The 115,343-nt window shown below is 52.4% G+C and carries 112 protein-coding genes, 2 tRNA genes, 1 other RNA gene and 1 pseudogene (1 of these 116 only partly in view); 57 read left to right on the top strand and 59 right to left on the bottom strand.

Going from position 1 to position 115,343, the window contains the following annotated elements; all coding sequences use genetic code 11:
- Positions 1–257 precede the first annotated feature (257 nt).
- A complete protein-coding gene (locus OGW44_RS21765) occupies positions 258–1,226 on the top strand; it encodes a TerC family protein (RefSeq protein WP_016154611.1) in 969 nt (322 codons plus the stop codon).
- Between the two features lie 242 nt (positions 1,227–1,468).
- Complete coding sequence (sstT, locus tag OGW44_RS21760; RefSeq protein WP_016154612.1) at positions 1,469–2,713, top strand: serine/threonine transporter SstT; 1,245 nt, start codon at positions 1,469–1,471, stop codon at positions 2,711–2,713.
- Positions 2,714–2,727: 14 nt separating this feature from the next.
- On the opposite strand, the gene OGW44_RS21755 is transcribed toward sstT, so the two are convergent.
- From OGW44_RS21755 to uxaC, 3 genes are all read right to left on the bottom strand, one after another.
- Positions 2,728–3,282, bottom strand: a complete 555-nt coding sequence (locus OGW44_RS21755) for a YgjV family protein (protein ID WP_016154613.1) — start codon at positions 3,280–3,282, stop codon at positions 2,728–2,730.
- A gap of 206 nt (positions 3,283–3,488) precedes the next feature.
- Positions 3,489–4,976 (bottom strand): UxaA family hydrolase, encoded by a 1,488-nt coding sequence (locus tag OGW44_RS21750; protein WP_016157534.1) that lies wholly within the window; start codon positions 4,974–4,976, stop codon positions 3,489–3,491.
- A 15-nt stretch (positions 4,977–4,991) separates the two neighbouring features.
- Positions 4,992–6,404 (bottom strand): glucuronate isomerase, encoded by a 1,413-nt coding sequence (uxaC, locus tag OGW44_RS21745; RefSeq protein ID WP_185654421.1) that lies wholly within the window; start codon positions 6,402–6,404, stop codon positions 4,992–4,994.
- A gap of 472 nt (positions 6,405–6,876) precedes the next feature.
- On the opposite strand from uxaC, the gene OGW44_RS21740 reads away from it, so the two are divergent.
- The 11 genes from OGW44_RS21740 (at position 6,877) to OGW44_RS21690 (ending at position 14,154) form a co-directional block, all read left to right on the top strand.
- Complete coding sequence (locus tag OGW44_RS21740) at positions 6,877–8,178, top strand: MFS transporter (RefSeq protein ID WP_016154616.1); 1,302 nt, start codon at positions 6,877–6,879, stop codon at positions 8,176–8,178.
- 134 nt (positions 8,179–8,312) lie between these two features.
- A complete protein-coding gene (gene exuR / locus OGW44_RS21735) occupies positions 8,313–9,089 on the top strand; it encodes a transcriptional regulator ExuR (protein WP_016157536.1) in 777 nt (258 codons plus the stop codon).
- A gap of 348 nt (positions 9,090–9,437) precedes the next feature.
- A complete protein-coding gene (gene yqjA, locus OGW44_RS21730) occupies positions 9,438–10,100 on the top strand; it encodes a DedA family general envelope maintenance protein YqjA (protein WP_003024820.1) in 663 nt (220 codons plus the stop codon).
- Positions 10,101–10,118: 18 nt separating this feature from the next.
- Complete coding sequence (gene mzrA, locus OGW44_RS21725; protein WP_029139667.1) at positions 10,119–10,487, top strand: EnvZ/OmpR regulon moderator MzrA; 369 nt, start codon at positions 10,119–10,121, stop codon at positions 10,485–10,487.
- A gap of 147 nt (positions 10,488–10,634) precedes the next feature.
- Positions 10,635–11,003: a DUF1090 domain-containing protein gene (locus OGW44_RS21720; protein ID WP_016154619.1), complete on the top strand. Its 369-nt coding sequence runs from the start codon at positions 10,635–10,637 to the stop codon at positions 11,001–11,003.
- 33 nt (positions 11,004–11,036) lie between these two features.
- Entirely contained in the window at positions 11,037–11,342 is a 306-nt protein-coding gene (locus OGW44_RS21715; RefSeq protein ID WP_003024832.1) for an ElaB/YgaM/YqjD family protein, read from the top strand.
- Positions 11,343–11,344: 2 nt separating this feature from the next.
- Positions 11,345–11,740, top strand: a complete 396-nt coding sequence (locus OGW44_RS21710; protein WP_016157537.1) for a phage holin family protein — start codon at positions 11,345–11,347, stop codon at positions 11,738–11,740.
- Positions 11,740–12,039 carry a YqjK-like family protein gene (locus OGW44_RS21705; RefSeq protein ID WP_003024845.1) on the top strand — a complete coding sequence of 100 codons (300 nt, stop codon included), beginning with the start codon at positions 11,740–11,742 and terminating at the stop codon, positions 12,037–12,039. Before OGW44_RS21710 ends, OGW44_RS21705 begins: the two co-directional genes overlap by 1 nt.
- A 173-nt stretch (positions 12,040–12,212) precedes the next feature.
- Positions 12,213–12,605: a DoxX family protein gene (locus OGW44_RS21700; RefSeq protein WP_003024847.1), complete on the top strand. Its 393-nt coding sequence runs from the start codon at positions 12,213–12,215 to the stop codon at positions 12,603–12,605.
- 72 nt (positions 12,606–12,677) lie between these two features.
- A complete protein-coding gene (gene yqjG / locus OGW44_RS21695) occupies positions 12,678–13,664 on the top strand; it encodes a glutathionyl-hydroquinone reductase YqjG (RefSeq protein WP_185654420.1) in 987 nt (328 codons plus the stop codon).
- A gap of 124 nt (positions 13,665–13,788) precedes the next feature.
- Positions 13,789–14,154, top strand: coding sequence for a DUF805 domain-containing protein (locus OGW44_RS21690; protein WP_016154623.1), 366 nt, complete (start codon positions 13,789–13,791; stop codon positions 14,152–14,154).
- Between the two features lie 64 nt (positions 14,155–14,218).
- Here the strand turns inward: OGW44_RS21690 and yhaJ are convergent, their stop codons facing one another.
- The gene (gene yhaJ, locus OGW44_RS21685; RefSeq protein ID WP_016154624.1) at positions 14,219–15,115 is read right to left on the bottom strand and encodes a DNA-binding transcriptional regulator YhaJ; all 897 of its coding nucleotides are present in this window, start codon (positions 15,113–15,115) and stop codon (positions 14,219–14,221) included.
- 104 nt (positions 15,116–15,219) lie between these two features.
- On the opposite strand from yhaJ, the gene OGW44_RS21680 reads away from it, so the two are divergent.
- Positions 15,220–15,921 (top strand): pirin family protein, encoded by a 702-nt coding sequence (locus OGW44_RS21680; RefSeq protein WP_103284269.1) that lies wholly within the window; start codon positions 15,220–15,222, stop codon positions 15,919–15,921.
- A gap of 26 nt (positions 15,922–15,947) precedes the next feature.
- Positions 15,948–16,097 carry a protein YhaL gene (locus OGW44_RS21675; protein WP_016157540.1) on the top strand — a complete coding sequence of 50 codons (150 nt, stop codon included), beginning with the start codon at positions 15,948–15,950 and terminating at the stop codon, positions 16,095–16,097.
- Between the two features lie 53 nt (positions 16,098–16,150).
- Here the strand turns inward: OGW44_RS21675 and OGW44_RS21670 are convergent, their stop codons facing one another.
- The 14 genes from OGW44_RS21670 to garP form a co-directional block, all read right to left on the bottom strand.
- Positions 16,151–17,461 (bottom strand): L-cysteine desulfidase family protein, encoded by a 1,311-nt coding sequence (locus OGW44_RS21670; protein ID WP_016154627.1) that lies wholly within the window; start codon positions 17,459–17,461, stop codon positions 16,151–16,153.
- 24 nt (positions 17,462–17,485) lie between these two features.
- Positions 17,486–18,817 carry an SLC5/6 family protein gene (locus tag OGW44_RS21665; protein ID WP_016157542.1) on the bottom strand — a complete coding sequence of 444 codons (1,332 nt, stop codon included), beginning with the start codon at positions 18,815–18,817 and terminating at the stop codon, positions 17,486–17,488.
- A 325-nt stretch (positions 18,818–19,142) separates the two neighbouring features.
- Complete coding sequence (gene tdcG, locus OGW44_RS21660; protein ID WP_019077758.1) at positions 19,143–20,507, bottom strand: L-serine ammonia-lyase; 1,365 nt, start codon at positions 20,505–20,507, stop codon at positions 19,143–19,145.
- Between the two features lie 87 nt (positions 20,508–20,594).
- The gene (locus OGW44_RS21655) at positions 20,595–20,990 is read right to left on the bottom strand and encodes an enamine/imine deaminase (RefSeq protein ID WP_016157544.1); all 396 of its coding nucleotides are present in this window, start codon (positions 20,988–20,990) and stop codon (positions 20,595–20,597) included.
- A gap of 13 nt (positions 20,991–21,003) precedes the next feature.
- Positions 21,004–23,298 (bottom strand): formate C-acetyltransferase, encoded by a 2,295-nt coding sequence (gene pflB / locus OGW44_RS21650; RefSeq protein WP_181635175.1) that lies wholly within the window; start codon positions 23,296–23,298, stop codon positions 21,004–21,006.
- A gap of 28 nt (positions 23,299–23,326) precedes the next feature.
- Positions 23,327–24,535, bottom strand: a complete 1,209-nt coding sequence (gene tdcD / locus OGW44_RS21645; protein ID WP_016154632.1) for a propionate kinase — start codon at positions 24,533–24,535, stop codon at positions 23,327–23,329.
- Positions 24,536–24,566: 31 nt separating this feature from the next.
- A complete protein-coding gene (gene tdcC, locus OGW44_RS21640) occupies positions 24,567–25,898 on the bottom strand; it encodes a threonine/serine transporter TdcC (protein ID WP_016154633.1) in 1,332 nt (443 codons plus the stop codon).
- 22 nt (positions 25,899–25,920) lie between these two features.
- A complete protein-coding gene (tdcB, locus tag OGW44_RS21635; RefSeq protein WP_003828594.1) occupies positions 25,921–26,910 on the bottom strand; it encodes a bifunctional threonine ammonia-lyase/L-serine ammonia-lyase TdcB in 990 nt (329 codons plus the stop codon).
- A gap of 98 nt (positions 26,911–27,008) precedes the next feature.
- Positions 27,009–27,947, bottom strand: coding sequence for a transcriptional regulator TdcA (tdcA, locus tag OGW44_RS21630; RefSeq protein WP_003828596.1), 939 nt, complete (start codon positions 27,945–27,947; stop codon positions 27,009–27,011).
- Positions 27,948–28,937: 990 nt separating this feature from the next.
- An RNA gene (gene rnpB, locus OGW44_RS21625) (RNase P RNA component class A) lies at positions 28,938–29,314 on the bottom strand.
- Between the two features lie 32 nt (positions 29,315–29,346).
- On the bottom strand, positions 29,347–30,492 hold the full coding sequence (gene garK, locus OGW44_RS21620) for a glycerate 2-kinase (RefSeq protein WP_032947182.1): 1,146 nt from the start codon (positions 30,490–30,492) through the stop codon (positions 29,347–29,349).
- A 65-nt stretch (positions 30,493–30,557) separates the two neighbouring features.
- Positions 30,558–31,448 carry a 2-hydroxy-3-oxopropionate reductase gene (gene garR, locus OGW44_RS21615; RefSeq protein WP_016154635.1) on the bottom strand — a complete coding sequence of 297 codons (891 nt, stop codon included), beginning with the start codon at positions 31,446–31,448 and terminating at the stop codon, positions 30,558–30,560.
- Between the two features lie 30 nt (positions 31,449–31,478).
- Entirely contained in the window at positions 31,479–32,249 is a 771-nt protein-coding gene (gene garL, locus OGW44_RS21610) for a 2-dehydro-3-deoxyglucarate aldolase (protein ID WP_005131731.1), read from the bottom strand.
- 15 nt (positions 32,250–32,264) lie between these two features.
- Entirely contained in the window at positions 32,265–33,599 is a 1,335-nt protein-coding gene (garP, locus tag OGW44_RS21605; RefSeq protein WP_003024898.1) for a galactarate/glucarate/glycerate transporter GarP, read from the bottom strand.
- A 403-nt stretch (positions 33,600–34,002) separates the two neighbouring features.
- On the opposite strand from garP, the gene garD reads away from it, so the two are divergent.
- Positions 34,003–35,574: a galactarate dehydratase gene (gene garD, locus OGW44_RS21600; protein ID WP_049042721.1), complete on the top strand. Its 1,572-nt coding sequence runs from the start codon at positions 34,003–34,005 to the stop codon at positions 35,572–35,574.
- A 59-nt stretch (positions 35,575–35,633) separates the two neighbouring features.
- Here the strand turns inward: garD and OGW44_RS21595 are convergent, their stop codons facing one another.
- Positions 35,634–36,443, bottom strand: a complete 810-nt coding sequence (locus OGW44_RS21595) for a DeoR family transcriptional regulator (protein ID WP_016157548.1) — start codon at positions 36,441–36,443, stop codon at positions 35,634–35,636.
- Between the two features lie 219 nt (positions 36,444–36,662).
- On the opposite strand from OGW44_RS21595, the gene kbaZ reads away from it, so the two are divergent.
- From kbaZ to OGW44_RS21535, 12 genes are all read left to right on the top strand, one after another.
- Entirely contained in the window at positions 36,663–37,988 is a 1,326-nt protein-coding gene (gene kbaZ, locus OGW44_RS21590) for a tagatose-bisphosphate aldolase subunit KbaZ (RefSeq protein ID WP_071600343.1), read from the top strand.
- A 19-nt stretch (positions 37,989–38,007) separates the two neighbouring features.
- On the top strand, positions 38,008–38,481 hold the full coding sequence (gene agaV / locus OGW44_RS21585) for a PTS N-acetylgalactosamine transporter subunit IIB (protein ID WP_016157550.1): 474 nt from the start codon (positions 38,008–38,010) through the stop codon (positions 38,479–38,481).
- Positions 38,482–38,491: 10 nt separating this feature from the next.
- Positions 38,492–39,271, top strand: coding sequence for a PTS N-acetylgalactosamine transporter subunit IIC (gene agaW / locus OGW44_RS21580; protein WP_003839998.1), 780 nt, complete (start codon positions 38,492–38,494; stop codon positions 39,269–39,271).
- Positions 39,261–40,139 carry a PTS N-acetylgalactosamine transporter subunit IID gene (gene agaE / locus OGW44_RS21575; RefSeq protein WP_003024929.1) on the top strand — a complete coding sequence of 293 codons (879 nt, stop codon included), beginning with the start codon at positions 39,261–39,263 and terminating at the stop codon, positions 40,137–40,139. The genes agaW and agaE overlap by 11 nt, the downstream gene beginning before the upstream one ends.
- Before the next feature lie 16 nt (positions 40,140–40,155).
- Entirely contained in the window at positions 40,156–40,590 is a 435-nt protein-coding gene (gene agaF, locus OGW44_RS21570; protein ID WP_047413962.1) for a PTS galactosamine/N-acetylgalactosamine transporter subunit IIA, read from the top strand.
- Complete coding sequence (nagA, locus tag OGW44_RS21565) at positions 40,587–41,720, top strand: N-acetylglucosamine-6-phosphate deacetylase (RefSeq protein WP_047413961.1); 1,134 nt, start codon at positions 40,587–40,589, stop codon at positions 41,718–41,720. Before agaF ends, nagA begins: the two co-directional genes overlap by 4 nt.
- A 306-nt stretch (positions 41,721–42,026) precedes the next feature.
- Positions 42,027–43,181 (top strand): AgaS family sugar isomerase, encoded by a 1,155-nt coding sequence (locus OGW44_RS21560; protein ID WP_047413960.1) that lies wholly within the window; start codon positions 42,027–42,029, stop codon positions 43,179–43,181.
- Positions 43,182–43,193: 12 nt separating this feature from the next.
- On the top strand, positions 43,194–44,069 hold the full coding sequence (kbaY, locus tag OGW44_RS21555; RefSeq protein WP_016157555.1) for a tagatose-bisphosphate aldolase subunit KbaY: 876 nt from the start codon (positions 43,194–43,196) through the stop codon (positions 44,067–44,069).
- 185 nt (positions 44,070–44,254) lie between these two features.
- Positions 44,255–44,731, top strand: coding sequence for a PTS galactosamine transporter subunit IIB (agaB, locus tag OGW44_RS21550; RefSeq protein ID WP_016157556.1), 477 nt, complete (start codon positions 44,255–44,257; stop codon positions 44,729–44,731).
- Between the two features lie 54 nt (positions 44,732–44,785).
- Positions 44,786–45,586 (top strand): PTS galactosamine transporter subunit IIC, encoded by an 801-nt coding sequence (gene agaC, locus OGW44_RS21545; protein WP_016157557.1) that lies wholly within the window; start codon positions 44,786–44,788, stop codon positions 45,584–45,586.
- Entirely contained in the window at positions 45,576–46,367 is a 792-nt protein-coding gene (gene agaD / locus OGW44_RS21540) for a PTS galactosamine transporter subunit IID (protein ID WP_047499692.1), read from the top strand. Before agaC ends, agaD begins: the two co-directional genes overlap by 11 nt.
- 53 nt (positions 46,368–46,420) lie before the next feature.
- On the top strand, positions 46,421–47,140 hold the full coding sequence (locus OGW44_RS21535; protein WP_016157559.1) for a galactosamine-6-phosphate isomerase: 720 nt from the start codon (positions 46,421–46,423) through the stop codon (positions 47,138–47,140).
- 137 nt (positions 47,141–47,277) lie between these two features.
- Here the strand turns inward: OGW44_RS21535 and rsmI are convergent, their stop codons facing one another.
- Positions 47,278–48,141 carry a 16S rRNA (cytidine(1402)-2'-O)-methyltransferase gene (rsmI, locus tag OGW44_RS21530; RefSeq protein WP_016154652.1) on the bottom strand — a complete coding sequence of 288 codons (864 nt, stop codon included), beginning with the start codon at positions 48,139–48,141 and terminating at the stop codon, positions 47,278–47,280.
- Positions 48,142–48,204: 63 nt separating this feature from the next.
- Here rsmI and OGW44_RS21525 point away from each other — a divergent pair, with 63 nt between their 5' ends.
- From OGW44_RS21525 to dolP, 4 genes are read left to right on the top strand one after another with little or no spacing between them, the layout of a single operon-like run.
- Positions 48,205–50,256, top strand: a complete 2,052-nt coding sequence (locus tag OGW44_RS21525) for a penicillin-binding protein activator (protein ID WP_185654419.1) — start codon at positions 48,205–48,207, stop codon at positions 50,254–50,256.
- A complete protein-coding gene (locus tag OGW44_RS21520) occupies positions 50,214–50,609 on the top strand; it encodes a YraN family protein (RefSeq protein ID WP_019077774.1) in 396 nt (131 codons plus the stop codon). The genes OGW44_RS21525 and OGW44_RS21520 overlap by 43 nt, the downstream gene beginning before the upstream one ends.
- A 34-nt stretch (positions 50,610–50,643) precedes the next feature.
- Positions 50,644–51,234, top strand: coding sequence for a DnaA initiator-associating protein DiaA (gene diaA, locus OGW44_RS21515; RefSeq protein WP_003024948.1), 591 nt, complete (start codon positions 50,644–50,646; stop codon positions 51,232–51,234).
- A 9-nt stretch (positions 51,235–51,243) separates the two neighbouring features.
- The gene (gene dolP, locus OGW44_RS21510; protein WP_003024954.1) at positions 51,244–51,819 is read left to right on the top strand and encodes a division/outer membrane stress-associated lipid-binding lipoprotein; all 576 of its coding nucleotides are present in this window, start codon (positions 51,244–51,246) and stop codon (positions 51,817–51,819) included.
- Between the two features lie 49 nt (positions 51,820–51,868).
- Here dolP and OGW44_RS21505 read toward each other — a convergent pair whose 3' ends face one another.
- Positions 51,869–52,504 (bottom strand): NAD(P)H-binding protein, encoded by a 636-nt coding sequence (locus OGW44_RS21505; protein WP_016154656.1) that lies wholly within the window; start codon positions 52,502–52,504, stop codon positions 51,869–51,871.
- A gap of 37 nt (positions 52,505–52,541) precedes the next feature.
- Positions 52,542–52,970 carry a YhbP family protein gene (locus tag OGW44_RS21500; RefSeq protein ID WP_185654418.1) on the bottom strand — a complete coding sequence of 143 codons (429 nt, stop codon included), beginning with the start codon at positions 52,968–52,970 and terminating at the stop codon, positions 52,542–52,544.
- Positions 52,971–53,013: 43 nt separating this feature from the next.
- Between OGW44_RS21500 and OGW44_RS21495 the strand changes: the two are divergent.
- Positions 53,014–53,323 (top strand): annotated as a pseudogene (locus OGW44_RS21495) (GIY-YIG nuclease family protein).
- Here the strand turns inward: OGW44_RS21495 and OGW44_RS21490 are convergent.
- Positions 53,310–53,813, bottom strand: coding sequence for a GNAT family N-acetyltransferase (locus OGW44_RS21490; RefSeq protein ID WP_016157563.1), 504 nt, complete (start codon positions 53,811–53,813; stop codon positions 53,310–53,312). The pseudogene OGW44_RS21495 and the gene OGW44_RS21490 sit on opposite strands and share 14 nt — an antisense overlap.
- Entirely contained in the window at positions 53,807–54,331 is a 525-nt protein-coding gene (ubiT, locus tag OGW44_RS21485) for a ubiquinone anaerobic biosynthesis accessory factor UbiT (protein ID WP_016154660.1), read from the bottom strand. The genes OGW44_RS21490 and ubiT overlap by 7 nt, the downstream gene beginning before the upstream one ends.
- Positions 54,332–54,550: 219 nt before the next feature.
- On the opposite strand from ubiT, the gene ubiU reads away from it, so the two are divergent.
- The 3 genes from ubiU (at position 54,551) to OGW44_RS21470 (ending at position 57,521) form a co-directional block, all read left to right on the top strand.
- Positions 54,551–55,546: a ubiquinone anaerobic biosynthesis protein UbiU gene (gene ubiU, locus OGW44_RS21480; protein ID WP_016154661.1), complete on the top strand. Its 996-nt coding sequence runs from the start codon at positions 54,551–54,553 to the stop codon at positions 55,544–55,546.
- Between the two features lie 8 nt (positions 55,547–55,554).
- Entirely contained in the window at positions 55,555–56,433 is an 879-nt protein-coding gene (locus OGW44_RS21475; protein ID WP_019077776.1) for a U32 family peptidase, read from the top strand.
- Positions 56,434–56,513: 80 nt separating this feature from the next.
- Positions 56,514–57,521, top strand: coding sequence for a luciferase-like monooxygenase (locus OGW44_RS21470; RefSeq protein WP_075848832.1), 1,008 nt, complete (start codon positions 56,514–56,516; stop codon positions 57,519–57,521).
- An 89-nt stretch (positions 57,522–57,610) separates the two neighbouring features.
- On the opposite strand, the gene mtr is transcribed toward OGW44_RS21470, so the two are convergent.
- From mtr to OGW44_RS21410, 12 genes are all read right to left on the bottom strand, one after another.
- Entirely contained in the window at positions 57,611–58,855 is a 1,245-nt protein-coding gene (gene mtr / locus OGW44_RS21465) for a tryptophan permease (protein ID WP_016154664.1), read from the bottom strand.
- Positions 58,856–59,008: 153 nt separating this feature from the next.
- A complete protein-coding gene (locus tag OGW44_RS21460) occupies positions 59,009–60,940 on the bottom strand; it encodes a DEAD/DEAH family ATP-dependent RNA helicase (RefSeq protein WP_047413955.1) in 1,932 nt (643 codons plus the stop codon).
- A complete protein-coding gene (gene yrbN, locus OGW44_RS21455) occupies positions 60,933–61,013 on the bottom strand; it encodes a protein YrbN (protein ID WP_010723222.1) in 81 nt (26 codons plus the stop codon). The genes OGW44_RS21460 and yrbN overlap by 8 nt, the downstream gene beginning before the upstream one ends.
- A 106-nt stretch (positions 61,014–61,119) precedes the next feature.
- On the bottom strand, positions 61,120–62,004 hold the full coding sequence (gene nlpI / locus OGW44_RS21450; protein ID WP_003024982.1) for a lipoprotein NlpI: 885 nt from the start codon (positions 62,002–62,004) through the stop codon (positions 61,120–61,122).
- A 109-nt stretch (positions 62,005–62,113) separates the two neighbouring features.
- Complete coding sequence (gene pnp, locus OGW44_RS21445) at positions 62,114–64,246, bottom strand: polyribonucleotide nucleotidyltransferase (RefSeq protein ID WP_185654417.1); 2,133 nt, start codon at positions 64,244–64,246, stop codon at positions 62,114–62,116.
- A gap of 246 nt (positions 64,247–64,492) precedes the next feature.
- Positions 64,493–64,762 (bottom strand): 30S ribosomal protein S15, encoded by a 270-nt coding sequence (gene rpsO, locus OGW44_RS21440; RefSeq protein ID WP_000059465.1) that lies wholly within the window; start codon positions 64,760–64,762, stop codon positions 64,493–64,495.
- A gap of 272 nt (positions 64,763–65,034) precedes the next feature.
- Positions 65,035–65,979: a tRNA pseudouridine(55) synthase TruB gene (truB, locus tag OGW44_RS21435; protein ID WP_016157566.1), complete on the bottom strand. Its 945-nt coding sequence runs from the start codon at positions 65,977–65,979 to the stop codon at positions 65,035–65,037.
- Positions 65,979–66,383, bottom strand: a complete 405-nt coding sequence (gene rbfA / locus OGW44_RS21430) for a 30S ribosome-binding factor RbfA (protein WP_003024988.1) — start codon at positions 66,381–66,383, stop codon at positions 65,979–65,981. Before rbfA ends, truB begins: the two co-directional genes overlap by 1 nt.
- Positions 66,384–66,603: 220 nt before the next feature.
- On the bottom strand, positions 66,604–69,294 hold the full coding sequence (gene infB, locus OGW44_RS21425; protein ID WP_046275527.1) for a translation initiation factor IF-2: 2,691 nt from the start codon (positions 69,292–69,294) through the stop codon (positions 66,604–66,606).
- Positions 69,295–69,318: 24 nt separating this feature from the next.
- On the bottom strand, positions 69,319–70,806 hold the full coding sequence (nusA, locus tag OGW44_RS21420) for a transcription termination factor NusA (RefSeq protein ID WP_003024992.1): 1,488 nt from the start codon (positions 70,804–70,806) through the stop codon (positions 69,319–69,321).
- A 28-nt stretch (positions 70,807–70,834) separates the two neighbouring features.
- Positions 70,835–71,287: a ribosome maturation factor RimP gene (gene rimP, locus OGW44_RS21415; protein WP_003024996.1), complete on the bottom strand. Its 453-nt coding sequence runs from the start codon at positions 71,285–71,287 to the stop codon at positions 70,835–70,837.
- Positions 71,288–71,494: 207 nt separating this feature from the next.
- A tRNA-Met gene (locus tag OGW44_RS21410) sits at positions 71,495–71,571 on the bottom strand.
- A 334-nt stretch (positions 71,572–71,905) separates the two neighbouring features.
- On the opposite strand from OGW44_RS21410, the gene argG reads away from it, so the two are divergent.
- Positions 71,906–73,249, top strand: a complete 1,344-nt coding sequence (gene argG, locus OGW44_RS21405) for an argininosuccinate synthase (RefSeq protein WP_003024998.1) — start codon at positions 71,906–71,908, stop codon at positions 73,247–73,249.
- A gap of 204 nt (positions 73,250–73,453) precedes the next feature.
- Here the strand turns inward: argG and OGW44_RS21400 are convergent.
- The 3 genes from OGW44_RS21400 to OGW44_RS21390 form a co-directional block, all read right to left on the bottom strand.
- A tRNA-Leu gene (locus tag OGW44_RS21400) sits at positions 73,454–73,540 on the bottom strand.
- A gap of 9 nt (positions 73,541–73,549) precedes the next feature.
- On the bottom strand, positions 73,550–73,882 hold the full coding sequence (gene secG, locus OGW44_RS21395; protein WP_003025000.1) for a preprotein translocase subunit SecG: 333 nt from the start codon (positions 73,880–73,882) through the stop codon (positions 73,550–73,552).
- Between the two features lie 167 nt (positions 73,883–74,049).
- Positions 74,050–74,943, bottom strand: coding sequence for a LysR family transcriptional regulator (locus OGW44_RS21390; RefSeq protein WP_016154668.1), 894 nt, complete (start codon positions 74,941–74,943; stop codon positions 74,050–74,052).
- Positions 74,944–75,091: 148 nt separating this feature from the next.
- Here OGW44_RS21390 and iadA point away from each other — a divergent pair, with 148 nt between their 5' ends.
- Both iadA and dcuC read left to right on the top strand, forming a co-directional pair.
- Entirely contained in the window at positions 75,092–76,225 is a 1,134-nt protein-coding gene (gene iadA, locus OGW44_RS21385; protein WP_046275529.1) for a beta-aspartyl-peptidase, read from the top strand.
- Positions 76,226–76,235: 10 nt separating this feature from the next.
- Positions 76,236–77,702: a C4-dicarboxylate transporter DcuC gene (dcuC, locus tag OGW44_RS21380; protein WP_094169255.1), complete on the top strand. Its 1,467-nt coding sequence runs from the start codon at positions 76,236–76,238 to the stop codon at positions 77,700–77,702.
- Positions 77,703–77,747: 45 nt separating this feature from the next.
- Here dcuC and glmM read toward each other — a convergent pair whose 3' ends face one another.
- The 4 genes from glmM to rlmE form a co-directional block, all read right to left on the bottom strand.
- Positions 77,748–79,085, bottom strand: a complete 1,338-nt coding sequence (glmM, locus tag OGW44_RS21375) for a phosphoglucosamine mutase (protein WP_153647274.1) — start codon at positions 79,083–79,085, stop codon at positions 77,748–77,750.
- Positions 79,078–79,926, bottom strand: a complete 849-nt coding sequence (gene folP / locus OGW44_RS21370; protein WP_016154672.1) for a dihydropteroate synthase — start codon at positions 79,924–79,926, stop codon at positions 79,078–79,080. The genes glmM and folP overlap by 8 nt, the downstream gene beginning before the upstream one ends.
- Before the next feature lie 98 nt (positions 79,927–80,024).
- Positions 80,025–81,959 carry an ATP-dependent zinc metalloprotease FtsH gene (gene ftsH / locus OGW44_RS21365; protein WP_019077783.1) on the bottom strand — a complete coding sequence of 645 codons (1,935 nt, stop codon included), beginning with the start codon at positions 81,957–81,959 and terminating at the stop codon, positions 80,025–80,027.
- Positions 81,960–82,058: 99 nt separating this feature from the next.
- The gene (rlmE, locus tag OGW44_RS21360) at positions 82,059–82,688 is read right to left on the bottom strand and encodes a 23S rRNA (uridine(2552)-2'-O)-methyltransferase RlmE (RefSeq protein ID WP_003025015.1); all 630 of its coding nucleotides are present in this window, start codon (positions 82,686–82,688) and stop codon (positions 82,059–82,061) included.
- Positions 82,689–82,813: 125 nt separating this feature from the next.
- Between rlmE and yhbY the strand changes: the two genes are divergently transcribed.
- Positions 82,814–83,107, top strand: coding sequence for a ribosome assembly RNA-binding protein YhbY (yhbY, locus tag OGW44_RS21355; protein WP_003025016.1), 294 nt, complete (start codon positions 82,814–82,816; stop codon positions 83,105–83,107).
- A 153-nt stretch (positions 83,108–83,260) separates the two neighbouring features.
- Here yhbY and greA read toward each other — a convergent pair whose 3' ends face one another.
- Entirely contained in the window at positions 83,261–83,737 is a 477-nt protein-coding gene (gene greA / locus OGW44_RS21350; RefSeq protein ID WP_016154674.1) for a transcription elongation factor GreA, read from the bottom strand.
- Between the two features lie 248 nt (positions 83,738–83,985).
- Here greA and dacB point away from each other — a divergent pair, with 248 nt between their 5' ends.
- Positions 83,986–85,419: a serine-type D-Ala-D-Ala carboxypeptidase gene (dacB, locus tag OGW44_RS21345; protein WP_185654416.1), complete on the top strand. Its 1,434-nt coding sequence runs from the start codon at positions 83,986–83,988 to the stop codon at positions 85,417–85,419.
- Between the two features lie 95 nt (positions 85,420–85,514).
- On the opposite strand, the gene cgtA is transcribed toward dacB, so the two are convergent.
- The 4 genes from cgtA to rplU form a co-directional block, all read right to left on the bottom strand.
- The gene (gene cgtA, locus OGW44_RS21340) at positions 85,515–86,687 is read right to left on the bottom strand and encodes an Obg family GTPase CgtA (protein ID WP_016154676.1); all 1,173 of its coding nucleotides are present in this window, start codon (positions 86,685–86,687) and stop codon (positions 85,515–85,517) included.
- Positions 86,688–86,702: 15 nt separating this feature from the next.
- Positions 86,703–87,668, bottom strand: coding sequence for a DMT family transporter (locus OGW44_RS21335; RefSeq protein WP_016154677.1), 966 nt, complete (start codon positions 87,666–87,668; stop codon positions 86,703–86,705).
- Between the two features lie 127 nt (positions 87,669–87,795).
- On the bottom strand, positions 87,796–88,053 hold the full coding sequence (gene rpmA, locus OGW44_RS21330) for a 50S ribosomal protein L27 (protein ID WP_003025030.1): 258 nt from the start codon (positions 88,051–88,053) through the stop codon (positions 87,796–87,798).
- Between the two features lie 19 nt (positions 88,054–88,072).
- Positions 88,073–88,384, bottom strand: a complete 312-nt coding sequence (gene rplU, locus OGW44_RS21325) for a 50S ribosomal protein L21 (RefSeq protein WP_003025032.1) — start codon at positions 88,382–88,384, stop codon at positions 88,073–88,075.
- Between the two features lie 257 nt (positions 88,385–88,641).
- Here rplU and ispB point away from each other — a divergent pair, with 257 nt between their 5' ends.
- Together ispB and sfsB are read left to right on the top strand one after the other, a co-directional pair.
- Entirely contained in the window at positions 88,642–89,613 is a 972-nt protein-coding gene (ispB, locus tag OGW44_RS21320) for an octaprenyl diphosphate synthase (RefSeq protein WP_019077785.1), read from the top strand.
- A 221-nt stretch (positions 89,614–89,834) separates the two neighbouring features.
- Complete coding sequence (gene sfsB / locus OGW44_RS21315; RefSeq protein WP_016154679.1) at positions 89,835–90,119, top strand: DNA-binding transcriptional regulator SfsB; 285 nt, start codon at positions 89,835–89,837, stop codon at positions 90,117–90,119.
- A gap of 59 nt (positions 90,120–90,178) precedes the next feature.
- Here sfsB and murA read toward each other — a convergent pair whose 3' ends face one another.
- From murA to mlaF, 7 genes are all read right to left on the bottom strand, one after another.
- Positions 90,179–91,438, bottom strand: coding sequence for a UDP-N-acetylglucosamine 1-carboxyvinyltransferase (gene murA, locus OGW44_RS21310; RefSeq protein ID WP_003839949.1), 1,260 nt, complete (start codon positions 91,436–91,438; stop codon positions 90,179–90,181).
- 53 nt (positions 91,439–91,491) lie between these two features.
- The gene (gene ibaG / locus OGW44_RS21305; protein WP_003025040.1) at positions 91,492–91,746 is read right to left on the bottom strand and encodes a BolA family iron metabolism protein IbaG; all 255 of its coding nucleotides are present in this window, start codon (positions 91,744–91,746) and stop codon (positions 91,492–91,494) included.
- Between the two features lie 169 nt (positions 91,747–91,915).
- Positions 91,916–92,209, bottom strand: a complete 294-nt coding sequence (mlaB, locus tag OGW44_RS21300; RefSeq protein WP_016154680.1) for a lipid asymmetry maintenance protein MlaB — start codon at positions 92,207–92,209, stop codon at positions 91,916–91,918.
- Complete coding sequence (gene mlaC / locus OGW44_RS21295; protein ID WP_016154681.1) at positions 92,209–92,844, bottom strand: phospholipid-binding protein MlaC; 636 nt, start codon at positions 92,842–92,844, stop codon at positions 92,209–92,211. Before mlaC ends, mlaB begins: the two co-directional genes overlap by 1 nt.
- Before the next feature lie 18 nt (positions 92,845–92,862).
- Positions 92,863–93,420 (bottom strand): outer membrane lipid asymmetry maintenance protein MlaD, encoded by a 558-nt coding sequence (mlaD, locus tag OGW44_RS21290; RefSeq protein ID WP_016154682.1) that lies wholly within the window; start codon positions 93,418–93,420, stop codon positions 92,863–92,865.
- A 4-nt stretch (positions 93,421–93,424) separates the two neighbouring features.
- On the bottom strand, positions 93,425–94,207 hold the full coding sequence (gene mlaE, locus OGW44_RS21285; RefSeq protein ID WP_003025053.1) for a lipid asymmetry maintenance ABC transporter permease subunit MlaE: 783 nt from the start codon (positions 94,205–94,207) through the stop codon (positions 93,425–93,427).
- Positions 94,208–94,214: 7 nt separating this feature from the next.
- Positions 94,215–95,027, bottom strand: coding sequence for a phospholipid ABC transporter ATP-binding protein MlaF (gene mlaF / locus OGW44_RS21280; protein ID WP_016154683.1), 813 nt, complete (start codon positions 95,025–95,027; stop codon positions 94,215–94,217).
- Positions 95,028–95,241: 214 nt separating this feature from the next.
- Here mlaF and OGW44_RS21275 point away from each other — a divergent pair, with 214 nt between their 5' ends.
- The 11 genes from OGW44_RS21275 (at position 95,242) to npr (ending at position 103,161) form a co-directional block, all read left to right on the top strand.
- Positions 95,242–96,219, top strand: a complete 978-nt coding sequence (locus OGW44_RS21275; protein WP_016154684.1) for a calcium/sodium antiporter — start codon at positions 95,242–95,244, stop codon at positions 96,217–96,219.
- A gap of 13 nt (positions 96,220–96,232) precedes the next feature.
- Positions 96,233–97,219, top strand: a complete 987-nt coding sequence (kdsD, locus tag OGW44_RS21270; RefSeq protein WP_016154685.1) for an arabinose-5-phosphate isomerase KdsD — start codon at positions 96,233–96,235, stop codon at positions 97,217–97,219.
- 20 nt (positions 97,220–97,239) lie between these two features.
- A complete protein-coding gene (gene kdsC / locus OGW44_RS21265; protein ID WP_046276014.1) occupies positions 97,240–97,806 on the top strand; it encodes a 3-deoxy-manno-octulosonate-8-phosphatase KdsC in 567 nt (188 codons plus the stop codon).
- The gene (gene lptC / locus OGW44_RS21260) at positions 97,803–98,378 is read left to right on the top strand and encodes an LPS export ABC transporter periplasmic protein LptC (RefSeq protein WP_016154687.1); all 576 of its coding nucleotides are present in this window, start codon (positions 97,803–97,805) and stop codon (positions 98,376–98,378) included. Before kdsC ends, lptC begins: the two co-directional genes overlap by 4 nt.
- Entirely contained in the window at positions 98,347–98,895 is a 549-nt protein-coding gene (lptA, locus tag OGW44_RS21255) for a lipopolysaccharide ABC transporter substrate-binding protein LptA (RefSeq protein ID WP_047358523.1), read from the top strand. The genes lptC and lptA overlap by 32 nt, the downstream gene beginning before the upstream one ends.
- A 6-nt stretch (positions 98,896–98,901) precedes the next feature.
- Positions 98,902–99,627, top strand: coding sequence for an LPS export ABC transporter ATP-binding protein (gene lptB, locus OGW44_RS21250; protein WP_003025073.1), 726 nt, complete (start codon positions 98,902–98,904; stop codon positions 99,625–99,627).
- 46 nt (positions 99,628–99,673) lie between these two features.
- Entirely contained in the window at positions 99,674–101,107 is a 1,434-nt protein-coding gene (rpoN, locus tag OGW44_RS21245; protein WP_016154689.1) for an RNA polymerase factor sigma-54, read from the top strand.
- 22 nt (positions 101,108–101,129) lie between these two features.
- Positions 101,130–101,417: a ribosome hibernation promoting factor gene (gene hpf / locus OGW44_RS21240; RefSeq protein WP_003025078.1), complete on the top strand. Its 288-nt coding sequence runs from the start codon at positions 101,130–101,132 to the stop codon at positions 101,415–101,417.
- A gap of 83 nt (positions 101,418–101,500) precedes the next feature.
- Positions 101,501–101,992 carry a PTS IIA-like nitrogen regulatory protein PtsN gene (gene ptsN, locus OGW44_RS21235; RefSeq protein ID WP_016154690.1) on the top strand — a complete coding sequence of 164 codons (492 nt, stop codon included), beginning with the start codon at positions 101,501–101,503 and terminating at the stop codon, positions 101,990–101,992.
- 45 nt (positions 101,993–102,037) lie between these two features.
- On the top strand, positions 102,038–102,892 hold the full coding sequence (gene rapZ / locus OGW44_RS21230) for an RNase adapter RapZ (protein WP_003025085.1): 855 nt from the start codon (positions 102,038–102,040) through the stop codon (positions 102,890–102,892).
- Positions 102,889–103,161 carry a PTS phosphocarrier protein NPr gene (gene npr, locus OGW44_RS21225; RefSeq protein WP_003828770.1) on the top strand — a complete coding sequence of 91 codons (273 nt, stop codon included), beginning with the start codon at positions 102,889–102,891 and terminating at the stop codon, positions 103,159–103,161. Before rapZ ends, npr begins: the two co-directional genes overlap by 4 nt.
- 86 nt (positions 103,162–103,247) lie before the next feature.
- Here the strand turns inward: npr and mtgA are convergent, their stop codons facing one another.
- From mtgA to mnmL, 4 genes are all read right to left on the bottom strand, one after another.
- Entirely contained in the window at positions 103,248–103,967 is a 720-nt protein-coding gene (gene mtgA, locus OGW44_RS21220; RefSeq protein WP_016157575.1) for a monofunctional biosynthetic peptidoglycan transglycosylase, read from the bottom strand.
- A complete protein-coding gene (gene elbB, locus OGW44_RS21215) occupies positions 103,964–104,617 on the bottom strand; it encodes an isoprenoid biosynthesis glyoxalase ElbB (RefSeq protein WP_016154692.1) in 654 nt (217 codons plus the stop codon). The genes mtgA and elbB overlap by 4 nt, the downstream gene beginning before the upstream one ends.
- 229 nt (positions 104,618–104,846) lie before the next feature.
- Complete coding sequence (gene arcB, locus OGW44_RS21210; protein ID WP_185654415.1) at positions 104,847–107,183, bottom strand: aerobic respiration two-component sensor histidine kinase ArcB; 2,337 nt, start codon at positions 107,181–107,183, stop codon at positions 104,847–104,849.
- 167 nt (positions 107,184–107,350) lie between these two features.
- Positions 107,351–108,280, bottom strand: coding sequence for a tRNA modification radical SAM protein MnmL/YtqA (mnmL, locus tag OGW44_RS21205; protein WP_137352392.1), 930 nt, complete (start codon positions 108,278–108,280; stop codon positions 107,351–107,353).
- Between the two features lie 684 nt (positions 108,281–108,964).
- On the opposite strand from mnmL, the gene gltB reads away from it, so the two are divergent.
- From gltB to codB, 3 genes are all read left to right on the top strand, one after another.
- Complete coding sequence (gene gltB / locus OGW44_RS21200) at positions 108,965–113,425, top strand: glutamate synthase large subunit (protein WP_049040924.1); 4,461 nt, start codon at positions 108,965–108,967, stop codon at positions 113,423–113,425.
- A gap of 12 nt (positions 113,426–113,437) precedes the next feature.
- On the top strand, positions 113,438–114,856 hold the full coding sequence (locus OGW44_RS21195) for a glutamate synthase small subunit (RefSeq protein ID WP_016154696.1): 1,419 nt from the start codon (positions 113,438–113,440) through the stop codon (positions 114,854–114,856).
- A gap of 185 nt (positions 114,857–115,041) precedes the next feature.
- On the top strand, positions 115,042–115,343 hold the 5' end (the start) of the coding sequence (gene codB / locus OGW44_RS21190; protein ID WP_016154697.1) for a cytosine permease. The gene runs 949 nt beyond the window's last position; only the first 302 of its 1,251 coding nucleotides appear in the window; the start codon lies at positions 115,042–115,044; the stop codon falls past the right edge of the window.

The raw sequence follows: 115,343 nt of genomic DNA, 5'->3' as shown, positions 1-115,343 counted from the left end.
AATGTTGCAGGCCATTGACTGAATGCATGGCCTGTAATATTTTGTAACCCGCAAAGGGGAGTAACTTCGTTGTCGGTTGATCGTCATTACGATGTGTGAAAAACCACATCCGGTCGCCGGGCGATAACAAAGGAATACGCCATCGTATTCCTTTGTTGTTGTAAGTGAGACCTTGCCGAATGGCAAGGTCTATGCATAAAAAGCAGCGGCTAACGTCATTCGGCGTTGGCCGTTTTTTTTATGCATGGGGAAATACAATGAATACTGTCGGCACACCGTTGTTATGGGGTGGCTTCGCTGTCGTGGTGGTAATTATGCTGGCCATCGACCTGCTGTTGCAGGGTCGTCGTGGCGCGCATACGATGTCGATGAAGCAGGCTGCGGCCTGGTCAATCGTTTGGGTAACGCTGTCGTTACTGTTTAACGCCGTCTTCTGGTGGTACCTGGCACAAACTCAGGGCCGCGCCGTTGCCGACCCACAGGCGCTGGCTTTCCTTACCGGCTATTTGATCGAAAAATCGCTGGCAGTAGATAACGTCTTTGTCTGGTTGATGCTGTTCAGCTACTTCTCCGTACCGCCTGCGTTGCAGCGTCGGGTATTGGTGTATGGCGTGCTGGGAGCCATTGTTCTGCGTACGATCATGATCTTCGCCGGCAGTTGGCTTATCACCCAATTTGAGTGGCTGTTGTACGTGTTCGGTGCATTCCTGCTGTTTACCGGCGTGAAGATGGCGCTGGCGAAAGAAGATGCTTCCGGTATTGGCGACAGACCGTTAGTACGCTGGCTGCGCGGTCATTTGCGCATGACCGATACCATCGAAGATGAAAAATTCTTCGTGCGTAAAAACGGCCTGCTGTTTGTTACGCCGCTGATGCTGGTGTTGATTCTGGTTGAGCTGAGCGACGTCATTTTTGCCGTCGACAGTATTCCGGCTATCTTTGCCGTCACTACCGACCCGTTCATCGTGTTGACCTCAAACCTGTTTGCTATTTTGGGTCTGCGCGCAATGTACTTCCTGCTGGCGGGCGTGGCGGAGCGTTTCTCCATGCTGAAGTACGGTTTGTCGGTCATTCTGGTGTTTATCGGTATTAAGATGCTGATCGTCGATTTCTACCATATCCCGATCGCTATCTCGTTAGGCGTGGTATTTGGCATTCTGTTTGTGACGCTGATTGTGAACGCCTGGGTCAACCACCAGCACGATAAAAAGCAGCAAATACAGTAAGTTTCATCTGCTAGCTGAAAAGCCCGACAGCACACTGCGTGCGTCGGGCTTTTTGTTTATCATGTCAAAATAATGTTAACTCAAAGTTATAAAATATGATCTCAACGCGAAATCCAGGATATTTCGCTTCCAGAACCCTGTTCTTTCCTTATACTCAGCCATGCAAACATTTGCCTCATCCTGAAAGATGCGTCTACAGAACGCACAAAGGCAGGGCAACAACACAATGAAAGGATTACTACATGACTACGCAACGTTCATCGGGGCTATTCTCGCGCCTGGCGCAAGGGAGCCTGGTTAAACAAATTTTGATCGGTTTGGTTCTGGGGATTTTACTGGCACTGGTGTCAAAACCTGCGGCAGAAGCCGTTGGTTTACTGGGTACTCTGTTCGTCGGCGCGTTAAAAGCCGTCGCGCCAATTCTGGTTCTGATGCTGGTAATGGCTTCTATCGCCAACCACCAGCACGGGCAAAAAACCAATATCCGCCCAATCCTGTTCCTCTACCTGCTCGGAACATTTTCCGCAGCGTTAGCGGCCGTTGTCTTCAGCTTCGCCTTCCCATCGACACTGCATCTTTCCAGCAGCGCCAGCGATATCGTACCGCCGTCCGGCATTATCGAAGTGATGCGTGGCCTGCTAATGAGCATGGTTTCTAACCCAATTGATGCACTGCTTAACGCCAACTACATCGGCATCCTGGTTTGGGCCGTCGGTCTGGGCTTTGCGCTGCGTCACGGTAATGAAACGACCAAAAATCTGGTCAACGATATGTCCAACGCTGTTACCTTTATGGTGAAGCTGGTGATTCGTTTCGCGCCGATCGGTATCTTCGGCCTGGTCTCCTCCACGCTGGCAACCACCGGTTTCGCCACGCTTTGGGGCTACGCACATCTGCTGACCGTGCTGGTAGGCTGTATGCTGCTGGTAGCGTTGGTGGTCAACCCGCTGCTGGTATTCTGGAAAATTCGCCGCAACCCATATCCGTTAGTGCTGGCCTGTCTGCGTGAAAGCGGCGTGTACGCCTTCTTTACCCGCAGCTCCGCGGCAAACATTCCGGTGAATATGGCGCTGTGTGAGAAGCTGAACCTGGATCGTGATACCTATTCGGTGTCTATCCCGCTGGGAGCCACCATCAATATGGCAGGCGCGGCTATCACCATCACCGTGTTGACGCTGGCGGCGGTGAATACGTTGGGTATTCCGGTCGATTTACCGACAGCGCTGTTACTGAGCGTGGTGGCTTCGCTGTGCGCCTGCGGTGCATCGGGCGTGGCGGGGGGGTCTCTGCTGCTGATCCCACTGGCATGTAATATGTTCGGTATCCCGAATGACATCGCCATGCAGGTCGTTGCCGTTGGCTTTATCATCGGCGTATTGCAGGATTCCTGTGAAACGGCGCTGAACTCTTCTACAGACGTCCTGTTTACCGCTGCGGCCTGCCAGGCTGAAGACGAACGTCTGGCAAATAACGCCCTGCGCGGCTAATCTCTGCCCCTCCGTCACCGGACGGAGGGGTTCTCTTCTTGTACGCTTTTTTCAATTTTGAATGGATCAATTCCGCGTTTTTGCATCCGCCGGAAGCGAATAATGTTCAGGCCGTTCATCACCAGAAAACTACCTTCGATCATCGTCCCACCAATCGATCCCAACCAGAAATTATGGATAACCCAACAGGCGGTTGCGCACCACATTACGCAGCGCACGGTCAGCCCCTGGCAGCGAAACAGCGCCCAGGTGCTGGCCAGCGTGCCAATAATCGGCAACAGCTCCATCGCATGCTGTAATTTCGCCAGCCCGAGAACCAGGGTGAGGATAATAAAAACGGTCATTACCCACAGTTTGCGGGTATGCATCGAGACGAGTGTGCGGATGGTGTTTAGCTCTGCACTCATTCCCGCAGGCCAGGCGCCCATCAGAAAAAAATGCACGCCAATGGTGGCGCTGTAGACGGCAAGTTGCAGCCGGAACCGGCGCTCATCTCGATTGAAAAAGGTGGTAATGCCGATCAAAAAGGCGATGACACCTACGCCCTGGGCCAGCCAATACGCGGTCATGGGAGATCCTTGTGAGGAAACGCAAAAACAAACGGCGCTCCATATTATGAAACGCCGTTTTTAAAATCCACTCCATTTCGATTACCCAATAGATTTCGTGCTACCGCAAGGCGGTAAGTTCAGACATCCCCGGGAGCTTACTGGAGTAAGTGACCGAGGTGAATGGACGCAGCCAACGCGGCTGTCACGCGAAAGATGAAGGGTAATTACAATGTTACGCCGCTTTTAAAGATAGCCAGTTCCCGGAAATCGTTGCGCTCGTTGCAAGTTTGCTTGCCATTGGCGAACTCAACGATCGTATCGACAAACTCGCTCAGCAGCTGAGGCATCGCTTTACCGTGGATCAGCTGTCCGGCGTCAAAATCGATCCAGTGTTTTTTCTTGGCCGCCAGCTCGCTGTTGGTCGCAATTTTCACCGTCGGCACAAAACCGCCGTACGGCGTACCGCGGCCAGTGCTGAACAGCACCATATGACAGCCCGCGCCCGCGAGGGCACTGGTAGCAACCGCATCGTTACCCGGCGCGCTCAGTAAGTTCAGGCCGTGTGTCTTCAGGCGTTCGCCGTAGCGCAGTACATCCACCACCTGGCTGGAGCCCGCTTTTTGCGTGCAACCCAGAGATTTATCTTCCAGCGTGGTGATCCCGCCCGCTTTGTTGCCCGGCGATGGATTCTCGTAAATCGGCTGGTCGTGAGCAATGAAGTACTGCTTAAAGTCATTGACCATGGTCACCAGCTTGCCGAAGGTTTCTTCGTCACGGCAGTGGTCCATCAGCAGCTGCTCGGCACCGAACATTTCCGGTACTTCAGTCAGCACGGTGGTGCCGCCGTTGGCAATCACGTAGTCGGAAAAACGCCCCAGCATCGGGTTGGCGGTAATACCGGACAGGCCGTCAGAGCCGCCGCATTCCAGACCAAACTTCAGCTCGCCCAGCTTACCCGGCTCACGCTTATCGTTACGCATCACGTTGTACAACTGATGGAGATGTTCAATCCCCGCTTCCACTTCGTCTTCCTGATGTTGGCAGACCATAAAGTGAACACGCTCAGGATCGTACTCGCCTAAAGTTTCGCGGAAGGCATCAACCTGGTTGTTTTCACAGCCCAGGCCGACCACCAGCACCGCACCCGCATTCGGGTGGCGCACCATATTTTGCAGCATGGTACGGGTGTTGATGTGGTCGTCACCCAGCTGTGAACAGCCGTAGGTGTGACTGAAAAGATGCACGCCGTCGATACCCTCGGCGTCGTTGGTCTCTTTCAGAAAGCGGTTCTGCATCTGACGCGCCATAGCGTTGACGCAGCCGACCGTCGGCAGGATCCACAGTTCGTTGCGCACGCCGACCTCGCCGTTGGCGCGACGGTAGATCTGTACATCGCGATCGGCGGGTTGAACAAGCTCTGCCTGAAAATCAGGGTGGTAGCTATACGTGTCCAGGTCGCTCAGATTCGTGCGCGTGTTGTGAGCATGAATATGCTCACCCGCCGCCACGTCCACCAACGTATGACCGATTGGCAAACCGTATTTAATGACGTTTTCGCCTTGCGCAATATCGCATAAAGCGAATTTATGGCCACGAGAAACCGCTTGGCGCAGGATTACCGCTTGCCCATCAACGGTGACTTCGGTTCCTTCAGCCAAATCAGCGAGCGCTACCGCGACGTTATCCAGCGTATGGATCTTGATGTATTGCATACCTTCACCCAGGCCTTAGTTCAGTTCAATGGCGAAATAATCACGCGCATTGTTGAAGCAAATATTTCTGACCATTTCACCCAACAGCTGGATATCTGCCGGCGCTTCACCTGCAGCAACCCAACGGCCAATCATCTGGCACAGGATGCGACGGAAGTATTCATGGCGCGTGTATGACAGGAAGCTACGGCTATCGGTCAGCATGCCGACGAAACGGCTCAGCAGACCGAGCTGGGCCAGCTGCGTCATCTGACGTTCCATACCGTCTTTCTGATCGTTGAACCACCAGCCGGAACCGAACTGCATCTTGCCCGGCATACCTTCGCCCTGGAAGTTGCCGATCATGGTGCCCAGCACTTCGTTATCGCGCGGGTTCAGGCAGTAGAGAATGGTTTTCGGCAGCAGGTTCTGTTCGTTCTGCTTGCTCAGCAGTTTGGACAGCTCTTCGGCCATCGGGCGATCGTTGATGGAGTCGAAGCCGACATCCGCACCCAACAGTTTGAACTGACGCAGGTTGTTATTACGCAGCGCGCCGATGTGGTACTGCTGTACCCATTCACGACGCGCATATTCCGCACCGAGGTACACCAGCACCGCGGTTTTAAACTGGGCAACTTCATGCTCGCTAAGCGTTTCACCCGCCAGGCGGCGTGCCAGAATGCTATCCAGTTCAGATTCGTTAGATTCAGCAAACAGCACCACGTCCAGCGCGTGGTCAGAGACTTTACAGCCGTGAGCCGCAAAGTGATCCAGACGTTTGGTCAGCGCAGCTTGCAGGTCGCTGAAGCGGCGGATATCCGTGTCAGACACCTCACCGAGCTTCGCCATATAGTCATTAAAGGTCGCCTGCTCAATGTTAAAGGCTTTATCCGGACGCCAGCTCGGCAGCACTTTCACATCAAAGCTTGCGTCTTTAGCAACGGCCGCGTGATGCTCAAGAGAGTCGATTGGGTCATCGGTAGTACCGACCATTTTCACATTCATCTGCTGCATGATGCCGCGCGCGGAGAATTTGTCCTGCGCCAGCAGTTCATTGCACTGGTTCCAGATTTCGTCAGCCGTTGCCGGAGACAGCAGCTTACCTGTAATACCAAACGGGCGACGTAATTCGAGGTGGGTCCAATGGTACAGCGGGTTACCGATTGTGTGCGGAACCGTGGCGGCCCAGGCGTCAAACTTCTCGCGATCGGACGCATCGCCGGTACACAGGCGCTCAGCGACGCCGTTAGTACGCATCGCACGCCACTTGTAGTGGTCACCCTTCAGCCAGATGTCATACAGGTTATTAAAACGGTAGTTTTCCGCGATTTGTTGCGGTGGCAAATGGCAGTGGTAGTCGAAGATTGGCTGGTCTTTGGCGTAATCATGATACAGACGGCGGGCAAATTCGGTGTCCAACAGGAAATCTTCAGTCATAAACGGGGTCATTATCGTCTTCCTCTCAGCGAGTGCGTCAGATTGCTTATGTTTTGATGTTGACAAAGTTATCACACCAATTTCCATACACTGAAGATATTTTCGTGAGTTAGATCAACAAATGGCGACAAAAAAATTACTCTCAAAGAGGTAAACCTCGCGCCAAGCCGCACCAGCACTGGCTTTGCTGAATCGAAATAATGACCACACGAAGATTCACACTTTTGTGATGGCACTCACCTTTTAAAGCTGTATGACAAGTTATCTTTTTGCCGTCGCGATACATAAGCCGACGGAATGCAAATTACCGATGTATCACCATCGGATTAACCGGTACGGAAACCGAATTAGCACAAATATTGACATGGCAGAGTTCGGGGAGTACCGGCTTTTTTTCGGTTACCCCCTCGTAAAAGAACATCCTCCTCCCTGAACTGGAAGATGACCGCTCGTTCGCGGACATAACAAAACGATGAGGTTTTACATGCGTAAAATTAAAGGGTTACGTTGGTACATGATCGCACTGGTGACGCTTGGCACCGTGCTGGGTTACCTGACACGTAACACTGTGGCGGCAGCTGCGCCAACTCTGATGGAAGAGTTACACATCTCCACCCAACAGTATTCCTATATCATCGCAGCGTATTCTGCTGCTTACACCGTAATGCAACCCGTTGCCGGCTATGTGCTCGATGTGCTCGGCACAAAAATTGGTTACGCGATGTTCGCCGTTCTGTGGGCCGTCTTCTGTGGCGCGACCGCACTGGCTGGTAGCTGGGGTGGACTGGCGCTAGCGCGAGGCGCAGTCGGTGCCGCTGAAGCTGCGATGATCCCTGCGGGTCTGAAAGCCAGTTCTGAATGGTTCCCGGCAAAAGAACGTTCAATCGCCGTGGGTTACTTTAACGTCGGTTCCTCTATCGGCGCGATGATTGCTCCGCCGCTGGTCGTCTGGGCTATCGTCATGCACAGCTGGCAGATGGCATTCATTATTTCCGGTGCCCTGAGCTTTATCTGGGCCATGTGCTGGTTGGTATTTTACAAACACCCACGCGACCAGAAAAAACTGTCTGATGAAGAACGTGATTACATTCTGAATGGTCAGGAATCACAGCATAAAAACAGCACCGCCAAGAAAATGTCTCTCGGTCAGATCCTGCGTAACCGCCAGTTCTGGGGCATCGCGCTGCCGCGTTTCCTGGCAGAGCCGGCCTGGGGCACCTTCAACGCCTGGATCCCGCTGTTCATGTTTAAAGTCTACGGCTTTAACCTGAAAGAGATCGCGATGTTTGCCTGGATGCCGATGCTGTTTGCTGACCTGGGCTGTATCGTAGGGGGTTACTTACCGCCGCTGTTCCAGCGCTGGTTCGGCGTTAACCTGATCGTTTCCCGTAAAATGGTCGTCACCATGGGCGCATTGCTGATGATTGGCCCGGGGATGATCGGTCTGTTCACCAGCCCGTACATTGCTATCGCCCTGCTGTGCGTCGGCGGCTTTGCTCACCAGGCGCTGTCCGGTGCGCTGATCACGCTCTCTTCTGACGTATTTGGTCGTAATGAAGTGGCAACCGCGAACGGTCTGACCGGTATGTCCGCCTGGCTTGCAAGTACGCTGTTTGCGCTGGTCGTTGGCGCGCTGGCTGACACCATCGGCTTCAGCCCGCTGTTCGCCGTACTGGCGGTATTCGACCTGCTCGGCGCGTTAGTCATCTGGACGGTATTGCAGAACAAATCGGCCAGCGAGGTAGAGTCAGCTTCGCAAACTGGCGATCCCGCTGCGCAAAGTTAACCAGACACGATTTAACAAGGTTATGTAATGCTAAGCCGCCAGTCATCTGGCGGCTTTTTTATCGCCGCGAGTGGAGCCGTAATCGCAAAAGTGGTATAACAAATAGAGTCTGCCGTATCATGCCTGGAGCGCATATGGAAATCACCGAACCACGACGTTTGTACCAACAACTTGCCGCTGATCTGAAAGAACGCATTGAGCAGGGTGTCTACCTGGTGGGTGACAAACTCCCCGCCGAGCGCTTTATCGCCGATGAAAAAAATGTCAGCCGCACCGTGGTTCGTGAAGCGATTATCATGCTCGAGGTTGAGGGCTACGTTGAAGTGCGTAAAGGATCGGGGATCCACGTCATTTCAAACCAACCCAAACACTATGTCGCGCCAGATGAAAGTCTGGAGTTCGCCAGCTACGGTCCGTTTGAGCTGCTCCAGGCTCGCCAGCTCATAGAAAGCAATATTGCTGAGTTTGCCGCCACCCAGGTGACCAAACAGGACATCATGAAACTGATGGAAATTCAGGAGAAGTCGCGTAACGAAAAAAGCTTTCGTGACTCCGAGTGGGATCTCCTGTTCCATGTGCAGGTCGCGCTGGCAACACAGAACTCTGCCCTGGCCGCGATTGTTGAAAAAATGTGGACTCAGCGTATTCACAACCCCTACTGGAAGAAGCTGCACGACCACATCGACCTGCGTACGGTAGATAACTGGTGCGACGACCATGACCAGATCCTGCGGGCGCTGATTCGCAAAGATCCACACGCCGCCAAACTGGCGATGTGGCAGCATCTTGAGAACACAAAGCAGATGCTGTTTAACGAAACCAGCGATGATTTTGAATTCAACGCAGACCGTTATCTTTTTACCGATAATCCCGTCATTCATCTCGATACGGCAGCTAACGGCGCAAAATAAACAATCTTAACGATGCAGGCGCGACAAAGCGCCTGTTTCTGACGCTTGGTAAGCATTAGGTATAAAGTGTCAGCCTGTGTAAATCCTCTCGCCTCCCTCCATTGCGATAAGCAAAATCACAGGACAACACCCGTAATTTCTATAACGGACTACGTTGACCTTTGTTACAATTAGTTGTTATTTGAATTTTTGTGTTTGAGAGCTTGCTTACTTCACAACTTTACAGGGAATAGTTCAGGCCGTGAATTTGTGTCAGACCGCGATCCATGTAAAAAACACCAATAAAATTGCGGCGTTACAAACTCCAGAATACCGGCATGACGACAACCGATTCTCCAGGAATATTGAATGGAACTACTGACTCAATTATTGAATGCTTTATGGGCTCAGGATTTTGAAACGCTGGCCAATCCCTCCATGATTGGCATGCTCTATTTCGTACTGTTTACCATTTTGTTTCTGGAAAACGGACTGCTGCCAGCAGCCTTTTTACCTGGCGACAGTCTACTGGTACTGGTCGGCGTACTTATCGCTAAAGGCGCGATGGGTTTTCCGCAAACGGTACTGCTGCTCACCACCGCGGCCAGCCTGGGTTGCTGGCTCAGTTATATCCAGGGGAGATGGCTGGGAAATACCCGCACCGTTCAAAACTGGCTGTCTCATCTACCCGCGCACTACCATCAGCGCGCACATCATCTGTTCCATAAGCATGGCTTGTCTGCCCTGCTGGTCGGTCGCTTTATCGCGTTTGTCAGAACATTACTGCCGACCATCGCAGGATTGTCCGGTCTGAACAATGCGCGCTTTCAGTTCTTTAACTGGATGAGCGGACTGCTTTGGGTTCTGATTCTCACAACGCTTGGCTATCTGCTGGGCAAAACGCCAGTGTTTCTCAAATATGAAGATCAACTGATGTCTTGTCTGATGCTGCTTCCCGTGGTGTTACTGGTGTTTGGTCTGGCAGGTTCACTGGTTGTGCTTTGGAAAAAGAAATACGGGAACCGAGGGTAAATTATGCTGAAATCATGCATAACACTCCGACGACTGGCCTGGACGACTACTTTTATGCTGTTTATCGGCGCGCTGCTCCTGACCTGGTCGGTCATCCGCCAGCAGGAGTCAACGCTTGCCATTCGTGCTGTAAACCAGGGAGCCACCATGCCTGATGGCTTCTCTATCTGGCATCACCTGGACGCCAACGGCATTCGCTTTAAAAGCATTACTCCGCAAAATGACGCGCTGCTGATCACCTTTGATTCCAGCGCGCAAAGCGCAGCCGCAAAGGTCGTGCTGGACCGAACGTTACCGCACGGTTTCGTTATTGCTCAGCAGGATGATGATAATCAGGCGGTACAGTGGTTATCCCGCTTACGTGATACCCCGCACCGTTTTGGTTAATCTCCAGGAATCTGAATTAGATCACTCACTTTGGTGATTTCATCATTTAGCGCCTATGATTAATAAACTGGGTTTATGACCCATTGCTTTATTATTCTGGAGCATCGGCCAAAGCCACAAGGTCGAATCACAATGGAAGGTTCAAGAATGAAATACCGCATCGCTTTAGCAATTAGTCTTTTCGCTCTCAGTGCCGGCAGTTACGCCTCCACCCTCTGTCAGGAAAAAGAACAGGATATTCAGCGGGAGATAAGCTATGCCGAAAAGCACAACAATCAAAACCGCATCAATGGTCTGAACAAAGCGCTGAGCGAAGTTCGGGCAAATTGTACTGACAGCAAACTGCGCGCCGACCATCAGAAAAAAATCGCCGAGCAGAAAAATGAGATAGCCGAGCGTCAACGTGATTTGGCCGAGGCGAAGCAAAAAGGCGATGCGGATAAGATAGCCAAGCGCGAACATAAGCTTGCTGAAGCTCAGCAAGAGCTGAAAGAACTCGAGACACGCGATTACTAAGTACGGTAACTAGCCACTCAACTGGAGAAAACTATGTCGAAAGATAATGCTACGGAAAACCTGCGCGCTGAGCTGAAATCTCTTGCGGATACGCTTGAAGAAGTACTTAGCTCCTCTGGCGATAAGTCGAAGGAAGAGATGAGTAAAATTCGCAGCAAAGCCGAACATGCGTTACGCGAGAGCCGCCATCGTCTGAGCGAAACCAGCGATGTGATTGCCAAACAGACCCGTGAGGCCGCGGCAAAAGCCGATAACTACGTACGCGAAAACCCATGGACAGGCGTCGGCATTGGCGCAGCAGTCGGTGTGGTGCTTGGTGTACTGCTGTCGCGCCGTTAATAATGGCAGACTCTCAACACGCACAAGGTCCAGGCAAAGGCGTACTGGGTATTGGACAGCGGATCCTGACGATTCTCGTTGAGATCGTAGAGACGCGGCTGCGGCTGGCCGTCGTTGAGCTGGAAGAGGAAAAAGCCAATCTCATCCAGATCCTGCTGATGCTTGGGCTGACCATGCTGTTCGCGGCGTTTGGTCTGATGAGTCTGATGGTGCTTATCATCTGGGCCATAGACCCGCAGTATCGCCTGAACGCCATGATTGCCACCACCGTTGTGCTGTTGCTTTTAGCGCTTATCGGCGGGCTATGGACGCTGAGTAAAGCGCGTAAAACAACGCTGCTACGCCATACGCGCAATGAACTCGCTAACGACAGGCAGGCCCTGGAGGATGATGCATAATGAGCAGTAAAGTCGAACGTCAACAACGTAAGGCGCAACTGCTTGGACAGATCCAGCAGCAAAGGCTGGATCTGTCTGCCACTCGCCGCGACTGGCTGGAAGCCACCGAAGTCTACGATCGTGGCTGGAAGACGCTGCTGAACCTGCGTGGCTGGGTGTTGGTCGGAAGCAGTATTATGGCGGTTCGCACCATTCGTAACCCGAATCTGCTGGTACGCTGGGCTAAACGCGGCTTTAGCGTGTGGAGCATCTGGCGTCTGGTTAAATCGACCATCAGACAACAGCAACTGCGCGGCTAATCACCTCTCCCCCCCTAACCTCAAATTTTTTGAAAATTTCTGACAGTTTTCCTTGCTAACAATTGTCATTAGCCGCGTTTATGATTCTCTCCATCGACAGCAACGACGCACTCTGCGACGTCGTTGCACAAAAAAACACAATAAGCCGCCTGAGTGGTTTCCTGGAGAGTATGATGAAGAAATTAGAAGATGTTGGTGTACTGGTAGCGCGCATTCTGATGCCAATCCTGTTTATTACCGCAGGTTGGGGAAAAATCACCGGATATGCGGGTACCCAACAGTACATGGAAGCCATGGGCGTCCCAGGATTTATGTTACCGCTGGTTATCCTGCTTGAGTTTGGCGGCGGTCTGGCCATCCTGTTTGGTTTCCTGACCCGCACTACCGCGCTGTTCACCGCGGGCTTCACGCTGCTGACGGCGTTCCTCTTCCACAGCAACTTTGCGGAAGGTGTGAACTCTCTGATGTTTATGAAAAACCTGACCATCGCAGGCGGCTTCCTGCTGCTGGCTATCACCGGTCCGGGCGCATTCAGCATCGACCGTGTACTGAATAAAAAATGGTAAGCGAGCTATACTAAACGCATCAAAAAGCGAGGAGACATCTCCTCGCTTTTGCTATCTGAGGAGGCGAAAATCATGGGACAACTCATTGACGGCGTATGGCATGACACCTGGTATGACACCAAATCAACCGGGGGAAAATTTCAACGCTCTGCATCAGCTTTCCGTAACTGGCTCACTGCGGATGGCGCACCCGGTCCAACGGGCGAAGGGGGTTTCGCCGCCGAAAAAGACCGCTATCATCTCTACGTTTCTCTGGCCTGTCCGTGGGCGCATCGCACGCTGATCTTGCGTAAACTCAAAGGGCTGGAACCGTTTATTTCCGTTTCCGTTGTGCATCCGCTGATGCTGGAAAACGGCTGGACCTTTGACGATAACTTCCCGGCGGCAACCGGCGATACCCTGTATCAGCACGAATTTCTTTATCAACTCTATTTACACGCCGATCCGCACTACAGCGGTCGGGTGACCGTTCCGGTGCTGTGGGACAAAAAGAACCACACCATTGTCAGCAACGAATCTGCAGATATCATCCGTATGTTTAACACTGCGTTTGATGCGCTGGGCGCGAAAGCCGGGGATTACTATCCACCCGCTCTGCAAACTAAAATCGACGAGCTGAACGACTGGATTTATGACAACGTCAATAACGGCGTGTATAAAGCCGGATTTGCCACCAGTCAGGAAGCCTACGACGACGCCGTAGAAAAAGTCTTTCAATCTCTGGCGCGGCTGGAGCAGATCCTTGGGCAACATCGCTACCTGACCGGGGACCAGTTAACAGAGGCCGATATTCGCCTGTGGACCACGCTGGTGCGCTTTGATCCTGTGTATGTGACGCACTTCAAGTGCGACAAACACCGGATTAGCGACTATCTGAACCTGTACGGTTTCCTGCGCGATATCTACCAGATGCCAGGCATTGCGGAGACCGTTAATTTCGATCACATCCGCAATCACTACTTCCGTAGCCACAAAACCATTAACCCGACCGGCATTATTTCTGTCGGACCGTGGCAGGACCTCAACGAACCCCACGGGCGTGATGACCGTTTTGCCTGATTTACACGGGTCCCCTTTGGGGGCCAAATAATTAATACTGCAAATATTTACCAGTATTCCATTCACGGCTATTCTTAATTTGATTGCTTTAAAAACAAGTAATTGAATACAGAACGAGGCAAAAATGGATTGGTATTTAAACGTATTAAAGAACTACTTTGGTTTTGGGGGCCGCGCGCGTCGTAAAGAATACTGGATGTTTGTGCTGGTCAACATCATCTTTACGTTCGTGCTGGGCATTCTGGACAGAATGCTTGGCTGGGAACGCGCCGGAGGGGAAGGCATATTAACGACGATTTATGGGGTTCTGGTCTTTATCCCGTGGTGGGCGGTGCAGTTCCGGCGTTTACATGACACCGACCGCTCGGCCTGGTGGCTACTGGTGCTGCTGATCCCGATCGTAGGCTGGTTGGTAATCATCATTTTCAACTGTCAAAATGGGACTCAGGGGAGCAACCGCTTCGGCGCTGACCCGAAACAACTGTCCTGATGTAATACACCATCTTGTCGGCCGGATAAGGTGCATTTGCACCGCATCCGGCGTAACAGCCCTGCTATTTACCCGCAAACAGCTTGGGAATTTCCCGCAAACACCAGGATTTCGCTTCGCCCATGCTGTCTCGACGCCAGGCCATAATAATATCAATTTCGCTTGTCGATTCCGGGCTAACCACACGCAACCGACCCGCCGCAATGTCCTCTTCCACCAGCGGGTATGGCATCGTCGCCACGCCAAGGCCGGCCAACAGCGCCTGGCGTTTATCTTCTATCGAACTCACCGTCAGACGCGGCTGTTTATCCAGCAGTTGAACCGTCAGCACCGGGCGTTCGCGGGCCGTGTCCGCCACCGCGATTCCACGGTACTTCACGCGGGTGACTTCCGATAACGGTTCCGGCTCCTGATGAATTGGATGATCCGGGGCCGCCACATATACGTTCATCAGCGAGTACAGCTTGCGCGAGTTGATTTCCGAAGATGAGCGAAAATGCATATCCGGCGCAATCACGATATCCGCCCGCCCCTGCTCCAGACGCTCCCACGCCCCGGCCAGAACTTCGGTAATAACGGAAAGCTGGGTATTGGCCTTCCCGGCAAGTCTGTCGATCAGCGGGAAAAACGCCGCCGTCGGCACCAGCGCTTCGGTGACGATGGTCAGATGCGTTTCCCAACCGCGAGCCAGCGCTTCGGCATCGGTGGTCAGCTTATCCGCAGCTTCCAACAGTACACGCCCACGTTCCAGCAGCATACGCCCGACGTTGGTGAATTTTGTGCGATGACCTGAACGGTCGAACAGCACGACGTCCAGCTCTTCCTCCAGCTTCTGCATGGTATAGCTGAGCGCGGAAGGAACGCGCCCCAGTTCGTCCGCTGCGGCGGCAAAGCTGCCACGCCGGTCTATTGCGTCCATGACGCGTAACGCCTCAAGCGTTAAAGCCCTTTCTTTGGCCATCTCGTTCTCATTCAGGAAATTTGAACATACCGGGCAGAATATCTGGCTAACAATGCAGCGTCTAGCCATTTAACATAAAAGGAAGTAAAGAGAGGTCAAGAACTATGATTACTACCCGTACAGCCAAACAATGCGGGCAAGCAGACTACGGCTGGCTGCAGGCCCGTTATACCTTCTCCTTTGGACACTATTTTGATCCTAAACTGCTGGGTTATGCCTCGCTGCGTGTTCTGAACCAGGAAGTTCTGGCACCGGGAGCCTCTTTCCAGCCACGTACCTATCCGAAGGTGGATATCGTCAATCTGATCCTCGAAGGGGAAGCGGAGTACCGCGACAGTGAAGGCAACCATATCCAGGCCAAGGCAGGAGAAGTTTTACTGCTCGCCACACAGCCGGGAATTAGCTACAGCGAACACAATATCAGCAAAGATAAACCGTTAACCCGAATGCAGCTCTGGCTGGATGCCTGCCCGCAGCGCGAAAACGCCTGCGTACAGAAAGCCACGCTGAATGCCGGTAAGCATCAGTTGCTCGCCTCGCCGGATGGAGAACAAGGCAGCCTGCATCTGCGTCAACAGGTATGGGTGCACCACGTTGAACTGCAACAAGGTGAATCGCTGAGTTTTCAGTTACATGGGCCGCGGGCTTACTTACAGTCGATCCACGGCAGATTCCATGCGGTGACATCTGGCGCCGAAAAGGAAGCGCTCACCTGCGGCGATGGCGCATTTATTCGTGACGAAACTAACATAACGTTAGTCGCCGATACCGCGCTGCGCGCTTTGCTGATAGATTTGCCCGTATAGTCAGGGAAAACAATGGAGTACGACTATTGAGCAAGAAATCATCAAAAAAACGCCAGCCGCAGGTTGAGCCGAAAAAACAGGATACTGTGACCTTCGGCTATGAAGAAATGCTGACAGAGCTGGAAGCGATTGTGGCGGATGCCGAGCTACGGCTGGAAGACGAAGAAGCCGCCTGAAAAGGCGGCTTAGAGTTATGCCGGGGGCGATTCCGCCTTACCCGGCCTGCAGATTAATGTGCCTTACTGGCCATGATCTCAATGATCTGCTTGTCGGTTTCCTGCATCGAGCGACACGCCAGCGCACACAGGTTCGTGATAGATTGCTCCACGTTGTGCGCCACAATCCCTTCATTGCCGGTCACAGCGGTATCATCCAGCGCCATCAGCACCGCTTTCCACGCCGCAGATGCGCTGGTTGAAACTTTCATCGCGCAGCTGTTTGAGGCACCATCGCAAATCATTCCGCTCACGTCGCCAATCATGCTGCTGATTGCCATCGCGATGGTGTTGTAGCGACCATCAACAATCCACGCCATCCCCGCCGCGGCGCCCATCGCCGCCGTGGTTGCCGCACACAGTGCAGACAAACGCGGAAGCTGATGATGGATGTAGATAGCGCTCAGGTGAGACAACATCAGCGCACGCGCCAGTTTTTCTTCATCCGCACCAAAGTGCTCAGCCACCACCATTACCGGAACGGTCGCGGTAATCCCCTGATTTCCAGAGCCCGAGTTGCTCATTGCCGGAAGCGTCGCTCCCCCCATTCGCGCATCCGATGCAGCACTGGTGCGGATCAGAATAGAGGTAGAGAGATCGTTCGCCAGCAGGCCACGCGCGCACTGCTTCTCAAGCGTGGTTCCGATGTGCAAGCCCCAGTTACCGCGCAGCCCTTCCTGGGACAGCGCACCGTTCAGTTTCGCCGCATCGAGAATAAAGCGGATTGACTCAAACGGTACCGCGTTCACGAACGCCAGAATCTCTTCCAGCGACGTGTGGGACAATACCGCCAGCGGTGACTCTTGCTCCTCTTCCTGAGCGTTCTGTTCTGTCGTGAACACCACGCCCTTATTGGTCTCAATGTGCACAATGTTGGTATGACCACCAACAATCGTCACGCACGCCCATCCCTCAGCGCTATAAACCTTCGCACGGGAGAAGAGAATGTCCTCGCATGGCTCCTGCAGCATCACTGCGACCTTCCCGGCGGTAAGCATCGCTTTCGCATCGGCAATCGCTTGAGGCGAGGCGTCTTTCAGTACCTCTAAACCGGCGTGGGCATTTCCCCCCAGCGCACCCAGTGCCGCCGCCACAGGCAGCCCAACCATTCCGGTACCCGGCACGGTAACGCCCATGCCGTTTTTCATCAGGTTCGGTGAGACCCACGCATCAATGCGTTCAACCGCGCCGTCCAGCTCAGAGGAGGCGACCGCTGCCGCCAGAGCCAGAGAGATAGGTTCCGTGCAGCCCAGCGCAGGCTTAACTTCTTCCTGCACCGCGCGGATAAAACTATCCCATAATGGATTCAATGTAGTCTCAAACATAACAACAACCTTTGCTCAGATATCTCAGGAAAATGCCAGGAACGGAGAAACGCACAGCAGCAGGCCCGTGACAATAATCAGATACAGGGAAGCGCCTTTGTATTTGTGCAGTGCAGGAACTTTGTAGACCAACCAGGCCGGGATCAGACATCCCACCATGCCGAAGATAGGGCTACAAATAGAAGTGAAGCTCAGTACCGGCGCATTGAGCACAATGGCTCCCCACGCCAGCAGGATAGCGAAAACCATAATGCCGCGCTGAACCAGGGTCTCATTGATTTTCTCGGCTGGCATTTTGCGGCGCAGAACGTTCATCACGATCCCTTGAGTGGCTTCACGGAACCCTAAGTAAACGCCGAAGAAAGCGGTCATTACGGCAAAGATGTTCAGAATAACGCTGACGATTTTCACCCAGCCAGCACCCGCGCCGCTGATAAACTGCGCGGCAATCGCCAGAGCGGAAATGTTCTGCTCATAAGCTTTAACCGCTTCGTCATGGCCCATCGCCAGCGTGAAGGAAACGGCGTAGAAAAAGACGGTCACAAACAGAATACCGAACGCAATATTCATGGCTCGCAGGGCTTTATGGCGTGCCACTTCAATGGATTTATTGCGAGAACGATAGGAGATAACCATCGGGCTTAAGGTCTGAATAAACAGAATCGAGGTCAGGGTAAACGGCAGCGTGATAATCGCGTTTTTGATCAGCAGCGCCATCGGCGGCAGTGAACCTACGTTATATAAATGCCACATCCCAACCATCGACACGCCAAGCGCCGCCACCACCAGCAGCTTGGTCAGTACCATACCGGTGGAGATTTTAAACAGCAGTTTTTCCCCGCGGGACGAGATAGCCACCAGGATGCAAATCAGCACCAGGCCATAGAACGGGCTGTCGGACAGTAACCCTTCAGTAACACCAAAAGTATGCAGGTAGGAGGCGCTATCGTTGGTGATGGCGGTGGAATAGACGAACATCCAGATAACCAGCATCACAAAATACAACGCACCTAACAGGATGCCCCAGTTCTTACCCAGATAGCCGCTGATCACGCTCGGGTAGTCTTTACACTCAGGGGACTCAGCCAGCGTATTAATAAACAGACGCTGGAACAGATACATGGCTGGATAGCCAATGATAGAGGAGAGCAAAAACACCCACAGCCCCATCAAACCCACCTGGACGGGAAGAAAAACAATCCCCGCACCAATTGCCATACCGATACTCATAATGACCCAGCCGGTGTCCATGCTGTCGAATTTAATGGCTTCGCGCCATTCACTTTCGGTCATTCCCGCCCGACGTGCTGGAGCAGATGCGTCGAGTATTACGCTGTTATTCGTTGCCGTTTCCATAATTTTCCGCTCAATGTGTAGGTAGAGGTTTTTATATTTTTTTCGTACTGCCTCAATGCGATACGCAGTACTACGGTGCAGGTGAGCTATTGGAGTAATGAGGAAATCATACGCGCAGGATCAGAGAAAAACTTCACAAACAAACCCCTGTAATTTCTAAAAGTTAAGAAATATTTTCTCTTTTATTTCAATATAAAGAATTGAATTTCTATATTTGAAGCAGATCACAACAAAAAAGGCGCACTAACGTGCACCTTTTTTATCATGCCATATTGATTAATTTATTGCTGGATAGCGCTGCGCTTACCAGGCACGGTTTTTCACCTCAGGTACAAACCACTTTAATTGCCAGCCCACCGCGTGAGGTTTCACGGTATTTGTCGTTCATATCTTTGCCCGTTTCATACATGGTCTCGATCACTTTATCGAGCGAAACGCGTGGTTCTGACGTTCGACGTAGCGCCATGCGCGCGGCGTTGACGGCTTTTACTGCGTTGATCGCATTACGTTCAATGCACGGTATTTGCACCTGTCCGGCTACCGGATCGCAGGTCAGCCCCAGATTATGCTCCATGGCGATTTCCGCTGCGATACAGACCTGCGAAGGGCTACCGCCCAGCAGTTCTGTCAGACCGGCAGCCGCCATTGAACAGGCTACGCCAATCTCACCCTGGCAGCCCACCTCAGCACCAGAAATAGAGGCGTTCATCTTATACAGCGCGCCTATCGCCCCCGCGGCCAGCAAATAGCGGGCAATGGAGTTCGCATTCACCGGACGGCGGAACTTGTCGTAATAGGCCAATACGGCGGGAATAATCCCACATGCACCGTTGGTCGGCGCCGTCACAACCCGGCAGCCGGCGGCGTTTTCTTCGCTCACGGCCAGCGCGAACATGTTGATCCAGTCAATAACGTTCATCGGGTCGCTGGACAGATTATCGCTGGAAACCAGCAACCGACGTAACGCCACGGCGCGACGCGGAACGTTAAGCGGCCCCGGCAGGACGCCTTCGGTGTTCATGCCGCGCTCAATCCCGGCGTGCATGACGTCCCAAATGGCGGCAAAGCCAGCATCGATTTCCTCTTTGCTGCGCATCGCCAGCTCGTTTTGCATCATCAAGCCGGAAACAGACAGCCCATTGCGCTCGCACAGTTTCAGCAGTTCGCTGGCGGAATGAAAATTGTAGGGCACGTGTGCTTCAACATCATGCACCTGCCCAAATTGCTCCTCTTCAATGATAAAACCACCGCCGACGGAGTAATAGGTTTTGCTTAATAGCCTCTCGGTGCCGTTCCACGCGGTGATACGCATGCCATTTTCATGGCGCGGCAGGGTTTCGGTATGAAAGAGAATATTTTCATCTGGAGAGAAATCGACAACATGCGTGCCCTCAGCAACCGGCAAACGTCCGGTACGGGCTACTTCCTGAGTAAAACCAGCGATTGAGTCTATATTAACGTTTTGCGGACTATTACCGGCCAACCCCATCATGATCGCGACATCTGTCGCATGACCTTTCCCGGTCAGGGAAAGCGACCCGTAAAGATCGACCACAATATGCGTGGTTCTGGGGAGTTCGCCGCTGCTGACCAACAGATCGATAAAGCTTTTACCTGCGTTCATTGGCCCCACGGTATGGGAGCTGGAAGGTCCAATGCCAATCTTGAAAATATCGAATGCGCTAATCATATCCACACCCTCGGATTGCCGTTCAGTGAAGACCAGGTTTCACACTCATTAAGGATTGGGGCGATCCTGAGATCGCCCCGCAAGGGATTACAGCGTGTCGCCACGTACGGCGATGGCTTCAATCTCCAGCTTCACATCCTTTGGTAAGCGGGCGACCTGTACGCAACTGCGCGTGGGGTAGATAGCCTGATGCTCATCAAAGAACTGCTGGTACACCTGGTTAATGGTGGCGAAGTCGTTCAGGTCGGATACGAAAACGGTAGTCTTCACGATATCGCTCACTTTCAAACCTGCGGACTCGACGATCGCTTTCACGTTTTCCAGGCTTTGACGTGCCTGATCGGCCACGTTTTCTGCCACTTCACCGGTCTGTGGACACACCGGGATTTGACCTGACGTCAACACCATGCTGCCCAGATCCACGCCCTGTACGTAAGGCCCAATCGCCCCTGGCGCACATTCGGTTGCAATAACTTTTCTCATAATCCCTCCGGCGTCAGAGCGCCTGGGTGAAAGTACGTGAAATAACATCCTGCTGCTGTTCACGGGTCAACGCGTTGAAGCGCACCGCATAGCCAGACACGCGGATCGTCAGGTTCGGATAGTTTTCCGGGTGCTCAACGGCATCCATCAACATTTCACGGTTCATAACGTTAACGTTCAGATGCTGCCCACCTTCCACATGCGCTTCGTGGTGGAAGTAACCATCCAGCAGACCAACCAGGTTGGTTTTACGCACCCCATCTTCTTTGCCCAGTGCAGCCGGCACAATGGAGAAGGTGTACGAGATACCGTCTTTGGCATAGGTAAACGGCAGTTTGGCCACTGAGGTTAACGACGCAACCGCGCCTTTACGATCGCGGCCGTGCATCGGGTTAGCCCCCGGCGCAAACGGCGTACCTGCGCGACGTCCGTCCGGTGTGTTACCGGTTTTCTGTCCGTACACCACGTTGGAGGTGATGGTCAGGATGGACTGCGTCGGCACCGCGTTACGGTAGGTTGGCAACACTTTAATTTTCTTCATGAAGCGTTCGACCAGGTCGCAGGCAATGCTGTCTACTCGCTCGTCGTTGTTGCCGTATTGCGGATAGTCGCCTTCGATTTCGAAATCGACAGCCAGACCGTTTTCATCACGAATCGGTTTCACGCGGGCGTATTTGATAGCCGACAGAGAATCCGCCGCCACGGACAGACCCGCCATACCACAAGCCATCGTGCGATAGACATCACGATCGTGCAGCGCCATCAACGAAGCTTCATAGCTGTACTTGTCGTGCATATAGTGGATGATGTTCAGCGCGCTGATGTACTGCACAGCCAGCCAGTCCATAAAGTGGTCCAGGCTCTCCATCACCGTATCGTAATCCAGCACGTCATCCATCAGCGGTGCCGTTTTCGGCCCAACCTGAATTTTCAGCTTCTCATCCACGCCGCCGTTGATTGCGTACAGCAACGTTTTGGCGAGGTTGGCACGCGCACCGAAGAACTGCATTTGTTTGCCGATAACCATCGGGCTTACGCAGCAGGCAATGGCATAGTCATCGCTGTCAAAGTCGGCACGCATCAAATCGTCGTTTTCATACTGCAAAGACGAGGTGATGATAGACACCTGGGCGGCGTACTTTTTGAAGGCAATCGGCAGTGCTTCAGACCACAGCACCGTCAGGTTCGGCTCAGGCGCCGGTCCCATGGTGTGCAGCGTATGCAGGTAGCGGAACGAGTTTTTCGTCACCAGCGTGCGGCCATCCAGCCCCATGCCGCCGATAACTTCAGTCGCCCAGATAGGGTCGCCTGAGAACAGGGTGTCGAATTCCGGCGTGCGCAGGAAGCGCACCATACGGATCTTCATAATGAAGTGGTCGATCAGCTCCTGCGCCTGCTGCTCGTTTAAAATTCCCGCTTTGAAATCGCGCTCAATGTAGATGTCGAGGAACGATGCGGTTCGGCCCAACGACATTGCGCCGCCGTTCTGAGATTTCACCGCAGCCAGGTAAGCAAAGTAAACCCACTGCACCGCTTCCTGCGCATTACGCGCCGGGCGGGAGATATCGCAGCCGTACTTCGCTGCCATTTCCTGCATCTGCAGCAGGGCGCGACGGTGCTCAGACAGCTCTTCGCGCAGGCGAATCGTGGCTTCAAGATTCTGGCCCCACTCCAGGTTCGACTGGAGATCGGCAAACTGCAGTTCACGCTCGCGTACCAGGTAGCGGATACCGTACAACGCGACGCGGCGATAGTCGCCGATGATACGACCACGGCCATAGCCGTCCGGCAGACCGGTCAGCACGCCGGATTTACGGCAGCGCAGCATATCCGGAGAGTAGGCGTCGAATACGCCCTGGTTATGGGTTTTACGCAGTTCAGTAAACTGGTATTCAAAATCAGCATCCATCTCACGACCATAAGCATCAAAAGAGCTTTTGATCATGTTGATGCCGCCAAACGGATGCAGAGCGCGCTTGAGCGGCTTATCCGTTTGCAGACCAACGATTTTTTCCAGTTCTTGTTCAATATAACCCGCATCATGTGCGGTTATCGTGGTGGCAATATTGGTATCGAAATCAACCGGCGCGTGCGTCGAGTTTTCAATACGGATGCCCGCCATGACTTTTTCCCACAATGCAGTGGTCGCTGGCGTTGCTTCGGCGAGGAAAGATTCATCCCCTTCATAAGGCGTATAGTTGTGCTGAATAAAATCACGGACATTAATTTCTTCTTTCCAGTCCGTACCTTTAAAGCCATTCCAGGCTTCGGCATACAGCATATCGCTGGTATCGATATTTACCTTCATGAAAAATAATCTCTCTGCTGAAAATTAATTATGCAAATTCTACTGGTATATTAATTTTGCCTAACGCAATGGCATCACGCGCAATCATTTTCTCTTCATTTGTGGGAATAACCGCACAAATAACACGAGCATCTTTATTAGAGATAATTCTTTCGCCATGGGAATTTGGCAGGCTATTCATCTCGCTGTCGATATTCACCCCTAAAACGGCGAGATGTTCAATAACCAGACGACGAATTAATACCGAGTTCTCACCTATTCCACCGGTGAAAATAATCCCATCAAGACGATGCAGCGAAGCGGCATGTCCGGCGATATGGCGCGCGATACGATGCACAAACGTTTTAATCGCCAACTGCGCACGCTCATGTCCCTCGTGCCAGGCTTTTTCTAACGTACGTAAGTCAGAGGACAAACCGGAAATACCCAGTAAACCGGACTCTTTATTCACAACGCGCTCAAGGTCGCTCAGCGTCTGGTTGGTTTCGCTGGCAATCCACGCCATGGCGCCGAAATCGACGTCACCGCTGCGTGTGCCCATCATCAGTCCTTCCAACGGCGTCATGCCCATTGAGGTATCAACGCTCTGCCCGTTACGCACCGCGCAGATTGACGCGCCGTTCCCCAGGTGAGCCACAACCAGACCGGAGTCATCACTCTGCAGCTCAAGAAGCTCATGCGCTCGCTGAGATACATAGCGGTGCGACGTGCCGTGGAAGCCATAACGACGAACGCCTAACTCCTCAAAATATTTCCACGGTAGACCGTAAAGATAGGCCTCAGGGGCCATCGTCTGGTGGAAGCTGGTATCAAATACCGCAACCTGCTGCACGCCTGGGAAAAGGTGCTGTGCGGATTCAATCCCACTGAGGTTCGCATAATTATGTAACGGTGCTAAAGGCGATACCCGGCGAATATTATCGATAACGTCGTCAGTAATAATTGCTGATTCGGTAAAGATATTTCCACCGTGGGCAATGCGGTGGCCAATTAAGGCCACGCTGTCCATTAAATTACGTTTTTCCAGTTCAACGGCGATTGCTTTTAATGCGTCTTCGTAGCTGTGGTGAGCCAGCTTAGCTGGCTCTCCTCCATTAATTGCTATGAACGCATTTTCAGAGTTAATACCGTCCGCGATTCCCGCCATTAAAACTTCACAGTTCGCTGCATCCAGCACTGAGAATTTAATGGAAGACGAACCACAGTTAATAACCAGTACTACCGGAAACTCATTCATTTCACTACTCCGCTCATCCTGAGCTTAAGGATTAAAACAGTTTGTAGACAATGTTCAGGATAGTCAGCAGACCAATCACGGTAACAAACACGTTATCCAGACGGCCACGGTATTTCGCCAGTGACGGCGCTTTACGGATGGCATACATCGGCAGCAGGCAGAGCAGAGAGGCAATAATCGGCGCGCCCATTGCTTCAATCAGGTCCAGGATGTTCGGGTTGGCGTAAGCCACAACCCAGGTGGAGCCCATGATGAAGATCATGCTGATGGTATTAAGTTTGCCAGCGGAAACCTTAGTTTTATCGCCTTTGTAACCAAACTTCAGTACCAGACCGTTCAGACCTTCCAGCGTGCCCAGGTAGTGGCCGAAGAAAGATTTGAAGATAGCAACCAGTGCGATGATTGAAGCGCCGTACTCCAGAACGGTCGCGAAGGTGGACTTCGAACCGGACAGTGAAGCGAAGTGGTTCGCCAGGTAAGACAGTACTGGAATGTTCTGCGCTTTCGCATCCGCCATGTTTGCCGGAGAGAGCGTGAACAGGCAGCTAAAGGCAAAGAACATCACCACGGCAACCATCAGCATACTGGCGCGAGAGATGATTTTTGAACATTTCTGCTCAGTAAATTCGCGACCGTAATCTTTCTCATACTCTTCACGTTTAGAGACCACGAAGGAAGAAACGATAGGTGAGAAGTTGAAAGAGAACACCATGATGGAAATACCCAGCCACACGGTAACCAGGATGCCGTCATGGCCAGTCAGAGCGATATTGCTGAGATCAACCTGATCGATAACCGCAGAGTTCCAGTAAGGAATCAGAGACAGAGAGATCAGCACCAGGCTGGCAATAAACGGCCATACCAGGTAGCTCATCACTTTAACCATCAGATCCTTACCAAACCAGATGACGAATGCCATCAGCAGCAGCAGGAACAGTGCCACGAAGCCACGGTTTAACGCTGGCATCTGCAACTGGTTTTCCCAAAAGGTCATAAAGGTGTTGGTAATGGTGACGCCATAAATCCACAGCAGCGGACAAATCGCAAAGAAGTAGAGGAACGTGATAACCACGCCGCCCGTTTTACCAAAGTGCTCTTCAACCGTTTCTGTGATGTTACCGGAAGGGTTAGAACCGGAAAGACACAGGCGTGCCAGCGCACGGTGGCAATAGAAGGCGATGGGGTATGCTAACACCAGCATTATCAGAATGGGGATCAGTCCGCCAAAACCTGCGCGGATAGGGAAGAACAGCACCCCGGCGCCGATGGCTGTACCAAATAAACCCAGTGTCCAGGTGGTGTCCGATTTGCGCCAGGACGACTGTTTTGTCTGGCTGGATACAATGCTATCAGTAGTACTCATATCCTATCCTCAACGAAGTATATTAAGCGTCAACTAAACCAGTAATTTGAGATACACGAGAAAGGTCGATATTACCGCCAGAAATAATGCTGACTGTTTTTCTGTTCTGGATATAGCTATCTAATTTCCCGCTTAATAATGCTGCGCAAGCCAGCGCGCCGGCACCTTCAGTCACAACTTTATTTCGCTGAATTAATGCCACCATGCTGTTGCGAATTTCATCTTCGCTGACCAGGACAATGTCATCCACCAACTCACGAACAATTTCATACGTTAAAGTACCCGGGCGGGAAACGTCACAACCATCCGCCAGGGTGCCGGTCGTTCGGTGCGTGGTTATTTCTCCAGCGTGGAAAGAAGCCGCCATGCCGTGAACATTTTCAGACTGTACGCCAATAATTTTAATAGTCGGGTTAATAGATTTAATTGCCACCGCAATACCAGCAATCAGTCCGCCACCGCCAATTGGCACAATCACGTTATCGACATCGTACAGATCTTCCAGAATTTCCAGACCAATAGTGCCCTGACCAGCAATCACTTTCGGGTCATCATATGGCGGAATAAAGATACGGCCTTCAGTTTCCACAATCTCGCTAACCTTAGCGATGGTGTCGTTGAAGTTGTCGCCGTGCAGCACAACCTCTGCGGAATAATCGCAGGTTGCAGCAACTTTAGACTTCGGCGCGCCTTTCGGCATGACCACTTTGCCGTCGATTCCGAGCATGGCGCAGGAGAGAGAAACCCCTTGCGCATGGTTACCTGCAGAGCAAGCCACCACGCCCTTACATCTTTCAGCTTCGGTTAATGAACTGAGCTTGTTAAACGCACCACGGATTTTAAATGAACCGGTACGCTGCATATTTTCAAACTTGAGGAAAATTTCCCCTTTGCAACGTTCACTAAAATAGTTAGAGCGAGGCATTCCCGTTTTATAAATTTTCCCCGCCAGTCTTTTTTTCGCTTCGAGGATATCTTCAATTGCAACTGGGAGATCGTATGTAATGTGCATTAGAACCTCTTACTAGGGTATTAAAGTAAATAGATAGCCGTGACCATTGTCAGATATAGACAGATGGCGTTGATTTCGTGTTAAAACAAATTCAATCTTTAATCAATTTCAATTAATTGCCTTCGTCTCCGACAATTATATGATGAATACTCTTTGGCTAATTCCACCAAAATAGATGCTGCTTTTTTAATTCGATAATTTTTCGACCATACGGCGGCATAACGCGCGACGGGTAAGGTTTCTTCTACCGGGATAGTAATAAACTGGTTTGAGCCAAATGGTGTGGTCATATCGCAGGGAATTACTGTTAAGAAATCAGCATTGAGAACAAGATTATAAATCGTAACGACGGAGTCTGTTTTAACGATGTTTTCACTGCTGATGCCATTATTTTGTAACGTGGTTAGAAGTTCACTGTAGTACCCCATATTCGTTTGTGGCAACACCCACTGTTCGTTTTTCAACGCGCTCAGCGAGGTGATGCCGGTGCATGTTCGGGACTTGCTGGCAACCAGGATGAAGTCTGACTCAAAGAGCGGTTCAACATGCAGATCGTGCAGTTTCATCTCATCACTCAGCGTACCGATCGCGAAGTCCAGACGCCCGTCACGAATCGCAGGTAAGAACGAGGAGAGCTGAGCTTCATACATGGAAACCTGCGCTTTCGGGAACACTTCTTTGAATTTTTTAATCATGCCGGACATGATGGTGAAGGCAATCAGTGAAGGAAAGCCAAACGACACATCAACGACCGCATTGCTCGTCATGCTGTTCATCTCATCAACCATGTTCTTCATTTCACGGGTAATAGATTCAGACCATGAGAGCATAACCTGACCTGCCTGAGTTAAAGTCACACCAGTATTTTTGCGTACGACTAACTCAATACCGAAATAAGCTTCTACATCATTAATGATTTTGCTGACAGCCGGTTGAGTTAAACCTAATTCTTTTGCAGCTGAGCCGATAGAACCACTTCTAATGACTTCCTGAAAGACCACTAAGTGCTGTGTTTTAGGGAGTGTAATAGTATTCATATCGACCTGCGCTAATTACTTTGTTGACGGCAGGAAGTGTACCAAATTAAGCGAACGAGGATATGTGCTACCACTCACAAATCCCCTTGACTTACATTTTGTAAGACTATTATTTAAATTGAAATCACTTAATAATCATATAGATATGAAATATCGATCTCACTTTATCCTGACTTTAATCAAAAAAAGATGGGGGGATAACGATTTTTTATGGCTATAACAACACCATTTCTCCTGCTATTTCTTAAAACCACGAAAGGCTATATTTCAATCAATTACAGAGTAATTACCAGGCAAAACAGCGCTTAAATTTAATAAGCAACTTATCAAATATAATTATATTTTATCGTTTATAGTGGTCAAATAACGTTACGCATCACGTTTTTTAGCCTTATTTGTTTGTAAAGAAACATTGCATTTATTAATATTTAAACCAAAACATACAAATAATCATCACATGCAACATTGCATTAACAGTAGTTTTGTACAATTTATCAGCCAGTAATTTTGTGATGGCGATCGATTGCGTTCGATTATTCTCGATAAAAACGTATCGCGCAGCGTTTTGTGCTAGTCATCACAAAAAATGAAATATCCCGCAAGACATTCCCTCAGATAAAAGAAGTTCAGCGCGTAAATAAAGGTCAAATAACGATGAGATGAATGGGAAATAAAGGCCTGATTCGTGGTGAACCAACTACAACACGACAGGAAAAACGTCTGCCGGATGGCAGTGTAAACGTCTTATCCAGTCTATAAAGCAAAAAACCTCGCCGAAGCGGGGTTTTTATAAAGAGTGAAGTTGACCGATAAGCCGAGTTCTTTTGAGCATAGCGTCGTGGACAGTCTGCCTATAAAGCAAAAAACCTCGCCGAAGCGGGTTTTTTATAAAGAGGTGAAGCTGACCGATAAGCCGCGTTCTTTTGAGTATAGCGTCGTGGACAGTCTGCCTACAAAGCAAAAACCCCGCCGAAGCGGGGTTTTATAAGGAGGTGAAGCTGACCGATAAGCCGGGTTCTGTCGTGGACAGTCATTCATCTAGGCCAGCAATCGCTCACTGGCTCAAGCAGCCTACCCGGGTTCAGTACGGGCCGTACCTTGTGAACCCCTATTTGGCCTTGCTCCGGGTGGAGTTTACCGTGCCACGGACTGTTACCAGCCGCGCGGTGCGCTCTTACCGCACCCTTTCACCCTTACCTGATCCCACTTGCGTGGGCCATCGGCGGTTTGCTCTCTGTTGCACTGGTCGTGGGTTTCCCCCCCAGGCGTTACCTGGCACCCTGCCCTATGGAGCCCGGACTTTCCTCCCCTCCGCCCGTCTCCCCCGAAGAGGACGACGACGAAGCGGCGACTGTCTGGTCAGCTTCGGCGCGCAGTATAGAGGGTTTGCGGGGCATTGTCACCCCGCACTGCGCATTCCTATCGCCAACGTGGCGGCGATGTTTCTTGAAGCGCGATAAATATTATCAAATGCCCCACGAAAGGCCTCTTCCAGCGTGCTGATGGTGGTTAATACGCTAAACACCGCATCGATACCATATTGATGCACCACCTCCACATCGCGCGTCAGGCTGCCGCCAATACCAATTACCGGCTTGTGGTACTTCTTCGCGACATTCGCCACACCCACCGGCACTTTGCCGTGAATGCTCTGGCTGTCAATCCGCCCTTCTCCGGTCACCACCAGCGTACAGTCATGAATATGCTCTTCCAGATTGAGCGCCTGGGTCACAATCTCAATACCACTGCGCAGCTCCGCACCTAAAAAAGCCATTAACGCGGCGCCCATTCCGCCTGCCGCACCTGAGCCAGGAACGTTTTTCACATCAACCCGCAGCGATTTTTTAATGATGTCGGCATAGTGAGACAGATTGCGGTCCAGTTCGATAATGCGTTCTTCCGTCGCCCCTTTCTGCGGGCCAAAAATGCGCGAAGCGCCAGTATCGCCGGTAAGTGGATTGGTCACATCGCAGGCCACGCGAATTGAGCAGGTTTTTAAGCGCGGATCCAGGCCCGTTATATCGATGGTGTTCAAACTCTCCAGGCTTCCACCACCGTTGCCAATCTCTGTCCCGTTGGCGTCGCAGAGTTTCGCCCCCAGAGCCTGCACCATACCCGCGCCGCCATCGTTGGTCGCACTGCCGCCAATACCAATAATGATGCTCTGCGCACCGCTATCCAGCGCCTGCAAAATCAACTCCCCGGTGCCACGCGACGTGGTGACTAACGGGTTACGCTTTTCAGGAGGAACTAACGCCAGACCGCTGGCTGCCGCCATTTCGATAAACGCGGTTTTACCATCTCCAGACATGCCCCAGCAGGCATTCACTTTTTCGCCCAGCGGCCCTGTCACCCACGCTGAATGTTCACTCCCCTGCGTAGCGGCAATCATGGCTTCGACCGTTCCTTCACCGCCATCGGCAACCGGGACAGAAACATATTGCGCATCGGGGAAAATTTCCCGAAATCCTTTTTCTATTGCCTGAGCTACCTCGGTGGCAGAAAGGCTTTCTTTATAAGAGTCTGGGGCAATTACGATTTTCATAGTTATGTAGCCTGACAGTGCCGCGCAAGGCAAGAAATACAGGGCGCGCATCCGCGCCCTTCTTGTTAGCGAGTGACTTCCACTTTCGCCAGTTTTTCGTAGTAGCATGCGAGTGCGCTATGATCGGCGGTGCCCAGCCCATCAGCGCGTAGCGCCTGCATCATCTCCATGACTGCAGCAGTCAGCGGTAACTGAGCGCCAACGCCATGAGAGGTATCCAGCGCGTTCGCCAGATCTTTAATATGCAGGTCGATACGGAAACCCGGCTTAAAGTTTCTGTCCATAACCATCGGCGCTTTCGCATCCAGTACGGTGCTTCCCGCCAGCCCACCACGGATCGCCTGATACACCAGATCCGGGTTTACGCCCGCTTTGGTCGCCAGCGTCAGCGCTTCCGACATCGCCGCAATGTTCAGCGCCACAATCACCTGATTCGCCAGCTTGGTGACGTTACCTGCGCCGATATCACCGGTATGTACCACGGAACCTGCCATCGCCTTCATCAGATCGTAATATTTGTCAAAAATCGCTTTATCACCGCCAACCATCACCGACAAAGTACCGTCGATGGCTTTCGGTTCGCCACCGCTTACCGGCGCGTCCAGCATATCCACGCCTTTCGCTTTCAGCGCGTCGCTGATTTCACGGCTGGCTAACGGCGCGATGGAGCTCATGTCGATCAGCACTGTCCCCGGTTTCGCCCCTTCAATAATGCCGCCCTCTCCCAGCGCCACTTCTTTCACATGCGGAGAATTCGGCAGCATGGTGATGATCACATCGCACTGCTCGGCAATATCTTTCGCCGTAGCGGCGGTTTCTGCGCCTGCGGCAATTACTTCCGCAATGGATTCCGGGTTACGGTCAGCAACCACCAGCGAGTAACCTGCCTTGAGGAGGTTTTTACTCATTGGTTTACCCATAATACCGAGGCCAATAAAACCAACTTTCATTGTCATGTCTTTATCTCTCTCTACTGTCGAGGGTGGTTATTTCTTAAAAGAATCAGCCAATTTTTGCGTGGCTGAACGGAACACGCCAAGATCGCTGCCAACGGCAACAAACGTCGCGCCCCACTCCAGATAACGACGCGCATCCGCCTCTACCGGGGCCAGAATGCCGCTTGGTTTGCCGTGTGCTTTCGCGCGGGCAAAAATGTGCTGGATAGCTTTCTGCACATCAGGATGTGACGCATTGCCGAGGTGGCCTAACGCCGCAGCCAGATCGCTTGGGCCGACGAAGACCCCGTCGACGCCTTCTGTCGCCGCGATTGCGTCAACGTTATCAACGCCCTGTTGACTTTCGATCTGCACGATGATGGTGATGTTCTTATTCGACTGCGCAAAATAGTCCGGTACGGTGCCAAACATATTGGCGCGATGGGATACGGACACGCCGCGAATACCTTCCGGCGGATAGCGGGTCGACGCCACGGCGTTCACCGCCTCTTCTTCCGTCTCCACGAACGGGATCAGGAAGTTGTAAAATCCGATATCCAGCAGGCGTTTGATAATTACCGGCTCGTTGGTCGGTACGCGCACTACCGGCGCGCTGGCGCTGCCTTTCAGCGCCATCAATTGCGGGATAAACGTCGATATGTCGTTCGGCGCGTGTTCGCCGTCCAGCACCAGCCAGTCAAAACCCGCCAGGCCTAAAACTTCGGTACTGATTGGGCTGGCTAATGCAGACCAGCAGCCAATCTGAATCTGTTGCGCCGCGAGAGCCGCTTTAAACTTATTCGGAAAAATCGTGTTATTCATCGCTTACACCTTTGTTTATTTCTGCAATTCCATACGTTTAATGTCACCGACAATAAACAGGTAGCAAACCATTGCCATCAGCGCCGAGCACCCTACAAACATCAGCGCAGCATTAAATGAGTGCAGCTCGCTCACCAGATACCCAATCACCAGCGGGGTGACGATGGAAGCCACATTGCCAAATACGTTAAATACCCCACCGCACAGACCGACAATCTCTTTCGGCGCAGTATCGGAAATCACCGGCCACCCCAGCGCTCCGAAGCCTTTACCGAAGAACGCCAGCGCCATCAGTGCCACCACCAGGGTGGTGTTATCGGTGTAGTTACACAGAATAATGGTCGAGGCGAGCAGCATTCCGAGCACAATCGGCAGCTTACGTGCCAGAGTGATGCTGAAGCCACGTTTAATCAGATAATCAGAGAACACGCCGCCGAGTACGCCACCGGCAAATCCGCACAGCGCAGGAATCGAAGCCACCAGGCCCACTTTCAGGATCGACATGCCTTTTTCCTGTACCAGGTAAATCGGGAACCAGGTGAGGAAAAACCAGGTAATTGTGTTGATAAAATACTGTCCGAAGAACACGCCGAGCATCATACGGTTAGTGAGCAACTGCTTGATATAATGCAATTTAGGACCGCCTGACTTCACATCACCCGGCTTTTTATGGTCCATATCCACGACCGCGCCGTTTTCAGAGATAAACTTCAGCTCTTCTTGCGACATACGCGGGTGATCGGTTGGGTTATGAATAAACTTTACCCACAGTCCGGTGAGCACAAAACCAATCACGCCCATCACGGTAAAGACGTGTTCCCAGCCCCAGGCGAAGGTCAGCCAGCCCAGCAGCGGCGAAAACAGCGCCAGAGAGAAATACTGTGCGGAGTTAAAAATTGCGGACGCCGTACCGCGCTCTTTCGTCGGGAACCAGGCCGCCACGATACGGGCATTCGCCGGGAAGGACGGCGCTTCCGAGAAGCCCAGCATAAAGCGCATGATGAACATTGAAATACCCGCCCAGGCCAGCGGGAACATGTCGACAAAGCCCTGCAGGAAGGTAAACAGCGACCAGAAGAACAGGCTGTAGGTATAGACTTTCTTTGAACCGAACTTATCCAGCAGCCAGCCGCCGGGGATTTGCATTAACAGGTAAGCCCAGCCGAAAGCGGAGAAAATGTACCCCATTGAGATGGCACTGAGCTGTAACTCTTTCGCCACTTCCGTGCCGGCAATTGACAGCGTTGCACGGTCCGCATAGTTAACGGCTGTAACGATAAATATTATCAGCAATATTAAGTAACGGGTGTGCGTGCCTTTCTTTTTCTCGACAACTGTATCCAGAATCATTCTAATTACCTCGGGTACATTAAATTTTTATTATTATTGGGTAGATATTCCTGGTGATAAATTACTGATAATAAGAACGCATAATAATTTATCAGACGCTATGAAACCGTGATTTAGTATAATCAGCAGCGCAACGTTAATCATTGTGCAAGCGCTCATTAAACATGCATCATTAAAATAATGTTTTGGGCATATGCACACATACATGGGCGCTAATGCACACATTTACGTATTGCTACCCCTGGTGGGGCGGCCTTGCTGAGTTTAAGTGATCATCATCACATTCTTGGCGATAAACTCCTGACATTCTTATTTCACGATACCGAATCTTTATTACTTATAATTAGATTCAAAATATAAATATCCACACTATTATCACCACCTTGTTGGAGAATACTGGACAATGGCCGACATCGAAATCAGACAAGAATCGCCAACGGCGTTTTATATTAAAGTTCACGAAACAGATAATGTGGCGATAATTGTCAATGACAATGGTCTGAAAGCTGGGACGCGTTTTCCAGACGGACTGGAACTCATTGAACATATTCCCCAGGGACATAAAGTGGCGCTCTTGGATATTCCTGTTCGCGGCGAAATCGTGCGTTATGGCGAAGTGATAGGCTATGCCGTTCGCGATATCCCACGCGGCAGTTGGATTGATGAATCAATGGTTGAGCTACCCAAGGCCCCGCCGCTGGAGACGCTGCCGCTGGCAACCAAAGTGCCAGAGCCGCTGCCGCCTCTTGAAGGTTACACCTTCGAAGGTTATCGCAATGCGGACGGTAGTGTCGGCACCAAGAATCTGCTCGGTATTTCCACCAGCGTGCACTGCGTGGCGGGCGTGGTGGATTATGTGGTGAAAATCATTGAGCGCGATCTGCTGCCCAAATACCCGAACGTTGACGGCGTGGTCGGACTCAATCATCTGTACGGCTGCGGCGTGGCGATTAATGCCCCAGCCGCCATCGTGCCGATTCGTACCATTCACAATATTGCGCTAAACCCGAACTTTGGCGGTGAAGTGATGGTCATTGGCCTCGGCTGCGAAAAACTGCAGCCAGAGCGCCTGCTGGAAGGCACGCACGACGTGAAAAGTATTCCGGTCGAAAGCGCGAGCATCGTCAGCCTGCAGGATGAAAAACACGTTGGCTTTCAATCGATGGTTGCCGATATTTTGCAGGTGGCCGAACACCATCTGGCAAAACTCAATCAACGCCAGCGTGAAACCTGCCCGGCGTCAGAACTGGTGGTCGGCATGCAGTGCGGCGGCAGCGATGCGTTTTCAGGCGTGACGGCCAACCCGGCGGTCGGTTATGCCTCCGACCTGTTAGTACGCTGCGGCGCCACCGTAATGTTCTCTGAGGTTACCGAAGTGCGCGATGCCATCCATCTTCTGACCCCACGTGCGATTAACGAAGAAGTAGGTAAACGCCTGCTTGAAGAGATGGCCTGGTACGATAACTACCTTGATATGGGCAAAACGGATCGCAGCGCCAACCCTTCTCCAGGCAACAAGAAAGGCGGTCTGGCAAACGTGGTGGAAAAAGCGCTGGGTTCTATTGCCAAGTCTGGCAAGAGCGCGATTGTCGAAGTCTTGTCGCCGGGCCAACGCCCAACCAAACGCGGCCTGATTTACGCGGCTACACCCGCCAGTGATTTTGTCTGCGGTACGCAGCAGGTCGCTTCCGGGATCACCGTGCAGGTGTTCACCACCGGACGCGGTACGCCGTACGGCCTGATGGCCGTGCCGGTGATAAAAATGGCGACCCGTACCGAGCTGGCCAACCGTTGGTTTGACCTGATGGACATCAACGCAGGCACCATCGCCACCGGCGAAGAAACCATTGAAGACGTGGGTCTGAAACTGTTCGAGTTTATTCTCGACGTCGCCAGCGGGCGTAAGAAAACCTTCTCGGATCAATGGGGACTGCATAACCAACTGGCGGTGTTTAACCCGGCGCCAGTGACCTGATTCCTGAAAGCTAAATTCGATTACAGGTCGGGGAGTTCGCAAACTTCCCGACTTTTTTATCAGATACTCACCAGAACAACCTCAATCCCATGTTTACGTAAACCTTCCAGACTATCCTCTGGAATACCTTCATCAACAATAATCATATCAATCCGCTGGGTATCAATGATCTTATGCAGGCTGGAGCGGTTAAACTTCGTCGAGTCAGTAACGACAATGATACGCTCAGCCACTTCACACATCCGACGGTTGAGACGCGCTTCATCTTCGTTGTGTGTGCTAACACCACGCTCTAAATCGATGGCATCAACGCCAAGAAACAGCATGTCGAAGTGATAATTTTGTAGCGATTGCTCTGCCTGATCGCCATAAAATGATTGCGACTGACGACGCAAATGGCCGCCGGTCATCAGCAGCTCAACCCCTTCGGCTTCCAGTAACGCATTGGCGACATTCATACCGTTAGTCATAGCAATGACGTTGGTTTGCTGGCGCATCAGGCGGGCAATTTCATACGTCGTGGTACCGGAGTCGAGAATCACGCGGTGCCCCGGTTTGATCAACTCCGCGGCGGCTCTGGCAATACTGCGTTTTACCGCCGTATTGAGTGAGCTCTTATCTTCAACAGAAGGCTCCACAACAAGCGCATTGCTTTCGCAAATCAGTGCTCCACCATAGGCGCGTACCGCAATCCCCTGCTTTTCCAGAAAGGCGAGGTCGTTACGAATAGTGACCGTGGAGACGCCAAAAAATAAAGAAAGATCGTTAACCTGAACGCTTCCCTGCTGCCGTAATCGCTGGATGATCTGCTCACGTCTTTCGCTAGTGCCGATAACGCGCTTGTCTGCAGAGGACTCGGTGTTACTCATATGAAATCCTTTAGTTGAATCTTTCGTTTTATTTCGTTTTTTCTATTAACGCCTTTCTTTTACGTGAATGCAAGCCCCGTAAACGGGTAAGAGCCAGACAGACTTACGCTGAAACCTTTCATTGCGTTTCTTTTGTGAAACAGATCGGAAAACCATTATCTTTCGTTTTATTTTTATACCACCATGATGCAGTATTAAATGAAACAAAACGAAAGAATGATGTCGCAGTTATCTGACCTGGAGAGGAAAGTGAAACATCTAACTAAAATGGTCGAGCAGCATAAATGGGGGAAGGCAAACGGGATTTATGCCGTTTGTTCCGCACATCCAATCGTACTGGAAGCCGCAATACGCTACGCCCATGCCAATCATACACCGCTGTTGATCGAAGCAACCTCTAATCAGGTTGACCAGTTTGGCGGCTATACGGGTATGACACCAGCCGATTTTCGCAGTTTTGTCTGCCGTTTAGCCGACTCGCTTAATTTTTCTCAGGATATGCTGATTTTCGGCGGGGACCATCTTGGGCCAAACCGTTGGCAAAATCTGCCAGCAGAAGAGGCAATGGCCAACGCTGACGATCTGATCAAGAGCTATGTCGCCGCAGGCTTTAAAAAGATCCACCTCGATTGCAGCATGTCGTGTACTAACGACCCGGTTCCCCTGACTGATGAAATCGTCGCCGAGCGCGCCGCACGCCTGGCAAAAGTAGCCGAAGAAACCTGTATGGCACATTTTGGTGAGTCTGACCTGGTCTATGTGATCGGCACAGAAGTTCCGGTTCCTGGTGGCGCTCACGAAGCGTTAACCGAACTGGCGGTAACAACGCCGGATGCCGCACGTGCAACGTTACAGGCCCATTATCACGCCTTTGAAAAGCGCGGGCTGGAAGGTATCTGGCCGCGTATTATCGCCCTGGTGGTACAACCTGGCGTTGAATTCGACCACACACACATCATTGATTATCAACCGCAGAAAGCCGTGGCACTCAGCAAAATGGTGGAAGACTACGACACGCTGGTTTTTGAAGCGCATTCTACCGATTACCAAACGCCACAGTCCTTGCGCCAACTGGTGATAGATCACTTCGCCATTCTGAAAGTGGGACCCGCGCTGACCTTTGCCCTACGTGAAGCACTGTTTTCGTTAGCCGCTATTGAAGAAGAATTGCTGCCAGCAAAAGCCAGTTCAGGCCTGCGACATGTGCTGGAAAGCGTGATGCTTGATCGACCAGAATACTGGCAGAGCCACTATCACGGCGATGGAAACGCGCGCCGTTTGGCCCGCGGTTATAGCTACTCCGATCGGGTTCGTTACTACTGGCCGGACAACCAGATTGATGAAGCATTCGAACGTCTGGTGCGTAATCTGGCGGATGACCCCATTCCACTGCCGCTAATTAGCCAGTATTTACCCTTGCAGTACGTAAAAGTGCGCGGGGGAGATCTCAGCGCCACACCGCGAGAACTCATCATTAACCATATTCAGGACATACTGCAGCAATATCACTGCGCCTGCCTGGGTGCGCCAGATCGTAACGAATAACAAAAAAGAGAAAAATACCATGCCAAACATTGTATTAAGTCGCATTGATGAACGTCTGATTCACGGTCAGGTTGGTGTGCAATGGGTCGGATTTGCGGGGGCAAATCTGGTGCTGGTCGCTAATGATGAAGTGGCTGAAGACCCAGTACAGCAAAACCTGATGGAAATGGTACTGGCAGAAGGGATCGCCGTACGCTTCTGGTCACTACAAAAAGTGATCGACAATATTCACCGTGCCGCCGATCGCCAGAAAATTCTGCTGGTTTGCAAATCGCCTGCGGATTTCTTCCGTCTGGTTGAAGGCGGTGTTCCTGTTAACCGTATCAACGTTGGCAATATGCACTATGCCAACGGCAAGCAACAAATCGCCAAAACGGTTTCTGTAGACGCTGCCGATATTACGGCGTTCAACGGGCTAAAAGCCGCTGGGGTGGAGTGCTTCGTTCAGGGCGTTCCAACAGAAGCCGCCCAGGACCTCTATAAACTTCTCTGAGGTATTCACAATGGAAATTAGTCTGTTGCAGGCTTTTGCGTTGGGTATTCTCGCCTTTATTGCAGGCCTGGATATGTTCAACGGGTTAACGCACATGCACCGCCCGGTTGTTCTCGGGCCGCTGGTCGGCCTGATTCTGGGCGATCTGCATACCGGTATTTTGACAGGTGGTACGCTGGAACTGGTGTGGATGGGCCTGGCCCCGCTGGCTGGGGCTCAGCCGCCAAACGTGATTATCGGCACTATCGTGGGAACCACGTTTGCCATAACGACAGGAGTAAAACCCGAAGTTGCCGTAGGAGTGGCGGTACCGTTCGCCGTAGCGGTACAGATGGGGATTACCTTCCTGTTCTCTGTGATGTCAGGGGTGATGGCTCGGTGCGATCGCATGGCAGCAAATGCCGATACCGCAGGAATTGAGCGGGTCAACTATTTGGCGTTGCTGGCGCTGGGGACCTTCTATTTTTTATGCGCGTTCCTGCCGATTTACTTTGGTGCGGAACATGCCAAAACCGCTATAGATGTTCTGCCGACTCGTCTGATTGACGGCCTCGGCGTGGCAGGCGGCATCATGCCAGCTATCGGCTTCGCCGTACTGCTGAAAATCATGATGAAAAACGTCTATATCCCCTACTTTATCCTGGGTTTTGTAGCCGCAGCCTGGCTCAAACTCCCTGTTCTGGCGATCGCAGCAGCAGCACTGGCAATGGCGCTGATCGATTTTCTGCGTAAATCACCTGAACCTACAGCTCCCGCAGCACAAAAAGAGGAATTCGAAGATGGCATCTAATCAAACGGCTCTGCCGAACGTTTCCGAAACCGAAGAAACGCTGCTGTCCGGCACCAATGAAAACGTCTACGAAGACCAGAATATAGGTGCTGAGCTGACGAAAAAAGATATCAACCGTGTTGCCTGGCGTTCAATGTTATTACAAGCCTCTTTTAACTACGAACGTATGCAGGCATCAGGATGGTTGTACGGCCTGTTACCTGCACTGAAAAAGATCCATACCAACAAGCGCGATCTAGCGCGTTCGATGAAAGGCCATATGGGCTTCTTCAACACGCACCCGTTCCTGGTCACGTTTGTTATCGGGATTATCCTTGCGATGGAACGCTCCAAGCAGGATGTCAACAGTATTCAAAGCACCAAGATTGCTGTAGGTGCTCCACTTGGCGGTATTGGTGATGCCATGTTCTGGTTAACGTTATTGCCTATTTGCGGTGGTATCGGGGCCAGTCTGGCGCTGCAAGGTTCTATTCTTGGCGCAGTTGTCTTTATTGTTATGTTTAACGTGGTTCATCTTGGTCTGCGCTTTGGGCTAGCACACTATGCATATCGAATGGGCGTTGCTGCCATCCCGCTAATAAAAGCTAACACCAAAAAGGTTGGACATGCTGCATCCATCGTTGGGATGACGGTGATCGGCGCGCTGGTAGCTACCTATGTTCGCCTGAGCACTACGCTGGAAATTACTGCTGGCGACGCGGTTGTGAAACTGCAAACAGACGTTATAGACAAATTGATGCCAGCATTTTTACCGCTGGTCTACACATTGACTATGTTCTGGCTGGTCCGTCGTGGCTGGAGTCCTCTTCGTCTTATCGCCATTACCGTGGTGCTTGGCGTCGTAGGTAAGTTCTGTCACTTCCTGTAAATATAAGGGGTTGTAGATGTTAGGTATTATTTTGACGGGCCATGGCGGGTTTGCCAGCGGAATGGAAAAAGCGATGAAACAGATTTTGGGTGAACAGACTCAGTTCATCGCCATCGACTTTCCGGAAACCTCAACCACAGCCTTACTCACCTCGCAACTTGAACAGGCGGTGAGTGAACTGGATGCTCAGCAAGACATCGTGTTTCTAACAGACCTGTTGGGCGGGACGCCATTTCGCGTAGCTTCTACGCTGGCCATGCAAAGGCAAGGTACTGAAGTGATCACCGGTACCAATCTACAACTGCTACTGGAGATGGTGCTGGAGCGCGACGGCCTGAGCAGCGAAGCGTTTCGTTTGCAGGCGTTGGAGTGCGGACACAGGGGTTTAACCAGTCTGGTGGACGAGCTGGGACGCTGTCGCGAGGAAAACCCCGTTGAGGAAGGGATATGACAAAGCGATTGCGCGCCAGGCGTCTACTAACCGAACAGGGATGGCTGGATGATCATCAATTACATATTAAAGACGGTATCATTGCAGCAATAGAGCCAATCCCGTCCGGTGTTATGGAGCGCGACGCTGAACTGCTTTGTCCAGCTTACATTGATACTCACGTACACGGTGGTGCAGGCGTCGATGTGATGGATGAGGCACCGGATACGCTCGACAAACTGGCGATGCACAAAGCGCGTGAAGGGGTAGCCAACTGGCTACCCACTACCGTCACCGCTCCACTACCGGATATTCACAGTGCGCTGGAGCGTATTGCCCGTCGCTACCATTGCGGCGGGCCTGGCGCACAGGTGCTGGGCAGTTATCTTGAAGGCCCATATTTTACGCCGCAGAACAAAGGGGCGCACCCGCCTGAGCTTTTCAGGGAACTGGAGCTCAGTGAACTGGCTGAACTGATTACTGTTTCCCAGCACACATTGCGCGTCGTTGCGCTGGCACCAGAAAAAACTGGCGCATTGCAGGCTATCGAATATCTGAAGCGGCGCAACGTCCGAGTGATGCTGGGCCACAGCGCAGCCAACTGGGAACAAACCCGCGCGGCCTTTGATGCAGGTGCTGACGGATTGGTTCACTGCTATAACGGTATGACTGGCTTACATCACCGGGAGCCCGGTATGGTTGGCGCAGGGTTAACCGACCCTCGCGCCTGGCTGGAGCTTATCGCTGACGGACACCATGTCCACCCGGCGGCCATGAAGCTGTGCTGCTGTTGCGCGAAAGAGAGACTGGTGCTGATCACAGATGCCATGCAGGCTGCAGGAATGCCTGACGGGCGCTATTCGCTCTGCGGTGAGCAAGTGGAAATGCGCAGCGGAATTGTGCGTACCACGTCCGGTGGCCTGGCTGGCAGCACGCTCTCGGTTGATGCAGCCGTACGAAATATGATCGAGTTCACCGGGATAACGGCAGAAGAGGCAATTCATATGGCCTCTCTCCACCCTGCACGTCTGTTGGGAATCGATCGCCAACTGGGATCGTTAGCGGTGGGTAAACGTGCCGACGCGATCGCGCTTAATAGCGGGCTGCATTTACAACAGATCTGGATTCAGGGTCAGGCTCTCCCCCTTTGACCTTTCATTTTGTCTTGTGTTGGCCTGCGATCCTTGATCGCAAGGCCTTTCTTTTCCTTTCGCTTAAGGAAATACTCAACCACCTTACAACAACTCTTATCTTTATAGATCAATAAGATAATTACATCCCTCGCTCTCACGATCACAATTTTCGTTTTATTTCATTTCATCTTATTGACCTTTCGATTTCTTTTCTATAGATTTTAATTAATAGATTATATGAGCAAGTGAAACGAAACGAAACGAAAGATAGCGATATTTTCGCCAGCGTCTTATGTGGATTTTACAAGACTAAGGACTTAAGTTATGCCAGAAACCTATACCCCTGTTACTGCGGTAACGGGCACCTGGACCGAAGAAGAGATCCGTCAACAACCTGCCAGTTGGATCCGTTCTCTCACCAATATCGACAATATTCGATCCGCCATTGATAGCTTTCTTGCGCCATTGTTGCGCAAAAACGATCTGCGGATCGTACTAACCGGGGCCGGGACCTCAGCATTCATTGGCGACATCATCGCCCCGTGGCTGGCAAGCTACACCGGAAAAAACATCACTGCCGTTCCGACCACTGACCTGGTCACCAATCCGATGGATTATCTGAATCCCGCACATCCACTGCTGCTAGTTTCTTTCGCTCGCTCAGGTAACAGCCCAGAAAGCGTTGCTGCAGTAGAACTGGCTAATCAGTTTGTATCTGAGTGTTATCACCTGCCAATCACCTGTAACGAAGCTGGTTGCCTGTATCAAAACGCAGTCGCAAGCGACAATGCCTTTGCTCTGTTAATGCCCGCAGAGACACATGACCGTGGTTTTGCCATGACCAGCAGCATTACCACCATGATGGCCAGTTGCCTGGCAGTATTCGCCCCAGAGAAAATCAATAGTCAGACCTTCCGCGACGTAGCCGATCGGTGCCAGGCGATCCTGATTTCACTGGGCGATTTCAGCGACGGTGTGTTCGGCAATGATCCGTGGAAACGGATCGTCTACCTTGGTAGCGGTGGATTACAGGGAGCTGCGCGTGAATCGGCACTGAAAGTTCTGGAACTGACTGCGGGTAAACTGGCTGCATTTTATGACTCCCCGACCGGCTTTCGTCACGGTCCAAAGTCGCTGGTTGATAACGAAACGCTGGTAGTGGTTTTTGTTTCCAGCCACCCCTATACACGTCAGTACGATCTCGATCTATTGGCAGAGTTACGCCGCGATCGTCAGGCGCTACGAGTTGTCGCAATTGCCGCACAAACCCATGAAGTGATTGAAGCTGGCCCACATATTCTGCTGCCGCCAGCACGCTCTTTCATTGATATGGAATTAGCGTTCTGCTTCCTGATCTACGCCCAGGTCTTTGCTTTGACGCAATCCATTAACATCGGCAATACACCGGATACGCCTTCTGCCAGCGGCACTGTGAACCGCGTTGTACAGGGCGTTGTTATTCATCCCTGGAACGCCTAAAAGGATCGTTATATGAGCATTATTTCCACAAAATACCTCCTGCTGGATGCACAAAAAAAAGGCTACGCCGTACCCGCCTTCAACATTCACAACGCCGAGACGATCCAGGCGATCCTTGAAGTATGCAATGAAATGCGATCGCCCGTGATCCTCGCCGGAACCCCAGGTACCTTTAAGCATATTGCACTGGAAGAGATCTATGCACTGTGCAGCGCTTATTCCACCAGCTACGACATGCCGCTGGCGTTACATCTCGATCATCATGAGTCTCTGGACGATATTCGCCGCAAAGTAAATGCAGGAGTACGCAGCGCAATGATCGACGGCAGCCATTTCCCGTTTGAAGAAAACGTGAAGCTGGTGAAATCCGTCGTAGATTTTTGCCATGCCAAAGATTGCAGCGTCGAAGCAGAGTTAGGTCGCCTCGGCGGTGTTGAAGATGACATGAGCGTGGATGCCGAAAGCGCCTTCCTCACCGATCCACAAGAAGCCAAACAGTTTGTTGAGCGTACCGGCGTAGACAGCCTTGCAGTCGCCATTGGTACGGCTCACGGCCTCTACACCAAAACGCCTAAAATCGATTTCCAACGGCTGGGTGAAATTCGTGAAGTAGTCGACGTTCCACTGGTACTACATGGCGCAAGCGATGTCCCTGACGAATACGTCCGCCGCACGATCGAACTTGGTGTGTGCAAAGTTAACGTTGCTACCGAGCTGAAGATTGCCTTTGCCGATGCAGTCAAAGCGTGGTTTGCGGAAAATCCACAAGGTAATGATCCCCGTTATTATATGCGGGTCGGTATGGATGCGATGAAAGAAGTGGTGCGTAGCAAAATTAATGTATGCGGCTCAGCAAACAAATTGATGGCTGTCCGCGAATTATCGTGACTATCGTTATATTTCTTTTTTATTCTTGAGTGCTATCTGCATAATGTCTGTTAGCACTCATTATTCGAATAATAGAGATATATAGCATTTAAATTACGCTGAATAAATTCATAAACTTGATACTGCAATAATAATATATTTCAATAATCAATGTAATTCAATCTTTTTATGGTGAGGATTAAAATATGAGTGGTCCAAAAATTCTGTTAACCCGCATTGATAACCGATTAGTACATGGACAGGTTGGCGTCACATGGACATCCACAATTGGTGCTAACTTGTTGGTCGTTATTGATGATGACGTTGCTCAAGATGAGATTCAGCAGAAATTAATGAGCATCACTGCTGAAACTTACGGTTTTGGCATCCGCTTTTTTTCCATAGATAAAACCATAAACGTTATCGGTAAGGCCGCACCACATCAGAAAATCTTTCTTATTTGTCGGACGCCACAAACAGTAAGAAGATTGCTCGAAGGAGGTATTCAACTGAACGATGTCAATGTGGGTAACATGCATTTCTCTGAAGGCAAAAAACAGATAAGCAGCAAAGTTTACGTTAATGAACAAGATCTTGATGACCTGCATTTTATAAAAAAACAGGGTGTTCATATTTTTATTCAGGATGTCCCTGGAGATCAAAAAGAACAGATTCCTGATTAAAAGGCTAAACAACTTTTTCATAATAAAAGGATTTATTTTCTTGAGGTGATATATATGCATGAAATAACCCTTATTCAGGGTATATCCCTGGCTGCATTAGTTTTCTTTCTTGGAATCGACTTTTGGCTGGAAGCCTTGTTTTTATTCAGACCGATTATTGTATGTACTTTAACCGGCGCTATTCTGGGTGATATTCATATTGGCCTAATAACAGGTGGTTTGACCGAGTTGGCTTTTGCTGGCCTAACCCCCGCAGGAGGCGTACAGCCACCCAATCCAATAATGGCCGGTTTAATGACCACTGTTATCGCATGGTCTACCGGCGTGGATGCCAAAACAGCCATCGGTCTTGGTTTGCCCTTCAGCCTTCTAATGCAATACGTAATATTGTTCTTTTACTCAGCATTCTCTCTGTTTATGGCAAAAGCCGATAACTGTGCGAGAGAAGCAAACACAAGCGCATTTACGCGTCTGAACTGGCTGACAACACTGATTGTTGCTTCTTCATACGCCATCATCGCCTTCCTGTGTACGTATCTGGCACAGGGCGCTATGCAGTCACTGGTAAAAGCCATGCCCGCCTGGTTAACACATGGATTTGAAGTGGCGGGGGGCATTTTGCCTGCTGTTGGTTTTGGTTTGTTGCTCCGCGTGATGTTCAAAGCACAGTACATACCTTACCTGATTGCTGGCTTCCTCTTCGTCTGCTACATCCAGGTTAACAACCTACTGCCCGTCGCCGTATTGGGCGCAGGCTTCGCCGTATATGAATTTTTCAATGCGAAAGCCAAACAGCAGGCTCAACTTGCCACTAATAAAAACAATGAAGAAGAGGACTATAGCAATGGGATCTGAAATCAGTAAAAAAGACATTACTCGCCTTGGCTTTCGCTCGTCATTTCTTCAGGCCAGCTTTAACTATGAAAGGATGCAGGCAGGTGGTTTTACCTGGGCTATGCTCCCGGTACTAAAAAAAATTTATAAGGATGATAAAGCCGGTCTAAGCGCGGCGATGAAAGACCATTTAGAATTTATCAATACCCACCCTAATCTGGTCGGTTTTCTGATGGGATTATTGATCTCAATGGAAGAAAAGGGGGAAAACCGCGACACAATTAAAGGCTTGAAAGTGGCGCTATTTGGACCTATCGCCGGGATCGGCGATGCCATTTTCTGGTTCACCTTACTGCCTATTATGGCGGGGATCTGTTCATCTTTCGCCAGCCAGGGAAACATACTGGGACCAATTTTGTTTTTCGCCGTTTATTTGATGATCTTTTTCTTGCGCGTCGGCTGGACGCATGTCGGTTACTCGGTAGGTGTTAAAGCTATCGACAAAGTACGAGAAAATTCGCAGATGATCGCCCGCTCAGCAACGATCCTCGGGATCACAGTTATTGGCGGGCTTATCGCATCCTATGTGCACATTAACGTTGTAACTTCTTTTGCAATCGACAGTACCCACAGCGTGGCATTACAGCAGGATTTTTTCGATAAAGTATTCCCGAATATTTTACCGATGGGCTACACGTTACTGATGTACTACCTGTTGCGGGTGAAAAAAGCACATCCAGTACTGTTAATCGGCGTGACGTTTGTACTGTCAATTATCTCTTCAGCACTCGGCATACTTTAAACGAAATAAGGGTGAAGCAGCCTGCAACACCCTACTTCAAAAGGACTCGAAAAATGCAATATATTCAGTATTGCGACAATTATGACGTATTGAGCGATCGCGCCAGCGAACAGTTAATTACGCTGATACAGAATAAACCTGATGCAACCATCTGTCTGGCAACAGGAGGCACCCCCCTTCTCACATATCGCTACTTTGTCGAGAAAATTAACCAACGTAATATCGATTTTAATCGAGTGGTTTTCGTGAAATTGGATGAGTGGGTCGGTATTCCGTTGAACTCTCCTGCAACGTGTGAATCTTTCCTGCAACAACACATCGCTCAACCGCTGGGTTTACGAGCTGAACAGTTGGTTGGTTTTCAATCTGAAAATGTTAACGAGCAGGAATGCGAGCGCATCACAGAGATTATTGCCAGCCGAGGCGGCCTCGATTTATGTCTGCTCGGAATAGGCAAAAATGGCCATTTGGGATTGAATGAACCCACAGAGCTCCTGGAGCCGTTTTGCCATATCAGCGTACTTGAGGAGAAAACGCGCCATCATGACATGTTAAAAACAGCTGGTAGTCGTGTGACTCACGGCATTACGCTGGGATTGAAAGACATCCTGAATGCAAAAGAGATTTTGTTGCTGATAGCAGGTGAAGGGAAGCACGATGCGGTAGAAAAATACCTAGCCGCCTCCGTTACTACTACTATTCCTGCTTCATTTTTATGGTTGCACCGCAATGTCAGTTGCCTGATTGACGGCTCACAATATCCTGATAAATAAAATTTACAGCAACCGCCACATCCCCCTGACGCAGCAACGCGTTGCAGTTTGCCTTTTAACTGCAACGCTTTCAGCAATTTCTTCCGACATTTCTTCCGACATTTCTTCCGACAAGCCGGTGATTAATCCAGGCCTTCTTACTCCCCCTGCTGTTCCAGCGCGTACTTATACAGCGCATTCTTCTTCACGCCGTGGATCTCAGCGGCCAGTGCGGCGGCCTTTTTCAGCGGCAGCTCTGCCTGCAATAAGGCCAACGTACGCAGCGCATCAGCCGGAAGGTCGTCTTCTTGCGCTTTGTGTCCTTCGACAATCAGCACCATTTCGCCTTTACGACGGTTTTCATCTTCCTTGACCCACGCCAGCAGTTCGCCGACCGGCGCACCATGAATGGTTTCCCAGGTTTTGGTCAACTCACGCGCCAACACCACGTAGCGGGATTCGCCCCAGACAGCAACCATGTCTTCCAGGCTATCCAGCAAACGGTGGGTGGATTCATAAAAAATAAGCGTACGCGGTTCAGCCTCAATGGCTTTCATCGCATCACGACGCCCTTTCGATTTGGCAGGCAGAAAACCTTCATAGCAAAAGCGGTCTGAAGGCAGACCTGCAGCGCTCAGGGCAGCAATCGCCGCGCAAGGGCCTGGCAGGGGAACAACGCGGATCCCTGCTTCGCGACAGGTCCGTACCAGATGGTAACCAGGATCGTTAATCAGCGGCGTTCCGGCATCAGAAACCAGCGCAATGTTTTGCCCTTCTTTAAGCTTCGCCACCAGCGTTTCGGCCTTTTGCTGCTCGTTGTGATCATGTAAAGCGAACAAACGCGCGTTAATCGCGAAGTGTTGTAACAAGAGTCCTGTATGACGAGTGTCTTCAGCGGCAATCAAATCAACGGCTTGTAAAACTTCGAGCGCTCGTTGGGTAATATCAGCCAAATTTCCTATAGGAGTAGGTACAATAAAGAGTTGGCCTTGAGAATTATCCGCCGATTCGTGTTGTTTCATTGTGTCGTCCGTATTGCCGATTTAATATTGAGCATTGAGTAAAAAAATATCACTGGATACAGTATGGTACCCTCAACATTTTCTCGTTTGAAAGCCGCACGCGCGCTACCAGTCATTCTGGCTGCACTGATTTTCGCAGGCTGTGGCACCCAGGCGCCAGACCAGAGTGCAGCCCATATGCAGGGCACTGCGCAGGCTGATTCCGGCTTTTATCTGCAACAAATGCAGCAAAGCTCAGATGATAGCAAGACCAACTGGCAATTACTCGCCATTCGTGCACTGCTGAAAGAAGGCAAGAGCCAGCAGGCTATCGAGCTGTTCAACCAGCTACCACAGAAGCTAAGCGATACCCAGCGTCGTGAACAGTCACTGCTGGCCGTCGAAATTAAGCTCGCGCAGAAAGATGTCGCTGGCGCACAGGCCCTGCTGGATAAGCTAACCCCCGCCGATTTTGATCAAAACCAGCAGGCGAGATACTGGCAGGCGCAAATCGACGTCAACCAGGGTCGTCCATCGCTGACGCTACTGCGCGCCCTGATCGCCCAGGAACCGCTGCTGGCCGCGAACGCTAAGCAGAAAAACATGGATGCCACCTGGCAGGCGCTGTCATCCATGACCCAGGAGCAAGCGCAGACGCTGGTCATCAATGCGGATGAAAACGTGCTGCAAGGCTGGTTAGATCTCCAGCGCGTCTGGTTCGATAACCGTAACGATCCAGACATGATGAAAGCCGGTATTGCTGACTGGCAGAAACGTTATCCACAAAACCCGGGGGCAAAACTGTTGCCAACGCAGTTGGTTAACGTGCAGAGCTTTAAACCCGCTTCCACCAGCAAAATTGCTCTGCTGCTGCCGCTGAACGGTCAGGCCGCTGTATTTGGCCGTACTATTCAGCAAGGCTTTGAAGCTGCGAAAAATATGGGTACTCAACCCGTAGCGGCCCCTGCTGTTGCCGCGCCTGCTGCGGATACAGCGGCTGCGACGACCACGGAACAGCCGCAAACGACTGACGGTGTTGCCAGCCCGGCTCAGGCGTCAGTAAGCGATCTGACCAACGAGACGCCAGCACAGCCAGAAGCTACAGCTCCACCACCAACAGCGCCTACGCAGCCAACAACCGCCAGCACACCAGCGAATCCGTCCGCGGAGCTGAAAATCTACGACACGTCATCACAACCGCTGAATCAGATCCTGACTCAGGTTCAGCAGGATGGCGCCAGCATCGTGGTTGGCCCACTGTTGAAGAACAATGTTGAAGAGCTGATGAAAAGCAACACGCCATTAAACGTCCTGGCGCTTAATCAGCCGGAGTCGGTGAAAAACCTGCCGAACGTCTGCTACTTCGCTCTGTCGCCAGAAGATGAAGCGCGCGACGCAGCACGCCACATTCGCGATCAAGGAAAACAGACGCCGCTGTTGTTGATCCCGCGGAGTTCGTTAGGCGATCGCGTTGCCAACGCCTTTGCACAGGAGTGGCAAAAACTGGGTGGCGGCGTGGTGCTGCAGCAGAAGTTCGGCTCCACCGCTGAGCTGAAAATGGGCGTCAACGGCGGCTCGGGGATTTCCCTGACGGGTAGCCCGGTGGCCTCTTCTGTACCCGCGCAGCCTGGCGTGACGATTGGCGGTCTGACCATCCCGGCAGCACCTACCGATGCGCAAATCACCGGCGGCAGCGGTCGTGTTGATGCCGTATATATTCTGGCAACGCCGGAAGAAATTGCATTTATAAAGCCGATGATCGCCATGCGCAACGGTAGCCAGAGCGGTGCCACGCTGTACGCCAGCTCCCGTAGCGCGCAGGGAACTGCCGGCCCGGATTTCCGTCTGGAGATGGAAGGCTTGCAGTACAGCGAAATTCCGATGCTGGCAGGCGCTAACGCCCCTCTCATGCAGCAGGCGCTGGGCGCGGTTCGTAACGACTACTCGCTGGCACGTATGTACGCGATGGGCGTCGATGCCTGGTCGCTTGCCAACCACTTCTCGCAGATGCGTCAGGTGCAGGGTTTCGAAATTAACGGCAACACCGGAGCCTTAACCGCAACGCAGGATTGTGTGATTAACAGGAAGTTATCATGGCTCAAATACCAGCAAGGACAAGTCGTCCCCGCCAGTTAACGAGTAAACAGACCGGTGACGCGTGGGAATCCACCGCGCGTGACTGGCTGCAGAGCAAGGGACTGCATTTTATCGCCGCCAACGTGCATGAGCGTGGCGGCGAAATCGACCTGATAATGCGTGAAGGCAACACCACCGTATTTGTTGAGGTTCGCTATCGGCGCTCAGCCCAGTTTGGCGGTGCAGCGGCGAGTGTGACCCGGAGCAAACAACACAAATTATTACAGACTGCCCGCTTGTGGCTTGCGCGCCACAATGGAAGTTTTGATACTGTGGATTGCCGGTTCGATGTGTTAGCCTTCACCGGAAATGATGTTGAGTGGTTTAAGGACGCGTTCAACGACCGCTCATAGTTGAAGATTCAGAGCCTGGTTCTTAAGGATTAGCGTGTTAGATAGAATTAAAGTCTGCTTTACAGAAAGCATTCAAACTCAGATAGCTGCGGCTGAAGCACTTCCGGATGCGATCTCCCGTGCAGCCATGACGCTGGTTCAGTCCCTGCTCAATGGCAACAAAATTCTCTGTTGTGGTAATGGGACGTCCGCTGCCAACGCACAGCATTTTGCTGCCAGCATGATCAATCGTTTTGAAACAGAGCGCCCAAGTTTACCTGCGATTGCACTAAATACTGATAATGTGGTCTTAACTGCGATTGCCAACGATCGCCTGCACGACGAAGTTTATGCAAAACAAGTCCGTGCGCTGGGACATGCAGGTGATGTTCTGCTGGCAATCTCTACGCGTGGTAATAGCCGCGATATCGTAAAAGCCGTTGAAGCCGCCGTGACACGCGACATGACAATTGTCGCACTGACCGGGTATGACGGAGGGGAGCTGGCCGGGTTACTGGGGCCGCAGGATGTTGAAATCCGTATCCCTTCACACCACAGCGCCCGCGTTCAGGAAATGCATATGCTGACGGTCAACTGCCTTTGCGATCTCATCGATAACACGCTTTTCCCTCACCAGGATGATTAAGGAGTACACATGAAGGCATTTTCGCCGCTTGCTGTGATTATCGCTGCCCTGCTACTGCAAGGCTGTGTCGCTGCCGCCGTTGTCGGAACTGCTGCTGTCGGCACCAAAGCCGCGACGGATCCTCGCAGTGTAGGCACCCAGGTAGATGACGGAACCCTGGAATTACGCGTCAATACCGCGTTGTCGAAAGATGCCCAGATCAAGAAAGAGGCGCGTATCAACGTGAGCGCGTATCAGGGTAAAGTGCTGCTGGTCGGTCAGTCGCCAAATAGCGAACTGTCTGCGCGGGCAAAACAGATTGCGATGGGTGTAGAAGGTACCACTGAGGTCTTTAATGAGATCCGTCAGGGTCAGCCAATCGGCCTGGGCGATGCGTCTAACGATACCTGGATAACCACTAAAGTACGTTCCCAGTTGCTGACCAGCGATCAGGTGAAATCCTCTAACGTGAAAGTCACCACCGAAAACGGGGAAGTGTTCCTGTTGGGTCTGGTGACTGAACGTGAAGCGAAGGCTGCGGCAGACATCGCCAGCCGGGTAAGCGGCGTGAAACGCGTCACGACGGCTTTTACGTTTATTAAGTAAGACTGCTACAAATGCCGGATGGGGACGCCAGAGCGTCCTCTCCGGCATTTTATTTGGCTCTTTCGCGCAGTTCGGAAGAGGTCAGGATCGAAACGCCTTCATGTCCAGGTGCCAGTGCCTCCGCCAGCATAGCCCGGGCTACATCACGCGCCTCAATCGACTTCCAGTTCCCCGGCAGCAGCCGAAATAACGGCGCTAAAAACCTCTCATTCGCCCGCTGTTTATCCCGTTCTCCGAGTAACATTGAAGGCCGAACAATCGTCAGCCGCGGCCAATTTTGCGCGATCAGCGCCTGCTCCATTTCCCCTTTCACCCGGTTATAAAAAAACGGTGAATTGGCATTGGCACCCATCGAACTGACCACCAGCATATGCTGAGCGCCCAACCGACGCCCCGTCAGGGCCGTGTCCACCACCAGCGTATAGTCAGCATGGATAAACGCTTCTTTGCTACCCGCTTCACGCCGGGTGGTTCCCAGACAACAAAAGACAATATCTACCGGATCGGTGACCTGCGCCAGCGCATCGGTTAGCTGCGGATCATAGGGATTATAGACGCCAGCCGTATCAGCCAGCGGTCGACGCGTCGGTGCCGTGATGGCATTGACCCGGGGCTCATTGAGCAGCATACGCAGCAAATTTCCGCCTACCAGCCCCGTTGCGCCTGTTATTAACACCTGACTCATCGCTAATCTTCCCCTGACTCTTTAATCACTCTATTAACTATAGATCACGTTGCCAGTGCATTTTTTTGCCAAAGCCCAGCGTGTTGTCCGTGAATTTGACTTCATCCAGTCGAATCTCCCACACGGGCGCAGGCAGCATTCTGGCAACCGGGAAACGGCGGTTGTAGGCATTACGCGCGGCTTCACTCTCCTGCCCTTCAAGACGCCGGATTTCCCCTTTAAACTGTACGCCACGAATCAGGGCGACCGTTTTGGGCTGACCATTTATCGTGCCGGCAATCGGCGCGCGCGGCCCGGACATCTGCGCATGGCGCGTTTTCTCTTCGGTCAGCACATAGAACACCATCTTCTGCGCATCAAAAAGGTAAAACGCATTGGCGCACCATAATTCACCGTCATGATGTACACACCAGGTCACGACGTGCTGCTTTGCCAGCCAGCGGGTCACCGCAGTCAGTGTTTCCATTTCTGTTCTCTTTTATACTGTAGGCCTGAAAATTATCACGTCGATGGTGACAATGACACCCTGGTATCTGTACCTGATCCGTACTGCGGACAACGCCTTATACACCGGAATAACCACCGATGTGCAGCGCCGCTATAAGCAGCATCAAAGTGGGAAAGGCGCGAAGGCGCTGCGCGGAAAGGGGGAACTCACGTTGGCATTTGCGGCTCAGGTCGGCGACCGTTCGCTGGCCCTGCGCTTAGAATATCGCGTCAAACAGCTTACAAAGCGGCAGAAAGAGCGCCTTGTTGAAGGCGAAGGGCTTGAGGCACTACTGAGCAGCCTGCAAACCCCCGGCGCTTAAAAACGATTGAAGTAGTCGTGGTATTCCACAAGGCCCGTCACACCCTCCAGCGCATCGTCCGCCAGGCGATGAACCTGGAACGCGCTTTCGGTGCCCGGCCAGCGGCAACGCAGGTCATGATGGGCAGCCAGCTCAAAACCAAAGCGGCTGTACAGCGCCGGATCGCCCAGCGTAACCACCGCGGCGTAACCAAACTCGTTCAGGGAATCGAGTCCTTCATAGACCAGCTGACGCGCCAGGCCCTGTCCACGGTAGTTTTCATCCACCGCGAGCGGCGCCATGCCGACCCATTGCAGGTCTTCGCCCTGGACATCGACAGGGCTGAACGCGACGTAACCCACTACCTGACCTTCGTCATCGGTAGCAACCAGACCCAGCGTTATGAAACCGTCTTCACGCAGGTCGTGCACTAATTTCGCTTCCGCATCGCTCTCAAATGAACGACGCAGCAATGCATCAATACCTGGGGCATCAATGGGAATTTCAACTCGAATCAGCATGGCTCACCTACCGAAGTCTGTTTGGTTTCTGGCGACGTTTTCATTCCCGCCTCAACAAAATCCGCCAACTGCATCAGCATGACGCGCAACGCTTTAGGCATCTGATCCAGTTCGATGGCGTCCATCAGATTTTTTACATACAGCCCTAATTCTGTATCACCTTCAATCACCAGGCGACGCTGGAAGAACAGCGTATCCGGATCCTGCTTACGCGCCGCGATCATCAGGAGATCGCTGGCATCCGCGCTAAAACTCACATCCGCCTCTGCATTCTGGCTGACGATAAGTTTATCGTTCTCAACAGAGGTATACCATTTAAGGCCAATGTCACGCACATGAATGCTCAGCCAGCGACCGTCGAGAAACTCCAGCTCCCCATCGGCCAGCGCCTGACTAAACTGCCAGCTCAGGACCTGCTCCAGAACCTGGCGCTTCAGCGCAAAGGGCGTCAGTTTAACCGGTACACTCATCAGAGAAGGACCAAAATGTACTAAGCGTGAACGCAGTTTATCCAACACGAGCTTTACTCCCTGTTTCAATTATCCTGCTATTTTGCCATATCAAATAAACGACATAGCGGCATAAATCAACAATTCGCTACGAAATTGTTACCTCTTATTGGTATCACCAATACGACTTTAACTGCCTCAAATCAAAAATTGTCTCAGCAAGGTTAACTAAAATCCCTCTTCGTTAACATTTCTGCGCCCTTTACGGCGCAACGTTCAGGATAAATTATGGAGCTGCTCTGCCCTGCCGGAAACCTCCCGGCGCTTAAGGCGGCCATCGAGAACGGCGCTGATGCGGTCTACATCGGGCTGAAAGATGATACCAACGCCCGTCATTTCGCCGGCCTTAATTTTACCGAGAAAAAATTGCAGGAAGCGGTGAGTTTTGTCCATCAGCACCGCCGTAAGCTGCACATCGCGATTAACACCTTTGCGCATCCGGATGGTTACGCGCGCTGGCAACGTGCCGTAGATATGGCGGCGCAACTGGGTGCGGATGCGCTGATCCTCGCCGACCTCGCCATGCTTGAGTATGCCGCAGAGCGCTACCCGCATATTGAGCGTCATGTCTCTGTTCAGGCATCCGCAACCAATGAAGAGGCGATTAATTTCTATCATCGCAACTTTGATGTCGCCCGCGTGGTGCTGCCGCGCGTACTGTCTATTCACCAGGTGAAGCAACTCGCTCGCGTCACGCCAGTTCCCCTGGAAGTGTTCGCCTTTGGCAGTCTGTGCATTATGGCGGAAGGCCGCTGCTATCTTTCATCCTATCTGACGGGCGAGTCTCCTAATACGGTTGGCGCCTGCTCTCCTGCCCGTTTTGTTCGCTGGCAGCAGACCCAACAAGGGCTGGAATCTCGTCTTAATGAAGTGCTGATCGACCGTTATCAGGACGGAGAAAACGCCGGTTATCCGACGCTGTGTAAAGGCCGCTATCTGGTTGATGGCGAGCGCTATCATGCGCTGGAAGAACCCACCAGCCTGAATACGCTGGAGCTGCTGCCAGAACTGCTGGCGGCCAATATTGCCTCGGTGAAAATCGAAGGGCGTCAGCGTAGCCCGGCCTACGTCAGCCAGGTGGCGAAAGTGTGGCGCCAGGCGATCGACCGCTGTATGGCCGACCCGCAAAACTACGCCCCACAGGCCGCGTGGATGGAAACGCTCGGTTCAATGTCCGAAGGCACGCAGACCACGCTTGGCGCGTATCACCGTAAATGGCAGTGAGAGAAGAAATGAAATATTCCTTAGGGCCGGTGCTGTGGTACTGGCCGAAAGAAACGCTGGAAGATTTTTATCAGCAGGCCGCCACCAGCCAGGCCGACGTTATCTATCTTGGCGAAGCGGTGTGCAGTAAACGCCGCGCTACCAAAGTAGGCGACTGGATCGATATGGCGAAATCGCTCGCTGGCAGCGGTAAACAGGTGGTGCTGTCAACGCTGGCGCTGGTGCAGGCCTCCTCTGAACTGGGAGAGCTGAAGCGCTATGTCGAAAACGGCGACTTCCTGCTGGAAGCCAGCGATCTCGGCGTGGTAAACATGTGCGCCGAGCGTAAGCTGCCGTTTGTCGCCGGGCATGCGCTCAACTGCTACAACGCGGTAACCCTGCGTTTGCTGCTCAGGCAGGGCATGGTGCGCTGGTGTATGCCGGTAGAACTGTCCCGTGACTGGCTGGTCAATCTGCTCAACCAGTGTGAAGAGCTGGGTATTCGCAATCAGTTTGAAGTAGAGGTACTGAGCTACGGGCATCTGCCGCTGGCGTACTCTGCCCGCTGCTTTACCGCACGCTCTGAAGACCGTCCAAAAGATGAGTGTGAAACCTGCTGCATCAAATACCCGAATGGGCGCGATGTGCTGTCGCAGGAGAATCAGCAGGTCTTTGTCCTCAACGGCATCCAGACCATGAGCGGCTATGTTTACAACCTCGGCAACGAGCTGACATCGATGCAGGGTCTGGTTGATATTGTGCGTTTGTCCCCTTCAGGCAGCGACACGTTCGCCATGCTCGATGCCTTCCGCGCCAATGAAAATGGCACTGCCCCATTACCGCTTGCCGCCCACAGCGACTGCAACGGCTACTGGAAGCGACTGGCAGGTCTTGAACTACAGCCGTGATTAATAGCTCACTTTGTTAACAACATTCGCTAATCTTTAATGCAGTATTAAAAGATTAACCGGTAACAAAGTGAGCCGTTATGACTGACAAAACTATTCCGTTCTCGGTGCTGGATCTGGCGCCGATCCCTGAAGGATCTTCGGTAAAAGAGGCCTTCACACACTCGCTTGATCTCGCTCGACTGGCCGAAAAGCGCGGCTACCACCGCTACTGGCTGGCAGAACATCACAATATGACCGGCATCGCCAGCGCGGCGACCTCTGTGCTGATTGGCTATCTGGCGGCCAATACCACCACGCTACATCTTGGTTCTGGCGGCGTTATGCTGCCCAACCATTCGCCGCTGGTGATCGCCGAGCAGTTCGGTACCCTGAATACGCTGTATCCGGGACGAATCGATCTCGGGCTTGGCCGCGCGCCGGGTAGCGACCAACCGACCATGCGCGCGTTGCGCCGCCATATGAGTGGTGATATCGATAACTTCCCGCGCGACGTAGCTGAACTGGTGGACTGGTTCGACGCCCGCGATCCAAATCCTCATGTACGCCCGGTTCCCGGCTACGGCGAGCAGATCCCGGTCTGGTTATTAGGCTCCAGCCTGTACAGCGCACAGCTGGCAGCCCAGCTCGGCCTGCCATTTGCCTTCGCCTCGCACTTTGCTCCGGATATGTTGCATCAGGCGCTGCATCTGTATCGCACCCAGTTCACGCCCTCAGCACGGCTGGCAAAGCCGTATGCGATGGTGTGCATCAACATCATTGCCGCCGACAGCAACCGCGATGCCGAATTTCTTTTCACCTCAATGCAGCAGGCGTTTGTGAAACTGCGTCGTGGCGAAACCGGCCAGCTACCGCCACCGGTAGAGAATATGCATCAGCTGTGGTCCGCTTCCGAGCAGTACGGCGTACAACAGGCTCTGAGCATGTCGCTGGTTGGTGATAAGGCGAAAGTGCGACACGGTCTCGACGCCATTTTGCGTGAAACCCAGGCCGATGAAATTATGGTTAACGGCCAGATTTTTGATCATCAGGCACGTCTACATTCGTTTGACCTGGCGATGCAGGTGAAAGAAGAGTTGGTGGGGTAATCGTTGTTTTGCCCGGTGGCATTTGGCTTACCGGGCCTACGAGATCGTATAGGCCGGATTAGGCGCAACCGCCATCCGGCACTAAAAGGTTACTGGTACACAGGCAACAAATTCACGCTCGACAGAATATGGATAACCGCGTTGCCGATACCGAATACCAGGATCAGCGCAATCATCGGCTTGCCGCCCCAGACACGGAATTTCGGGCTGCCAAAACGCTCGCGGGATTTACGGGCCAGCAGCGCCGGAACAATGGCGGCCCAGATGGTCGCGGCAAGCCCTGCATAGCCAATGGCGTACAGGAAACCGTTCGGCCACAGCAGGCCACCGACAATCGGCGGGACAAACGTCAGCAATGCCGTTTTAAAACGTCCCATTGCCGAGTCATCAAAGCCAAACAGATCCGCCAAATAGTCAAACAGACCGAGCGTGACCCCGAGGAATGAACTCGCCACCGCAAAGTTGGAGAACACCACCAGCAGCAGATCCAGACTGCGGCTGTTCAGCACGCCGCTCAGCGCCTGTACCAGCACATCAATGTTACCGCCCTGCTGCGCAATACCGATAAATTCCGGACGCGGGATGTTACCCATCGTCCCCAGTAACCATACGGTATACAGCACCAGCGCCAGCAACGTGCCGTACACCAGGCACTTAACGATGGTCTTCGGATCTTTGCCGTAATACTTCATCAGGCTCGGGACGTTGCCGTGATAGCCGAATGAGGCCAGGCAGAACGGTAACGTCATCAGCAGGTACGGCGTATACGAAGCGTTGCTCTGCGCCACGTTAAACAGCGTAGTAGGCGTAACATGCCCCAGCAGACTGCCGAAGGTCAGGAAAAAAGTAATCACCTTCGCGCCCAGCACAATCGCCGTCATGCGGCTAACCGCTTTGGTGCTTAACCACACCACGAACGCCACCAGCAGCGCAAAACCAAGACCCGCCGCACGCGCCGGAACGTTCAGCGACATCTCCGAGAAGGTGTGATGCAGGATCGAACCACTCGCCGAGATATACGCATAGGTAAGGATATAGAGAACGAAAGCAATCGAGATGCCGTTCACAACGTTCCAGCCTTTGCCCAGCAGATCTTTCGTGATGGTGTCAAAGCTGGAACCAATGCGGTAATTGAGGTTAGCTTCCAGGATCATCAGCCCGGAATGCAGCATGCAAAACCAGGTGAAGATCAGCGCCGCCATTGACCAGAAGAACCACGCCCCGGACATGACCACTGGCAGAGAAAACATCCCCGCGCCAATAATGGTGCCGCCGATGATCACCACGCCGCCAAGCAGCGAAGGTGACGTTTGGGTGGTGGTTAGTGTTGCCATTTAGCCATCTCTCCAGTCATTTATATTGTGACTACATTTCAATGTGCTGCACTGTACCAGTACACGAGTACAAATGAAATAAAAAAAGCCCCAATTGTTGAGATCGGGGCTGTATATTTTACTTTACGGTATTAAACCGTAATTTCGCATGGATTACGCATCACCACCGAAACGACGACGACCAGCGGAATCATCACGACGCGGAGCAGAAGAATCGTCACGACGCGGACCGCGGTTGCCTTCACGACGTTCGCCGCTGAAACGACGACCTTCGCTACGACCGCCTTCACGACGCTCGCCGCTGAAACCACGACCTTCGCCACGACCGCCTTCACGACGCTCACCGCTGAAACGGCCACCGCCACGACGCTCACCACCGGTGTGCGGAACTGCATCGCCAACCAGCTGCATGTTCATCGGCTTGTTCAGGATGCGAGTACGGGTAAAGTGCTGCAGCACGTCGCCCGGCATACCTTTCGGCAGCTCGATGGTTGAGTGGGAAGCAAACAGCTTGATGTTACCGATGTAACGGCTGCTGATATCGCCTTCGTTAGCAATCGCACCAACGATATGACGGACTTCAACACCGTCATCACGGCCCACTTCAATGCGGTACAGCTGCATATCGCCAACGTCACGACGTTCACGACGCGGACGGTCTTCACCACCACGCTCATTACGGTCACCACGCGGGCCACGATCGTTGCGGTCACGCGGACCACGATCGTCACGGTCGCGGAATTCGCGTTTCGGACGCATCGGCGCATCTGGCGGCAGGATCAGCGGACGTTCGCCCTGAGCCATTTTCAGCAGTGCGGCTGCCAGCGTTTCGATATCCAGTTCTTCTTCCGGCTGCATTTTCGCCAGCAGAGCACGGTACTGATCCAGATCGCTGCTTTCCAGCTGCTGCTGTACTTTAGCGGCGAATTTTTCCAGACGGCGTTTGCCCAGCAGGTCTGCGTTCGGCAGTTCTACTTCCGGAATAGTCAGCTTCATGGTGCGTTCGATGTTACGCAGCAGACGACGCTCACGGTTCTCAACGAACAGCAGCGCGCGACCCGCACGGCCCGCACGACCGGTACGGCCGATACGGTGAACGTAAGATTCGGAATCCATCGGGATGTCGTAGTTAACAACCAGGCTGATACGCTCAACGTCCAGGCCACGGGCCGCAACGTCGGTAGCAATCAGAATATCCAGACGGCCATCTTTCAGACGCTCCAGAGTCTGCTCACGCAGGGACTGGTTCATGTCGCCGTTCAGTGCAGCGCTGCTATAACCGCTACGCTCCAGCGCTTCTGCCACTTCCAGGGTCGCATTTTTGGTACGAACGAAGATAATCGCCGCATCAAAGTCTTCTGCTTCCAGGAAACGCACCAGCGCTTCATTTTTACGCATGCCCCAGACGGTCCAGTAGCTCTGGCTGATGTCAGGACGGGTAGTTACGCTGGACTGAATGCGTACTTCCTGCGGCTCTTTCATAAAGCGGCGGGTAATACGACGAATCGCTTCCGGCATAGTCGCGGAGAACAGAGCGGTCTGATGACCTTCCGGGATCTGCGCCATGATGGTTTCAACGTCTTCGATGAAGCCCATACGCAGCATTTCATCAGCTTCGTCCAGTACCAGACCGCTCAGTTTGGAGAGGTCCAGAGTACCGCGCTTCAGGTGGTCCAGCAGACGGCCCGGCGTACCGACAACGATCTGTGGTCCCTGACGCAGGGCACGTAATTGCACGTCATAACGTTGGCCGCCGTACAGGGCAACCACGTTCACGCCGCGCATGTGTTTAGAAAAATCCGTCATGGCTTCTGCAACCTGAACCGCCAGTTCGCGGGTCGGTGCCAGCACCAGAATCTGAGGTGCCTTCAGCTCAGGATCAAGATTGTTGAGCAGCGGTAAAGAGAACGCTGCAGTTTTGCCGCTACCCGTCTGGGCCATACCCAGAACATCGCGGCCGCCCAGCAGATGCGGAATGCACTCTGCCTGGATTGGAGATGGTTTTTCGTAACCCAGATCGGTAAGGGCTTCAAGGATAGGAGCCTTCAGGCCCAGATCTGCAAAAGTGGTTTCGAATTCAGCCATGTAGTACGTGTGCCTCAAAATTAATGGCGGCCAGTCTACATAACTCATCATGAAATTGATCTGCAATTTTCATTGAAAAGTGTGAACCGGCTCAAAGTAGGTGTATTAACGAACAACAACGCCCTCACCCGTGAAGGTGATGGCAATCAAAAAAGATTACGGGCTGATGTGTACGTCAGCTATTGCTGGTCCGATTCTGCCAGGTCATCTTGGTCCTGGCCCAGGAGCGATAATTCCAACAATGCGTATCGGTGCTCAACAAAGTTATGAACGTTGTTAGCCACCGCCAGTTTGAACAATGCCGTAGCGTTGTCCAAATCCCCCAGACTTAGGTAGTACTTACCTAAATAGAAGTTGGTTTCACTGAGATGCTCAGCGAGCGAGGTGTTATCCGTTGCGTCCGCCTTTAGGCGTTCCATCAGCGTTGCTTCGCTAATGTTGCCCAGGTAGAACTCGACAATGTTCCATCCCCATTGCTCTTTATCCGATTTCTCAAAGCGTTGCTTTAACGCTTCTTTAGCCTGCTTCTCATCGAGCTTCTGCTCGGCGAGATAAAGCCACAGACTACGGAAAGGATCATTGGGATCGTCTTGATAAAACGCTAGCAGATCATCTTGCGCTAACTTGTCGCGACCGCCGTAATACAATGCGATACCGCGATTTAAGTGCGCGTAGTTGTAAGTTGGATCAAGCTCAAGTACAGAATCAAACGCTTCATAGGCAGCATCAAAATTGCCTGCCTGCGTTAAATATATACCTAAGTAATTGAATACTTCAGGCATATCTGGTCGGATTGCCAGCGCTTGTGAAAAATCATTTCGCGCCAGTGCCCTCAGACCGAGACTATCATACAACACTCCGCGCTCATATAAAAGCTGTGCGCGTTCGTCATCGGTTAAAGCCCGACTGGCAAGAATTTGTTCCATACGTGCCAGAATCACTTCCTGCTGCAAAGTCGGTTGCAATGGTACTGCGAGGACTTCACTCTTACGCCAGGCGGAATTACTGCATCCAGCCAGCGTGAGTGCTGTCGCAACGAAACACCAGCGCAAAAAAGGCTTCATTTCCCACTCCCGAAGACAACGATTGAATGAACGTCCAGGTTCCCCGGTTGCTAACAAGGCGTCCTGCCGGGTTAAAAGCCCTCCGCTTTCACGGAGGGCAATGGCAACCTTACTCGCCCTGGCTTGCCGGAGCTTCCGGTTCGCCTGCAGGCTGAGACTGCTCAGTTGCTTCTTTAATGCTCAGACGTACACGGCCCTGGCGATCAACTTCCAGAACTTTGACCGGTACTTCCTGGCCCATCTGCAGGTAATCGGTCACTTTCTCAACGCGTTTGTCAGCGATCTGAGAGATGTGTACCAGACCTTCTTTACCGCCACCGATGGCAACGAATGCGCCAAAGTCAACGATACGGGTCACTTTACCATTGTAGATACGGCCTACTTCGATCTCTGCGGTGATCTCTTCGATACGACGGATAGCATATTTCGCTTTCTCGCCGTCGGTCGCAGCAATCTTCACAGTACCATCATCTTCAATTTCAATGGTGGTGCCGGTTTCTTCGGTCAGAGCACGGATAACAGAACCGCCTTTACCGATAACGTCTTTGATCTTGTCCGGGCTGATCTTGATGGTGTGGATACGCGGAGCGAACTGAGAAATGTCACCACGCGGTGCGTTGATCGCTTGTTCCATCACACCCAGGATGTGCAGACGCGCACCTTTAGCCTGGTTCAGAGCAACCTGCATGATCTCTTTGGTGATACCTTCAATTTTGATATCCATCTGCAGTGCAGAGATACCGTCGCGGGAACCCGCCACTTTGAAGTCCATATCGCCCAGGTGGTCTTCGTCGCCCAAGATGTCAGACAGAACAACAAAGTTGTCGCCTTCTTTCACCAGACCCATCGCGATACCCGCAACGGCAGCTTTGATCGGCACGCCTGCGTCCATCAGCGCCAGAGAAGCACCACATACGGAAGCCATGGAAGAAGAACCGTTAGATTCGGTGATTTCAGAAACCACACGTACGGTGTACGGGAATTTATCCAGTTCCGGCATCACTGCCAGTACGCCACGCTTCGCCAGACGACCGTGACCAATCTCACGACGCTTCGGAGAACCGACCATACCGGTTTCACCTACGCAGTACGGAGGGAAGTTGTAGTGGAACAGGAAGTTGTCAGTACGCTCGCCCATCAGCTCGTCAAGGTTCTGCGCATCACGAGTGGTGCCCAGGGTCGCAGTAACCAGCGCCTGAGTTTCACCACGGGTGAACAGTGCGGAACCGTGGGTACGCGGCAGCACGCCAGTACGCACGTCCAGACCACGGATCATGTCTTTTTCACGACCATCGATACGCGGCTCGCCTGCCAGTACGCGGCTGCGAACAACATTTTTCTCGATAGCGTGCAGGATTTCACCCAGTTCGTTAGCGTCCAGGGTTTCGTCTTCAGCCACCAGAGTTGCGATGGTTTCAGATTTGATCACGTCAACCTGAGCGTAACGCTCTTGTTTGTCGGTGATACGGTAAGCATCGCTCAGACGAGCTTCTGCCAGTGCGGCAACGCGTGCGTTCAGCGCTTCGTTGACGGCTTCTGGCTGCCAGTCCCAACGCGGTTTGCCAGCTTCTTTCGTCAGCTCGTTGATAGCCTGAATAACAACCTGCTGCTGTTCGTGGCCGAATACTACAGCGCCCAGCATCTGGTCTTCGCTCAGCAGTTCAGCTTCGGATTCAACCATCAGTACGGCAGCTTCAGTACCAGCAACAACCAGGTCCAGCTTGCTTTCTTTCAGTTCGTCTTGAGTCGGGTTCAGTACGTACTGGTCATTGATGTAACCAACACGTGCAGCACCGATCGGGCCGTTGAACGGGATACCAGACAGAGTCAGCGCAGCAGATGCACCAATCATTGCCACGATATCCGGGTTAACCTGCGGGTTAACGGAAACAACGGTCGCGATAACCTGAACTTCGTTAACGAAGCCTTCCGGGAACAGCGGGCGAACCGGGCGGTCAATCAGACGCGCGATCAGAGTTTCGCCTTCACTCGGACGGCCTTCACGACGGAAGAAGCTACCCGGGATACGGCCAGCAGCGTAGGTACGCTCCTGATAGTTAACGGTCAGTGGGAAAAAGTCCTGGCCTGGTTTCGCTTTTTTCTGGCCAACAACGGTAACGAATACCGCAGTGTCATCCATGCTAACCATAACAGCGGCAGTCGCCTGACGCGCCATCATGCCGGTTTCCAGCGTAACGGTATGCTGACCGTACTGGAATTTACGAACGATCGGATTAAGCAAATTAATATCCTTTCTCTATTTTTTGACGACACATTTTTGCGCCATCGTTAATACCCGATCTTCTGCGCATCCTCGCGACTAATGACAACCCTAACCCACAAGCATGAGTAAAGCCTCTCATTAGCCGCGCGAACCTCTGCAACGGAAGATCATTCATAGCAACAATACATTAGTTTCCAGCGAATTGCTGCCATCTGCTGGAAAAAAGGGGCCATGAAGGCCCCCTCTTTCTGAAACTCGAAAGAATTAGCGACGCAGACCCAGACGCTCGATCAGCGCGGTGTAACGTGCAACATCTTTACGTTTCAGGTAGTCGAGCAGTTTACGACGCTGAGAAACCATGCGCAGCAGACCACGACGGCTGTGGTGATCTTTTTTGTGCTCTGCAAAGTGGCCCTGCAGGTGGTTAATCTGTGCAGTCAACAGAGCAACCTGAACATCGGTAGAACCGGTGTCGTTTGCATCACGACCAAACTCAGAAACGATTTTAGCGGTAGCTTCAGTACTTAGAGACATTTTAAAACTCCAAAGTGTTAAGAATGAAAGGATGCCGATCTCTAATTCAGCTATCCCAGTGTATACACGCCTTCTTCAAACTGACCCTGCGCTGGCTGTGTCCGCTCACCTCGGTCACTTACCTGAGTAAGCTCCTGAGGATCCTCAGACCTGCCGCCTTGATGCAGCTCGAATGATTTTGTGTACACGCCACGCAGATTGTTAAACAATTTACGCGACGTTAAGCGGCAGTATTCTACTCGCAGCGCCCTTTTATCGCAAGACAGAGAGCGCTATGCAGGATACTCAACCACCAGGCGACGAGGGGCGACACGACCTTCATCGTCCATCTCCCCCATGCCGATAAACTTGCCGTCATCGCCTTCCGTCACGCGCACCAGCCCTTCAAGCGGCGCACCTGACGTCCGTACCGGGTTACCATTTTTAAAGTAAACCGAGGATGTTAAAGGCAAATTAACAACAGGGTAGTCCGATGCAGGACTGTCCATTGGCATCAGCAAAGGATCAAGCAGCTGCGCCGCCGGAATGTTCTGCTGTTCGGCCTGTTCAACCAGCGCATGCAGATGTTCCAGCGTAACCATACGATCCACCGGATACTTGCTGACCGTCAGACGACGCAGATACGTTACGTGCGCGCCGCAGCCCAGCTTCTCACCGAGATCGTCAACGATGGTGCGAATATAAGTGCCTTTGGAGCAGTGAACTTCCAGCTCCAGCTCGTTACCTTCGTGGCGAATAAACAGCAGCTCATAGACGGTAATCGGGCGCGCTTCACGCGGCACTTCAATGCCCTGACGCGCATATTCGTACAGCTTTTTACCCTGGTACTTCAGCGCCGAATACATTGACGGAATCTGCTCGATATCGCCGCGGAAAGTCTCCAGCGCGCTGGCAAGCTGCTCTGCGCTGAAGGTTACCGGACGCTCCTGCACGATTTGCCCATCGGCATCGGAGGTGTCGGTACGCTGGCCCAGACGGGCAACCACACGATAGCGTTTGTCAGAATCCAGCAAATACTGGGAAAACTTAGTCGCTTCACCGAGGCAGATAGGCAGCATGCCTGTCGCCAGCGGATCCAGCGCGCCGGTATGTCCCGCGCGGTTGGCATTGTAGATGCGCTTTACTTTTTGCAGTACGTCATTGCTGGACATGCCCTGCGGCTTATCCAGCAGCAGAACACCGTGAATATCGCGACCACGACGACGAGGACGACTCATCAGTCCTCCTTGCTGTCGTCCGCTGGGTTCACACGACGCTCATCGTCATGTTTCACCACGCTGGTCACCAGGTTGGACATGCGCATCCCTTCAACTAACGAATTGTCGTAGAAGAAGGTCAGCTCAGGCACGATACGCAGACGCATTGCTTTACCCAGCAGAGAGCGGATAAAACCAGAGGCTTCCTGCAGTGCCTTAATGCCGTTTTTCACGGCAGCTTCGTCCTGATCGTTGAGGAAAGTCACGAACACTTTAGCGTATGCCAGGTCTCGGGACATCTCAACACCCGATACGGTGGTCATCATACCAACACGCGGGTCTTTGATTTCGCGTTGCAGGATGAGTGCGATTTCTTTCTGCATCTCCTGCGCGACACGCTGTGGGCGACCAAATTCTTTCGCCATAATAAATTCTCCAGAATAAAGACAAAAAAGGGGCCATAAGCCCCTTTTTAAATTTCTTGCCGGGTGGCGCTTCGCTTCCCCAGCCTACACTTAATCATCTTCTAAGGATTTTGGGTTGCAGCAAGGCGGCAAACTCGTAAATCCCCGGGAGCATAGATAACTATGTGACCGGGGTGAGCGAGCGCAGCCAACGCAGTTGCGGCCCAAAAGACGACGAAGATTATGCGATGGTACGTTTGATCTCGATAATCTCGAACACTTCGATCATATCGCCAACGCGAACGTCGTTGTAGTTCTTAACGCCGATACCACATTCCATGCCATTACGGACTTCGTTGACGTCATCTTTGAAGCGGCGCAGGGATTCCAGCTCGCCTTCATAGATAACCACGTTGTCGCGCAGTACGCGGATTGGGTTGTGACGTTTAATAGTGCCTTCGGTAACCATACAGCCTGCGATAGCGCCGAATTTCGGTGATTTGAACACATCACGAACTTCAGCCAGACCAATGATCTGCTGTTTCAGTTCCGGAGACAGCATGCCGCTCATCGCTGCTTTCACTTCGTCGATCAGATGATAGATGACGGAGTAGTAACGCAGATCCAGGCTTTCTGATTCGATAACTTTACGTGCAGAGGCATCAGCACGGACGTTGAAGCCAACCAGAATCGCGTTGGATGCCGCAGCCAGGGTCGCGTCGGTTTCGGTGATACCACCTACGCCAGAACCGATAATCTTCACTTTTACTTCGTCGGTAGACAGTTTCAGTAAAGAGTCGGAAATCGCTTCTACAGAACCCTGAACATCGGCCTTCAGAACGATGTTCACTTCGTGAACTTCGCCTTCGGTCATGTTGGCGAACATGTTCTCCAGTTTAGATTTCTGCTGACGAGCCAGTTTAACTTCACGGAATTTGCCCTGACGGTACAGTGCAACTTCACGGGCTTTCTTCTCGTCACGAACAACGGTAACTTCGTCACCCGCAGCCGGAACACCGGACAGACCCAGGATTTCCACCGGAATGGACGGACCCGCTTCCAGGACTTCCTGACCCAGTTCGTTACGCATCGCGCGAACGCGGCCGTATTCGAAACCACACAGTACGATGTCGCCTTTGTTCAGCGTACCTTCACGTACCAGCACGGTAGCAACCGGACCACGACCTTTATCCAGGAAGGATTCGATAACCGCACCGCTCGCCATACCTTTACGCACAGCTTTCAGTTCCAGTACTTCGGCCTGCAGCAGGATAGCATCCAGCAGTTCGTCGATACCGGTACCCGCTTTCGCAGAAACGTGGACGAACTGGCTCTCGCCGCCCCAATCTTCCGGCATGATGCCGTACTGGGACAGTTCGTTTTTAACGCGATCTGGATCCGCTTCTGGTTTATCGATTTTGTTGACTGCAACCACTACCGGCACACCTGCCGCTTTCGCGTGCTGGATAGCTTCGATAGTCTGCGGCATCACGCCGTCATCTGCTGCAACAACCAGAACAACGATATCCGTTGCCTGAGCACCACGAGCACGCATGGAGGTAAACGCGGCGTGACCCGGGGTATCCAGGAAAGTGATCATACCGTTGTCAGTTTCAACATGGTACGCACCGATGTGCTGAGTAATGCCGCCCGCTTCGCCAGAGGCAACTTTCGTGGAGCGAATGTAGTCCAGCAGAGACGTTTTACCGTGGTCAACGTGACCCATGATGGTCACTACCGGTGCGCGCGGTTCTGCCGCAGCGCCGGTGTCACGGTCGCTCATTACTGCTTCTTCCAGCTCGTTTTCACGACGCAGGATAACTTTGTGGCCCATCTCTTCGGCAACCAGCTGTGCGGTTTCCTGGTCGATGACCTGGTTAATGGTCGCCATTGCGCCCAGCTTCATCATCGCTTTGATGACCTGGGAACCTTTGACTGCCATCTTGTTCGCCAGATCGCCAACGGTGATGGTTTCGCCGATCACAACGTCACGGTTAACGGCCTGAGCCGGCTTCTGGAAGCCCTGCTGCAGAGCGGAACCTTTACGCTGCTTACCGCCTTTACCGCCGCGAACCGCTGCACGCGCTTCTTCACGGTCAGCTTTAGATTCAGCGTGTTTGTTACCTTTCTTCGCCGGACGCGCTGCTTTCGTGCTGCGAGTACGACCACGACCGCCTTCTACTTCACGATCGTTCTCGTCTTCTGCCTGGCGAGCATGCTGAGAGGTGGTGACGTGATAATCGCTGGTATCTTCAACAGGTTCAGCGTTATTCACACCATTCTTCTCGTTTTCTTCCGCCATACGGCGAGCTTCTTCCGCTACGCGGCGCGCTTCTTCTTCAAGCTTGCGACGTGCTTCTTCTTCCGCTTTACGCTTCAGTTCTGCGGCTTCATTTTCACGGCGGGCTTTTTCGGCCTGGGCGGTTTTAGTCATATCGTCGGTCTGTTGATTGCTCACTTTGTCTTTTTCCGCAGCTTCACGTTTCGCTTTATCAGCGGCTTCACGCTTAGCTTGTTCTGCGGCCTCACGTTCGGCTTTTTGTTGCGCCTCGCGTTTGGCAGTTTCTTCTGCCTCACGACGGGCTTGCTCTTCCGCTTCACGCTGCGCCTGCTCTTCCGCGGCAAGGCGTTCAGCCTCTTGCGGATCGCGTTTCACAAAGGTGCGTGTCTTGCGGACTTCGATTTGTACCGATTTGCTTTTTCCACCGGTACCTGGAATATTGAGAGTACTGCGCGTTTTACGCTGCAATGTCAACTTATCGGGCGCTGAGCCGTTTTCACGGTTCAGATGCGCCAGTAAGGTTTGTTTCTCTTGTGCGGACACAGAGTCGTCAGCAGACTTCGGGATACCTGCATCAGCAAATTGCTGTACCAGGCGATCCACGGAGGTCTGTATCTCTGCAGCCAGCGTTTTTACGGTTACATCTGTCATACTGTTCCTTCCTGCTACAGTTTATTACGCTTCGTCGCCGAACCAGCAAATATTACGGGCAGCCATAATCAGCTCACCGGCTTTTTCGTCGGTCAACCCTTCGATATCAGCCAGATCATCAATGCCCTGTTCAGCGAGATCTTCCAGCGTACAAACACCACGGGCAGCCAGTTTGAAAGCCATCTCACGATCCAATCCTTCCAGATTCAGCAGATCGTCAGCCGGTTTGTTATCACCGAGACTTTCTTCCTGGGCCAGTGCCAGAGTGGTCAGTGCGTTTTTAGCACGCTCGCGCAGCGCTTCAACGGTCTGTTCATCCAGGCCGTCAATTTCCAGCAGCTCTTTCATTGGCACGTAGGCCAGTTCTTCCAGCGTCGCAAAACCTTCTTCTACCAGAACCGTCGCGAAATCTTCATCGATATCGAGATATTTGGTGAAGGTATCAATGGCTGCATGTGCTTCAGCCTGATGCTTCGCCTGCAGGTCATCAACGGTCATCACGTTGAGTTCCCAACCGCTCAGTTGTGAAGCCAGGCGGACGTTCTGACCATTACGTCCAATCGCCTGAGCCAGGTTACCGGCTTCAACCGCGATATCCATGGTGTGTTTGTCTTCATCCACCACGATAGAAGCGACGTCTGCTGGCGCCATTGCGTTAATCACGAACTGCGCCGGATTATCATCCCACAGGACGATATCGATACGCTCGCCGCCCAGTTCGGTAGAAACCGCCTGAACGCGCGCACCGCGCATACCCACACAGGCGCCGACCGGATCAATACGCTTGTCGTTGGTCTTAACGGCGATTTTCGCACGTGAACCCGGATCGCGAGCAGCCGCTTTAATTTCGATCACTTCTTCGCCAATTTCCGGCACTTCAATGCGGAACAGCTCTATCAGCATTTCCGGTTTGGAACGAGTTACGAACAGCTGCGCACCGCGCGCTTCCGGGCGTACAGAGTAAAGAACGCCACGAATACGGTCGCCTGGGCGGAAGTTTTCACGCGGCAGCATGTCTTCACGCAGGATCACGGCTTCAGCATTGCTGCCCAGATCCAGAGAAATGTTATCGCGGTTAACTTTCTTCACCACACCGGTGACGATTTCGCCTTCGTGTTCGCGGAACTGATCGACAACCATTGCGCGTTCGGCTTCACGTACTTTCTGTACGATAACCTGTTTCGCGGTCTGGGTGGTGATACGGTCAAAGGTGACAGATTCAATCTGATCTTCAACATATTCGCCCACGTTCAGGCTTTCGTCTTCGAAGCGTGCCGCTTCCAGCGTAATTTCTTTGGTCGGCTGAGTAACTTCTTCTACGATTACCCAACGACGGAAGGTATCGAAATCACCGCTTTTACGATCGATTTCTACGCGAACGTCGATCTCTTGCTCATATTTTTTCTTTGTTGCTGTAGCCAGCGCACTTTCCAGCGCTTCAAAAATTTTCTCGCGTGGCAGCGCTTTTTCGTTGGATACGGCTTCAACAACAGCCAAAATTTCTTTGTTCATCGCGGGCTTTTCACCTCAATCCAGACTGTTAAAAGTGGGGAACCAGGTTCGCCTTCTGGATATTACTCAGCGCGAACACTTCATCTTTACCTTCGACTGTGACCGTGATCATCTCACCATCCACCGCTTTGATAACGCCCTGCCATTTACGACGGTTTTGTACCGCCATACGAAGAACCAGCGTCACTTCTTCACCCAGGAAACGCACGTAGTGTTCAGCTGTGAACAGAGGACGGTCGAGACCCGGAGAGGAGACTTCCAGGTTGTAGGCAACGGTGATTGGGTCTTCGACATCCATCACGGCGCTTACCTGATGGCTCACATCAGCACAATCATCAACATTGATGCCATCTTCACTATCAATATAGATGCGCAGTGTGGATGTGCGACCACGAATAAATTCGATGCCGACCAACTCGTAGCCCAGGGCTTCAACTGGCGCTGTAATCATCTCTGTTAATTTTTGCTCTAATGTGGACAAGCCCACCCCCAAGACATAAAAAAAGGGCCTAAAGCCCAGTTATTCTGTAGTCAGATAACAAAAAACCCCGATAAATCGGGGCTTTATATAACTGAACCCTATAACCGCACCTGCGGTTCGGAAAACCTTCCGAAAGAATTTTTTTCAAATCCAGCTACGAAGGCCTAAGTCTTCACAGTATATTTGAAAAAGAACTCTAAGGGAAAGTGGTTGCGGGGGCCGGATTTGAACCGACGACCTTCGGGTTATGAGCCCGACGAGCTACCAGGCTGCTCCACCCCGCGCCTGAAACGTGGCAAATTTTACTCGTTTTGGGTAAAAAATGCAAATACTGCTGGGATTTGGTACCGAGGACGGGACGTAAAATCTGCGCACAGTATATTGATTCACTATGCGGTATGTCAACCTTGTTACGACTATGCAAATCAATGAATGCTGTCCAGCGAATATTCGACCAGATAAATGTGTCACCCGCGCCGTTATTTAACGAAATTATCACTAAACTCTTCCTGTCATCCAGAAAAGATGATTAAATGAAAACTCACTTATTTTGCATAAAAATGCAATTAGTATAATAAGCCGACCTCTTCACCAGTCTATCAAGCAGGGTTTTATTTTATGACGACGATTCTCAAGCATCTCCCGGTAGGTCAACGTATTGGTATCGCTTTTTCCGGCGGCCTGGACACCAGTGCAGCACTGCTGTGGATGCGACAAAAAGGGGCTGTCCCATATGCATATACTGCGAATTTGGGCCAGCCGGATGAGGATGACTATGACGCCATTCCTCGCCGTGCAATGGAATATGGTGCTGAGAATGCTCGCCTGGTAGATTGCCGTAAGCAGCTGGTTGCCGAAGGGATTGCTGCGATTCAGTGCGGTGCATTCCACAACACCACCGGCGGACTGACCTATTTCAATACCACTCCGCTGGGCCGTGCTGTCACCGGCACCATGCTGGTTGCGGCCATGAAAGAAGATGGCGTAAATATCTGGGGTGACGGTAGCACCTATAAAGGTAACGATATTGAACGTTTCTATCGTTACGGTCTGCTGACCAACGCCGAACTGCAGATTTACAAACCATGGCTGGATACCGATTTTATCGATGAACTCGGCGGTCGCCATGAGATGTCCGAATTTATGATTGCCTGTGGTTTCGACTACAAGATGTCCGTTGAGAAAGCGTACTCCACGGACTCCAATATGCTCGGGGCGACCCACGAAGCAAAAGACCTCGAATTTCTGAACTCCAGCGTCAAAATCGTCAACCCGATTATGGGCGTGAAATTCTGGGATGAGAGCGTGAAGATCCCGGCAGAAGAAGTCACCGTGCGTTTCGAGCAGGGTCATCCGGTTGCGCTGAACGGTAAAACCTTTAGCGACGACGTTGAGATGATGCTGGAAGCCAACCGTATCGGCGGTCGTCACGGTCTGGGTATGAGCGATCAGATTGAAAACCGTATCATTGAAGCGAAAAGCCGGGGCATCTACGAAGCTCCGGGGATGGCATTGCTGCACATCGCCTATGAGCGTCTGCTGACCGGGATTCACAACGAAGACACCATCGAGCAGTATCACGCGCACGGTCGCCAGCTTGGTCGTCTGTTGTATCAGGGCCGCTGGTTTGACTCTCAGGCGCTGATGCTGCGTGACGGTCTGCAGCGTTGGGTTGCCAGCCAGATTACGGGTGAAGTGACGCTGGAACTGCGTCGCGGTAATGATTACTCCATCCTCAACACCGTGTCTGACAATCTGACTTACAAACCAGAACGTCTGACGATGGAAAAAGGCGACTCGGTATTCTCTCCGGATGATCGTATCGGTCAGTTGACCATGCGTAATCTGGATATCACTGATACCCGCGAGAAGCTGTTCGGTTATGCGCAGTCTGGCCTGCTGACCGCCTCTTCCACAACCGGCCTGCCGCAGGTTGAAAATCTGGAAAACAAGGCGAAGTAAATATTCATCATCTTCAGGCCGCGAAAGCGGCCTTTTTTATGCGCAGAAAATAGGGATGTTCTGTTACCCTGAGGCCTGATAAGCCAGGCATCATCAGGTATTGTAATAGTCGGACGGCGTCCTAAATGTCTTATCCGACCTACAGAACTACCACAAATGACAGACGAAAAAAAAGACGCTTTGCAGCGTCTTTTTTTTGGAATTTGGTACCGAGGATGGGACTCGAACCCACAAGCCCGTTAGGGCACTACCACCTCAAGGTAGCGTGTCTACCAATTCCACCACCTCGGTACAGAATACTTAGCGTGGGATATCGCTGGTCGGCTGAGCCGGAGCAGCTGGCTGAGTTTGCTCGGTTTTCGCCGGTGCACTCAGATTTTCCCACTCACTTCCTTTATTGGTCTTATTGCTGTTCATGTTACCCAGCACCAGACTGATGATGAAGAACAAGGTTCCCAATACAGCTGTCATGCGGGTCATGAAGTTACCAGAACCACTTGAACCAAACAGAGTACCAGAAGCGCCTGCGCCAAAAGAGGCTCCCATATCAGCGCCTTTGCCTTGCTGCAGCATGATCAAGCCTACCAGGCCAATTGCCACAATAAGGAAAACTACTAAAAGAGCTTCGTGCATAATCAACCTGTTCCTTGCGGAGTTGCCGCGTACAATGCTTCGACCATTAAAGCGGGAATGTTTACTGTTTCCCACTGAAGCGGGTGTGAATACTAACCAAAGCGAATAACCTTCGCAAGGGCAATTTGTTGGCATTGTATCAACTGCGGAAAAAATCGCCACATCAATCAAAAACGCAGCAACTTCTCCCAGCATCTCTGCATGACGGCGCGTTGATCGTCAAGATTCGCCCATACCACAACGGGGATTTCACAAATCAGGTCAGCGTTTTCTGGCCAGCAGTGAATAATTTGCTGGTTCACCAACTCTTCCGCCACCATCGATTCGGGTAACCATGCCATTCCCATATGCCGCAGCACCATTTCTCGTATCGTTTCGCTTAAACCACTCTCAAACACTTTTTTCAGACGTGGGCGGACGCGTTGTTCAGCTGGCTCAATAATGCGTCTGACAAAGGTGTAGTCGCTATAGCATAGCCATGGGATCGGCACATGCGGATCGTTAAGCGCATTAGCCAACTGCGCAGAAATAACCGGTATAAATCGCTCATACCGCCATAGTGAACGTTTTAACCCTCCGGCAATCTCCAGCCCCGGCTGCGAAGACGGTAAATCGTAGGTCACCAGAAGATCGATTTGCCGATCTATCAAGGCGTTAAAGTGGTTGTCTATCCCCTGAATACTGGCATTAACCGTAAAATTTAACTGCGGTTCGCTCTGCCGCAGATAGTTGATCATATCCGGCAGGATATTCACCGACAGCGTATGCAGGCTAACCATCACCAGCGTATTGTCCGTTGCTGGCGTCATCGCCGATAGCTCGTGGCGCGCCTCTGTTAGTGTACTGAGGACGTGCCGGGCATAGGGTTCAAAGCGTTCACCATAGCGTGTCAGCGTAACGGGGGTCGTGGTCCGGTCAAACAACGGCACCCCTAACACCTCTTCCAGCGCCTTTATACGCCGACTGAGTGCGGGTTGAGTAATATGCCGCTGCGCCGCGGCCTGAGAGTAGTTTCCATGCTGACTCAATGCCAGAAAATCTTCCAGCCACTTACAATCCACGTTGAACTCTCCACCATGCCATAACCGCATCCTCCAATACCAAATCGGTAATAGTCATAGTTATAGTAATGGCTTTATGGTGGGCATCATAACAACAATATTCCTTTTCACCTGCCGACTCTCACCCACGACGTTTGACAGGACCGATATGTTTACTTTATTGACCAATGCCCGTGTTTTTTCTCCCGAGGATTTAGGCCTCTGCTCCCTGCTCATTCATGCCGACCGAATTGTGGCGGTAGAAAAAGATCTTTCCCTGTTTGATGGCGTCGACGAGGTCATCGATTGTCATGGCAAATGGGTTATCCCAGGCATAATCGATCAGCATGTCCATCTTACCGGTGGCGGTGGCGAGGCTGGATTTGCCAGCCGAACGCCAGCCGTCAAGCTACGCGATCTGATTCAGGCAGGTATTACCACGGTTGTCGGCGTGTTAGGTACCGATGCCATTTCTCGTTCGCCCAAAGACCTCTACGCCAAAATGCAGTCTCTCAACCTTGAGGGATTACGCGCATTTATGCATACGGGAGCCTACGCGGTACCCAGCCCAACCATTACGCGATCCATCCGCGATGACATGACCTTCATTCCGGCGATTCTTGGCGTCAAAATCGCCCTCGCCGATCACCGTGGTTCTTACCCCTCTTTCCAGGAATTGCTGAGAATAGTAAGCGATATCCGTGTGGCTTCCCTGCTGGCAGGCAAAAAAGGGTTACTGCATGTACATCTGGGGAATCTGCCTGAAGGGATGTCACAGCTTATTGAGCTGTGTGATGCAGGCATTCCGATTCACCACATTTCACCGACCCATGTTGCGAGAACAGCGCCCTTGTTCGAACAGGCGATTGCGTTCGCTCATCGTGGCGGCCATATCGACGTTACGTCTGGCGGTAGTCGCTTTATGCCTCAGGAGCAGGCAATCCTCCACGCTCTGGAAGCCCAGGTTCCAGCCGATCGCATCACGATCAGCTCTGATGGTAATGGCAGCGTTCCGCGCTTTAACGCCCAGGGTATTGTGGAAGGCTTAAGCGCGGCACCGGTCGCTGGTAACCTTAATCTTCTTCCTCGTCTGATTGATGTGGGGATCCCGGTGCCACAAGCGATCGCGATGTTGACGGCAAACGTTGCGCGCTCGTTGGGTATTTCCGGCGGCGTGCTCTGCGCCGGGGAACGTGCCGATATCTGTGTACTCAATGATGACCTCTCGCTGGCCCATCTGTTCGCTGCGGGTAAGCCGTTGCTGCGGGATGGCGAGTGCCTGGTTACTGGCAACTTCGAGTAAGGGGGCAAGAATGTCATTATTATTGGCGCTAATTGCCATCATTTTTGCCGGACGTCTGATCCTCAAAAAATATCACCCCCAGTCAGTGTTGCTGTTGACCGGGATTGTGCTGCTGCTTATCGCGCATTTTAGCGGGATGACCACGCTCAGTGACCTGGTGAAAAAAAGCACCGGATTCGGCCCCTTTGATGCCTTCGAGTTTATTCGCGATACCCTGAGCGTGCGCCTCGGCGGCCTTGGGCTGCAAATTATGCTGATTGGTGGTTTCGCTACATATATGTCGGCCATTGGCGCAAGCCAGGTGCTGGTTCGGGTGACGTCTCGCCCTTTGCAACGCCTGAACTCACCGTATCTGCTGTTGGGGCTGGCGCTGTTGCTGGGTCAATTCCTGTCGCTGTTTATCAGCAGCGCCACCGGGCTGGGTCTGCTGTTGATGGCGACGCTCTACCCGCTGCTGACCCGTCTTGGCTGTAGCCGCGCTGCCGTTGCCGCCGTTATCGCCAGTACCTGTGCGGTTGAATTTGGTCCAGGTTCCGGCAACTCGGTTCTCGCCGCCAAAACCGCAGGCATCGAGGTGGTGAACTATTTCGTGCAGGATCAGTTGCCGATCGTCGTCCCCGTTATTCTGTTCATCGCCCTGTTACATATTGTTGTGCAACGCTTTTTCGACCATCGGGAAAGCAGTGACGGTGTGGCTCAGCAGATGCAGACATTAACGTCGACCGATGAAACTGAAGCACCGATCGCCTGGCTTTTTCTGCCCATGCTACCTCTGGTGTTGATGCTGGTGTGCAGTGATTTAGTATTCAGTTCGCTCAAAATTACGCTGGATACCGCCGTACTGATAAGCCTCGCCATTACCCTGGTTTGTGAGTATTGCCGTCATCGTAAGGCGCGCGAGGTGATGGCAGGCGTACAAAAAGTCTTCGACAGCATGGGCAGCGTTTTTGCAACCGTCGTCACGCTGATTATCGCCGGTGAAGTCTTTTCAGCCGGACTGAAAGCCATTGGCGCCGTCGATGCGCTGCTGTCGCTTTCCGGTGAATTTGGCCTCAGCGCCGCCTCTATTATCCTGCTGATGACCCTTATCACCTTTGCAATTTCAGCGCTAATGGGCTCAGGAAATGCCGCGTTTTTCTCCTTCGCCCCGATGGTACCGGACATCAGCCGTCATATCGGTAGCGACATCGCAGTCATGATGTTGCCTATCCAGATATCGGCGGGTATTGGTCGTACGTTATCCCCCATTGCCGGCGTCATCATTGCTATCGCGGGAATTGCAGGCGTCTCGCCTGTGGATATTGTTAAACGCACCGCGATTCCGATGCTGGGCGGTTGGTTACTGATGATTGTGCTGACCTTTGCCCGGTCAGGACATTTGCTGGCGGTTCTGCCGTGGCTGGCAGTCCTTGTAATATTAATGATCGGTGGTTACTTCTGGCAGCGCCGACATAAACAGTCGCTTCCCGTACAGTAATAAAAAACCGGAGTCCCAGACTCCGGTTTTCACTGTCTTTAGTGATTACACCGCTTTGACGGCATCGGCAATACGGTGAGCGAATTCAGTCACCTGAGCTTCATCTTCACCTTCAACCATCACGCGAATTAACGGTTCTGTACCTGACTTACGCAGCAGAACACGTCCGCGATTGCCCAGTGCAGCTTCAACTTCAGCCATCACCGCTTTCACGTTTTCATGTTCCAGCGGATCGCCGCTACCTGCGGTGTAACGCACGTTAACCAGCAGTTGCGGGAACATTTTCATGCCGCTGCACAGGTCGTGCAAACTCATATGGTTGCGCACCATCGCCGCCAGTACCTGCAGGCCCGCCACGATACCGTCACCGGTGGTGGTTTTGTCCAGCAGGATCACATGGCCTGAGTTTTCAGCACCGATACGCCAGCCTTTTTCCTGCATTTTTTCCAGTACGTAGCGGTCGCCGACTTTCGCACGGGCAAACGGAATACCCAGCTGTTTCAGCGCCAGCTCGAGGCCCATATTGCTCATCAGCGTACCTACCGCACCACCGCGCAGTTGCCCCTGACGCAGGGCTTCACGGGCAATGATGTACATGATCTGATCGCCATCGACCTTATTGCCTTCGTGGTCAACCATAATGACGCGGTCGCCATCACCATCCAGCGCAATACCCAGATCGGCTTTTTCCGCCATCACGCGCGCCTGCAGGGCACGGACGTCGGTAGCGCCGACTTCTTCATTGATGTTAACGCCGTTTGGCTCACAGCCAATAGCAATCACGTTTGCGCCCAGCTCACGCAGTACATTTGGCGCAATGTGGTACGTCGCACCATTAGCGCAATCCACCACGATTTTAAGCTCACTCAGGCTCAATTCATTCGGGAAGGTGCCTTTGCAAAACTCGATATAACGACCAGCAGCATCAACGATACGGGTAGCTTTACCCAAGTCAGCCGAGTCCACGCAGGTGATCGCTTTTTCCATTTCGGCTTCGATAGCTTCTTCAACCGCATCCGGCAGTTTAGTCCCATCGATGGAGAAGAATTTAATCCCGTTGTCATAGTACGGGTTGTGCGAAGCAGAGATAACAATCCCGGCTTCAGCACGGAAGGTGCGCGTCAGATATGCAACAGCAGGTGTTGGCATTGGGCCTGTGAAAGAAGCCGACAGTCCGGCGGCAGCCAGACCCGCTTCCAGTGCGGACTCCAGCATATAGCCAGAAATACGCGTATCTTTGCCGATAATAATTTTACGTGAACCATGACGTGCCAGCACTTTTCCTGCAGCCCAACCCAGTTTGAGCACAAAGTCAGGGGTAATTGGGGCGTCGCCTACGCGACCACGGATCCCATCGGTGCCAAAATATTTACGATTACTCATAGCGTTTATTTTCCTTTGCAGACAATGTGGCTTCCACCACACGCATCGCTTCTACGGTTTCTTTGACGTCATGGACACGAATGATATGCGCCCCTTGCATTGCGGCAATGACCGCACACGCAAGGCTACCGCTCAGGCGTTCGGATGGCCCCACATTCAGCAACTGGCCAACCATTGATTTTCGTGACATCCCAACCAGCAATGGCAGATTAAAATGATGAAACTCAGCCAAACGTGCCAGTAATGTGTAGTTGTGAGTGAGATTTTTACCGAATCCGAACCCGGGGTCGAGCAACAATTTATCTTTTGTGATTCCAGCCCGCTCGCAGCGTGCTATTTGTTCAACAAAGTAACGATTTACATCAGCAAAAACATCCTCGTACTTTGGTGCTTCCTGCATGGTTTTCGGCTGACCCTGCATATGCATCAGACAAACCGGTAATCCGGTTTCTGCTGCGGCTTCCAGCGCCCCAGGCTCCGAGAGTGAGCGAATGTCATTAATGATATGTGCGCCGACTCTGGCGCACTCGCGAATCACTTCTGCTTTTGAAGTATCGACCGAAATCCACACTTCAAAACGTTGAGCAATCGCCTCCACCACCGGGATCACTCGCTGCAACTCTTCTTCCACGCTCACATCTGCCGCGCCTGGACGCGTGGATTCACCACCCACATCAATGATAGTCGCCCCGGCGTTAATCATCAGGTTTGCGTGTTTTACCGCCTCAACCAGAGAGTTGTGCGCACCACCATCGGAAAAGGAATCTGGCGTGACGTTCAAAATCCCCATGACGTGCGGATGGCTGAGATCCAGTGAAGACCCCTGAGCAAAGAGTTTCATAGTTTTATCCCTGATAACATCTTGAATATACAAATAAGAAAAACCCCGGGGCAAGCCCCAGGGTTTTAAATTAGAACACGGTCATCATCAACGATAACTTATTTGTCGCCCAGTTGCTCTGACATGGTGCCAGAGTCCGGCGCACGCGGTTCATCAACCGGACGCGGCGCACTCGGCTTGCCGGTGCTGCCAGAGTTGTTGTTAGAAGAACCCGGTTCTTCCCAACCCGCTGGCGGACGTACCTCGCGGCGAGCCATCAGATCATCAATCTGCGGCGCATCGATGGTCTCATATTTCATGAGCGCATCTTTCATCGAGTGCAGAATGTCCATGTTTTCGTTCAGCAGACGACGCGCACGGTCATAGTTACGCTCAATCAGAAGTTTAACTTCCTGATCGATAATACGAGCCGTTTCATCGGACATATGTTTAGCTTTCGCCACAGAACGTCCCAGGAACACTTCGCCTTCTTCTTCAGCGTACAGCAACGGACCGAGTTTCTCGGAGAAGCCCCACTGAGTAACCATGTTACGCGCCAGGTTAGTCGCGACTTTAATGTCGTTCGACGCACCGGTAGAAACATGTTCAACACCGTAGATGATCTCTTCGGCCAGACGACCGCCGTACAGCGTGGAGATCTGACTTTCCAGTTTCTGACGGCTGGCGCTGATAGCGTCGCCTTCAGGCAGGAAGAAGGTCACACCCAGCGCACGACCGCGCGGGATAATCGTCACTTTGTGCACCGGATCGTGTTCCGGTACCAGGCGACCGATAATCGCGTGGCCTGCTTCGTGATACGCGGTAGATTCTTTCTGCGCTTCCGTCATCACCATGGAGCGACGTTCCGCCCCCATCATGATTTTGTCTTTCGCTTTCTCGAATTCAACCATCGATACAACACGCTTGTTGCCACGAGCCGCAAACAGCGCCGCTTCGTTGACCAGGTTCGCGAGATCTGCACCGGAGAAGCCAGGCGTACCACGTGCAATGATTGCCGCATCGATATCCGGAGACAGCGGTACGCGACGCATATGCACTTTCAGGATCTGTTCACGACCGCGGACATCCGGCAGACCAACCACAACCTGACGGTCGAAACGGCCTGGACGCAGCAGCGCAGGGTCAAGAACGTCCGGACGGTTAGTTGCCGCGATAACGATAATGCCTTCGTTACCTTCGAAGCCGTCCATCTCAACCAGCATCTGGTTCAGTGTCTGCTCACGTTCATCGTGACCACCGCCCAGACCTGCACCACGCTGGCGGCCTACGGCGTCGATTTCATCGATGAAGATGATGCACGGTGCCGCTTTCTTGGCTTGTTCGAACATGTCACGCACACGAGATGCACCGACACCCACGAACATTTCCACGAAATCAGAACCGGAAATGGTGAAGAAAGGAACCTTCGCTTCACCTGCGATAGCTTTCGCCAGCAGGGTTTTACCCGTACCCGGAGGACCGACCATCAGGACGCCTTTCGGGATTTTACCGCCCAGCTTCTGGAAACGGCTCGGTTCGCGCAGATACTCAACCAGCTCAGCAACTTCTTCTTTTGCTTCGTCGCAACCAGCAACGTCTGCAAAAGTCGTTTTGATCTGATCTTCCGTCAGCATGCGCGCTTTGCTCTTACCGAACGACATGGCACCTTTGCCACCACCGCCCTGCATTTGACGCATGAAGAAGATCCAGACACCAATCAGCAGCAGCATTGGGAACCAGGAAATGAAGATAGAAGCCAGCAGGCTCGGCTCTTCAGGCGGTTCACCAACAACCTTGACGTTTTTGGTCAGCAGGTTATCAAGCAGCTTCGGATCGTTAACCGGAATGTAGGTCGTGTAACGGTTACTATCTTTCTTGGTAACGTTAATCTCACGTCCGTTGATCTTCGCTTCACGAACCTGGTCCTGATTGACCTCTTGCAGGAAGGTAGAGTAATCAACCTTACGGCCATTAGACTCGCTGGGCCCAAAGCTCTGGAATACTGACATCAGCACAACGGCAATGACCAGCCAGAGAATTAGGTTTTTCGCCATGTCACTCAAGGGATTAACCTCATATTACAACTGTGTTAAAAACAGCGTCAGGATACTCTATATCCAGTTTCTTTCAAACTTTCGTTTGAAATCTACCGGTTATGGTTTACGCCCGGTCGCTACAATATACACTTCACGCGAACGGGCGCGAGAAGAGTCCGGCTTACGAACTTTGACCTTCGTAAACAGGGAGCGAATCTCTCTTAGATACTCATCGAAGCCTTCGCCCTGGAACACCTTCACTACAAAACTACCACCTGGCGCTAATACATCACGAGCCATTCCAAGCGCCAGCTCTACCAGATACATGGCCCGGGGAATATCCACCGCCGGTGTTCCACACATATTTGGCGCCATATCAGACATGACAACTTGTACTTTACTGTCACCTACGCGTTCAAGTAACGCTTTCAGGACTAATTCATCACGAAAGTCGCCCTGAAGGAAGTCCACACCAACGATTGGATCCATAGGTAAAAGATCGCAAGCGATAATGCGGCCAGTGTTGCCGATCTGCGTAACCGCATATTGCGACCAGCCACCGGGTGCAGCACCGAGATCAACAATCGTCATCCCCGGTTTAAAAATTTTGTCACTTTGCTGTATTTCATCAAGTTTAAACCAGGCACGGGAACGTAACCCCTTTTTCTGCGCCTGCTGAACATATTTATCGCTAAAGTGTTCCTGAAGCCAGCGACTCGAGCTGGCAGAACGCTTTTTACCTGTCATTTCACATTCCCAAAGGGCAGTTCATCGTAACCAATGGTGTAAATTTCTACACAGCTATTTGGCGATATATGGGAGATGGCGGTAGAATGACCCGTTTTCAATCCCAACGTAAGCAAAAATATACGATGAATCTGAGTACTAAACAAAAACAGCACCTGAAAGGTCTGGCACATCCGCTCAAGCCTGTAGTTATGCTTGGCAACAATGGTTTGACCGAAGGGGTACTGGCCGAGATTGAACAAGCGTTAGAGCACCATGAACTTATCAAGGTGAAAATCGCCTCGGAAGATCGCGATACTAAAACCTTGATCGTGGAAGCTATCGTACGCGAAACCGGCGCCTGCAATGTACAGGTCATCGGTAAAACGCTGGTACTGTATCGCCCGACTAAAGAACGTAAAATCTCGCTGCCACGCTAAGAATATCCCAAAGTTGCACACGAAGTTTGTGTAAAACGCGGGATTTTCCGCTAGCAGGAGAGCAAAATGCCACGCTCTCTTCGTTGATAAAAGGCCGCTATGCGGCCTTTTTCCTTTCTTTACAATGTATCAACATCTTAACCAAGATGCGAATTACAGGTATTCTACCTTCGTTACTTCATATTCAACTTCACCGCCCGGCGTTTTAATAACCACCACGTCATCCTGCTCTTTACCGATCAGGCCACGAGCAATAGGCGAGTTCACCGAAATCAGGTTCTGTTTAAAATCGGCTTCATCATCGCCGACAATACGCCAGGTCTGCTCTTCGTCGTTATCGAGATTCAGCACGGTAACCGTCGCGCCGAAAACTACGCGACCATTGTTCGGCATTTTTGTGACGTCGATAACCTGCGCGTTGGACAGTTTAGCTTCGATATCTTTAATGCGCCCTTCGCAGAAACCCTGCTGTTCGCGCGCCGCGTGATACTCTGCATTTTCTTTCAGGTCGCCATGCTCGCGCGCATCTGCGATAGCGGCAATGATTTCAGGACGGCGCACCGATTTCAGAAAATCCAGTTCTTCGCGCAGTTTTTCAGCACCACGTAAGGTCATTGGGATAGCTTGCATTTGTTATACCTCTTGAACATTCCTGTAGGGGGCGGCTGCTCTCACCCCGGCTGCTAAGCCCACTCTGGCATACGCCATGCCAGAGTCAGAAGCAAAAAAATACCGACCCGGGGCTCAGGGTCCCAGGTCAGCTACAATTCTCTATTTGATGATCATTTTACCCTGGAGTTCCCTATGGGTCATCGTTTACTTTTTGGGGCGTTGCGCCGTAGTATGACGGCCTGTTTCCAGGTTGTTAGCGCGAGATTATGCGATTTTCCAGATTTACCATTGGATTGACTGCCAGTATAGCGTTCAGCGTTCAGGCTGCGAACGTCGACGAGTATATCAATCAGCTCCCTGCCGGGGCCAACCTCGCCCTTATGGTACAGAAGGTTGGCGCACCTGCTCCTGCTATTGATTACCATAGCCAGCAGATGGCGCTGCCGGCCAGTACCCAGAAAATGATCACCGCGCTGGCGGCATTGATTCAGCTCGGGCCTGACTTTCGTTTTACCACCACGCTTGAGACTAAAGGCAACGTGGAAGGCGGCGTTTTGAAAGGTGACTTAGTGGCGCGATTTGGTGCCGATCCGACGCTAAAACGTCAGGATATTCGCAATATGGTGGCAACCCTGAAAAAATCAGGCGTGACGCAAATTGCTGGAAATGTCATGATCGACACCTCCATTTTCGCCAGCCATGATAAAGCGCCTGGTTGGCCCTGGAACGACATGACGCAGTGTTTTAGCGCACCGCCCGCGGCAGCCATTGTCGATCGTAACTGTTTCTCGGTTTCACTCTATAGCGCGCAAAAACCTAACGATCTCGCCTTTATCCGCGTGGCATCTTACTACCCGGTCACCATGTTCAGTCAGGTGCGTACTCTCGCTCGTGGCTCTGCCGAAGCGCAATATTGTGAATTGGACGTGGTTCCAGGCGATCTCAACCGCTTTACGTTGACCGGATGTCTGCCCCAACGAGCCGATCCGCTGCCGCTGGCATTCGCTATTCAGGACGGCGCCAGCTATGCCGGGGCGATTATCAAAGATGAGCTAAAACAAGCCGGTATCACTTACAGCGGGACTCTGCTGCGCCAGACGCTGGTCAACGAGCCGGGGACCGTGGTAGCCAGTAAGCAGTCGGCGCCGCTGCACGACCTGCTTAAGATTATGCTGAAAAAATCGGACAACATGATTGCCGATACCGTTTTCCGTATGATCGGCCATGCACGATTTAACGTGCCAGGTACCTGGCGAGCAGGTTCTGATGCCGTACGCCAGATTCTGCGTCAGCAAGCGGGTATTGATATCGGCAACACCATTATTGCCGACGGTTCTGGGCTCTCCCGCCATAACCTGATTGCCCCGGCGACCATGATGCAGGTGCTGCAATATATCGCTCAGCACGATAACGAGCTGAACTTTATCACCATGCTGCCGCTGGCAGGCCATGACGGCTCTTTGCAATACCGTGCGGGTCTGCATCAGGCTGGCGTAGATGGCAAAGTATCGGCGAAGACAGGCTCACTGCAGGGGGTCTATAACCTGGCAGGCTTCATCACCACGGCAAGCGGTCAGCGCATGGCATTTGTGCAGTATCTGTCTGGTTATGCGGTAGAGCCAGCTGATCAGCGTAATCGCCGTATTCCACTGGTCCGCTTCGAGAGCCGGTTATACAAGGATATTTATCAGAATAACTGAGTATGTTTGCCGGATGGCAGCGCTAACGCACCTAATCCGGCCTTCTGAAACCTGGAAACAAAACCCCGGCAACATGGCCGGGGTTTTTAATGTGATTAACGCTTGTAGATGAACTCAACGCCTTCTTCGTCGTCTTCGTCCCAATCGTCATCCCAGTCATCTTCTGCTTCGTCTTCGACTTCAGCGAGTTGCTGGCGGTGATAATCATCCCACATGAACTCGACTTTCTCTGGCTGTTTCGCTTCTTCAGCCTGAACAATCGGGTTCTCGATGATAAAGGTCATCACATCCCAGCAGAGATCCTTCACGCCCAACTGGCTGGCGGCGGAGATCAGGTAATATTTACCTTCCCAGCCCAACGCTTCGGCGATCGCTTTCGCTTTCTCTTCCGCTTCAGCCTTGTCCAGCAAATCAATTTTGTTGAACACTAACCAACGCGGTTTAGACGCCAGATCCTGGCTGTATTTCTCAAGCTCGCCAATAATGATACGGGCATTTTCAACTGGATCGGAACCGTCAATCGGATCGATATCAATGAGGTGTAGCAGTACGCGGCAGCGTTCCAGGTGTTTCAGGAAGCGGATACCCAAGCCTGCGCCTTCAGCCGCGCCTTCAATCAGACCCGGAATGTCGGCAACCACGAAGCTCTTTTCGTTGTCCATACGCACCACACCCAGGCTCGGAACCAGAGTGGTGAACGGATAGTCAGCGACTTTCGGCTTCGCCGCGGACACCGCACGGATAAACGTCGATTTACCGGCGTTTGGCATGCCCAGCATCCCCACGTCCGCCAGCAGCATCAGCTCCAGCATCAGATCGCGTTTATCGCCCGGTGTACCCATCGTTTTCTGACGCGGAGTACGGTTGACCGAGGATTTGAAACGGGTATTGCCCAGACCGTGCCAGCCGCCTTTAGCGACCATCAGACGCTGACCGTGTTTGGTCATGTCGCCCATGGTTTCGCCCGTGCCCTGATCGATTACACGCGTACCTACAGGCACTTTAATCGTGACATCTTTACCACGCTTGCCGGTGCAATCACGGCTCGCGCCATTCTGTCCACGTTCCGCGCGGAATGATTTTTCAAAACGGTAATCGATCAGCGTGTTCAGGTTTTCGTCGGCTTCCAGCCAAACGTCACCACCATCACCACCGTCTCCACCGTCCGGACCGCCTTTTGGGATGTACTTTTCGCGGCGGAAGCTGACGCAACCATTACCGCCATCACCTGCAACGACCAGAATCGATGCTTCATCAACAAACTTCATTTTACTCTCCGTAAATCATTCGCCTGAGCGGGGCTGCGAAACCACCGTTTCATGCTTACGTAAACCGCCCCAAATTCGATGACCAATGGCGGAATACATCGCGCCCGCAACCACGATAAACGCACCGAGATAACCTAATAGGTTTAGCATCGGTCTGGCGAAGAAATCGGGCCAGGCCAGTGATAATAAATCTGAAAATAACAACGTAAACAGCGGAGTGAGCGTAATAATGGCGCTCACCTGTGCCGCCTGCCAACGCGCCATCGCTTCCGCGAGAGCACCGTATCCTACCAGCGTATTCAGGCCGCAGAATACAAGGCATGCCAGCTGCCAGTCACTGAGCTGCGTGATGACACCGGGTTTAGCCAACGGCAACAACGCAATCGTACATAAAGTGTACAGTAAAAACAGGATCTGCGGTGATGCCAGGCGGCGCAATAACACCTTTTGCGCGACCCCATAGCTCACCCAGACCATCGCCGCACCAACACCAAAGATAACGCCCCAGGTGTAATCGGTGAGTCGGGTAAAAATTTCGATCAGACTGGTATTAAAAAACAGAACCAGGCCGCTCAGAAGCATAATGGCGCCAATCACCTGCGTACCGCGCATCTTTTCTTTCAGGATAAAGACGCTGGCAATCATCATACCAACCGGTGACAGCTGACCGATAACCTGCGAAGCCGTTGGGCTCAAATATTGCAAGGATGAACTAAACAGAATGAAGTTACCGAACAACCCACCGGTAGCGATAGCCAACAGTATCAACCAACGCGCTTTGCGAAAAATACGCAACGGAGGGAGCTTTTTTTTAACCGCAAGAATAGCGCCAAGGCCAATGCTTGCCATTAAAAAACGGTAGAACACCACGGTAGGAGGCTCCATCACCTCCAGCACTTGCTTCATCGCTATTGGCAAAGCGCCCCAACATACTGCCGTTGTGAGTGCTAACAGAATACCAATACCTGCCTGCTGCTTCATGCCGTATTCCCTGCAAGGGCTCGTTTCCGGGTTATCACGGCGCGACGAGCGTATTTACCGGCCGTCGAATGTAAAAAGCCCCGCAACGTGTTGCGGGGCTTTTATCCGTTACCGGGACGCGAAAAACTTATTCAGCAACGATGCTGATGAATTTACGGTTTTTCGGGCCTTTCACTTCAAATTTCACTTTACCGTCTGCTTTAGCAAACAGAGTGTGGTCTTTGCCGCAACCAACGTTGGAGCCAGCGTGGAATTTAGTACCACGTTGACGAACGATGATGCTACCAGCCAGAACTGTTTCACCGCCGAAGCGTTTTACGCCCAGACGTTTAGCTTCTGAATCGCGACCGTTACGAGTCGAGCCGCCAGCCTTTTTATGTGCCATTTAATCTGCTCCCCTTAACTTAAGCGCTGATGCCAGTGATTTTTACATCAGTGAACCACTGACGATGGCCCTGCTGCTTACGGTAGTGTTTACGACGACGAAACTTAACAATTTTAACTTTCTCGCCACGACCGTGAGCAACAACTTCAGCTTTGATAACGCCGCCATCAACGAAAGGAACGCCGATTTTGACTTCTTCACCGTTTGCGATCATCAGAACTTCTGCGAATTCAACAGATTCGCCAGTTGCGATGTCCAGCTTTTCCAGGCGAACGGTCTGACCTTCGCTTACTCGGTGTTGTTTACCACCACTTTGGAAAACCGCGTACATAAAAAACTCCGCTTCCGCGCACACCTTTTTGATGATTCAGAGTGCGCTATAAATATTCACAATAGGGCGCGAATATTACGCAAAACGCGAGCCTTTGACAAGTGCTACGTCAATACATGAAGAAAAAAAACACAACACGTACGGTAACGTTTATCTATGGCGTTTTTTCAGTACAATCAGCATATATTTATAACCCTAAACCCGACGTTACCTTCCGATACAGTGAGGTAATCGGGGCGAGAAGCCCGGCTTTTGCGATGAATTTAGAAAAAATCAATGAGTTAACCGCGCAAGATATGGCGGGGGTCAATGCGACAATCCTTGAACAGCTCAATTCCGACGTGCAGCTGATCAATCAACTGGGGTACTACATCGTTAGCGGCGGCGGAAAACGCATTCGCCCAATGATCGCCGTACTCGCTGCGCGTGCAGTTGGCTACCAGGAAAATGCGCACGTTACGATTGCAGCCCTCATCGAGTTTATCCACACCGCGACCCTGTTGCACGACGATGTTGTGGATGAGTCCGACATGCGCCGCGGAAAAGCCACGGCGAATGCGGCGTTTGGCAATGCGGCCAGCGTGCTGGTCGGCGATTTTATCTATACCCGCGCTTTTCAGATGATGACCAGCCTCGGTTCGCTGAAAGTGCTGGAAGTCATGTCGAAAGCGGTCAACGTCATCGCCGAAGGTGAAGTCTTGCAGTTGATGAACGTCAACGACCCGGATATCACTGAAGAAAACTATATGCGCGTTATCTACAGTAAGACTGCGCGTTTGTTTGAAGCGGCTGCCCAATGCTCTGGCATTCTGGCTGGTTGCAGCGAAGAACAAGAGAAAGGGTTGCAGGATTATGGCCGTTATCTCGGTACTGCTTTCCAGTTAATTGACGATTTGCTGGATTACAACGCGGATGGCGAGCAACTGGGTAAAAACGTCGGTGATGACCTCAACGAGGGTAAACCAACGCTGCCGCTGCTGCATGCCATGCGCCACGGCACCCCTGAACAAGCACAAATGATCCGCCAGGCTATTGAGCAGGGTAATGGCCGTCACCTTCTGGAGCCTGTTCTGGAAGCGATGAACGCCTGTGGTTCCCTGGAGTGGACTCGCCAACGTGCAGAAGAAGAGGCTGATAAGGCCATCGCTGCGCTGCAGGTACTGCCTGATACGCCGTGGAGAGAAGCGCTGATTGGTCTGGCGCATATCGCCGTACAGCGCGACCGTTAATACCCTGCGGCATCTTTCATCATCCCGTGCCCTGCACGGGATGCTTTTATAAATTCCAATAAATACTTCCCCCTCTCCAGCAATTTTCGCATAAATTTGGCATATTCTGAATATTCTCACACTTTACATGAACATTTTAGAACATTCGTTCTCCGGGCGTTATAGTGTCTCCACAACCGATCGTGGAACCATAAGTCGATAACCAAAGGAGAGATGAGTTTATGGAAAACAAGCTGATTGACTGGCATCCGGCCGATATCATCGCCGGACTGCGCAAGAAAGGGACCTCAATGGCCGCTGAATCACGTAAAAATGGATTAAGCTCATCAACGCTAGCCAATGCGTTAACACGCCCATGGCCAAAAGGTGAGTTGATTATCGCCCGATCGTTGGGAACCGACCCGTGGGTGATTTGGCCGTCACGCTATCACGATGCAAAAACACATGAGTTTATCGACAGAACGCGGATGATGAGGGGACGCAAAGAGAAACAGAATCCTGAATGAACACTGATGAGTAGTAACCCCCGGTTCACAGAACTGGGGGTTACAAGAGACGTAGACGATTACTCGCCTTTCACGCGCTCAATGTTTGCGCCCAGCGCGCGCAGTTTATCTTCGATGCGCTCATAGCCGCGATCGATGTGATAAATACGATCGACTACCGTCGTACCTTCAGCAATACACCCTGCCAGCACGAGGCTTGCAGATGCGCGCAGATCGGTCGCCATAACCTGTGCGCCGGAGAGCGTTTCCACGCCGTGGCAAATCACGGTATTGCTTTCGATTTCTGCGTGAGCGCCCATACGGCTCAGCTCAGGCACGTGCATAAAGCGGTTCTCAAACACGGTTTCCGTGATGAAACCCGTCCCTTCTGCCACCAGGTTCAGCAACGTGAACTGGGCCTGCATATCGGTAGGGAACGCCGGGTGCGGTGCCGTGCGCACATTGACCGCTTTCGGACGTTTACCGTGCATGTCCAGGCTGATCCAGTCGTCACCGACTTCGATATCCGCTCCCGCATCACGCAGCTTCGCCAGAACGGCATCCAGCGTGTCAGGTTGTGCATTACGACAGATAATTTTGCCGCGAGAAATTGCCGCTGCGACCAGGAAAGTACCGGTTTCGATGCGGTCAGGCAGAACGCGATACACACCGCCGCCGAGGCGCTCAACGCCTTCGATGGTAATACGATCGGTACCCTGGCCTGTGATTTTTGCGCCCAGCGCAATCAGGAAGTTCGCGGTATCCACGATCTCCGGTTCACGCGCGGCGTTTTCGATGATGGTAGTGCCTTCGGCAAGCGTTGCTGCGCACATGATAGTGACCGTCGCGCCGACGCTCACTTTGTCCATGACGATATGCGCGCCTTTCAGGCGGCCATCAACGGACGCTTTCACATAGCCTTCTTCAAGCTTAATAGTCGCGCCTAACTGCTCCAGACCAGTAATGTGCAGGTCAACCGGACGCGCGCCGATGGTGCAGCCGCCCGGCAGTGAAACCTGGCCCTGGCCAAAGCGGGCAACCAGTGGCCCAAGCGCCCAGATGGATGCACGCATGGTTTTGACCAGATCGTACGGCGCACAGAAGACGTTCACGTCACGTGCATCAATGTGCACAGAACCATTACGCTCAACTTTCGCCCCCAACTGGCTCAGCAGCTTCATTGAGGTGTCAACATCCTTCAGTTTCGGGACGTTCTGGATCTCTACAGGTTCTTCAGCCAGCAGCGCCGCAAACAGGATCGGCAGCGCGGCGTTTTTAGCGCCTGAAATTGTGACTTCGCCCTGGAGCTTGGTTGGCCCCTGAACACGAAATTTATCCATTATTCTGTTCTCTGTTAAGAATTTATCTTCGCTACCGGCATATCACCCGTAGCTCAAAAACCGTTAAGTTTGCGATCGCGCGCCCATTCCGCTGGAGTAAACGCCTTAATCGACACGGCATGAATGCGGTTGTCCGCAATGTACTCCATCAACGGGCCATAGACCGATTGCTGTTTCTTGACCCGGCTCATGCCTTCAAACATCTCACCCACGGCAATAACCTGAAAGTGACTGCCGTCGCCAGAAACGTGGACTTCCTGGAGGGAGAGTGCATTCATCAGCACGCTCTGAATTTCATTATTTTCCATGGGCTCTTCATTCGTCAGATAGTGAAAACAGCCCAACATCTTAGAGCAAAGTGGCGCTGTCATAAATAAGCAAAAAGCCCCGCTGATAAATCAGACAAGGCTTTAGTGGCAGATCCCCCGCAGAGGAGTTGCCGGATGGCGGCACAAGACCTTATCCGGCTTACAAAAATTAACGCGGAAGAACGTCGTCAGGCAAATTGTAAAGCTGCGCCAGCGTGTACACTTTATCGTTAACGCCAGCGAGCGAAACGCTGTTCCCCTGCTGCTTGCCCTCATTAATCAGGTGCAGCAGTAATGCCAGACCACCGGTATCCACCCGGGAAATCTGGTTCAGGTCGATACAGGATACCCCTTTCATCGCCTCAACTCGCGCATCCCATAATGGGTTTAACACGTCCTGATCCAGCTCTCCCACCAGCACCAGCTTGTCGCCTTCACGCATCCAGGTGAGTGACTGCGTCATTATTTTTTCTCTTCCAGCGTGATTTTCTGCTGAGAAATAGATTTCAGCTGTGCCGTCAGGCCATCAATACCTTTCGTACGCAGCAGGTCGCTCCACTCATTCTGTTTGGTGGTGATCATACTTACGCCTTCAGCAATCATGTCATACGCCTGCCAGTTACCCGTCTGGGAATTTTTACGCCACTGGAAATCCAGACGTACCGGAGGACGACCGTTTGGATCGATGATGGTTACGCGGATAGGCACGATGGTCGCATCACCCAGCGGCTGCTCAGGGGCAATCTGATAGGTCTGGCCGTGGTACATCGCCAGCGCCTGACCGTAAGCCTGCTTCAGATATTCACGGAATGCGGCGAAATAGGCGTCACGCTGAGCCGGTGTCGCATCTTTGTAGTAGCGGCCCAGTACCAGTGCGCCTGCATACTTAACCTGCACGTAAGGCAGCAGTTCCTGATCGACCACCTGACGCAGGTAATCCGGGTTGGAACGGATTTTAGGTTGCTCGTTCTTCAGACGGTCAAACGTCTTCTGCGCCGCCTCATCCATCAGTTTGTACGGGTTCGTCTGGTCCGCTGCGGTTGCCGCGCTAAGTGGAGCAATCACCAGCATAGCCACCATCATCAATCGTTTAAACATACGTCGATTCTCCTGAGATTATTTCGTTGCGCCCGCAGGCGTAGTGGCTTCATTATTGCCTTCAGTTGCGGCTGGCGCATCGCCAGAATTCTTATTGTCATCACCTTTACTGTTGCTGTTGTAAAGGAACTGACCAATCATATCTTCCAGCACCATCGCAGATTTCGTGTCCTGAATCGTACCGCCATCTTTGAGGATAGACGTTCCCAGCTCAGGATCTTCAAAACCTACGTTCAATGCCAGATACTGTTCGCCCAACAGACCGGAAGTACGGATGCTCAGAGAACTGGTGTCAGGAATATGGTTAAAACGCGATTCAATTTCCAGCGTCACGCGCGGCAGGTACGTTTTCTGATCTAACGAGATGTCCGATACGCGTCCTACCACGACCCCGCCAATCCGCACCGGAGAGCGCTCTCTCAGACCGCCGATATTATCAAAGGTCGCATAAATCGTATAAGTCGGTTCAGTACGCATTGAGGTGACGTTCGCCGCCTTCAGGCAGACAAACAGCGCGGCCAGCAGCGCAACCAGCAGGAATAACCCGACCCAAATTTCATTTTTTTTCGTTTGCATGAACTCAATTCCCAAACATCAGTGCGGTCAGCACAAAATCCAGCCCCAGAACGGCAAGAGAGGCGTGCACTACGGTGCGTGTCGTTGCCCGGCTAATCCCGGCAGAGGTCGGGATAGCATCATAACCATTGAACAATGCAATCCAGGTGACCGTAATGGCAAACACCACGCTCTTAATCAGACAGTTGACCAGATCCAGACGCCAGTCGACGGCATTTTGCATAGCCGACCAGAAAAAGCCTGCATCAATACCTTTCCAGCTTACGCCAACCAACGACCCACCCCAGATCCCCACCGCGACAAATATAATCGTCAGCAGCGGCAATGAAATCACACCGGCCCAAAAACGTGGGGAGATCACTCGGCGCAGTGGGTCGACGGCCATCATTTCCAGGCTGGAAAGCTGCTCGGTCGCCCGCATCAGGCCAATCTCTGCGGTTAAGGCCGATCCGGCCCGCCCGGCAAACAACAGCGCCGCAACCACCGGCCCCAGCTCACGTAGCAATGACAGCGCCACCAGCATACCGAGGCTGGTTTCCGCACTGTAGGTCGTCAGCACCAGGTATCCCTGCAACCCCAGCACCATGCCGATGAACACGCCAGAAACAATAATGATCAGCATCGATAAGACACCGACATTATAGAGCTGGCGTATCAGCAGCGGCGCATGTTTGCGAAACTCCGGCTTGCCGACAACTGCATTGAACAACATTAATCCGGCTCGCCCGAACGTCCTGAGGGTTTTTATTCCCCGATGTCCGAGTGATGCCAGCGCATTTAACAACATGGGTGGCTTAACTCCCTGTTTTGAGTAAATCGATGTGGTAGTCGCCCGCCGGGTAACGGAACGGAACCGGTCCATCGGCAATGCCATCGAGGAACTGACGCACACGCGGATCGGCATTTTCTTGCAGCGCCTGAGCACTACCGTAGGCCACTATTTTTTTATCCGCCATAATATAGGCGTAATCCGCAATACTCAGCACTTCTGGCACATCATGGGAAACCACCACGCAGGTGACGCCCAGCGCGCTGTTCAGTTCAGAAATCAGCTTCACCAGCACGCCCATGGTGATGGGATCCTGGCCGACGAACGGCTCATCAAACATAATAAGGTCTGGCTCCAGCGCGATAGCACGTGCTAACGCGGCACGACGCGCCATCCCACCGGATAATTCAGAAGGCATTAATTTTGCCGCGCCCCGCAGGCCAACGGCCTCGAGCTTCATCATTACCGTGCTTTTCAGCAGCGGCGCAGGCAGCGTTGTATGCTCGCGCAACGGGTATGCAACGTTGTCAAACACATTCATATCAGTAAACAGCGCACCAGACTGGAATAGCATGCTCATGCGCTTACGCACGGTAAATAAACGCGAACGGGACATGGCCGGGACATTTTCGCCGTCAAACAGGATCTCGCCCTTATCCGGGGAGATTTGTCCGCCGATCAGACGCAACAGCGTCGTTTTGCCGATGCCTGATGGCCCCATGATCGCCGTCACCTTACCACGCGGCACCGTCAGGGAAATATTATCAAAGATGCAGCGGTCGCCTCGGGAAAAGCTGACATCGCGCATATCGATTAGATTCGCCACAGACTGACCCATTGATTCATCCTTTACTATTGCCTCGTTGATCGAAGAGCTTGGCGCTCAATTTAGCCCTGAACCCAACATATTTACAGATTATTACCTGTCCTGGTTAGCGAAAGCTGGCATTTGTTTTACTTTTTAGCCGCATAAAGTCAAAATTAAGAATTCGTGACGGCTTCCAGAAATCCTTCAAGTGGACCGGCGAGTATACCTGAAGAAAGGACTTTAGATGCTTTTAGCGACGGCGCTGTTAATAATTGGTTTACTTCTGGTGGTCTACGGTGCCGACCGACTGGTATTTGCCGCATCCATTTTATGTCGAAACTTCGGTATTCCCCCCATTATCATCGGGATGACCGTGGTCAGCATTGGTACATCGTTACCCGAGATAATTGTCTCCGTTGCCGCATCGATGAACGGGCAGCTTGATTTAGCCGTCGGTACCGCCATCGGCTCTAACATTACCAACATTCTGCTTATTTTAGGCCTGTCGGCGCTGATTCATCCTTTTACCGTGCATTCTGATGTTCTGCGTCGTGAATTACCGCTAATGTTGCTGGTAAGCATCTTAGCCGCATCGGTCCTGTATGACGGGCAATTGAGTCGCAGCGATGGTTTCTTTCTTCTGCTTCTGGCCGTGCTATGGCTGTTATTCATTGTTAAAATCGCCCGTCTGGCTGAGCGACAAGGTAACGACAGCCTGACCCGCGAGCAGATCGCGGAACTGCCGCGCGAAGGTGGATTACCGGTCGCCTTTTTGTGGTTGGGTATTGCGCTAATTATTATGCCAATGGCAACGCGTATGGTGGTAGATAACGCAACCGTACTGGCGAACTACTTCGCCATGAGCGAACTCACCATCGGGCTGACTGTGGTCGCCATTGGTACCAGCCTGCCGGAGCTGGCAACGGCAATTGCGGGTCTGCGTAAAGGCGAAAACGATATTGCCGTGGGCAACATCATCGGCGCGAACATTTTTAATATTGTTATCGTCCTCGGACTGCCGGCGCTGATTACGCCGGGTGAGGTCAATCCGATGGCCTTCACCCGTGACTATAGCGTCATGCTGCTGGTGAGCGTAATTTTTGCACTACTCTGCTGGCGACGTCCGCGCCAGATTGGTCGCGGCGCGGGTGCGCTGCTGACCGGCGGTTTTATCATATGGCTGGCGATGCTGTATTGGTTATCGCCACTTCTCGTTGGATAACTGGAAACGCATTATGTCGCACTTAGAGTTGCAACCGGGTTTTGACTTTCAGCAAGCAGGCAAGGAAGTCCTGGCAATTGAACGTGAAGGCCTGGCGGAGCTTGATCAGTACATCAACCAAAATTTTACTCTCGCCTGCGAGAAAATATTCAGTTGCCCGGGCAAAGTTGTAGTGATGGGGATGGGGAAATCCGGACATATCGGGCGGAAAATGGCGGCCACATTTGCCAGCACCGGCACCCCCTCATTTTTCGTGCATCCAGGCGAAGCCGCACATGGCGATCTGGGCATGGTCTCGCCGCAGGATGTAGTCATCGCCATCTCTAACTCCGGTGAATCCAATGAGATAGCGGCGTTAATCCCGGTGTTAAAACGTCTTCATGTACCGCTTATCTGCATGACCGGTCGTCCGGAAAGCAGCATGGCGCGTGCGGCAGATGTGCATCTGTGTGTTAAAGTGCCCAAGGAAGCTTGCCCGTTAGGCCTGGCGCCGACCAGCAGCACGACCGCAACGCTGGTGATGGGCGATGCGCTAGCCGTAGCATTATTAAAAGCGCGTGGCTTTACCGCGGAAGATTTTGCGTTATCTCATCCCGGTGGCGCACTAGGCCGTAAGCTTTTACTGCGCGTTAACGATATTATGCATACGGGCGATGAGATCCCGCATGTGACTAAAAGCGCCAGCCTGCGTGACGCCTTACTTGAGATCACGCGTAAAAATCTCGGCATGACCGTCATTTGCGATGATGACATGAAGATTGACGGTATTTTCACCGATGGCGATTTACGTCGCGTCTTCGATATGGGCGTTGATGTTCGCCAGTTAGGCATTGCCGATGTGATGACCCCTGGCGGCATTCGCGTGCGTCCGGGCATTCTTGCCGTCGATGCCCTGAACTTAATGCAGTCCCGCCATATCACCTCGGTAATGGTTGCTGATGGCGACCGGTTACTTGGTGTGTTACATATGCATGATCTGCTGCGTGCAGGTGTAGTGTAAGAAACTCAAGGATAAAGAAAATGAGTAAAGCAGGTGCGTCGCTTGCGACCTGTTATGGACCCGTCAGCACAGACGTTATCACCCGGGCAGAGAACATCCGTTTGCTGATCCTGGATGTGGATGGCGTACTGTCTGATGGTCTGATTTATATGGGCAACAACGGTGAAGAGCTGAAGGCTTTTAACGTCCGCGATGGTTACGGAATTCGCTGTGCGCTCACTTCCGGTATCGAGGTTGCCATTATTACCGGACGAAAGGCTAAACTTGTAGAAGATCGCTGTGCCACATTGGGGATCACGCATTTGTATCAGGGGCAGTCAGACAAACTGGTCGCCTTTAACGATCTCCTTAGCAAACTGGCGATCGCTCCTGAAAATGTTGCCTACGTTGGCGATGATCTGATCGACTGGCCGGTGATGGCACAAGTGGGATTAAGCGTGGCGGTGGCGGATGCTCATCCTTTGCTGATCCCGCGGGCTGATTATGTCACCCGCATCGATGGGGGACGCGGCGCGGTACGCGAAGTCTGCGATTTATTACTCCTGGCGCAGGGCAAACTGGACGAGGCCAAAGGGCAATCGATATGAGCAAAACCAGACGTTGGGTTATCATTCTACTGTCGCTGGCTGTCCTTGTGATGATTGGTATTAATCTGGCAGACAAAGACGACACCGCTGAGGTCGTCGTAAATAACAACGAGCCAACCTATAAGAGCGAACATACTGATACCGTTGTGTATAGTCCCGAAGGCGCACTGAGCTATCACTTGATCGCGCAAAACGTTGAATATTATTCGGAACAAGCGGTTTCGTGGTTTACTCAACCGGTATTAACCACATTTGATAAGGATAAAGTACCGACCTGGACGATCAAGGCTGATAAAGCCAAATTGACCAACGATCGGATGCTATATCTGTACGGCCATGTTGAGGTCAACGCCCTGGTGCCCGACTCTCAACTACGCAGAATTACGACCGATAACGCACAGATTAACCTGGTGACACAAGACGTCACTTCCGATGATCTCGTCACGTTATATGGCACAACATTTAACTCCAGCGGACTGAAGATGCGCGGCAACTTACGCAGCAAGAACGCCGAGCTGATTGAAAAGGTTAGAACCTCATATGAAATCCAAAACAAACAAACTCAGCCTTAATCTTGTGCTTGCCAGCTCACTTCTGGCCGCCAGCATCCCGGCATTCGCCGTCACCGGCGATACCGAGCAGCCGATTCACATTGAGTCGGACCAGCAGTCTCTTGATATGCAAGGCAACGTGGTGACCTTTACTGGCAACGTGATTGTGACTCAGGGCACCATCAAAATTAACGCCGATAAAGTCGTCGTAACCCGCCCTGGCGGTGAAGACGGTAAAGAAGTCATTGATGGCTACGGTAATCCTGCAACCTTTTACCAGATGCAGGACAACGGTAAACCGGTTAAAGGCCACGCCTCACACATGCATTATGAACTGGCGAAAGACTTCGTCGTTCTCACCGGTAAGGCTTACCTGGAACAGCTCGATAGCAACATCACGGGCGATAAGATCACCTATCTGGTGAAAGAGCAGAAAATGCAGGCCTTCAGCGATAAAGGCAAACGCGTCACCACCGTTCTGGTACCGTCGCAGTTGCAGGACAAAAACAAGGCTCCGGCAGAGAAAAAAGGTAACTGATTCGTTATGGCAACATTAACTGCAAAGAACCTTGCAAAAGCCTATAAGGGCCGCCGTGTGGTGGAAGATGTCAGTCTGACCGTCAACTCTGGGGAGATCGTCGGTCTGCTCGGTCCTAACGGTGCGGGCAAGACAACGACCTTTTACATGGTGGTCGGCATTGTCCCGCGTGATGCGGGCAACATTATCATTGATGACGAAGACATCAGCCTGCTGCCTCTGCATGCGCGCGCGCGTCGCGGCATCGGCTACTTGCCGCAGGAAGCGTCTATTTTCCGTCGCCTGAGCGTGTTTGATAACCTGATGGCGGTGCTGCAAATTCGTGACGATCTTACCAGCGAGCAGCGGGAAGATCGCGCCAACGAGCTGATGGAAGAGTTCCACATCGAACACCTGCGTGACAGCATGGGACAGTCGCTCTCCGGTGGTGAACGACGCCGCGTGGAGATCGCCCGCGCACTGGCCGCGAATCCGAAATTTATCCTGCTGGATGAACCGTTTGCCGGTGTTGACCCGATTTCCGTTATTGATATCAAACGGATCATCGAACATCTGCGCGACAGCGGGCTTGGGGTGCTGATTACCGACCATAACGTTCGCGAAACGCTGGCAGTGTGTGAGCGCGCCTACATCGTGAGTCAGGGCCACCTGATCGCGCATGGCACGCCAACAGAAATACTGCAGGATGAGCACGTTAAACGCGTATACCTTGGGGAAGACTTCAGACTCTGATAGGGTAGAAGACTTCACGTCACCGCAGGAGAGAACAACTCTGAACATGAAGCAAGGTTTGCAACTCAGGCTTAGCCAACAACTGGCGATGACGCCTCAGCTACAACAGGCTATCCGTCTGTTGCAGCTGTCCACGCTGGAACTTCAGCAAGAACTTCAGCAAGCGCTGGAAAGTAACCCACTGCTCGAGCAAACCGATCTTCACGACGAAATTGATACCCAGGAAAAACAGGACAGCGAATCCCTCGACACCGCAGATGCTCTCGAACAAAAAGAGATGCCAGAGGAGCTGCCGCTTGACGCCAGTTGGGATGAAATTTACACCGCCGGTACGCCTTCTGGCACCAGCGGGGATTACATCGACGACGAACTGCCTGTGTATCAGGGTGAGACCACGCAATCGCTGCAGGATTACCTGATGTGGCAAGTGGAGCTGACCCCGTTCTCGGATACCGATCGCGCAATTGCGACATCCATTGTTGATGCGGTAGACGAAACCGGTTATCTCACCGTAACCCTGGACGATATTCTCGAAAGCATGGGCGATGACGACGTCGGTATGGACGAAATCGAAGCCGTGCTTAAACGCATTCAGCGTTTTGATCCCGTGGGCGTGGCGGCCAAAGATCTCCGCGACTGCTTATTGATCCAACTTTCACAGTTTGATAAAGCCACGCCGTGGCTGGAAGAAGCGCGCCTGATCATCAGCGATCACCTCGATCTGTTAGCCAACCATGACTTCCGCACGCTGATGCGCGTAACCCGGCTGAAAGAAGATGTGCTGAAAGAAGCCGTCAATCTTATTCAGTCCCTGGACCCCAGACCTGGGCAGTCTATCCAGACCGGGGAGCCAGAATACGTTATTCCGGATGTACTGGTGCGTAAGCATAACGATCGCTGGGTGGTCGAACTCAACGGCGACAGCATTCCACGGTTGCAGATTAACCAGCACTACGCCGCCATGTGCAACAGCGCGCGCAACGACGCTGACAGCCAGTTTATTCGTAGCAATCTGCAGGATGCAAAGTGGCTGATTAAAAGCCTGGAAAGTCGCAATGATACGCTGCTGCGCGTCAGTCGCTGTATCGTTGAACAGCAGCAAGCCTTCTTTGATCAAGGCGAAGAGTTTATGAAACCGATGGTGCTGGCGGATATCGCCCAGGCCGTCGAGATGCACGAATCGACCATTTCCCGAGTGACCACGCAAAAGTATCTGCACAGTCCGCGCGGCATTTTTGAATTGAAGTATTTCTTTTCCAGTCACGTTAACACTGAAGGCGGAGGCGAAGCCTCATCCACAGCTATCCGTGCACTGGTGAAGAAATTAATTGCTGCGGAAAACCCCGCGAAACCGCTGAGTGACAGCAAGTTAACCTCTATGCTGTCAGAACAGGGTATCATGGTGGCACGCCGCACTGTTGCGAAGTACCGAGAGTCTTTATCCATTCCGCCGTCGAACCAGCGCAAACAGCTGGTCTGACCCAACCGATAAGGAAGACACTATGCAGCTCAACATCACTGGAAACAACGTCGAAATCACTGAAGCCTTACGCGATTTTGTAAATACAAAATTCGCCAAGCTAGAACAATATTTCGACCGGATTAATCAGGTCTATATTGTGTTGAAAGTGGAGAAGGTGACACATATCTCGGATGCAACACTGCATGTGAACGGTGGCGAAATTCATGCCAGCGCGGAAGGTCAGGATATGTACGCCGCCATTGACGGTTTAATTGATAAACTGGCTCGGCAGTTAACAAAACATAAAGATAAACTGAAACAGCACTAACTTGTCCGGGCAGTTAGCGGGTGCAGGACGGCCTGTTGTGTAGCACAACGGGCCATTTGTACAGTTAGCGCTTAGGTGAAATTATGACAAATAACGATACGACTCTACAACTGAGCAATGTTCTTAACCAGGAATGTACACGCGCTGGCGTTCACTGCCAAAGCAAGAAACGCGCGCTGGAAATCATCAGCGAACTGGCGGCAAAACAGCTCAGCTTGCCCTCTCAGGTGGTATTTGAAGCCATTCTGACGCGTGAAAAAATGGGCAGTACCGGCATCGGTAATGGAATTGCTATCCCGCACGGAAAGCTGGAAGAAGACACGATGCGCGCAGTTGGCGTGTTTGTGCAACTTGAAACGCCAATTGCTTTCGACGCCATTGATAATCAACCCGTCGATCTGCTTTTCGCCCTGCTGGTTCCGGCAGACCAAACCAAGACGCATTTGCATACGTTGTCGCTGGTCGCCAAACGTCTGGCCGATAAAACCATCTGCCGCCGCCTGCGCGCAGCACAGAGTGACCAGGAGTTGTATCAAATCATCACGGACACCGAAGGTGGACTGGATGAAGCATAACAACCCAATGGCATCCTTTTTTGTCGTTGTGAGGAGAAACAGTACATGGTACTGATGATCGTCAGCGGTCGTTCGGGGTCAGGAAAATCTGTCGCCCTGCGAGCGCTGGAAGATATGGGTTTTTACTGCGTGGATAACCTTCCCGTAGTGCTGTTGCCCGATCTGGCTCGTACTCTGGCCGATCGCCAGATTTCTGCGGCCGTCAGCATTGATGTGCGCAACATGCCTGAGTCCCCAGAGATTTTCGAGCAGGCAATGAACAATCTGCCTGAAGGCTTCTCACCACAGTTGCTGTTCCTGGACGCCGATCGTAACACCCTGATTCGCCGCTACAGCGACACGCGTCGCCTGCATCCTCTTTCCAGCAAGAACTTATCTCTGGAGAGCGCTATCGATAAGGAAAGCGATTTGCTGGAGCCTCTGCGCTCTCGTGCTGACCTGATCGTGGATACCTCCGAAATGTCCGTGCACGAACTGGCGGAAATGTTGCGTACCCGCCTGCTGGGCAAGCGTGAACGCGAATTGACGATGGTATTCGAATCCTTTGGTTTCAAACACGGTATCCCAATTGACGCGGATTACGTCTTTGACGTGCGCTTCCTGCCTAACCCGCACTGGGATCCGAAGCTGCGCCCGATGACCGGTCTTGACCGCCCCGTTGCCGCCTTCCTTGACAGGCACACAGAAGTACACAATTTTATCTACCAGACTCGCAGCTATCTTGAGCTATGGTTACCCATGCTGGAGACCAACAACCGCAGCTACCTCACCGTAGCTATCGGCTGTACCGGCGGGAAACACCGTTCGGTGTATATTGCAGAGCAGCTGGCAGACTACTTCCGCTCACGCGGTAAAAACGTACAGTCACGCCATCGTACGCTGGAAAAACGTAAATCATGACCGTGAAGCAAACCGTTGAAATCACGAATAAGCTGGGTATGCATGCTCGCCCAGCCATGAAACTGTTTGAATTGATGCAGGGTTTTGAAGCAGAAGTTTTGCTGCGTAATGATGAAGGAACGGAAGCCGAGGCAAACAGTGTTATCGCTCTGCTGATGCTGGATTCCGCCAAAGGGCGTCAGATAGAAGTTGAAGCCACGGGTCCACAGGAAGTGGAAGCCCTGGCAGCGGTGATTGCCCTGTTTAATTCAGGGTTTGATGAAGATTAGTCGAGTACCTGAAGCGCTGCGCTCATCAGGCCTACACGGCAACGTCACACTCCCGTAGGCCGGATCCGTATCCGGCAATAAACCCGTTAATACAGCTTATTTTCCCGCATAAACGACTCACCGCCTAGCTGGCGCATTTGGCGCATAATCCACGCCTGACGGCTACGTACATAACCAGAAGGCGCATTCGCTTTAAAACGCAAAGGGTTGGGTAATACCGCCGCCAGCAAGGCCGCTTCAGACAGACTCAGCCGACTGGCTGGCTTATGGAAATAGCGCTGCGCCGCTGCCTCCACGCCGAAAACCCCATCACCAAACTCAGCAATATTCAGGTAAACGGTCAGAATACGCTTCTTGCTCCAGACGGTTTCCATACCCAGCGTTAGCCCGGCCTCGAGACCTTTACGCACCCAGCTACGTCCATCCCACAGAAAGAGGTTTTTTGCCGTCTGTTGCGATAACGTCGACGCCCCGCGAATACGGTTTTCATTACGTTCGTTGTGCGCCAGCGCTTTCTCTATAGCGGAGACATCGAATCCCCAGTGCTCGGGAAACTTCTGGTCCTCCGCGGCGATCACCGCCAGTCCCATCCACGGTGAGATCTCATCCATGCTCACCCAGTCTGAGTGCGCCACATAACCGAAATCACCGGACAGCCATGCGCTCAGTTGCCGCTCGACCATCACGGCAGAGAAAGGGACTGGCATCACGCTGAAAAGTGCGATGCCCCCGCCCCAGAATACGGCGAGGACAACGACCGCCCGCAGAAAGATACGTCGCAGAAAGGCGGTAACTCCTTTTCTCATTCAGCCAGCACCAGCACACGTGATACCAGTTTATCGATACCACTCGCGGCCTGAGCGATGTCCTGCGCCAGCATATAGGCGGGAGTGGTGACGATTTTGTTGTCTTCATCAACGACAATGTCATCAACCGGACAAGGCACATGTTCTGCGCCCATCTCTTCCAGCACCTCTGCCGTATCAATATCAGTACCGATGGTCAGACGCAGCGGAAAGTCAAAAATTTTAGGTAACATGGCAGGCGCAATGCACATAAATCCCAGCGGCTTACCCGCCTGATGCATAGCCACCGCCAGCGCAGCTAAGTCGCTATCAACCCGGCACTCACTGCCCTGGCTGGCAAAATTGCTCAGATTTTTGGCCGCGCCAAACCCGCCTGGCACGATCAACGCATCCAGTTCCGTTGAGACTGCCTGAGCAAGTGGGCGAATATCACCGCGTGTTATACGGGCGGCTTCAATCAGCACATTACGCGTTTCCTGCATCGGCTCGCCGGTCAGATGATTAATCACATCCGCTTGTTGTTTATCCGGTGCGAAACAGACAGCCTGAGCGCCGTTGCGGGCAATCGCCAGAAGCGTGAGAACAGTTTCATGGATCTCTGCGCCGTCATACACGCCACATCCGCTGAGCACTACACCCACTTTTTTCATCGTGATACTCCTTTCTCAACTGGCTGAAACATATTAGTTATTATGATTTAAATGCTACGCTTCACACATTTAACTGATTCATGTAACAAATTATTTAAGATTTGCTATCTTAACTGCGTGCGGCCTGAAAATTAGGGCTGCGCCCTTGTAAACAATGATAATAATTTACGGCGCAGCCACGATTTCCCTGGTGTTGGCGCAGTATTCGCGCACCCCGGTCAAGCCGGGGTCATTTTTTTTCCACGCTCGCCACCCAGGCCTTCAATACCGCCACGTCGTGCTGCCACTCCTGCTTCATCTCTTCAATCCATTCAGCAACATTATCTTCCCAGGCTGGAAGATCTGGCGACTGGATTTGCTGACCTAACTGTTGCAGGTGGCGCAGCCCCACGGAACCTGCCGCGCCTTTAATTTTATGGCCTTCCTCAACAACGCCTTTTTTATCCCGTGCGGTCAGATTGGACTCCAGCACGCTCAAATATCCCGGCATCATCTTCTCAAACACCGCCAGCCCGTCGGTTATTAACTTCGGTCCCACCAGCTCGAGGTATTGTTCCAACATAGGAATATCTAACAGCGCTTGCGATTTACTGCTCTCTTCAGATGTCACAGTGCTCTCCTCTTTGTTTCGGGTATCCCAGTATTTTTTGATCATGGCGGTTAACGCCGGAACCGACAGCGGCTTACTCAGCACGTCGTCCATTCCCGCGTCCAGATACTCTTTTTTATCTTTCAGAACGTTGGCGGTAAGCGCAACCAGCGGCGGCAGGTCCTCACGGGCGTATTTTTGCGTCAGCTCGCGCGAGATATCCAGACCGGTCATATCCGGTAGCTGAATATCCAGCAGCACCAGGTCATACTCGCCCGGCGTGAACATTTCCAGCGCGGCTTTCCCGGTCATGGCGACATCCACGCTGTTGCCCAGTTTTTCCAGCACTGAACGCGCGACAATAACGTTCAGTTCGATATCTTCCACCAGCAGCACATTCAGGGCTGGCAGCGGCATGTCGTCGTCTTCAAAGGCGTCTTCAATCTCTTCCGCTACCGCAGGCGCATGCACGGTCAGCGTAAAGATGGAGCCTTTGCTAGCCTGGCTGGAGACCGTAATATCACCGCCCATGTTTTTCGCCAGACGCTTCGATACGGCCAGTCCAATCCCGGTTCCCGTTGCCGGTTTGCCGCCATTGCTGTCCTTAACCTGATAATACATGGCGAAGATTTTATCTTGCTCATCCTGCGGAATACCGATCCCGGAATCTTCAACTTCGAAATGCAGTATATTCCCCTGGTCATAGCGCGCCCGCACGGTTACCTGCCCCTGCTGGGTAAACTTCACGGCGTTGCTGATCAGATTCCACAGAATCTGGCGCAAACGCGTGCCGTCGGTAATGACCTTATGCGGCAGTGGTAACGTCGGCTCAAGCACAAAACGCAGCCCTTTTTGCTGCGCCTGCAGGCCAGAGAGGTTTTCCAGATCCGCCATAAAGCTGGTGAAATCGATCGGCTGGTTATCGAGCTGAACTTTACGTCGCTCCATCTTATCCATGTCGATAATATCGTTGAAAATATTCCCCAGCGTCACGGCAGAGACGTGGATTGTTTTCAGGTATTTTTCCTGCTCAGCGGTCAGATCCGTATCCAGCAGGATCCGGCTTAAGCCGACAATGCCGTTAAGCGGAGTGCGCAGTTCGTGGCTGATGGTAGAAATGAAGGTGGTCTTATCGCGGCTGGCACGCTCTAACGCGTCCTGATAACGCTTACGCTCGGTAATATCGCGCCCAAAACCCATCAGACCATGCCGCTTACCTACGCGGTCATAGTAAGGCACTTTGCGAATTTCAAAGCAGGCTTTGCGCCCGTCCGGATAGTCCAGCCACTGTTCGTAGGTGAGTGAGACGTTATGACGGAACACCTTCTCGTCGGTTTCAATGACCTTTTCTGCCGCCTCAGGGGAGTAAACATCAGCCGGTTTTAAATTCACCAACTGCTTTTCGCTCTTGCCGGTCAGCAGTTCCATGGCACGGTTACAGCCGGAAAATTCTTTATCTTCATTACGATAAAAAACCAGATCCGGCGAGGCATCAAGGAAAGAGCGTAAAAAGGAAGACTGCTGCTCAAGCTGAATCTGCGCTTCTTCGCGCTCTTTGATTTCAACCTTCAACTGCTCGAACGTATCCTGGCGCTCCGCTTCGGCTTTTTCGCGCTCAACAATTTCCTGATTAAGCTGGGCAATATTATCTTTCAACTGCACATTGAGCTTGAGATCGCGCTCGCGCATCTCTTCCAGCTTTTGTACCAGTCGTGACAAGCGTTGCCGGGACTCTTCCAGTTGCTCCACCACCACTGACAGAAAATAGACGGCCCAGGGGGTAATTAACAGACCAAAAAAGATAGAGCGGATAACATCAATGCTTTCTACCTGGCCATGCAGCACCATGGTGACAGCCATCTGCACCACAATCGCCAACACGACCAGCGCCAGCGCCAATAACAGCGAAAAGCGCACCAGACCCAATTTCATCATCAGGTCGACGTAATATTGCGCCAGCATACGGATTTGCTTCATAGAGGGTTCCTTCACGACAACTTGGCACAATAATACTCAATTCTCAGCGTGACGTTGAAGATTGTGCAAGAAATGCGGAGGTTATCGGTGAAATGACCGAGGAGAGATTCAACGTGGGCCTGATAAGCGTAGCGTCATCAGGCAAGCAGGCGCAGATTGCCGGATGGTTAGCTCCCAGGCTGAATCCACGGAGTGCCAAGCGCAGAGCCTTGAACACCATGTGCATTGAGATAGCGATCTAGTTCGACCATCCCGGTCCAGCGGTTTTCACACCATAGCGGAGCCAACAGCATTGGGCGACGCGCGCTGGCAGAGATTCGATGATAAATCACCTCTGGCGGCGTATGGCGGATCATCTCCCCGGCGGTAACCGTGTAGTCATCCAGTTCAATTCCGTGCAGACGTCCGGCTTCCCAGGCCTTTGCCATCGTACTGCCTTTCACAATATGCAGCGGATGCAGCTTAATACCGTCAACGCCCGTCTCCACCACTCGTTCCATGGTTTGCAGACAGTCTGCCTGTCCTTCTCCCGGCAGGCCAACAATCAGGTGTGAGCACACTTTCAGCCCGCGCTCGCGCGCCAGCCGCGTGGTGTTCTGATAGCAGGCAAAATCATGGCCGCGGTTAATCCGGTGCAGAGTTTTGTCATGCGCAGTTTGCAGACCGAGCTCCAGCCATACCTCATAGCCGAGGTCTTTATACTCACAAAGCAGATCGAGTACCGCATCCGGCACGCAGTCGGGACGGGTCCCAACGCATAACCCGACGATGTTGGCCTGGCTGACCGCCTGTTGATACATCGAACGCAGCACCTGTACTTCCGCGAAGGTGCTGGTATAAGCCTGGAAATAGGCCAGATAGCGTCTGGCGCGATTGACCAACTGCGCCTGATGCTCAAGCTGCTCGGCAATTGAATGGTGCTGCTGTGCTTCATCGGCAAACGAGGCGACATTACAGAAAGTACATCCGCCGCGTCCGATGGTGCCATCACGGTTTGGACAGCTAAAGCCGCCGTGCAGCGTGAGTTTATGAACCTTTTGCCCATAACGGCGAGAAAGATCCCCACCAAACATATTGACTAATTTCTGTAACTGCATAATCTGGTAGACCGCGCCTTGAAAAGAGGCCAAAGCCTGCCATTTTTTGCCCCAGTCGGCGATGACCTGGATCAATCGCCCTGGCGAGCCTTTATTTATTGCATAACAAATCAAAATAATCGAAATTTCATTCACTCAAAATATAATTACTTTTCCTTATATCCAGCTGTTTTTTTTATCTTCTTATACTCTCAGCGTAAAAACAGTATCTTTAAGACGCCAAAACTCTAAAAACCAGCATAAAATGCCAAGTATATCGATAAACAAAGGGAGGACGAGAGATATCCGGCCTCTCTTACAGTGAGACAGATCACACTTCCCAGGGCATCCTCCTCAGGTTATATCAATGTATAAAACCCTTTTATTTCAATATTTTCATAAAGTTAATTGCCCAATAGCACATTTTTGCATAAATAAGATTGCCATTTGACCTGTGTGTGGATTCCCGATAACTTGGAAATCCGCTGGAAGCTTTCTGGATGAGCAGTCTGCTCATCATATTTATGCAGTAATTGAGATTCCCTCTGAAGCAAGTCCTCAAACTTGTTTGACCTGTGCGAAAAGGATAAAGAGGGCGAATGCGAGGTAAGCGTATGACACGCAAACCCCGTCGCCATGCTCTTGGTGTGCCCGTGCGCAACGGTCCAGATGGGAATCCCGCAGAGCCTGGGGAGGTTCACTGATATGTTGTACGATAAATCCCTTGAGAGGGATAACTGTGGTTTCGGCCTGATCGCCCACATAGAAGGCGAACCTAGCCACAAGGTAGTGCGTACCGCCATACACGCACTGGCCCGCATGCAGCACCGTGGCGCAATTCTTGCCGATGGAAAAACCGGCGATGGTTGCGGCCTGCTGTTACAAAAACCTGACCGCTTTTTCCGCATCGTAGCGCAAGAGCGCGGCTGGCGTTTAGCCAAAAACTACGCCGTCGGCATGATCTTTTTAAATAAAGACGCTGAGCTGGCAGCGGCTTCTCGTCGCATTGTAGAAGAAGAATTACAGCAGGAGACCCTGTCGATTGTCGGCTGGCGCGACGTGCCGACTAACGAAGGTGTTCTCGGTGAAATTGCGCTCTCCTCCCTGCCTCGTATCGAGCAAATTTTTGTTAATGCCCCTGCGGGCTGGCGTCCGCGTGATATGGAGCGTCGCCTGTTCATCGCGCGCCGTCGTATCGAAAAACGCCTCCAGGAAGATAAAGACTTCTACGTCTGTAGCTTGTCGAACCTGGTCAATATCTATAAAGGTCTGTGTATGCCGGCGGATCTGCCGCGCTTTTACCTGGACCTGGCGGACCTGCGTCTGGAATCGGCCATCTGCCTGTTCCACCAGCGCTTCTCCACCAACACCGTACCACGCTGGCCGCTGGCGCAACCGTTTCGCTACCTGGCGCACAATGGTGAAATCAACACCATCACCGGCAACCGCCAGTGGGCGCGCGCCCGTACCTATAAATTCCAGACGCCGCTGATCCCTGATCTGCACGACGCCGCACCGTTCGTTAACGAAACCGGCTCCGACTCCAGCTCAATGGATAACATGCTGGAACTGCTGCTGGCTGGCGGGATGGATATCATCCGCGCCATGCGTTTACTGGTGCCGCCGGCCTGGCAGAACAACCCGGATATGGACCCGGAGCTGCGCGCGTTCTTCGACTTTAACTCCATGCACATGGAGCCGTGGGATGGTCCGGCGGGTATCGTTATGTCCGACGGTCGCTTTGCCGCCTGTAACCTTGACCGCAACGGCCTGCGTCCGGCGCGCTACGTCATCACCAAAGACAAGCTGATTACCTGCGCTTCTGAAGTCGGGATCTGGGATTATCAGCCGGATGAAGTGGTTGAGAAAGGTCGCGTCGGCCCTGGGGAGTTGATGGTTATCGATACCCGCAGCGGGCGCATTCTGCATTCGGCTGAAACCGATGACGATCTGAAAAGCCGCCACCCCTACAAAGAGTGGATGGAGAAGAACGTCCGCCGTCTGGTGCCTTTCGAAGACCTGGCTGACGATCAGGTCGGCAGCCGTGAACTGGACGATGACACCCTCGCCAGCTACCAGAAACAGTTTAACTACAGCGCTGAAGAGCTGGATTCCGTTATCCGCGTGCTCGGTGAAAATGGTCAGGAAGCGGTCGGTTCAATGGGTGATGATACCCCGTTTGCCGTGCTCTCCAGCCAGCCGCGCATCATTTATGACTACTTCCGCCAGCAGTTTGCCCAGGTCACCAACCCGCCGATCGACCCGCTGCGTGAAGCGCACGTCATGTCGCTGGCCACCAGCATCGGTCGTGAGATGAACGTCTTCTGCGAAGCCGAAGGTCAGGCGCACCGTCTGAGCTTTAAGTCGCCGATCCTGCTGTACTCCGATTTCACCCAGCTCACCACCATGAAAGAGGAGCATTATCGCGCTGACCGACTGGATATCACCTTCGACGTGACTGAAACCACGCTCGAAGAGACCGTCAAAGCATTGTGCGATAAGGCTGAACAGATGGTGCGTAACGGCACGGTGCTGCTGGTGCTCTCTGACCGTAATATCGCAAAAAACCGCTTGCCGGTTCCGGCACCGATGGCCGTTGGCGCAGTACAAACACGTCTGGTAGAACAAAGCCTGCGTTGCGATGCCAACATCATCGTTGAAACCGCCAGCGCCCGTGACCCGCACCATTTTGCCGTTCTGCTCGGTTTTGGCGCGACGGCCATTTATCCGTATCTGGCGTATGAAACGCTGGGACGTCTGATCGACACTCAAGCGATTGCCAAAGATTACCGGACCGTGATGCTGAACTACCGTAACGGCATCAACAAGGGTCTGTACAAAATCATGTCCAAAATGGGCATCTCGACCATCGCCTCTTACCGCTGCTCGAAGCTGTTTGAAGCCGTTGGTCTGCACGATGATGTTGTGGCTTTATGCTTCCAGGGCGTGGTCAGTCGCATCAGCGGCGCGGGTTTTACCGACTTCCAGCAGGATCTGCTGAACCTCTCCAAACATGCCTGGCTGGCGCGTAAGCCTATCAGCCAGGGCGGTTTGCTGAAGTACGTCCACGGCGGCGAATACCACGCCTACAACCCGGACGTGGTGCGCACGCTGCAACAGGCAGTACAAAGCGGCGAGTACAGCGACTATCAGGAATATGCAAAGCTGGTCAATGAGCGTCCGGCGGCCACGCTGCGCGATCTGCTGGCGATTACACCTGGCGATGAAGCCGTAAGCATTAGCGAAGTAGAACCCGCAACCGAACTGTTTAAACGCTTTGATACCGCAGCGATGTCTATCGGGGCATTAAGCCCGGAAGCACACGAGGCGCTGGCCGAAGCCATGAACAGCATCGGCGGTAACTCGAACTCCGGTGAAGGCGGCGAAGATCCGGCACGCTACGGCACTAACAAGGTGTCGCGCATTAAGCAGGTGGCTTCCGGTCGCTTTGGCGTAACCCCAGCGTACCTGGTCAATGCTGATGTCATTCAGATTAAAGTCGCTCAAGGCGCGAAGCCGGGCGAAGGCGGTCAGTTACCGGGTGATAAAGTCACCCCGTACATCGCCAAACTGCGTTATTCGGTGCCGGGCGTGACGCTGATCTCCCCGCCGCCGCACCACGATATCTACTCTATCGAGGACTTAGCGCAGCTGATTTTCGACCTGAAACAGGTTAACCCGAAAGCGATGATCTCGGTGAAGCTGGTTTCCGAACCGGGCGTCGGCACTATTGCGACCGGCGTGGCGAAAGCCTATGCGGATCTGATTACCATTGCCGGCTACGATGGCGGTACCGGTGCAAGTCCGCTCTCATCCGTGAAGTATGCGGGCTGCCCGTGGGAACTCGGTCTGGTGGAAACCCAGCAGGCGCTGGTGGCTAACGGTCTGCGTCACAAGATCCGTCTGCAGGTCGATGGCGGTCTGAAAACCGGCGTCGATATCATTAAAGCGGCAATTTTGGGTGCAGAAAGCTTCGGTTTCGGCACCGGCCCCATGGTCGCGCTGGGCTGTAAATACCTGCGTATTTGCCATCTGAACAACTGCGCAACCGGCGTGGCAACTCAGGATGACAAACTGCGTAAGAACCACTATCACGGCCTGCCGTTCAAAGTGACTAACTACTTTGAATTTATCGCCCGCGAAACCCGCGAGCTGATGGCGCAACTGGGCGTGAAACGTCTGGTGGATCTGATTGGTCGTACCGACCTGCTCAAAGAGCTGGAAGGTTTTACCGCCAAGCAGCAGAAACTGGAGCTGTCTCGTCTGCTGGAAACCGCTGAACCGCATCCAGGTAAAGCGCTGCATTGCACTGAAAACAATCCGCCGTTTGATAACGGCGTGCTGAACGCCCAGCTGTTACAGCAGGCGAAACCGTTTGTCGACGAGCGCCAGAGCAAAACCTTCTGGTTCGATATACGCAACACCGACCGTTCCGTCGGCGCATCGCTGTCGGGCTATATCGCTCAGACGCATGGCGATCAGGGGCTGGCATCTGACCCGATTAAAGCGCACTTCAGCGGTACCGCAGGCCAGAGCTTCGGCGTGTGGAATGCGGGCGGCGTGGAGCTGTATCTGACAGGCGATGCCAACGACTATGTCGGTAAAGGCATGGCGGGCGGCCTGCTGGCAGTGCGCCCTCCGGTTGGCTCTGCTTTCCGTAGCCATGAGGCGAGCATCATTGGTAACACCTGCCTGTATGGTGCTACCGGTGGCCGCCTGTTTGCTGCGGGTCGTGCGGGTGAGCGTTTTGCGGTGCGTAACTCCGGCGCTATTACCGTGGTTGAAGGTATTGGCGACAACGGCTGTGAATATATGACCGGCGGCATCGTGTGTATTCTCGGCAAAACCGGCGTCAACTTCGGTGCGGGCATGACCGGCGGATTCGCCTACGTGCTCGACGAAGACGGTGAATTCCGCAAACGCGTGAACCCGGAACTGGTAGAAGTACTGAGCGTGGACTCGCTGGCTATTCATGAGGAACACCTGCGCGGCCTGATTACCGAGCACGTACAACATACCGGTTCTTCACACGGCGAAGAGATCCTGGCGAACTGGCCAGCATTCTCGGCGAAATTCGCGCTGGTAAAACCGAAATCCAGTGATGTGAAAGCACTGTTGGGTCACCGTAGTCGTAGCGCAGCAGAGCTGCGTGTGCAGGCGCAGTAAGGGGTAGCAGCAATGAGTCAGAACGTATACCAATTTATCGACCTGCAGCGCGTTGATCCACCGAAGAAACCGCTGAAGATCCGTAAGATCGAATTTATCGAGATCTACGAGCCGTTTTCCGAAGGCCAGGCCAAAGCACAGGCAGATCGCTGTCTTTCCTGCGGCAACCCGTACTGCGAGTGGAAGTGCCCGGTACATAACTACATCCCGAACTGGCTTAAGCTGGCGAATGAGGGACGTATTTTTGAAGCGGCAGAACTGTCGCACCAGACTAACACTCTGCCGGAAGTCTGTGGCCGAGTGTGCCCGCAGGATCGTCTTTGTGAAGGATCCTGCACGCTAAACGATGAGTTCGGTGCGGTAACTATCGGCAACATCGAGCGCTATATCAACGATAAAGCGTTCGAGATGGGCTGGCGTCCGGATATGACTGGCGTTCGCCAGACGGACAAGCGCGTGGCGATCATCGGTGCAGGTCCGGCGGGCCTGGCCTGTGCTGATGTGCTGACCCGCAACGGCGTGAAGGCGGTGGTATTTGACCGCCACCCGGAAATCGGCGGTCTGCTGACCTTCGGGATCCCGGCGTTCAAGCTGGAGAAAGAGGTCATGACCCGTCGCCGTGAAATCTTCACTGGTATGGGCATTGAGTTCAAACTAAACGTGGAAGTGGGCCGCGACGTGCAGCTTAACGATCTGCTGAAGGATTACGATGCCGTGTTCCTTGGTGTAGGTACCTATCAGTCGATGCGCGGTGGGCTGGAAAACGAAGACGCTTCCGGCGTATTTGATGCCCTGCCGTTCCTGATCGCCAATACCAAACAGTTGATGGGATTTGGCGAAAGCAGTGATGAGCCGTACATCAGCATGGAAGGCAAACGCGTCGTTGTTCTCGGCGGTGGCGATACCGCGATGGACTGCGTGCGGACCTCGGTTCGCCAGAACGCGGCACACGTAATCTGCGCCTATCGCCGCGACGAAGAGAACATGCCGGGTTCCAAACGCGAGGTGAAAAACGCGCGTGAAGAAGGCGTCGAGTTCCAGTTCAACGTCCAGCCTTTAGGCGTAGAAGTGAATGCCAACGGTAAAGTGTGCGGCGTGAAAATGGCGCGCACCGAAATGGGCGAACCGGATGCGAAGGGGCGTCGCCGCGCGGAGATCGTCGCCGGTTCCGAGCACGTTGTTCCAGCTGATGCGGTGGTACTGGCGTTTGGCTTCCGCCCGCACAGTATGGAGTGGCTGAAAGAGCACAGCGTCGAGCTGGATTCTCAGGGCCGTATTATTGCTCCGGAACGCAGCGATAACGCCTTCCAGACCAGCAACCCAAAAATCTTCGCTGGTGGCGACATCGTGCGTGGTTCGGATCTTGTAGTCACCGCGATTGCCGAAGGTCGTAAAGCGGCAGACGGTATCCTGAACTACCTGGAAGTGTAAGTAAGCGTCCTCTGGCATCTCATCTTCAAACGCTGATGAGATGCCAGATTCCTTGCAATACCCCTGCCCCCTCCCCTCTATCAACACCGTGAAAGAGAACTAAAAAAACATACGGAAACGTTTGCTTTATTCTGAGAACTGTATATTATGCGGCGGATTTTTTGGGCAAAATTCATGGAGGCGTTGTGTCGCAGGACAACAATTATAGCCAGGGCCCCGTCCCTCTGGCGGCGCGGAAGGGCGTGATTCCACTAACGTTTGTCATGTTGGGACTCACATTTTTTTCCGCCAGTATGTGGACCGGTGGCACACTCGGTACCGGTCTTTCCTATAATGATTTCTTCCTGGCAGTTCTCTTCGGTAATCTTCTCCTCGGTATTTACACTGCATTTCTCGGTTTTATCGGCGCAAAAACAGGGCTCTCAACCCACCTTCTGGCACGTTACTCATTTGGTTTGAAAGGTTCATGGCTTCCCTCACTGCTCTT

The sequence above is a fragment of the Citrobacter sp. Cb023 genome, from assembly GCF_030336805.1.
Classification (GTDB): domain Bacteria; phylum Pseudomonadota; class Gammaproteobacteria; order Enterobacterales; family Enterobacteriaceae; genus Citrobacter; species Citrobacter braakii.
The sequence above is the reverse complement of the archived record's forward strand: the minus strand, read 5'-3'. Positions and strand labels throughout refer to the sequence as shown.

Bases quoted from the DNA above. Each gene is read 5' to 3' on its own strand.
- garL (WP_005131731.1), bottom strand. From the start codon at position 32,249: ATGAATAACACGATTTTTCCGAATAAGTTTAAAGCGGCTCTCGCGGCG.
- OGW44_RS21765 (WP_016154611.1), top strand. From the start codon at position 258: ATGAATACTGTCGGCACACCGTTGTTATGGGGTGGCTTCGCTGTCGTG.
- tdcG (WP_019077758.1), bottom strand. From the start codon at position 20,507: ATGATTAGCGCATTCGATATTTTCAAGATTGGCATTGGACCTTCCAGC.
- arcB (WP_185654415.1), bottom strand. From the start codon at position 107,183: ATGAAGCAAATCCGTATGCTGGCGCAATATTACGTCGACCTGATGATG.
- npr (WP_003828770.1), top strand. From the start codon at position 102,889: ATGACCGTGAAGCAAACCGTTGAAATCACGAATAAGCTGGGTATGCAT.
- greA (WP_016154674.1), bottom strand. From the start codon at position 83,737: ATGCAAGCTATCCCAATGACCTTACGTGGTGCTGAAAAACTGCGCGAA.
- yhbY (WP_003025016.1), top strand. From the start codon at position 82,814: ATGAATCTGAGTACTAAACAAAAACAGCACCTGAAAGGTCTGGCACAT.
- OGW44_RS21505 (WP_016154656.1), bottom strand. From the start codon at position 52,504: ATGAGTCAGGTGTTAATAACAGGCGCAACGGGGCTGGTAGGCGGAAAT.
- kdsC (WP_046276014.1), top strand. From the start codon at position 97,240: ATGAGTAAAGCAGGTGCGTCGCTTGCGACCTGTTATGGACCCGTCAGC.
- iadA (WP_046275529.1), top strand. From the start codon at position 75,092: ATGTTTACTTTATTGACCAATGCCCGTGTTTTTTCTCCCGAGGATTTA.
- OGW44_RS21195 (WP_016154696.1), top strand. From the start codon at position 113,438: ATGAGTCAGAACGTATACCAATTTATCGACCTGCAGCGCGTTGATCCA.
- tdcC (WP_016154633.1), bottom strand. From the start codon at position 25,898: ATGAGTACTACTGATAGCATTGTATCCAGCCAGACAAAACAGTCGTCC.
- folP (WP_016154672.1), bottom strand. From the start codon at position 79,926: ATGAAACTCTTTGCTCAGGGGTCTTCACTGGATCTCAGCCATCCGCAC.
- agaF (WP_047413962.1), top strand. From the start codon at position 40,156: ATGTTAGGTATTATTTTGACGGGCCATGGCGGGTTTGCCAGCGGAATG.
- OGW44_RS21275 (WP_016154684.1), top strand. From the start codon at position 95,242: ATGCTTTTAGCGACGGCGCTGTTAATAATTGGTTTACTTCTGGTGGTC.
- pflB (WP_181635175.1), bottom strand. From the start codon at position 23,298: ATGAAGGTAAATATCGATACCAGCGATATGCTGTATGCCGAAGCCTGG.
- glmM (WP_153647274.1), bottom strand. From the start codon at position 79,085: ATGAGTAATCGTAAATATTTTGGCACCGATGGGATCCGTGGTCGCGTA.
- agaC (WP_016157557.1), top strand. From the start codon at position 44,786: ATGCATGAAATAACCCTTATTCAGGGTATATCCCTGGCTGCATTAGTT.
- ubiU (WP_016154661.1), top strand. From the start codon at position 54,551: ATGGAGCTGCTCTGCCCTGCCGGAAACCTCCCGGCGCTTAAGGCGGCC.
- lptC (WP_016154687.1), top strand. From the start codon at position 97,803: ATGAGCAAAACCAGACGTTGGGTTATCATTCTACTGTCGCTGGCTGTC.
- OGW44_RS21680 (WP_103284269.1), top strand. From the start codon at position 15,220: ATGATTACTACCCGTACAGCCAAACAATGCGGGCAAGCAGACTACGGC.
- OGW44_RS21475 (WP_019077776.1), top strand. From the start codon at position 55,555: ATGAAATATTCCTTAGGGCCGGTGCTGTGGTACTGGCCGAAAGAAACG.
- OGW44_RS21525 (WP_185654419.1), top strand. From the start codon at position 48,205: ATGGTACCCTCAACATTTTCTCGTTTGAAAGCCGCACGCGCGCTACCA.
- mlaB (WP_016154680.1), bottom strand. From the start codon at position 92,209: ATGACGCAGTCACTCACCTGGATGCGTGAAGGCGACAAGCTGGTGCTG.
- ptsN (WP_016154690.1), top strand. From the start codon at position 101,501: ATGACAAATAACGATACGACTCTACAACTGAGCAATGTTCTTAACCAG.
- lptA (WP_047358523.1), top strand. From the start codon at position 98,347: ATGAAATCCAAAACAAACAAACTCAGCCTTAATCTTGTGCTTGCCAGC.
- OGW44_RS21700 (WP_003024847.1), top strand. From the start codon at position 12,213: ATGAAGAAATTAGAAGATGTTGGTGTACTGGTAGCGCGCATTCTGATG.
- elbB (WP_016154692.1), bottom strand. From the start codon at position 104,617: ATGAAAAAAGTGGGTGTAGTGCTCAGCGGATGTGGCGTGTATGACGGC.
- yqjA (WP_003024820.1), top strand. From the start codon at position 9,438: ATGGAACTACTGACTCAATTATTGAATGCTTTATGGGCTCAGGATTTT.
- hpf (WP_003025078.1), top strand. From the start codon at position 101,130: ATGCAGCTCAACATCACTGGAAACAACGTCGAAATCACTGAAGCCTTA.
- argG (WP_003024998.1), top strand. From the start codon at position 71,906: ATGACGACGATTCTCAAGCATCTCCCGGTAGGTCAACGTATTGGTATC.
- tdcB (WP_003828594.1), bottom strand. From the start codon at position 26,910: ATGCACATTACATACGATCTCCCAGTTGCAATTGAAGATATCCTCGAA.
- ispB (WP_019077785.1), top strand. From the start codon at position 88,642: ATGAATTTAGAAAAAATCAATGAGTTAACCGCGCAAGATATGGCGGGG.
- agaW (WP_003839998.1), top strand. From the start codon at position 38,492: ATGGAAATTAGTCTGTTGCAGGCTTTTGCGTTGGGTATTCTCGCCTTT.
- dcuC (WP_094169255.1), top strand. From the start codon at position 76,236: ATGTCATTATTATTGGCGCTAATTGCCATCATTTTTGCCGGACGTCTG.
- rpsO (WP_000059465.1), bottom strand. From the start codon at position 64,762: ATGTCTCTAAGTACTGAAGCTACCGCTAAAATCGTTTCTGAGTTTGGT.
- garK (WP_032947182.1), bottom strand. From the start codon at position 30,492: ATGAAAATCGTAATTGCCCCAGACTCTTATAAAGAAAGCCTTTCTGCC.
- garR (WP_016154635.1), bottom strand. From the start codon at position 31,448: ATGACAATGAAAGTTGGTTTTATTGGCCTCGGTATTATGGGTAAACCA.
- uxaC (WP_185654421.1), bottom strand. From the start codon at position 6,404: ATGACCCCGTTTATGACTGAAGATTTCCTGTTGGACACCGAATTTGCC.
- yhaJ (WP_016154624.1), bottom strand. From the start codon at position 15,115: ATGGCCAAAGAAAGGGCTTTAACGCTTGAGGCGTTACGCGTCATGGAC.
- rpmA (WP_003025030.1), bottom strand. From the start codon at position 88,053: ATGGCACATAAAAAGGCTGGCGGCTCGACTCGTAACGGTCGCGATTCA.
- mlaE (WP_003025053.1), bottom strand. From the start codon at position 94,207: ATGTTGTTAAATGCGCTGGCATCACTCGGACATCGGGGAATAAAAACC.
- OGW44_RS21665 (WP_016157542.1), bottom strand. From the start codon at position 18,817: ATGGAAACGGCAACGAATAACAGCGTAATACTCGACGCATCTGCTCCA.
- OGW44_RS21500 (WP_185654418.1), bottom strand. From the start codon at position 52,970: ATGGAAACACTGACTGCGGTGACCCGCTGGCTGGCAAAGCAGCACGTC.
- cgtA (WP_016154676.1), bottom strand. From the start codon at position 86,687: ATGAAGTTTGTTGATGAAGCATCGATTCTGGTCGTTGCAGGTGATGGC.
- mlaC (WP_016154681.1), bottom strand. From the start codon at position 92,844: ATGTTTAAACGATTGATGATGGTGGCTATGCTGGTGATTGCTCCACTT.
- agaE (WP_003024929.1), top strand. From the start codon at position 39,261: ATGGCATCTAATCAAACGGCTCTGCCGAACGTTTCCGAAACCGAAGAA.
- garP (WP_003024898.1), bottom strand. From the start codon at position 33,599: ATGATTCTGGATACAGTTGTCGAGAAAAAGAAAGGCACGCACACCCGT.
- OGW44_RS21755 (WP_016154613.1), bottom strand. From the start codon at position 3,282: ATGACCGCGTATTGGCTGGCCCAGGGCGTAGGTGTCATCGCCTTTTTG.
- OGW44_RS21710 (WP_016157537.1), top strand. From the start codon at position 11,345: ATGGCAGACTCTCAACACGCACAAGGTCCAGGCAAAGGCGTACTGGGT.
- OGW44_RS21560 (WP_047413960.1), top strand. From the start codon at position 42,027: ATGCCAGAAACCTATACCCCTGTTACTGCGGTAACGGGCACCTGGACC.
- rplU (WP_003025032.1), bottom strand. From the start codon at position 88,384: ATGTACGCGGTTTTCCAAAGTGGTGGTAAACAACACCGAGTAAGCGAA.
- rapZ (WP_003025085.1), top strand. From the start codon at position 102,038: ATGGTACTGATGATCGTCAGCGGTCGTTCGGGGTCAGGAAAATCTGTC.
- kbaZ (WP_071600343.1), top strand. From the start codon at position 36,663: ATGTCGCAGTTATCTGACCTGGAGAGGAAAGTGAAACATCTAACTAAA.
- OGW44_RS21740 (WP_016154616.1), top strand. From the start codon at position 6,877: ATGCGTAAAATTAAAGGGTTACGTTGGTACATGATCGCACTGGTGACG.
- mtgA (WP_016157575.1), bottom strand. From the start codon at position 103,967: ATGAGAAAAGGAGTTACCGCCTTTCTGCGACGTATCTTTCTGCGGGCG.
- rlmE (WP_003025015.1), bottom strand. From the start codon at position 82,688: ATGACAGGTAAAAAGCGTTCTGCCAGCTCGAGTCGCTGGCTTCAGGAA.
- truB (WP_016157566.1), bottom strand. From the start codon at position 65,979: ATGAGTCGTCCTCGTCGTCGTGGTCGCGATATTCACGGTGTTCTGCTG.
- OGW44_RS21335 (WP_016154677.1), bottom strand. From the start codon at position 87,668: ATGAAGCAGCAGGCAGGTATTGGTATTCTGTTAGCACTCACAACGGCA.
- nagA (WP_047413961.1), top strand. From the start codon at position 40,587: ATGACAAAGCGATTGCGCGCCAGGCGTCTACTAACCGAACAGGGATGG.
- OGW44_RS21670 (WP_016154627.1), bottom strand. From the start codon at position 17,461: ATGTTTGAGACTACATTGAATCCATTATGGGATAGTTTTATCCGCGCG.
- gltB (WP_049040924.1), top strand. From the start codon at position 108,965: ATGTTGTACGATAAATCCCTTGAGAGGGATAACTGTGGTTTCGGCCTG.
- kdsD (WP_016154685.1), top strand. From the start codon at position 96,233: ATGTCGCACTTAGAGTTGCAACCGGGTTTTGACTTTCAGCAAGCAGGC.
- ibaG (WP_003025040.1), bottom strand. From the start codon at position 91,746: ATGGAAAATAATGAAATTCAGAGCGTGCTGATGAATGCACTCTCCCTC.
- ftsH (WP_019077783.1), bottom strand. From the start codon at position 81,959: ATGGCGAAAAACCTAATTCTCTGGCTGGTCATTGCCGTTGTGCTGATG.
- rbfA (WP_003024988.1), bottom strand. From the start codon at position 66,383: ATGGCGAAAGAATTTGGTCGCCCACAGCGTGTCGCGCAGGAGATGCAG.
- OGW44_RS21715 (WP_003024832.1), top strand. From the start codon at position 11,037: ATGTCGAAAGATAATGCTACGGAAAACCTGCGCGCTGAGCTGAAATCT.
- sfsB (WP_016154679.1), top strand. From the start codon at position 89,835: ATGGAAAACAAGCTGATTGACTGGCATCCGGCCGATATCATCGCCGGA.
- OGW44_RS21490 (WP_016157563.1), bottom strand. From the start codon at position 53,813: ATGCTGATTCGAGTTGAAATTCCCATTGATGCCCCAGGTATTGATGCA.
- nlpI (WP_003024982.1), bottom strand. From the start codon at position 62,004: ATGAAGCCTTTTTTGCGCTGGTGTTTCGTTGCGACAGCACTCACGCTG.
- infB (WP_046275527.1), bottom strand. From the start codon at position 69,294: ATGACAGATGTAACCGTAAAAACGCTGGCTGCAGAGATACAGACCTCC.
- OGW44_RS21720 (WP_016154619.1), top strand. From the start codon at position 10,635: ATGAAATACCGCATCGCTTTAGCAATTAGTCTTTTCGCTCTCAGTGCC.
- nusA (WP_003024992.1), bottom strand. From the start codon at position 70,806: ATGAACAAAGAAATTTTGGCTGTTGTTGAAGCCGTATCCAACGAAAAA.
- OGW44_RS21750 (WP_016157534.1), bottom strand. From the start codon at position 4,976: ATGCAATACATCAAGATCCATACGCTGGATAACGTCGCGGTAGCGCTC.
- tdcD (WP_016154632.1), bottom strand. From the start codon at position 24,535: ATGAATGAGTTTCCGGTAGTACTGGTTATTAACTGTGGTTCGTCTTCC.
- dolP (WP_003024954.1), top strand. From the start codon at position 51,244: ATGAAGGCATTTTCGCCGCTTGCTGTGATTATCGCTGCCCTGCTACTG.
- OGW44_RS21460 (WP_047413955.1), bottom strand. From the start codon at position 60,940: ATGGCTGAATTCGAAACCACTTTTGCAGATCTGGGCCTGAAGGCTCCT.
- OGW44_RS21535 (WP_016157559.1), top strand. From the start codon at position 46,421: ATGCAATATATTCAGTATTGCGACAATTATGACGTATTGAGCGATCGC.
- mnmL (WP_137352392.1), bottom strand. From the start codon at position 108,280: ATGCAGTTACAGAAATTAGTCAATATGTTTGGTGGGGATCTTTCTCGC.
- OGW44_RS21655 (WP_016157544.1), bottom strand. From the start codon at position 20,990: ATGAGAAAAGTTATTGCAACCGAATGTGCGCCAGGGGCGATTGGGCCT.
- OGW44_RS21595 (WP_016157548.1), bottom strand. From the start codon at position 36,443: ATGAGTAACACCGAGTCCTCTGCAGACAAGCGCGTTATCGGCACTAGC.
- rpoN (WP_016154689.1), top strand. From the start codon at position 99,674: ATGAAGCAAGGTTTGCAACTCAGGCTTAGCCAACAACTGGCGATGACG.
- mlaD (WP_016154682.1), bottom strand. From the start codon at position 93,420: ATGCAAACGAAAAAAAATGAAATTTGGGTCGGGTTATTCCTGCTGGTT.
- mlaF (WP_016154683.1), bottom strand. From the start codon at position 95,027: ATGGGTCAGTCTGTGGCGAATCTAATCGATATGCGCGATGTCAGCTTT.
- lptB (WP_003025073.1), top strand. From the start codon at position 98,902: ATGGCAACATTAACTGCAAAGAACCTTGCAAAAGCCTATAAGGGCCGC.
- secG (WP_003025000.1), bottom strand. From the start codon at position 73,882: ATGCACGAAGCTCTTTTAGTAGTTTTCCTTATTGTGGCAATTGGCCTG.
- dacB (WP_185654416.1), top strand. From the start codon at position 83,986: ATGCGATTTTCCAGATTTACCATTGGATTGACTGCCAGTATAGCGTTC.
- OGW44_RS21470 (WP_075848832.1), top strand. From the start codon at position 56,514: ATGACTGACAAAACTATTCCGTTCTCGGTGCTGGATCTGGCGCCGATC.
- garD (WP_049042721.1), top strand. From the start codon at position 34,003: ATGGCCGACATCGAAATCAGACAAGAATCGCCAACGGCGTTTTATATT.
- agaV (WP_016157550.1), top strand. From the start codon at position 38,008: ATGCCAAACATTGTATTAAGTCGCATTGATGAACGTCTGATTCACGGT.
- yqjG (WP_185654420.1), top strand. From the start codon at position 12,678: ATGGGACAACTCATTGACGGCGTATGGCATGACACCTGGTATGACACC.
- murA (WP_003839949.1), bottom strand. From the start codon at position 91,438: ATGGATAAATTTCGTGTTCAGGGGCCAACCAAGCTCCAGGGCGAAGTC.
- sstT (WP_016154612.1), top strand. From the start codon at position 1,469: ATGACTACGCAACGTTCATCGGGGCTATTCTCGCGCCTGGCGCAAGGG.
- mtr (WP_016154664.1), bottom strand. From the start codon at position 58,855: ATGGCAACACTAACCACCACCCAAACGTCACCTTCGCTGCTTGGCGGC.
- OGW44_RS21520 (WP_019077774.1), top strand. From the start codon at position 50,214: ATGGCTCAAATACCAGCAAGGACAAGTCGTCCCCGCCAGTTAACGAGT.
- kbaY (WP_016157555.1), top strand. From the start codon at position 43,194: ATGAGCATTATTTCCACAAAATACCTCCTGCTGGATGCACAAAAAAAA.
- agaB (WP_016157556.1), top strand. From the start codon at position 44,255: ATGAGTGGTCCAAAAATTCTGTTAACCCGCATTGATAACCGATTAGTA.
- OGW44_RS21690 (WP_016154623.1), top strand. From the start codon at position 13,789: ATGGATTGGTATTTAAACGTATTAAAGAACTACTTTGGTTTTGGGGGC.
- OGW44_RS21705 (WP_003024845.1), top strand. From the start codon at position 11,740: ATGAGCAGTAAAGTCGAACGTCAACAACGTAAGGCGCAACTGCTTGGA.
- exuR (WP_016157536.1), top strand. From the start codon at position 8,313: ATGGAAATCACCGAACCACGACGTTTGTACCAACAACTTGCCGCTGAT.
- rsmI (WP_016154652.1), bottom strand. From the start codon at position 48,141: ATGAAACAACACGAATCGGCGGATAATTCTCAAGGCCAACTCTTTATT.
- yrbN (WP_010723222.1), bottom strand. From the start codon at position 61,013: ATGAAAATTGCAGATCAATTTCATGATGAGTTATGTAGACTGGCCGCC.
- tdcA (WP_003828596.1), bottom strand. From the start codon at position 27,947: ATGAATACTATTACACTCCCTAAAACACAGCACTTAGTGGTCTTTCAG.
- agaD (WP_047499692.1), top strand. From the start codon at position 45,576: ATGGGATCTGAAATCAGTAAAAAAGACATTACTCGCCTTGGCTTTCGC.